This is a genomic window from Candidatus Zixiibacteriota bacterium, from assembly GCA_036397555.1.
Classification (GTDB): Bacteria; Zixibacteria; MSB-5A5; order WJJR01; family WJJR01; genus DATKYL01.
In genome coordinates, this window is record DASWIS010000008.1 from 575248 (window position 1) to 670000 (window position 94753).

At 59.9% G+C, this 94753-nt stretch carries 77 protein-coding genes, 2 tRNA genes, 1 rRNA gene and 1 riboswitch (2 of these 81 running past the window's edge); of the genes, 67 read left to right on the top strand and 13 right to left on the bottom strand.

Features of this window, described 5'->3' with window-relative positions:
- From VGB22_04085 to VGB22_04095, 3 genes are all read left to right on the top strand, one after another.
- On the top strand, nucleotides 1–130 hold the end of the coding sequence (locus VGB22_04085; GenBank protein HEX9750457.1) for an NADH-quinone oxidoreductase subunit M. It extends 1424 nt beyond the left edge of the window; only the last 130 of its 1554 coding nucleotides appear in the window; the start codon falls outside the window, past its left edge; its stop codon occupies nucleotides 128–130.
- Nucleotides 127–1557, top strand: a complete 1431-nt coding sequence (locus tag VGB22_04090; GenBank protein HEX9750458.1) for an NADH-quinone oxidoreductase subunit N — start codon at nucleotides 127–129, stop codon at nucleotides 1555–1557. Before VGB22_04085 ends, VGB22_04090 begins: the two co-directional genes overlap by 4 nt.
- 80 nt (nucleotides 1558–1637) lie before the next feature.
- Nucleotides 1638–2666, top strand: coding sequence for a hypothetical protein (locus tag VGB22_04095; protein ID HEX9750459.1), 1029 nt, complete (start codon nucleotides 1638–1640; stop codon nucleotides 2664–2666).
- Between the two features lie 18 nt (nucleotides 2667–2684).
- On the opposite strand, the gene VGB22_04100 is transcribed toward VGB22_04095, so the two are convergent.
- Both VGB22_04100 and VGB22_04105 read right to left on the bottom strand, forming a co-directional pair.
- Nucleotides 2685–4097 (bottom strand): sodium:solute symporter family protein, encoded by a 1413-nt coding sequence (locus VGB22_04100; protein HEX9750460.1) that lies wholly within the window; start codon nucleotides 4095–4097, stop codon nucleotides 2685–2687.
- A 21-nt stretch (nucleotides 4098–4118) separates the two neighbouring features.
- Complete coding sequence (locus VGB22_04105; GenBank protein HEX9750461.1) at nucleotides 4119–6665, bottom strand: TonB-dependent receptor; 2547 nt, start codon at nucleotides 6663–6665, stop codon at nucleotides 4119–4121.
- An 88-nt stretch (nucleotides 6666–6753) separates the two neighbouring features.
- Nucleotides 6754–6852, bottom strand: a riboswitch (TPP riboswitch).
- 108 nt (nucleotides 6853–6960) lie between these two features.
- Between VGB22_04105 and VGB22_04110 the strand changes: the two genes are divergently transcribed.
- The 12 genes from VGB22_04110 to VGB22_04165 all read left to right on the top strand — a co-directional run bounded on the left by VGB22_04110 (nucleotide 6961) and on the right by VGB22_04165 (nucleotide 16345).
- Nucleotides 6961–7746: an ABC transporter permease gene (locus tag VGB22_04110; GenBank protein HEX9750462.1), complete on the top strand. Its 786-nt coding sequence runs from the start codon at nucleotides 6961–6963 to the stop codon at nucleotides 7744–7746.
- A 12-nt stretch (nucleotides 7747–7758) separates the two neighbouring features.
- Complete coding sequence (locus VGB22_04115) at nucleotides 7759–8532, top strand: ATP-binding cassette domain-containing protein (protein ID HEX9750463.1); 774 nt, start codon at nucleotides 7759–7761, stop codon at nucleotides 8530–8532.
- A complete protein-coding gene (gene arsC, locus VGB22_04120) occupies nucleotides 8529–8996 on the top strand; it encodes an arsenate reductase (thioredoxin) (protein ID HEX9750464.1) in 468 nt (155 codons plus the stop codon). Before VGB22_04115 ends, arsC begins: the two co-directional genes overlap by 4 nt.
- 45 nt (nucleotides 8997–9041) lie before the next feature.
- Nucleotides 9042–9365, top strand: coding sequence for a hypothetical protein (locus VGB22_04125; protein ID HEX9750465.1), 324 nt, complete (start codon nucleotides 9042–9044; stop codon nucleotides 9363–9365).
- 30 nt (nucleotides 9366–9395) lie between these two features.
- Entirely contained in the window at nucleotides 9396–10331 is a 936-nt protein-coding gene (locus VGB22_04130; GenBank protein HEX9750466.1) for an MlaD family protein, read from the top strand.
- A gap of 123 nt (nucleotides 10332–10454) precedes the next feature.
- On the top strand, nucleotides 10455–12020 hold the full coding sequence (locus VGB22_04135; protein HEX9750467.1) for a restriction endonuclease: 1566 nt from the start codon (nucleotides 10455–10457) through the stop codon (nucleotides 12018–12020).
- A gap of 44 nt (nucleotides 12021–12064) precedes the next feature.
- Complete coding sequence (locus tag VGB22_04140; protein HEX9750468.1) at nucleotides 12065–12559, top strand: DinB family protein; 495 nt, start codon at nucleotides 12065–12067, stop codon at nucleotides 12557–12559.
- Between the two features lie 6 nt (nucleotides 12560–12565).
- Nucleotides 12566–13357, top strand: a complete 792-nt coding sequence (locus VGB22_04145) for a DUF169 domain-containing protein (GenBank protein ID HEX9750469.1) — start codon at nucleotides 12566–12568, stop codon at nucleotides 13355–13357.
- A complete protein-coding gene (locus VGB22_04150) occupies nucleotides 13358–13846 on the top strand; it encodes a putative metal-dependent hydrolase (GenBank protein ID HEX9750470.1) in 489 nt (162 codons plus the stop codon).
- A gap of 4 nt (nucleotides 13847–13850) precedes the next feature.
- Nucleotides 13851–14879 (top strand): uroporphyrinogen decarboxylase family protein, encoded by a 1029-nt coding sequence (locus VGB22_04155; GenBank protein HEX9750471.1) that lies wholly within the window; start codon nucleotides 13851–13853, stop codon nucleotides 14877–14879.
- Entirely contained in the window at nucleotides 14876–15343 is a 468-nt protein-coding gene (locus VGB22_04160) for a GAF domain-containing protein (GenBank protein ID HEX9750472.1), read from the top strand. Before VGB22_04155 ends, VGB22_04160 begins: the two co-directional genes overlap by 4 nt.
- Nucleotides 15344–15367: 24 nt before the next feature.
- Nucleotides 15368–16345: a TerC family protein gene (locus VGB22_04165; protein HEX9750473.1), complete on the top strand. Its 978-nt coding sequence runs from the start codon at nucleotides 15368–15370 to the stop codon at nucleotides 16343–16345.
- A 5-nt stretch (nucleotides 16346–16350) separates the two neighbouring features.
- On the opposite strand, the gene VGB22_04170 is transcribed toward VGB22_04165, so the two are convergent.
- From VGB22_04170 to VGB22_04180, 3 genes are all read right to left on the bottom strand, one after another.
- The gene (locus VGB22_04170; GenBank protein ID HEX9750474.1) at nucleotides 16351–17391 is read right to left on the bottom strand and encodes a proline dehydrogenase family protein; all 1041 of its coding nucleotides are present in this window, start codon (nucleotides 17389–17391) and stop codon (nucleotides 16351–16353) included.
- A gap of 288 nt (nucleotides 17392–17679) precedes the next feature.
- The gene (locus VGB22_04175; protein HEX9750475.1) at nucleotides 17680–18420 is read right to left on the bottom strand and encodes a hypothetical protein; all 741 of its coding nucleotides are present in this window, start codon (nucleotides 18418–18420) and stop codon (nucleotides 17680–17682) included.
- Nucleotides 18421–18479: 59 nt separating this feature from the next.
- Nucleotides 18480–20090: a M6 family metalloprotease domain-containing protein gene (locus VGB22_04180; protein ID HEX9750476.1), complete on the bottom strand. Its 1611-nt coding sequence runs from the start codon at nucleotides 20088–20090 to the stop codon at nucleotides 18480–18482.
- 820 nt (nucleotides 20091–20910) lie between these two features.
- On the opposite strand from VGB22_04180, the gene VGB22_04185 reads away from it, so the two are divergent.
- From VGB22_04185 to VGB22_04215, 7 genes are all read left to right on the top strand, one after another.
- The gene (locus VGB22_04185; GenBank protein HEX9750477.1) at nucleotides 20911–21255 is read left to right on the top strand and encodes a hypothetical protein; all 345 of its coding nucleotides are present in this window, start codon (nucleotides 20911–20913) and stop codon (nucleotides 21253–21255) included.
- Nucleotides 21256–21283: 28 nt separating this feature from the next.
- Nucleotides 21284–24235, top strand: coding sequence for a sigma 54-interacting transcriptional regulator (locus VGB22_04190; protein HEX9750478.1), 2952 nt, complete (start codon nucleotides 21284–21286; stop codon nucleotides 24233–24235).
- A gap of 126 nt (nucleotides 24236–24361) precedes the next feature.
- Nucleotides 24362–25126 (top strand): hypothetical protein, encoded by a 765-nt coding sequence (locus tag VGB22_04195; protein HEX9750479.1) that lies wholly within the window; start codon nucleotides 24362–24364, stop codon nucleotides 25124–25126.
- A 326-nt stretch (nucleotides 25127–25452) separates the two neighbouring features.
- Complete coding sequence (locus tag VGB22_04200) at nucleotides 25453–28821, top strand: carboxypeptidase-like regulatory domain-containing protein (protein ID HEX9750480.1); 3369 nt, start codon at nucleotides 25453–25455, stop codon at nucleotides 28819–28821.
- A gap of 42 nt (nucleotides 28822–28863) precedes the next feature.
- Nucleotides 28864–31560, top strand: a complete 2697-nt coding sequence (locus VGB22_04205) for a hypothetical protein (GenBank protein ID HEX9750481.1) — start codon at nucleotides 28864–28866, stop codon at nucleotides 31558–31560.
- A 44-nt stretch (nucleotides 31561–31604) separates the two neighbouring features.
- On the top strand, nucleotides 31605–32546 hold the full coding sequence (locus VGB22_04210; GenBank protein ID HEX9750482.1) for a PorV/PorQ family protein: 942 nt from the start codon (nucleotides 31605–31607) through the stop codon (nucleotides 32544–32546).
- A 25-nt stretch (nucleotides 32547–32571) separates the two neighbouring features.
- Nucleotides 32572–34605 (top strand): hypothetical protein, encoded by a 2034-nt coding sequence (locus VGB22_04215; protein HEX9750483.1) that lies wholly within the window; start codon nucleotides 32572–32574, stop codon nucleotides 34603–34605.
- A 59-nt stretch (nucleotides 34606–34664) separates the two neighbouring features.
- On the opposite strand, the gene VGB22_04220 is transcribed toward VGB22_04215, so the two are convergent.
- Nucleotides 34665–36944, bottom strand: coding sequence for a tetratricopeptide repeat protein (locus VGB22_04220; GenBank protein ID HEX9750484.1), 2280 nt, complete (start codon nucleotides 36942–36944; stop codon nucleotides 34665–34667).
- Nucleotides 36945–37249: 305 nt separating this feature from the next.
- Here VGB22_04220 and VGB22_04225 point away from each other — a divergent pair, with 305 nt between their 5' ends.
- The 3 genes from VGB22_04225 to VGB22_04235 all read left to right on the top strand — a co-directional run bounded on the left by VGB22_04225 (nucleotide 37250) and on the right by VGB22_04235 (nucleotide 42048).
- A complete protein-coding gene (locus VGB22_04225; protein HEX9750485.1) occupies nucleotides 37250–40198 on the top strand; it encodes a S8 family serine peptidase in 2949 nt (982 codons plus the stop codon).
- Nucleotides 40199–40248: 50 nt separating this feature from the next.
- Nucleotides 40249–41154: an alpha/beta hydrolase gene (locus VGB22_04230; protein HEX9750486.1), complete on the top strand. Its 906-nt coding sequence runs from the start codon at nucleotides 40249–40251 to the stop codon at nucleotides 41152–41154.
- Nucleotides 41155–41487: 333 nt separating this feature from the next.
- Nucleotides 41488–42048, top strand: coding sequence for a Panacea domain-containing protein (locus tag VGB22_04235; protein ID HEX9750487.1), 561 nt, complete (start codon nucleotides 41488–41490; stop codon nucleotides 42046–42048).
- A gap of 302 nt (nucleotides 42049–42350) precedes the next feature.
- On the opposite strand, the gene VGB22_04240 is transcribed toward VGB22_04235, so the two are convergent.
- Nucleotides 42351–42875, bottom strand: a complete 525-nt coding sequence (locus VGB22_04240; GenBank protein ID HEX9750488.1) for a hypothetical protein — start codon at nucleotides 42873–42875, stop codon at nucleotides 42351–42353.
- 601 nt (nucleotides 42876–43476) lie between these two features.
- On the opposite strand from VGB22_04240, the gene VGB22_04245 reads away from it, so the two are divergent.
- From VGB22_04245 to VGB22_04330, 18 genes are all read left to right on the top strand, one after another.
- Nucleotides 43477–43608: a hypothetical protein gene (locus VGB22_04245; protein HEX9750489.1), complete on the top strand. Its 132-nt coding sequence runs from the start codon at nucleotides 43477–43479 to the stop codon at nucleotides 43606–43608.
- Between the two features lie 193 nt (nucleotides 43609–43801).
- The gene (rplM, locus tag VGB22_04250; protein HEX9750490.1) at nucleotides 43802–44233 is read left to right on the top strand and encodes a 50S ribosomal protein L13; all 432 of its coding nucleotides are present in this window, start codon (nucleotides 43802–43804) and stop codon (nucleotides 44231–44233) included.
- A 47-nt stretch (nucleotides 44234–44280) separates the two neighbouring features.
- On the top strand, nucleotides 44281–44673 hold the full coding sequence (gene rpsI, locus VGB22_04255; GenBank protein ID HEX9750491.1) for a 30S ribosomal protein S9: 393 nt from the start codon (nucleotides 44281–44283) through the stop codon (nucleotides 44671–44673).
- A 31-nt stretch (nucleotides 44674–44704) separates the two neighbouring features.
- Entirely contained in the window at nucleotides 44705–45469 is a 765-nt protein-coding gene (gene rpsB / locus VGB22_04260) for a 30S ribosomal protein S2 (GenBank protein HEX9750492.1), read from the top strand.
- Nucleotides 45470–45516: 47 nt separating this feature from the next.
- Nucleotides 45517–46113 carry a translation elongation factor Ts gene (gene tsf, locus VGB22_04265; GenBank protein HEX9750493.1) on the top strand — a complete coding sequence of 199 codons (597 nt, stop codon included), beginning with the start codon at nucleotides 45517–45519 and terminating at the stop codon, nucleotides 46111–46113.
- A gap of 117 nt (nucleotides 46114–46230) precedes the next feature.
- Entirely contained in the window at nucleotides 46231–46974 is a 744-nt protein-coding gene (gene pyrH / locus VGB22_04270) for a UMP kinase (GenBank protein HEX9750494.1), read from the top strand.
- Between the two features lie 163 nt (nucleotides 46975–47137).
- Nucleotides 47138–47659: a ribosome recycling factor gene (gene frr / locus VGB22_04275; protein ID HEX9750495.1), complete on the top strand. Its 522-nt coding sequence runs from the start codon at nucleotides 47138–47140 to the stop codon at nucleotides 47657–47659.
- Nucleotides 47660–47664: 5 nt separating this feature from the next.
- On the top strand, nucleotides 47665–48459 hold the full coding sequence (locus tag VGB22_04280; GenBank protein ID HEX9750496.1) for an isoprenyl transferase: 795 nt from the start codon (nucleotides 47665–47667) through the stop codon (nucleotides 48457–48459).
- A 224-nt stretch (nucleotides 48460–48683) separates the two neighbouring features.
- On the top strand, nucleotides 48684–49490 hold the full coding sequence (locus tag VGB22_04285; protein HEX9750497.1) for a phosphatidate cytidylyltransferase: 807 nt from the start codon (nucleotides 48684–48686) through the stop codon (nucleotides 49488–49490).
- Between the two features lie 25 nt (nucleotides 49491–49515).
- Nucleotides 49516–50487, top strand: coding sequence for a UbiA family prenyltransferase (locus VGB22_04290; GenBank protein HEX9750498.1), 972 nt, complete (start codon nucleotides 49516–49518; stop codon nucleotides 50485–50487).
- 15 nt (nucleotides 50488–50502) lie between these two features.
- The gene (locus VGB22_04295; GenBank protein HEX9750499.1) at nucleotides 50503–51108 is read left to right on the top strand and encodes an NlpC/P60 family protein; all 606 of its coding nucleotides are present in this window, start codon (nucleotides 50503–50505) and stop codon (nucleotides 51106–51108) included.
- 105 nt (nucleotides 51109–51213) lie between these two features.
- Nucleotides 51214–53091, top strand: coding sequence for an excinuclease ABC subunit UvrC (uvrC, locus tag VGB22_04300; protein HEX9750500.1), 1878 nt, complete (start codon nucleotides 51214–51216; stop codon nucleotides 53089–53091).
- Nucleotides 53092–53152: 61 nt separating this feature from the next.
- Complete coding sequence (locus tag VGB22_04305; protein ID HEX9750501.1) at nucleotides 53153–53836, top strand: DNA-3-methyladenine glycosylase; 684 nt, start codon at nucleotides 53153–53155, stop codon at nucleotides 53834–53836.
- A 134-nt stretch (nucleotides 53837–53970) separates the two neighbouring features.
- The gene (locus tag VGB22_04310) at nucleotides 53971–55236 is read left to right on the top strand and encodes a Glu/Leu/Phe/Val dehydrogenase (protein ID HEX9750502.1); all 1266 of its coding nucleotides are present in this window, start codon (nucleotides 53971–53973) and stop codon (nucleotides 55234–55236) included.
- A gap of 933 nt (nucleotides 55237–56169) precedes the next feature.
- On the top strand, nucleotides 56170–57192 hold the full coding sequence (locus VGB22_04315) for a hypothetical protein (protein ID HEX9750503.1): 1023 nt from the start codon (nucleotides 56170–56172) through the stop codon (nucleotides 57190–57192).
- Between the two features lie 135 nt (nucleotides 57193–57327).
- Complete coding sequence (locus VGB22_04320; protein ID HEX9750504.1) at nucleotides 57328–58008, top strand: site-2 protease family protein; 681 nt, start codon at nucleotides 57328–57330, stop codon at nucleotides 58006–58008.
- Between the two features lie 30 nt (nucleotides 58009–58038).
- Nucleotides 58039–58833, top strand: coding sequence for a hypothetical protein (locus VGB22_04325; protein HEX9750505.1), 795 nt, complete (start codon nucleotides 58039–58041; stop codon nucleotides 58831–58833).
- Between the two features lie 215 nt (nucleotides 58834–59048).
- The gene (locus tag VGB22_04330) at nucleotides 59049–59699 is read left to right on the top strand and encodes an OmpA family protein (protein HEX9750506.1); all 651 of its coding nucleotides are present in this window, start codon (nucleotides 59049–59051) and stop codon (nucleotides 59697–59699) included.
- Nucleotides 59700–59784: 85 nt separating this feature from the next.
- Here VGB22_04330 and VGB22_04335 read toward each other — a convergent pair whose 3' ends face one another.
- Nucleotides 59785–60153: a hypothetical protein gene (locus VGB22_04335; GenBank protein ID HEX9750507.1), complete on the bottom strand. Its 369-nt coding sequence runs from the start codon at nucleotides 60151–60153 to the stop codon at nucleotides 59785–59787.
- Nucleotides 60154–60355: 202 nt separating this feature from the next.
- Here VGB22_04335 and VGB22_04340 point away from each other — a divergent pair, with 202 nt between their 5' ends.
- From VGB22_04340 to VGB22_04365, 6 genes are all read left to right on the top strand, one after another.
- Complete coding sequence (locus tag VGB22_04340; GenBank protein ID HEX9750508.1) at nucleotides 60356–61288, top strand: ATP-binding cassette domain-containing protein; 933 nt, start codon at nucleotides 60356–60358, stop codon at nucleotides 61286–61288.
- A 12-nt stretch (nucleotides 61289–61300) separates the two neighbouring features.
- Nucleotides 61301–62017 (top strand): ABC transporter permease, encoded by a 717-nt coding sequence (locus tag VGB22_04345; protein HEX9750509.1) that lies wholly within the window; start codon nucleotides 61301–61303, stop codon nucleotides 62015–62017.
- 9 nt (nucleotides 62018–62026) lie between these two features.
- Nucleotides 62027–63613 carry a GldG family protein gene (locus VGB22_04350; GenBank protein ID HEX9750510.1) on the top strand — a complete coding sequence of 529 codons (1587 nt, stop codon included), beginning with the start codon at nucleotides 62027–62029 and terminating at the stop codon, nucleotides 63611–63613.
- Nucleotides 63610–64569, top strand: coding sequence for a DUF4340 domain-containing protein (locus VGB22_04355; protein HEX9750511.1), 960 nt, complete (start codon nucleotides 63610–63612; stop codon nucleotides 64567–64569). Before VGB22_04350 ends, VGB22_04355 begins: the two co-directional genes overlap by 4 nt.
- A 52-nt stretch (nucleotides 64570–64621) precedes the next feature.
- Nucleotides 64622–65035, top strand: coding sequence for a holo-ACP synthase (gene acpS, locus VGB22_04360; protein ID HEX9750512.1), 414 nt, complete (start codon nucleotides 64622–64624; stop codon nucleotides 65033–65035).
- Nucleotides 65036–65313: 278 nt separating this feature from the next.
- Nucleotides 65314–66381, top strand: coding sequence for a M43 family zinc metalloprotease (locus VGB22_04365; protein HEX9750513.1), 1068 nt, complete (start codon nucleotides 65314–65316; stop codon nucleotides 66379–66381).
- A 10-nt stretch (nucleotides 66382–66391) separates the two neighbouring features.
- On the opposite strand, the gene VGB22_04370 is transcribed toward VGB22_04365, so the two are convergent.
- The 5 genes from VGB22_04370 to VGB22_04390 all read right to left on the bottom strand — a co-directional run bounded on the left by VGB22_04370 (nucleotide 66392) and on the right by VGB22_04390 (nucleotide 73206).
- Complete coding sequence (locus VGB22_04370) at nucleotides 66392–67444, bottom strand: hypothetical protein (protein HEX9750514.1); 1053 nt, start codon at nucleotides 67442–67444, stop codon at nucleotides 66392–66394.
- Between the two features lie 165 nt (nucleotides 67445–67609).
- Entirely contained in the window at nucleotides 67610–68761 is a 1152-nt protein-coding gene (locus VGB22_04375) for a hypothetical protein (protein ID HEX9750515.1), read from the bottom strand.
- Nucleotides 68748–70103, bottom strand: coding sequence for a tetratricopeptide repeat protein (locus tag VGB22_04380; protein HEX9750516.1), 1356 nt, complete (start codon nucleotides 70101–70103; stop codon nucleotides 68748–68750). Before VGB22_04380 ends, VGB22_04375 begins: the two co-directional genes overlap by 14 nt.
- 59 nt (nucleotides 70104–70162) lie before the next feature.
- Entirely contained in the window at nucleotides 70163–71200 is a 1038-nt protein-coding gene (locus tag VGB22_04385) for a CsgG/HfaB family protein (GenBank protein ID HEX9750517.1), read from the bottom strand.
- A gap of 101 nt (nucleotides 71201–71301) precedes the next feature.
- The gene (locus VGB22_04390) at nucleotides 71302–73206 is read right to left on the bottom strand and encodes a serine/threonine-protein kinase (protein HEX9750518.1); all 1905 of its coding nucleotides are present in this window, start codon (nucleotides 73204–73206) and stop codon (nucleotides 71302–71304) included.
- Nucleotides 73207–73375: 169 nt separating this feature from the next.
- Between VGB22_04390 and VGB22_04395 the strand changes: the two genes are divergently transcribed.
- From VGB22_04395 to VGB22_04480, 18 genes are all read left to right on the top strand, one after another.
- On the top strand, nucleotides 73376–74764 hold the full coding sequence (locus VGB22_04395; protein ID HEX9750519.1) for a cohesin domain-containing protein: 1389 nt from the start codon (nucleotides 73376–73378) through the stop codon (nucleotides 74762–74764).
- A gap of 94 nt (nucleotides 74765–74858) precedes the next feature.
- Nucleotides 74859–80447, top strand: a complete 5589-nt coding sequence (locus tag VGB22_04400) for a PKD domain-containing protein (GenBank protein ID HEX9750520.1) — start codon at nucleotides 74859–74861, stop codon at nucleotides 80445–80447.
- 75 nt (nucleotides 80448–80522) lie between these two features.
- On the top strand, nucleotides 80523–80690 hold the full coding sequence (locus tag VGB22_04405; GenBank protein ID HEX9750521.1) for a hypothetical protein: 168 nt from the start codon (nucleotides 80523–80525) through the stop codon (nucleotides 80688–80690).
- 50 nt (nucleotides 80691–80740) lie between these two features.
- Entirely contained in the window at nucleotides 80741–83092 is a 2352-nt protein-coding gene (locus VGB22_04410; protein ID HEX9750522.1) for a TIGR03936 family radical SAM-associated protein, read from the top strand.
- A gap of 42 nt (nucleotides 83093–83134) precedes the next feature.
- The gene (gene hutI / locus VGB22_04415) at nucleotides 83135–84403 is read left to right on the top strand and encodes an imidazolonepropionase (protein ID HEX9750523.1); all 1269 of its coding nucleotides are present in this window, start codon (nucleotides 83135–83137) and stop codon (nucleotides 84401–84403) included.
- Entirely contained in the window at nucleotides 84400–84903 is a 504-nt protein-coding gene (locus VGB22_04420) for an LptE family protein (GenBank protein ID HEX9750524.1), read from the top strand. The genes hutI and VGB22_04420 overlap by 4 nt, the downstream gene beginning before the upstream one ends.
- A gap of 111 nt (nucleotides 84904–85014) precedes the next feature.
- On the top strand, nucleotides 85015–85971 hold the full coding sequence (locus VGB22_04425) for a PorV/PorQ family protein (protein HEX9750525.1): 957 nt from the start codon (nucleotides 85015–85017) through the stop codon (nucleotides 85969–85971).
- A gap of 42 nt (nucleotides 85972–86013) precedes the next feature.
- The gene (locus VGB22_04430) at nucleotides 86014–86481 is read left to right on the top strand and encodes a hypothetical protein (protein ID HEX9750526.1); all 468 of its coding nucleotides are present in this window, start codon (nucleotides 86014–86016) and stop codon (nucleotides 86479–86481) included.
- A 23-nt stretch (nucleotides 86482–86504) separates the two neighbouring features.
- Entirely contained in the window at nucleotides 86505–86951 is a 447-nt protein-coding gene (locus VGB22_04435; protein ID HEX9750527.1) for a GNAT family N-acetyltransferase, read from the top strand.
- Nucleotides 86944–87498, top strand: a complete 555-nt coding sequence (locus VGB22_04440; protein ID HEX9750528.1) for a hypothetical protein — start codon at nucleotides 86944–86946, stop codon at nucleotides 87496–87498. Before VGB22_04435 ends, VGB22_04440 begins: the two co-directional genes overlap by 8 nt.
- A gap of 12 nt (nucleotides 87499–87510) precedes the next feature.
- Nucleotides 87511–88614, top strand: a complete 1104-nt coding sequence (locus tag VGB22_04445) for a hypothetical protein (GenBank protein ID HEX9750529.1) — start codon at nucleotides 87511–87513, stop codon at nucleotides 88612–88614.
- Between the two features lie 154 nt (nucleotides 88615–88768).
- Nucleotides 88769–89356, top strand: a complete 588-nt coding sequence (locus VGB22_04450; GenBank protein HEX9750530.1) for a hypothetical protein — start codon at nucleotides 88769–88771, stop codon at nucleotides 89354–89356.
- 97 nt (nucleotides 89357–89453) lie between these two features.
- A tRNA-Phe gene (locus VGB22_04455) sits at nucleotides 89454–89526 on the top strand.
- A 124-nt stretch (nucleotides 89527–89650) separates the two neighbouring features.
- Nucleotides 89651–91411, top strand: coding sequence for a DUF2723 domain-containing protein (locus VGB22_04460; GenBank protein HEX9750531.1), 1761 nt, complete (start codon nucleotides 89651–89653; stop codon nucleotides 91409–91411).
- 102 nt (nucleotides 91412–91513) lie between these two features.
- A tRNA-Thr gene (locus VGB22_04465) sits at nucleotides 91514–91586 on the top strand.
- A gap of 191 nt (nucleotides 91587–91777) precedes the next feature.
- On the top strand, nucleotides 91778–93400 hold the full coding sequence (locus VGB22_04470) for a sodium-dependent transporter (protein ID HEX9750532.1): 1623 nt from the start codon (nucleotides 91778–91780) through the stop codon (nucleotides 93398–93400).
- A gap of 18 nt (nucleotides 93401–93418) precedes the next feature.
- Complete coding sequence (locus tag VGB22_04475) at nucleotides 93419–93568, top strand: hypothetical protein (protein ID HEX9750533.1); 150 nt, start codon at nucleotides 93419–93421, stop codon at nucleotides 93566–93568.
- Nucleotides 93569–93902: 334 nt separating this feature from the next.
- A 16S ribosomal RNA gene (locus VGB22_04480) occupies nucleotides 93903–94753 on the top strand (it continues 712 nt past the right edge of the window).

The window sequence follows — 94753 nt, forward strand, 5'->3', positions numbered from 1 at the left end:
TCTGGATCGCATTACCCCGGCGATTGATGCCTGGCTGCGTCAGGTCAAACCAGTGGAACTGATCGAACAGCAGACGCCGTCGCCCGGAGTATTCGTCTCCGGCGAGAATCCATCGGAGCGCGAACAATGAACATCTCCGCCATTCTGCCCGAGGTCGTCCTGGCCATCGGCGCGGCGCTGGTCATGACCATCGACGCAATGACCGGGGGACGCCGCAACATCGGTTGGCTGGCGGCGCTGACTGTCATGGTCGCCGGTGGCGTGGTGATCTCCCAGTTCAATCAAATCGAAGCCGGATTCGACGGCATGGTCTTGGCCGACCGATTCGCGCACCTGATGCGCTTGGTCATCTATCTCGGGACGCTGCTGGCTCTGCTGACGGCAATCGGAGCTTGGAACGCGCGCGGATCGTCATCAGTCTTCGGTGCCGAACACTACGGGCTGCTGCTCATCGCCGTCGTGGGAATGGACCTGCTGGTCCTCAGCGCCGATATGACGATTCTGTTTCTGGGCCTGGAAATCCTCTCCATACCGCTGTATGGCATGGCAGCGGGACGGCTTGGTTCGGATCGGTCGGTCGAGGCGGGCGCGAAGTATTTTCTCAATGGGGCGTTCGCGTCCGGATTCGTGCTCTTCGGTATCGCGCTGGTCTACGGCGCGGCCGGCACATTCTCCTATGAACAGATTGGCCGCACGCTGCTGCTGGATGGCGATGCCACGGCGCCGTTGTGGTGGATCGGCGGATTGCTCATCGCGGTCGGCTTCTTCTTCAAGATCGCCGCGGCGCCGTTTCATGCGTGGGCGCCCGACGTCTACACGGGTGCGCCGACTCCGACTGTGGCATTCTTCGCGGCCGCTCCCAAGGTTGCGGCGCTCGGCCTGCTCGTACGGCTGACGCAGACAATGTTCGTCGATCTGCCGATGCAGCAATTGTTGTGGGGGGTCGCCTGGCTCTCGATGCTGGTCGGCAACCTGCTGGCGCTGCGTCAACGTGAGCTCAAACGCCTCTTGGCGTACTCCGGCATCGCGCACATGGGATATGCGCTCGTAGCGCTCGTGGCCGGCGGCAGCGGTGCGGTCGGCGCGATCGGATTCTACCTGCTCGGTTACACCGGCATGGCGGTCGGCAGCTTTGCGGTGGCCTGTGCGGTCGGTTACGACGGAGGGGAAGTCACCCTCGAGCGGCTCGCCGGTTTGGGCAAACGCCAGCCGTGGACCGCGGCGATGATGTCGGTCTTCATGTTTGCACTGGCGGGCATTCCACCGACGGTCGGGTTTGTCGGCAAATTCGTTCTCTTCAGCGAGGCGGTCGGGGCCGGGCACTGGCCGCTCGTGATCTGGGCCGTGCTGTTTTCCGCGTTGTCACTGTACTATTACCTGCGCGTCGTCGTGGCAATGTGGATGTGGGAGGCAACCGAGGACACGGTCGAATCCTCGGCCGGACATGCCGCACTGCGCCCGGTGCTGGTGCTCGCTTCGCTCATTACGCTCATTCCCGGCGTGTTCCCTCAATATTTTCTCGCGGTAGCGTCAAAGTCGCTTTTCTGGCTATCTTAGTGCCGGCTCGACCATCCGGCCCCCGGCTCCAATGAACCGGGCCTTGGCTCGTATGCATTTGTGACGTAGTATTTGCCCACATGACCGACAACGGCCACAACACTCCGCGCGCGCACGTCGTCTCGCTGTTTTCCGGCGGACTGGACTCATGCCTGTCGGTGCTCTTGATGCTCCGGCAGAATGTGAGGGTCACGGCGTTGACCTTCATGACTCACTTCGGCTGCGACCTCTCGGATCGTTCATCCTGCTCGTCGAATCCATACCCCGCCGCGCGACAATTCGGCTTCGATGTCAAACTCGTACATCTGGCCGACAAGTTCGTCAAAATCGTGCAGAATCCGGTCTACGGTTACGGCAAGAACATGAATCCATGTGTCGACTGTCGCATTCTGATGCTGACCGAAGCGAAGGAATACATGGAGATGGTCGGCGCCGATGCGATCGTCACCGGCGAAGTCCTGGGGCAGCGGCCGTTTTCACAATTACGTCCCAAGCTGGCGCTGACCGAAAAGCAGGCGGGTTTGCAGGGGCGCCTGCTGCGCCCCCTGTCGGCCAAGCTGCTGCCTCCGACACTTCCCGAGCTCGACGGACGCATCGACCGCTCGCAGCTTGAGGCGATTTCCGGACGCACGCGCAAGCGCCAATTCGAAATGGCCGCCGAATTCGGACTGGAGCACTTCCCGACACCGGCGTCCGGATGCCTGCTGACCGACCCGGAGTATTCCCGCAAGCTGCGCGATCTGCTGGCCCATTCGCCGCACATCAACTTCACCGATCTGAATCTGTTGCAATCGGGACGGCACTTCCGTTTGTCACCCGACACGAAAATCGTGGTCGGACGCGACGAGAACGATAATTGCAAACTTGAGGCATATCTCGAACCGGGGGACTGGCGTGTCGAGGTGCTCGGTGTCGGTTCTCCCGTGACCGTCGTGCGGGGCACTCCGACGGCTGCGGAACTGGAAATGTCGGCCGCGATTACCGCGCGCTACTCCGATCGGAAGTCCGAGAAATCCGTCGAGGTCACTGTGATACACAATGGCGACAGTAAGACTCTTCGTGTTCCGCCTGCCGATGAGGCGCTGCTTGAATCGGTGCGGTTGAAGTGACCCCCGGTCGAACCCGCGTCACGTCGCCGATGTGTCGGCCGCCCGTTCCGCGCGCAGCCATCCCACCAGAAGGATCGTCACTGAAATGACCAGACCGGGGAAGATCGGTTCGGCTGACAGCGGATAGCTCCCGTAGAGGCCTCTCCACAAGACCCAGATTCCCGACACTGCGCCCGGCGCGACAATCCAAATGACCACGGCGGGCGCCGTGAGTGTTGGCCGCTTACTGTAGAACGTCAACAGTACGGGCAGCAGGAGCATCGGCACACCGATCGATCCCAAATCGCGCCAGATCGAAATCACCGATCGTGACAACAGCGCCAATGCCACAGCACCGATTGCCGCGACGACGATTGCATAGCGCGTAGCCGTTCGGATTCCGCGCTGCGTCAACGGTTTGACACGGGCGATCAGATCGTACCCGAGTGCGACCGCCGCGATGAACATGTAGGAATCGACCGTCGAAACGACCGTGGCGAGTAACCCGACGAAGAACAACCCGGCGATGCCCGGCGGCAGCACGAGCGACGCCAGCGCCGGATACGCCATCTGCGGCGTCTCCAGGTCGGTCAGCGCCGCGCGCGCATACAGACCGGTCGTTGTTGTCATGAAATCGAAAACGATCCAAAAGGCGATCGACCAGAAGATGCCGCGACGCGCAGTCCCCACCGTGCGGGTCGCGTAGCAGCGTTGATAGAACGCCGGTTCGACCAATGTCGCCAGCGCGATGAAGTACCACGACAGGACAAACCATCCCGAATTGCCGCCGTGCCAGGTCAGATGCGTTGCGGGCAGACTCTCCGCGAGGTACGACCAGCCGCCGTAGTGGCCGATTGCAAACGGCAGGATCAGAGCGAATCCGCCGAACATACACAAAAACTGCAGAATGTCGGCACGGATCGCCGCGCGAAATCCCCCGGTCAGCAGGTAGACGATCGAAACTAAGGCCCCGACCGATGCGCCGATCCACAACGGCCATCCCAGCAAAAGCCGCACAAGATCCCCGAGCATCAGCACGTAGGCCGCCGGCACCGTCATGACAAACACGACCAACGCGCCCGCCACGGCAGCACCCCGACCGTACGCCTGCTGCAGATGGTCAGGTAGCGAGACAAACTGCGTTTCGCGCGCCTTTCTCGCCAGAAAAAGCGCAAAGACAGCCGCCCACAGGTAATAGGGCAGCCCGAATACCAGCCAATTGGAAATGCCGTACAAATACGAATACTCACCGACGCCGAGAATGCCGCCGTACCATGTCGACACGAGAGAAGCGACAAACGCCGGCAGCGTCAGCCGACGGCCGCCGATCAGGTAGTCGGCTGCGTCGGGCGTGGAACGGTCCCTGCGGGATCGACGGAATCCGATATACCCCTGGACGACAAAGAACGCCCCGATGATGACCCAGTCGACCGGATGGAGAGACACCGTCATCGTCTGTGCTGCGCAGCCCGATCACAGGACCGCGCGCAGTCCCGCGAAAAAGTTCCGCTTCGCCGCCGGGATAAAGAGGTAGTCGCCGTCCCAGTATCCGCCGGCTTCATATTCGGCATCGAACACGTTGTTGACATGGATATACGCGCTCACGCCGGGCCAGCCGACCAGTTTCTGCAGCTTCGCTTCACCGCGGAGGTTGAAGACTGTGCGCGCGTCGATGAGCGATGCGTCCTCGTTGGAGTTGTCGATGAAAATGGGTCCGACGTGATAGATGTGCGCCGACAAGCCGATGTACGGGTGTTCGTAGTTGGCACGCACATTCGCCAGGCGATTCGGAAAGAGCGCAAGCGTCTTCCCCGACAGATCGACAACCGAACCCTCGCCGGTGTCGTAGTCGTACAGATACAGATCGAATTCATCGAAACTGTTGTCCGATAGCGACAGGTTCCCGGAAACGGAGAGACCCTGCCCCAAATCGGCATTGGCCGACAGCTCGATCCCTTGATGGGTCGACCGCGGCGCGTTGGCCCGAATCGGCACCCCGTCATCGTTGATCTGTCCGTTGAACACGATCTCATCGTGGAAGCGCATGTGGAACAAATTGATCTCCGCCCGCCAGTGCGGCTGATTCAGTGAGGCGCCCAACTCGAAGTCCAGCAACCGCTCCGGCTTCATGATCGGGTCGTGTCCTTCGATCGTTCCGTCTGCCAGCGTTGCCGTATCGTCGAAGAAGTCTGCAACGTTGGCGTAGTAGTCCTGCACGTCGAAGATTTCGTCGTTGGTCGGTTCCTGCTCATTATAACTCACGCTGCCGAACATGCTCGCCCGGGCGTGTGGCCGAGCGGTGATTCCCAGGCGCGGTGAGATGAAATGATAGTCGGTCGTGTGCGTCACTCGCTGTCCCCAAATGTTCGGGAATCCGTCGTCGTAGCGCTCGTAACGTTTGAATGCGTATGACACAGCGCCCGTCAATGTCACTTCCGGAAACGGCGTCAGGATCTCCTGTCCGAACAACGACGCCACCGTCTGGGCGCCTTTGTACGAATAGTATCGCTGGTCCGGGACAAAGTCCTCCGGGGCGGGATTAGCCGATTTGACTTCGCCCCAGTGATCGGCGGTCAATCGCCTCAGCTCGGCGCCGAAGCTCAGTGTTCCATAGTCGTGATGGTGTGTGGCGCGCGGCACAATCCCCCAAAAGTCATTCTCAACCCAGCGTCGCCGTACCAGTTGTTCGGCGAGATCGATCAGAACGGTATCGATCTTGATCTCGCCGTTGTCGTCATTCACCTCGATGTCCATAAACGGCGTCAACTGGTACTCGCCGAAGTCGCGGTCGAACCGCCGCTGATCGTAGAAACCTTCGCCCTTGATGTAGTAGAGCGTGTTTTCCAGCGTCCACTGGTCACTGGGACGAAACTCGGTGAGCCATTGGTACTGCGGCTGATTGAAGTTGTCGGTTTCGCCGCCCCACAGAATGGGATTGAAACGCCGATCGCCTTCGGCAACACCGCTCGGCGAGATGGTCCCGCCGTCGATCTCCCACACAAATGACGTGTCCCCGTCAATGAATCGGCGCGGAATCCCCTGATAAGCCAGATGCGTCTGTTCGGGACCGCCGAAAACATACAGCCGATTGGTCCATTGCGCGTCATGTCGCGCCGCACCCAGGAAGTATGACCACAGATCGGTCCAGGCGTTGTCACGGTAACCTTCGGAGACGATCCGCGAAAACCGGCCGTAGACCGCATGCTGGCCGTCGATCAGTCCCGAATTCAGCGCGACGCTGAATTTGCGGGTATCATACGATCCGAAACCGGAATTGACCACAATGCGCCGCGGCCCCGTCAATTGGTCGGTCACCAGATTGACCGTACCCCCGATGGAGTTTGATCCATACAGCGTCGTGCCGACGCCGCGCTGAAGCTGCACGTCCTCGACGCTCTCCAGCAAGTCGGGCAGGTCGATCCAGTAAACCTCGTGCGATTCGGGATCGTTGAGAGGAACACCGTTGATGAGCACCGAAACCCGCCGCTGCGCAAATCCGCGCACGAACAGGTATGAATACCCGATTCCGTTGCCGTTGTCCGAGTACGCATACACGCCCGGCGATTCGGTCAACACCATGGGCACGTCCTGTGCGTGGTAGGTCCGCCGGATTTCTTCCTGCGTGATGTTGTCGAACGCGACCGGCGATTGCCCGCGCACAGCCCGATGCGACGTGACCACGACCTCTTCGCCGGACAGCACGGTCGGCTCGATTTCGATCCTGAGGACATCGGGTCCCGGGACAACCGACAACGTCCTGGTGGCGTACCCGACATGACGGATTTCAATCCCAAATGCCCCCTCTGCAACATCCTTGAACAGGAACTCTCCGTTGCGATCCGCCGCCAACGATTGTTGCGCATCGACGATAGTGACCGTGGCCGCTGGGACGGGCCGGCCGCTGGCCGCGTCGATAATGACACCGCGCAGTTGTGCCGCGTCGGCGATTGATGCGAGTATCAGCGGAGCGAGGCAGCCCGTAAAAGCGATTCTGACTCGTTGGCCGAACTGGGCAAACATCACGTACTCCTTTCGGGGCCCGAATAGCAAAACGGCCGTTTCCGGGACGGGAAACGGCGCGGTCTGAAGCGGCACGGCTGTCTGTCCGTACCGCCGCCTGGTCCGTTCCCTACGCCGGCATTACCCGGATCAGGTTCGAAGGGTGTTGTCTCAGGCCCCTTTGATGGGACCACCCCGCGAACACAGGCAAGTCCACAATAGAAAACTTCACGAGGCGACGCAAGCCGATTTGGGGTCAACGCTTCCCGCCCGTCACGGTGTCGGGTATATTGTCGTGCCCCACACGGTGATAACGATGCGCATCCACGGGCTGTTCGAAATCCTCAAACGATTCGCCGCCGAAACACAGGCCCTGGCGGGGTACTCCGTGCGCCTGGCCGTTCGGCTGATCGGGCGCCCGTTTTATGTCGCCGAAACGCTCGACCAGATGTACTTCCTCGGAGTCGGCTCTTTGTTCCTTGTCGTATTGACCGGAATCTTCGCCGGTCAGGGGCTGGCGCTGCAATTCTCCATCGAGTTGGCGGAGTTTGGCTCGAAAAACTATCTGGGCCGTGTTATGGTCATCGCCATCGTCCGCGAGCTTGGACCCGTATTGACGGGGTTGATGGTCGCCGCGCGCGTCGCCGCCGGGATCACCGCCGAAATCGGATCGATGAAATCGTCGGAGCAGATCGATGCGCTGGTCGCGTTCGGAGTCGACCCGATCCGACGACTCGCGGTGCCCCGTTTCTGGGCCATCCTGCTGATGTTGCCGATCCTCACGATTTGCTGCGATTTTGTCGCCATCGTGGGCGGCTGGGTCATCGCCGTCTACATCGCGCACATCTCCAGCACGGCGTACTGGACCAACATCATCAGCAAGTTGTCGCTGGGAAACTTCGTCATCGGACTGGGGAAGCCGTTTTTATTTGCTGTGATCATCTCGACCATCTCAACCTTCATGGGGTTCCGGACCATGGGCGGCACACGCGGCGTCGGCCGCTCGACGACCAATTCGGTCGTCGCGTGCTCGATCACCATTCTGTTCGTCAATTTCCTGTTTACGCGGCTAATTGTTCCGCAATTGAAGGGGCTGCTCTGATCGACCTCTGATATGATTCGCCTTGAGAATGTCACCTTCGGCTACCGCGATTCCGCGGTGCTGCGCAATGTCAGCTTCCAGGTGGAACGTGGCAAAACGCTCGTCATCTTCGGCATCTCCGGCTCGGGCAAGAGCACGATCCTCAAGCTGCTGGCCGGGTTGGTCAGGCCGCAGACGGGGCGGATCATCGTCAACGAGACCGACATGACCGGATTGCGCGAGTCGGAGTGGCAGGAGCTGCGCCGCCAGATCGGCTTCGTGTTTCAGGGCGGCGCGCTCTTCGATTCGATGACGGTCGGCGAAAACGTCGGATTCTATCTCTTGGAACACACCGACCAATCGATGGAGGAGATCGAAATCAAAGTCCGCGAAACATTGCAGTTCATGAACCTGTCCGAGGATCTGATCGATATTACGCCGGACGAACTCTCCGGCGGGATGCAGCGACGGGTCGCGATCGGGCGCGCGGTCGCGGCGATCGATCCGCTCATCATGCTCTATGATGAACCGACCACGGGGCTGGACCCCATCTCGACAAAAGCGATCACCGAAATGATCGTCAAGCTTCGCGATGTCAAGGGGGTCACCTCGATTGTCGTCACGCATCAAATTGCCGATGCATTCGAAGTCAGCGATCACTTTATCGTCCTGCAGCAGGGGGTGGTCGCCTTCGACGGCACCGCCGAAGAACTGGTGCGCTCCCGGCAGCCGCAAGTGCGCTCGTTTTTGACTCCGTTCATTCACTCCATCGAACGCATGCCGGCTATGCATCACGGAGAATCATGAAAATTCTGTTCTTGTGCACGGGGAACTCGTGCCGGTCGCAGATGGCCGAGGGGTTTGCCCTTCACTACGCCGGCTCCGGGGTCGCCGTCGCATCGGCGGGAATCGAAGCGCATGGTCTCAATCCCCGGGCGGTGACGGTCATGGCCGAAGCGGGCATCGACATCAGCGGCCATACCTCCGATGTCTTCTCGGTGGATTCCGTTGGTCCCAGTGACCTTGTTGTGACCGTCTGTGACCAGGCGCGGGAGTCGTGCCCGCGCTTGCCGGCCACGGTATCTCAGATTCACTGGTCATTCCCTGACCCGGCCAAGGCAACTGGATCCGACGACGAGATCATGTTCGTCTTCCGCGCAGTCCGCGATGCCATCGACGAACGCGTCCGCGCGCTGGTCGAAGGAATGGCGCGGGAGCACGGCCGGAAGTCGCGTCCCTCCGCCGGTCCGCGACCAGTGAGACGACATTGATCGGATCGCCACAAACGGGTATCATGAAGCAGGACGGTCGATGATATGGGACGCGGCTGCAGCGCAATTGACTCACTGGCGATCCAGTACGTACGCGAAATCGCGGTCGTATTACGGACTCGCAACCTGGATAACGTCAAGCGATTCTACCATCGCTGGCAAAGCGCCATGGAGATGGCGCCGATGCCCGACGACCGGCAGTTGGAAATCGACATGCACAAAATGATTCTGGAATTGCCGGCATTAGAAGACTTGCACGACGAGTCGCTGGCGTGGCTGAAGGAGCGTGACGAAGTCTGGGACGTGCGCGGCAACAATTGCAGCAGCGGCTGCGATCCGGGGTCCTGCGGGCGCAAGGCGGTCGGATGAGACCGCTGTTTGAATCCTCCGAGAGCGGCAATGCGGCGTAGCGGACGAGTGCCGTGGACCGAGGTCCGTGTCGGAGTCGTGATCCTTTTTGCGTTTGCCGTGCTGCTGTGGGCGGCGTTTCGCGGCACCGGCATGACCGTCTTCGAGCGCACCAACGATCTATATGCTTACTTTGACAACGTCAATGGCTTGGTCAGCGGCTCGCCCGTCTGGCTGGGCGGGATTGAAGTCGGGCACGTCACCGGTATCCGATTTGTCGAGGAAAGCGGCACGGGACGCATACTGGTCAGTTTTCGGATCAAACAGGACGCCTGGTCGTTGGTCTCGAGCACATCGAAGACCTCGATTGCCGCGATGGGGTTGATGGGCGACAAATACTTGTCGGTGTCGCTACGCCGGCCCGGCGATCCGCCGGCTCAGCCCGGGGGCTTTCTCGAAGCCGAAGCCGCCGGCGATCTGACCAACGCCTTCGCCGACACGCCGGAGTTGATGCAAAACCTCTCAGCGACGACCGATCGCCTCGGCGGCATTCTCGAACGCATCGACCGGGGGGAGGGGTTTCTTGGGCGCATGACGACCGACAGCCGCTCCTCCGATGAACTCGACTCATTGGTTATGTCATCGCGCGAATTGATCCAGAGTCTTAACACCTCGCAGACGCGGCTGGTCGCGTCCATCGAGCGCGCATCCCATTCGTTCGATTCGCTCTCGCAAGGTATCCTGCATGGCGATGGCACGCTTGCGCGGCTGGTATGGGATACGACACTGTATACCGAGCTGGCCGGCGTCACGCGACGCGCCAACTCGCTGATGGAGACAATTGAATCCGGCGACGGTACTCTGGGCCGATTGTCATCGGACTCAGCGATGTATGTCGAGGTCCGCGACCTTGTCACAGACATGCGCGCGCTGATCGATGACATCATGGCCAACCCACGACGGTATTTCAAGTTTAGCGTCTTCTAATTGCCTTAGATTGAGGCGATTACTCAATCAATCACCGACATGCACGAAATCGAAGTCAAACGTGAGGGGCTAAACCTAAAACGGCTACTTCGTGACCGGGACGAACGCGTCCTGGAGCGGAAGGTGAAAGCGCAAAACACCCTCTGGCAAGAAGCATTAGATGATTGGATGGAATTATTCACAAAGTACACTTGGATGTCGAAGGATGGACAGCAAACCGTGCTGTCGTCAATCCTGTTGAACGGGATACGCAAGCCGGCAAAGGCGGATTGGGACTCACTCAAGGACAATTCGGAATTCTCGGAATCTGAGCCGCGTAAGCTGGACCCCGTTCGACTTCCTCCAATGCCTGGGCGCCCACCAGGGAAGATACCAAAAGCCAACGAATCGAGTATTGTGGACAGGCTATCACTCCTAGACAGGTTGATCCCCTCTAGGAAGCGACTCCGACAGCAGGCTATCAATCGACGTCGCGAACTGTTGAATCTTGAATCAGAGAGCGCCCGGTTAGCTGCTGAGCAAGACATGAAGGCGCTGCACAGAGATTGGGAGAGTGAATGTGCCGCAATCCGGACCAACGAAGAGAAGGCCCTTCAGCAATCGCTGCGGGAATGGCAGAATAGACGCGCAGCGTTCATTCTCGACCGCACTAACCTTAATGTAGAAATTGACAGGAGAAGAAAGAACTACGTTAAGGGCGAGCCAGAGGGGGTCGAGGAATTCGCTGAGCTTGTGCTCTCGCGCTCAATGTACCCCCTTTGTATCCCGCGGGATTTCGACTTCCAATATGACGCCACCAATAAGTGTCTCCTCGTGAATACGATATTACCTGCACTGGAAGACATACCACGCACCGACAGTAAAGGGAAAGTTTTGTTTTCAGATCGGGTCTTCCTGTCGCTTTATGACTCTGTCACCTACCAGATTGCAATCCGCACATTGTTCGAGTTATTCCATGCGGACGAAGCGAATGTCATCGGTGCCATAGTCCTGAGCGGGTGGGTCAACACTTACGACAAGGCAACGGGCAAACCGATAAGACCCTGCATTCTATCTGTTCACGCATCGAAAGCTGAATTCTCAACCTTCGACCTCGGGCATGTCGATCCCAAAGCGTGCTTCAAGGCGCTTAAAGGTGTCGGCAGTTCTAAGTTGCACACGATGACTCCGATCATTCCTATAGCAACGTTTGACAAGAGTGATAAGCGTTTCGTTTCACCTATCGACGTCGTCCAAGGAATCGATGAATTGTCGAACTTAGCAGCAATGGATTGGGAGGACTTCGAACATCTGGTGAGAGAGATATTCGAGCAAGAGTTTGCGCAGAACGGTGGAGAAGTGAAAGTGACGCGAGCCAGTCGCGATCGCGGTGTCGATGCCATCGCATTCGACCCCGATCCCATCAGGGGCGGAAAGATTGTGATTCAGGCCAAGAGGTACACACGAACGGTTGATGTATCAGCAGTTCGTGACCTCTACGGCACTGTACTCAATGAAGGCGCGACAAAAGGCATCTTGGTGACAACTGCCGACTATGGACCCGATGCATACGAATTCGCAAAAGGGAAGCCCTTGACCCTTCTAAATGGTGGCCACCTTCTTCATCTTTTGGAAAGACACGGGCACAAAGCACGCATTGATTTGAAGGAAGCACGGGAATTGAACAAGGATGAGATTGACCCGAATTAGCACCCTCTCCCTCCGGGAGAGGGTCGGGGTGAGGGAAAGGTGAATTGGGAGAGGAGATTACCATCGTCGCTGATCTTCTGCCACGTCTCCGCCACACGCTCGACTACGATGCCTGGGCGAATCAGCAAACGTTGGAGTCCCTGCAACGTGCCGACACGCCACCCGTCGAAGCCATCGGCATCATGGCGCACATCATCGCCGCCGATTGGCTCTGGCTGGATCGCATGCGCGAGCAACCGCAGCATTGTGCCGTTTGGCCGCATTGGTCCGTGAAAGAGTGTGCTGAAGAGGAGAGATTGCTGCGCGAGAGTTTCGACGAGATGCTCACCGGTCTGTCGGAGCCGTCGCTGGAGCGGCAGGTGACGTACAAGAATACGAAAGGGGAGAAGTGGTCGAACGCGATTGCCGATATACTCGATCACCTGCTGGTACATTCGGCGTATCATCGCGGCCAGATCGCGCTGCTGCTCCGTCACAGCGGCGGGGAACCGGCCTATACCGACTTCATTCACGCCGTGCGCACCGGCGCGATCAACTAAACTGCCATGACCAACGCTGAGTTTGCCGCCATTCTGGAGCGTCACATTCGTCCAGCCACATTCCCGGTTGCGGTGAAGATGTTGAAGAAGGGCGAGCGGATTCCCGACCGCGCCAAGCGCCCCAAAACCGATCTCGGATTCGATGTCGCGATCTGCCAGTCGGTCGGGTTGGCGCGACGTTACGGCTGGACGCTGGCGGTCGGACGCGACGACATCTCCTGCCCGATCACCAAGGCGTTTTTCGGATTTGAAGAACGCGTCCCCTACCTGACCGAAGGGCACGCCTGCGCCGGCATGTACACCGAATCAACCCAGGCCGGAGCACGCACCGAAGAATCGATCCCACGTTTCGCGCACAAGCAATATGAGTACTTCGTGTGCGGACCCCTGGCCAAAGTGCAATTCGATTGGGATGTCGTCATCGTCTACGGCAATGCCGCGCAGGTGATGCGGCTGGTCACCGGCGCGCTCTACAAACGCGGCGGCGCGATGATCTCCCAGACCGCCGGACGGGTCGATTGCGCCGATCTGACCGTTGGGGCGATGAACACGGGCGAATATCAGTATGTCCTGCCATGCTACGGCGACCGCATCTTCGGCGGCACATCCGACGAGGAGATGGCGTTTTCCCTGCCGCGGTCACGCGCCGATGAATTGGTGGCCGGATTGGAAGGGACCCACAAAGGCGGGATCCGTTACCCGATCCCGATGTTCCTGCGCTTCACTGGTGAATTTCCCGAAAGTTATCGCAAACTCGAAGATTTCTGGACTCACGATTCCGATCCGGAGAACAAATAAATGGTATCCACGACGCTCGTCGATCATCGCTCAGGGATGCTCGAACGCCTCCGCACCACCCCGCAGCAGTTGCGTGTCGCCGTCAGCGGCCTGAGCGACGCGCAGCTTGACACCCCCTACGGTCCGGGCAAGTGGACGATCCGTCAGGTTGTCCATCATCTGGCCGACTCGCACATGAATGCATTTGTGCGCATGAAACTTGTCCTGACCGAGGACAAGCCCACATTAAAGACCTACGATCAGGATGACTGGGCCGACACGATTGATGGCAAGTTGCTGCCGATTGCGTCGTCGTTGTCGATCATCGACGGCCTGCACGATCGTATGTGCAGGATGCTGGAGTCCGTGCCGGACTCCGCCTGGAGCCGTTCGGCGGTGCATCCTGAACGCGGCGACATCACACTCGATGACCTGCTGGCCATCTATGCCCGTCACGGCGAGAAGCACATCGCCACGATCACGGGTTTGCGCGCCGAGAAGGGCTGGTAACAGATTGCCGTTTCGCGAAAAACTCAACCACACCGAACGCCTGCAGGCACTCACCGAGGGTGTCAAGCCCGACCGTCCGCCGGTCTCGATGTGGCGCCACTTCTACGGCGATGAGAACGACAGCGACCGTTTCGTCGACGTGATGGTCGGATGGCAGAAACGCTTCGACTGGGACTTTCTGAAGATCAATCCCAAAGCATCGTATCATTACGAACCGTGGGGCGTGACCATGCGATATAGCCCCGATGGGATCATCAAGCCCGCCCGCGAATTGTTTCCGGTCAGGACGCCCGGGGATTGGACAAAAATCGGACCCTTGGGGGCGCGACATCCTGAATTTGCCGCGCAATTGTACGCGATTTCCAGAATCCGGCGCGCGCTGCCGCGGCCGTTCCGCATCGTGATGACGGTCTTCAATCCGATCTCAGTCGCCGGCGACTTGGTGCCGAACGATGCCATGCTGGTTTCGCACCTGCGCGACAACCCGACGGCGGTCGTCCCGGCACTCGAGGCCATTGCCGAGACATTCATCGATCTCGTCGCCGAGATGCGCAACGCGGGCGCCGACGGAATCTTCTTTGCCACCACACAATGGGCCTCCGCGAATCTGCTGACGGCCGACGAGGTGCGGCGATACGGAGTGGCATTCGACCGTCCGATCTGGGAAGCCACGGGCGCAGACGCATTCAATGTTCTGCATGTTTGCGATTCGAAGAATTATCTGTCACTCTATGCCGATTTCAATGCGGCATTGACCAATTGGGACGCGAGTGAGCCGACGAATCTGAATCTGACAGAGGGGCATGAACTGCTCCGATCGCCGGTCCTCGGTGGGATCGGCCACAAGGGCGATCTGAATGACACGAACTCCGACCGCGTTGTCGAGATGGCCAGGCGCGTCATTGAAGAGCACAAGAACATACCTTTCGCGCTCGGCCCCGGCTGCGCCGTCCCGGTGACAGTCCCGATGGAGAGCATTGCGGCTGTGCGACAATCGGTCGAATTCGCGTATGCGCGCATGAGAACGGCATGATGACCCCGATAACGGCCACAGAGAGTATCCTGCAACGCGTCGACGATGCAATACGCCACGGGGGGGATTCCATCGCAGTCATGGACCGAATCGCGGCGCTGCTGCACGAATCGATCCCTCACTACACCTGGGTGGGATTCTATCTGCTCGAAGGCGACATGCTGACGCTCGGGCCGTATCGCGGAAAGCCATCGCCGCACACCCGCATCCCGCTGAACCAGGGCATATGCGGCGCAGCGGCATCCCAGCAGCGGACCGTGATCGTTGCCGACGTCAACGCCGATCCGCGCTACCTGGCCTGCTCCATCGAGACGCGTTCGGAAATTGTTGTGCCGATCCTGTTCGACGGCATCTGTCTCGGTGAGATCGACATCGATTCCGACCAACCCGACGCCTTCGGCGCATCGGATCAATCATTGCTGGAAGCCATCGCGGAGCGCATGGCGCCGAAGATGCGGACATAAGTCACCGCATTCGCGCCCATTGACATGATGGAGACGACCGCCTCGCCGATCTTCTGGGTCGGGTTTCTCGCTCTCATCTTGGGGTTGCTGACAATGGACCTCGTGGTTTTTCACCGGCGGCCGCATGTCGTGTCAGCCGGTGAGGCATCGCGTTGGGTCGCCTTCTGGATCGGCTTGGCCGCGGCCTTTAATGTGTTCGTCTACTTCGAGTTCGGCACCGCCAAGGCGCTGGAGTTTACGGCCGGATATCTGGTCGAGGAGGCGCTTTCGGTCGACAACGTATTTGTCTTCCTGATCGTTTTCCGCTACTTCCATGTCCCGCGCGAACTGCAGCATCGCGTGCTGTTCTTCGGAATCCTTGGCGCCATCATCCTGCGCGGCATCTTTATCTGGATCGGTGCAACGCTGATCTCCCAGTTCAGTTGGGTGCTCTACATCTTCGGCGCGTTTCTGGTGTTCACCGGGATCAAGATCGTCGCGCAGGATGAGATGCAGGTGCATCCCGAGCGCAATCCGGTTCTGAAGCTCCTGCGGCGCATCCTGCCGATCACTGCCGACTACATGGGCACGCGGTTTCTTGTCCGTGCCGGTGAACGCTGGTTTGCGACGCCGCTTCTGGCGGTGCTGGTCGTTGTCGAAGCCACCGATCTGGTATTTGCCGTCGATTCAATCCCGGCGATCTTCGGCATCACCCACGATCCGTTTATTGTCTACACATCGAACATCTTCGCCATCCTGGGACTGCGGGCGCTTTTCATGCTGCTGGCGGGGATTATGGACAAGTTCCACTATCTGAAATACGGCCTCGGCATCGTTCTCTGTTTCATCGGCGTCAAAATGCTCATCGCGTGGTTTGTGCACATCCCCATCGAGATCTCACTCGGCGTCGTCGTGCTGTTGCTGGGCGGTTCGATCCTGTTGTCGTTTCTCCGGCCGGTCAAACCCGCGGAATCCCATGGTTCCGGGCCGGACGCCGGCACCGAGACCCCGCTGGAGGAATGATCACATCAACGCCCGCGCATCGCGTAGTACAGAACGCGCGGAGCATTCACCAGACCGGTCCAGAAAATGTTCGGACTGTGACGCAGCCGCCGTCGCGCGTAGGCGATGGCGCGGTCCCAGTTTTCGGCAAAAGGAACATAGAGTCGGTGGACGATTCCGCGGCGCAAAGCCGATGACGCCCTGCCCGTGTCGTCAATCCCCTCGAAGTATGAACCGGACGTGAGAGATTGGATCAGGGCCGCTCTCGGTACTCCCATCAACGTCTGTGTCTCAAACCGGGAGGGACCGATGGCCGCCGTCAAAACGACCTCGTTGAAGAAGCGTTCGATCAATCCCTGATCGTGCGTCGCGAACTCGACAAACACATCCTTCGCAAACAGCGCGCGTGCCAGGGACAGCATGCGCGATTTGATCTCGGCGGGCTGCTGCAGCGCAATCTCGGCGGATTCGCTGTAGATCCCGGTGCACAGTCTGATCCGGGACCCGGACGGCAGTTGGTCAATGTCCGTCACGGTGCGAAAGAGCCGCGATTGCAGGACGGTGCCGACAGTCCGTCCGTAGCGCGCGAAGAGCTCTGCGTGAATCGACAACGTCAGATCGGTCCATTGATGGTTTTCCATGTCGATCGTGGCTCGAATCCCGTGTTTCGACGCCGACTCGATCACGCGGCCGATGGCTTCCGCGCAGGCCGTCCGGTCGATCCCTCCCGGATCGATCACCATGCCATCGTTGTCCTTCGGGGCGACGACGAACGATGACGGCTTGAGACTCACCGAAGGTTTGCGCCCCGGTGGCAGCGCCTGGAGTCGCGCATCATGGGCCGCCGATTCGATCAACCGCACATACAACGCGACATAATGGTCCACGTCCTGCCCGGTCGCGGCATCCTCGCCGAGGATGTCGATTGTCGCAGAGATTCCGGCATCCGCCAGTTCGGCCGCCTTGTCGAGCGCCGCTTGCATCGAATCGCCCGCAATGTAGGGCTTCGAGAAAACGCGAATCGCTGTCTTGGGGAGTGAATCGACGAATACAAAACGCAGGTTCACGGCATCTCCGGCGACCGATTGCTGGCGCCGCCAGATTAGGGGGAAGTCCTGTCGCAATCAACGCCCAATTGCGTAACGCAGAGCCCACTCACTGCCCGGGCGCGGGGCGGGGTCGATCGTGTGTTTGTGTCCCAAAAGAAACCCGGGTGCTCCGCTGGGGCGGAACACCCGGCTCGAATTTAAGGGGGGTGGTTGGCCAGAGTACTTGTTTTGGGGGGGGCAAAACGTTCCCCCGACCTTCCGCCCCCGCTACTCGGTGACCATCATCGGAGGTCTCGTCACTACTACTTAAACATCCCGATCGACCTGAATGTTTAGGCGAATATTGTCCATGATCCGGACTCGATGGCCGCTGTTGCCCGGATTCAGCCAGGCGTTGCCCGCACGGAACCAGCGGCCGACGTTGAATCGCAGTGTGTATTGGACATCATCGCCCGCGGACAGGTCGTACACGCCGCGGACCGAATACTCCGAAGTGTAGTCGCTGCTGAATGTGAAGCGGCGTGACTCGCCCGCCGACCAGATGCGTCCGCGCACGAGAATCGAATTCCCCAGCAGGTCGTCGAGCCCATTCAGTTCATCCGAAGCACGCGCGGGCTGCAGCACGAACCGGACTTCTGTGTAGGCGCCGCGCACGACCGCACCGGACCCCAGCGGCTGCAACGCCGCATTCACCGGCAGAACATACGGTCCCTTGTGGCTGATGTCCGGATCACTCTCGTCGCGGCTTTCTTCCTCCGCGGTGATCTGTGTGTCGACCGCTCCCGCCTCGCCATCGACGAAGCGCAGCGACCGGATCACGACCGCCCCATAGTCGATTGTGATCGAATCGGGTCCCTCGGCCGCATAGCCCTGCTGCGTGTTCGGCGTGTCGCCGCCGACGATGTTGGCCGACGGACTGGCGAGGTTAAACTCGATGTTCCATGCCGTGCTGATGTCGGATAGCGAATTGTTGCTGCTCTCCGGACCGCATCCCAATGCCAGAATGCAGACGCCGACGATCAGCACTGCCGTCAGTGTGCGTTTCATCCTGCCTCCCTCCTGATTCATCTTCATCGTTCCCAAGCGGTGGTTGACTTCACTCCGGGTTACCTCAGCAAAACCATCTGATGCACTCTTGCGACGCCGTCTGAAACCAGACGGGCAAAGTAGACACCCGAGCCGACCGGACGCCCGTTATCGCCGCGTCCCTCCCAGTTCACAGTGTGCGATCCGGGCGCCAGGAGACCGTCGACCAACGTGGCGACCTTGCGGCCCAGAACATCGTAGACGTCAAGCTGTACCGGCTGATCGCCCACCGATGAAAACCGTATGGTAGTCGAGGGATTGAACGGATTGGGATAATTGAACAGATCGATTTCGTAGTCGATCGTGCCCAATCCGCGGTCGTCCTCAATGCCGGTCTCCAGTGTCACGGAGAAATCGGCCGACATGCTCGGCCCGGACGCGGAAATGTTCGTGATTGTCACGAACGTTTGCGCCCCGGCGTAGTTGTCCGAATTGGGCGTCGAGGCCGCGGAAAACGTGGTCTTGTTGGTGGTCCCGGGGAACGGATCGGCGCCATCGCCATAGTCGAGATTCTGTTCCAATTCCCAGAGACCGTCCGCCTGCTCCAACGCAACCCAGTAGTTCCCCGATGACGTGTGTCCGGGGTACCATTCCTTCGTATTGCCGCTCTGGCTGTCGTCGATGTGCCAGATGCAAAGCCCTGAGCCCGGTATACCCGTATCGTAGCCGGTCTTCTGACGGTTCTCGATCAGGAAATACTGGTTTCCGCCGGCGCCGTCGGACCAAACCCGGTACACGGTCGGCGAGGTCTCAACCGCCGGCAGGTTGACTCCGGTCAGATTCGAACTGACGACCGTCGGTGTGACGAAGCCGACCTGGCTTTTGCACCACGCGTCCATGTGCGCGGGCGAATTGCCCAACGATCCGTTCCACGAACCTGACGCCATCAGAGACCAGCGGCCCAGACCGCGCGAGCTGCCGTCGATGTCGTACAAATCCGGAAGCCCGAACAGGTGTCCGATCTCGTGGGCGTAGACACCGATCGTAATGTCGCCGGGAGAATTCCAGTATTCCGGCTGAACCGAGTACGCGCTGACATAAACACCGTCCCGGAGATTGGCGCTGATTCCCCATTTGTGCGACCAGATGTCATTGACGCTGCCGGTGAACTCCGCTCCCGCACCGGAATGCATGATGACCAGTCCGTCGACATACCCGTTCCCGTCGTTGTCGTAGTCTGAGAAATCGACGAGCGGATCGATCAATGCCACCAGGTCCTGCGTCAGCCTCTGCGTGTTATTCGGATAACTCCCCATGCCGAAGTTGCCGTTGACGTAGTACGCGTATGTTTGCGGGGCACGCTGCCAGCCGAGCGACGACGGGAGATTGACCGTGACCATTGTGAGATTGCCGTAGCTCATCTCGCTGTAAAAGTGGCGCACCGACCCCGATCCGGTTGAGAAAATCAGGTTGTCCAGCACGGTGGCGCTGACCTGCGACACCTTGTCGGAGAAGTCCACGCAGATCGCCAAAACGTTAAAGTCCCCGGAGACCGTGATGCCGGCCGCCATGCCTCCTCCGGGTGTGCAAATGCCGCGCTCCTGAAAATGCCCGCGCATCTCGGAATACAGTCCGATCCCGGCCGCCATCGACGGGGAGCCCTGGCGCAAGCTGTCCGGGAAGGGAGGCATCGCAACCAGCTCGGATAGCGGGCCGGATGCACACAGAGCGAGACAGCCCAATGCGACCCCGCACGCCAGCGTAGTTGCTCTGCCTTTAGCCATCATTATGATCCCTGCCCTTCTGGGTGTGTGAATGGGAGCCGAACACCGACTCCGCTGATCGTCACGACCGCACTCGTCGATTACGCGATGGGAGATGCGGGCCGGTTCCGGACAATCCTCAGTCTGATTTGATTCCGTTAAAGCGGTCGCCGACAGGACACATTCAGAGGCATCGTCGCATTCGCCTGAAGCAATCCGAGGAGTTTGGAATCGTAGTTCGTGTTTGGCCGGTTTCATTATTCCCCCCAAGGAACAAATCCTCCTGAGTGCGAGGCACTTCAGCGCAAGGGGCGTGCCGACGACAAGACCGCTCTGACCATATCGCCGATGAGGCGTAAGTCAACCTATGTCAATGCGTTAGGCTCTAACCGTCACGGGGCGGGTTCTCCGGGGACCAAGGGACCTCTCATTTCGCTGTGGAGAGTATGGGGGCTTTCCGACACCCACTCGGTCAGAGACGAGCCGTTGACCGCAGCGTGAATTCAATGCGGAGGGTCCGTAAGTTGCTATTCGCAGATTCTGCGACGCGGAAACCTGCGCTGATTGGGAAAACTACTTGACAAGGATGGGCTTATAGCGAGATTGCTTTTGACAAGAGTCGGTGGTCGAGCCGTTTCGGCATCTCACGATCCGACGATTACCTCAGGCGCATCGGCCGACCACAGGCAACGCATCGCAGTATTTGAGAATCAAAATCGCTCTTTCTTAGGTAAGGAGGCGGGCTCAGATGGCAAGTCGGAAATCCCTTCTGGCTATCGGCCTGACTCTGGCTTTGATGTTCACGCCGTTGTCACTCGGCTGGGCGGGCGGACAAGCCTCCGACGAAGGTGACGGTCATCCGTGGGATGACGGCACCACCGGCGAACAACAGCCGCCGCAACCGGACGGATCGACGACCGGCTTCCGTCCGACGGCACCGGTCGCGACGACGCAGTCGCAGCGATCGTATGCTGCCTCGGCCGTACTGCCCGGCGGCGCTGTCTGGGTTGCCGATGCGCTTTGGTCGTCGTGGCTGCGCATCATGAACATCAAAACGGAGAGCAGGTCGAGCACAGCAAACAATCGGCGATAGCGCCGCATCTCGAAGATTGAAATTGAGCATGAAGCCCCTTCCTCACGATGCTTCCGCGTTGCGCGAGACTATGGACGGCGTCGTACGTCTGCTCGACGACGACAACGTCACCGCGGCAGTGAACTTGATGGATCGTCTGGAGAGCGAAGCGCCCGTCACCCCCGGGGCCCCGCTCTTCGGCGAATGGTGCATGGTGCGCGCACGCCTGGCCCATGCCGAAGGACGGTATACCGATGCCGTCCGGGAGGCGCGTGCGTGCCTCGACATGATCCAATCGACCGGTTCTGACGCGGCAATTGCGGACGTTCACCGCCTGTTGGGCGGCGCCTATCTCGGGATGGGTGTCACCAAGAGCGCTCGGATGCACGCGCGCGATGCCATCGCCATTTATCGGCGTATCGGAGATCAAAATGGTGTGATGCATGCCGCCAATGACCTGGCACGCATTCACTTCGTCAGCAGCGAATACACTCTCGCCATCGACTTCCTCAATGATGCCGTCGAGATCGCCCGCCAGACGGGCAACCACGAACGTGAAACGGCGTTCATTGGGAATCTCGGTCGGATCTACCTGCTGCAGGGGCAGTGGCAATTGGCGCACGAGGCCCTGTCGCAAGCGTGTGGCCGAGCGGAGCGGGCCGGGAAAGACAGTTCGACCGCACGCAATCTGCTGTCGTTAGGATACCTTGGGATCCTTCGACACGAATTTGAAGCGTCTGCGCTATGCCTGGACCGAGCGTTGCAATACATCGAGCGCGCGGGATTGGTGCGGGAACGATCGATCCACTTTGAATACACCGGCTGGTGGCATTTCGAGCAACGGCACTGGATTCAGGCCAAGGAGGACTTCCGCTCGGCGCTGCAAATCGGCCAGAAACTGAGTTCCGAAAACGATTTGGTCTCACAATCGCTCCGAGGGCTGGCCGAGTGCGAAGCCGCCCTGGGAGATTGGCCCGAGGCGCAACGATTGGCGGAATCGGGCTTATCCGTGGCCCTTGAGATCGGTGAGCGTGTGGAAGTCGGCTGCCTGTACCGGGTCATCGCCGAGGCGATGGCGCGCCGGGGCGACGTCAACGGTGCGCAGACCGCCCTGTCACGGGCGCAAGAAAACCTCGACGTGGCTGCCGATCCGTATGAGTCGGCACGTTTTCAGGTTGTCGCGGCGCGAGTCCTGACGCTGCTGCCGCAATCCGAGCCAACCGCGATCGTCGATTCGCTGCGCGAGGCACTCAACACGTTCGAGCGATTGGGTGCCTCCGCGCAGGCGACCGAGGTCTGCATATTGCTCGTTGAAGCATTGCGAAGTGCGGGCCGGTTGGACGAGGCCATTCAGTACGCACGCGCGGTCGAGCGACAAAAGGCGGGGGAATCCTCCGGTTCTGATGACGTCGCTGACCACTGTGCCTTGCAGTCGGCCCTCTCGAAGTCATGTGTCACCCATGCGCTCTCCAGTGCCAACGAGTTCCGACTCGGTGGCGTGCCGTGGGCGGTCGCCGCACTGGACGGTGAGTCGCGCGACGATCTCCAGCAGGCAGTCGCGTTCTTCCGTACCCGGATCAACGCCTCCCGTGCGGTCCTTCTGGAGGTCACTGTTGATGGCGCACGGACCGGAAGTGTTGTCACTGTGTCCGGGGCGAATGAAGACTTTGCACATCATTTGGGCGAGTTCGTGGCCAGCCCCTATCAGCGCGAACTGCCGACCGATGCGCCGAGATTCTACTGGTCTCATGGAACCACTCCTGATCTGACCGCTCATTTTTCCGAGCATGATGAACCCGCCCCCGTCGCCGTCATCTCTGTCCCGGTGGAACTGGGGCCGGGCGCGTCGGGGCTGCTTTATGCGGATGTCCTCGGTCAAGACGCCGCGGGCCAGCCGATCCGGTTTGGACCGCGCGATCTGGACTTCGCGGTCGCATTTGCCGAAATCGTCGCGTGGCGATCCACACGATTGCGCTCTGAAGGGCTCCATCGCGATGTGCGACGCTTGCGGGACCAACTGGCAAACTCCAGCGATTTCCCCAGCATCATCACCCAGAATGAAGCCCTGCGCGACACGCTATCGCGTGTGCGCATGGTCGTCGACACGGATGTCTCGATCCTGCTGTTGGGAGAGACGGGAACCGGTAAGGACCTGCTCGCTCGCGCCATACATTTCTCCAGCGATCGCCGCGACCACCGCTTTGTCTCCGTCAATTGCGCCGCCCTGCCCGAGTCGCTGTTGGAAAGCGAGTTGTTTGGTGTCCGGCGCGGGGCCTTCACGGGCGCCGATCGTGACAAAGCCGGGCTGTTCGAGGAGGCGGACGGGGGTACGTTTTTCTTAGACGAGATCGGGGAAATGCCGGTTTCGCTGCAGGCGAAGCTCCTGCGACTGCTGGAGAACAAAGAGTTGACGCGCTTGGGTGACACGCGCCCGCGACAAGTCGATGTGCGCGTCATTTCGGCGACCAATAGCGATCTGTCCGGCGATACCGCGCGTGGCACATTCCGGCGAGACCTGTTTTACCGCCTCGCTCCGCTGACATTTACGCTGCCGCCGCTGCGGGAACGCCGTGAAGACATCCCGCTGCTTCTCGACCACATCTTAACGCGCGTATGTGACGAGGCAGGACGCAAAGTGCGGCTGCTTCCGGAAACTGTCCGGGTCCTGTGCAATTATGACTGGCCGGGCAATGTCCGCGAACTGGAGAATGAAATCCGCAAGCTGATCCTGCTCGCCGGAGCCGAAGGGACCATCGGGCCGGAACGTCTCGCCCAGAAGCTTCTGGAGACGTGCGATACACTGGGCCAGCCCGGCACGGCCCCCGCGCTGCCCGAACGCTTCTCGCTGTACGACCACATGGCGCAATTAGAACGACGGTTCATCGCGCACGCGCTGGCCGAGTCGGACGGGATCAAAAAACACGCCGCCGCGCGGCTCGGAATGCCCGAATCGACCCTGCGCCTGAAGATGAAGCAGTACGATCTGGACGTCGGCGCATAGATTCGCGCTGCCGACCGTCGTGTGACAAACCCGCGGTGTTCTCCGCGGGGTTTTTTGTATCCTGCGCAGGCGATGACTCCAACTTGGCGGTGCCTTCCGCACTACGCATTGCGCGCCCGACAACAGATGGCGCTCGACTACGAACTGCTCGAGACGTGCCGGACCGAGCGGGACACCGCCTTCCTGCGCTTCTACCGCATGGACCCGCCCGCGGTGACGATCGGGCGAAACCAGCAGTGGCAGCATGTTGTTTCGCCGCATCGCTGCTCGGAGATGGGCTGGGAATGGGCTCGCCGCCCGACCGGGGGCGGCGCGTTGCTGCATCGAAACGAGATCAATTACGCGATCATCGCCGGGCCGGGTTCCCTCGGATTGGCCGCCAATGCGGGCTTCACTGCCACCCTGCTCACGATCCTCAGTCGTCTCCAACGGATGCTGATTCGTGCCGGGATCCCCGCCGCGATCGAATCCGGTCGTGCCGACACCATGCCACCAAACGGACGACAACATGGCCTGTGCGGCCGGTCGCTGACCGGATATGAGATCGGTCTTGACGGGGGCAAGTTGCTCGCGGCCGCGCAGTTCATGTCCCAGGATGTCGTACTGCAGCATGGCACCGTTTATCTCCATGCTCCCGTTGATGATGGAATATTTTGGCCCGATGACTCCCATGGACTCCGGGCCCGCACCCAACGGTGGACATCCATGCCGCTGGAGTTTCAGGATTGCGGGTGGCAAGAATCCGCCGATCGGTTACGGGCTTGCTTTCACGACACCAGCGAGAGCGGGCACTTCGCGGTGGAATCCTGGCTTCCGCCTGATTCCCTTTGGGATCGGGTTCGCCGACGAGCCGACACATGGCAGCGAGAGCACTGGGACACTTTCCGTTGAAAAACCGCCTCTTGACGGGAATAAGTGACCCCATCAGGGTTAATCTCGCTGGATCAAGAGGATCCGCTCGAATCGGATATCGCAAAAAGATTCGCGGGAACACACGCGTCAAGGACAGCAAATCGTGATTCACCTTGACTTTACACAATTAGACGGCTCATGTTCGGCACTTTGGTCCCGCGCCGTCTGCCATGCGGGGAGCAACGCTTGATACGACTGTGATTAGGTAGGTCATCTTCTGAACGTGTTTCTGCTTGTCGGCCCGCCCCTCACTCCGGTTCGCAGGCCCTCACGCGTAATGACCCGTCACGGGGAGGATTGTAGACATGATGCGACCTTCTGAGATCGGAAACCGGATTCGGAGATGGACCCCGTTGGTCCTCGCCGGGATCTGGATCGCATCGGCTTCACAGGGATTTGCGGCCAACGGCAAGATCGCCGGACAGGTTTTGGACAATAAGTCCAAGGAGCCGCTCATTCAGGCGACCGTCCAGGTCGTCGGGACCACATTGGGTGCGGTCACCGACATCGATGGTCGATTCCAGATTCTGGCCGTGCCCGTCGGTGAACATTCCGTCAGGGCGAGCATCATGGGATATCAGCCGGTCGTGGTTACCGGCATCCTGGTCAAGCCGGATCAGACCGAAAACGTTTCCTTCGATCTTGACGAAAGCGCGGTCGAATTGGAGGCGGTGATCGTCAGGGCGGAAATCGACCTGATCCAGATGGATCAAGCCACGACAAAACGAGATGTCAGCGCCGAAAAGATCAAGACCCTTCCCGTCACCAACGTCGGCGACATTATCGCGATGACCCCGGGCGTGACCGTTCGTAACGATCGCTTTCACATCCGAGGCGGGAGATCGTCCGAAGTCCTGTACAATGTCGACGGCGTCTCGATGTCCGATCCGCTCGGCGGACGCGGCCCGACCCAGGCGTTGAATCTGTCCGGCACCGAGATCGAAAACGTTTCCATCATCAAGGGCGCGTGGTCGCCGGAGTACGGCGGTACCAGCGGCATCATCAGCGTCTCAACGAAGGATGGCGGCTCCGATACCAAGGGACATGTTCAATACTTCACGGACGATTTCGGGACCAAGAACCTCAACACCTACTCGCGGAATTTTCAGCGTTTCGAATTCAATCTGGGCGGCCCGGAACCGCTGTTTACCAAGCTCGTGCTCCCGGCGCTGGGACTGGGCGGCCCGTCCGATAAACTGACCTACTTCACGTCGCTGAACTTCGAACGCTCCGATACCTACACGCCCATCAACAGATTCACGACCGACGCCACGCGGGCGGATTTTCGCGAATTCAAGTTTCTCGCGTGGGTCCTGCGCGATCGACAGACAAACTTCGGCGACGCCTTGTTCAAAATGTCGTACCGCTTGAGCCCCGACATCCGTCTCACCGGCCAGTACAAGCAGACATACGAACGCAACATGCTGTGGCGCTGGAGCTATCGATACGTGCCCAACAACATCCCCTGGGAAGAGGACAAAAGCGAATTCTACAGTCTGCGCTGGACCCACAACCTCAGCAAGACCACCTACTACGAAGTCCAGCTCTCCCGGCAACAACGCACCTTCTGGCAAAAGCCGGGGAACCCCAATGTCGCCGGCGGCACGCTGAACCCGGATGATTTCCTCTTCGACCATCAGTCCGACACATACGAAGACCGCAATGGCAATGGCGCCTGGGATCCGCCCGAGACCTGGACCGACGTCTATCCCGACGGCGAGTATACCTTTGGCGATGTCTGGATCGACCGCGACGGCGACGGAAACTATGTCCCTGGAATTGACACGCTGATCTTCGATTTCAACGGAAACGGCGTGGTCGATTTTAATGTCGGGGAATCTTTTGTCGATCGCAACGGCAACGGTCGATATGACGAGGGCGATGCGCTGACGCGAGACGGCAACGGCAACGGCATCTACGATCCCGGCAACGAAGAAGACTTATTCGACATCGAGGGCAGTCCGAATGACATTCCCGAGCCGTACCTCGACGGTGATGTCTCCCTCGGAGAGCCGTTCACTGATGTCAACCGGAACGGCGTCTACGACGACTCACTGTCGGGATTGCCGTTCGGCGAGCCGTTTGTCGATTTGTCCCACGACAGCAAATACCAAGGTCCCAACGACGACTGGGTCGTGGGCGTGCCGTTCCGCGATCTCAATGGCAATGGTGACTTTGATCGGGGATCGTCGACGCCATCCGGCGCGTGGTCGTCCGATGACGCCAGCTACGACTTCGGAGAACCGTTCAACGACTTAAACGGCGACGGCATCCGCAACGCGGCCGACGGGTTCTATGATCGTGGTTGGGATGGATCCGTTGTCTGGCACTATCGCCGTCCGCGCGACACCCGCATGAAGGTTGATCTGGTCAGCCAGATGCGCCGGGAACATGAGGTCAAAATCGGCGGCGAATACGCGGCGTACGATCTGACATTCGAGGAATTGCAGCAGCCATACGTGGATTTGACGGGGAAAGACCTTGAAAACAGTCTCGGACAGCCATACCCCGGGCGAGGCACCATCCGCGACTTCTACAATCAGACGCCGAAGACTGGGGCGCTCTACATCGTCGACAAGATGGAATACGGACAGATGATCGCCCATGTCGGCTTTCGCTACGAGTACTTCATCCAGGCCAATGACGCCTCAGCCGCTGAAGAGGCGGCGATTGGCGAAGATATCCCTTACGCGGACTACCGCGACCGGTTCGCGCCGCGCATTGCGTTCGCCTATCCGATCTCCGACAAGGCCAAGGTCTTCTTCAATTACGGGCACTTCTACCAACTGCCGCCGCTATTCCAAATGTATGCGCGTTCGACGTTTACCAACAGCGCTTCGGGGGTCATCGGCAACTTGAACCTCGAGTTCGTCAAGACAATCAAGTACGAGTTTGGCGTCCAATACATGCTCTCGCCGGAGTACTTGCTGTCCGTTCAGGGGTTCTACTCCGACGATTTCGGCCGCGTGGCCGCCTCGGAGATTCGCGGATACGGCGGACTGGATGCCCGCAATTTCTATGAAAACTCGGAGTACTCCCGCGCGCGCGGGATCGAATTCGAACTGGAAAAGAAATACGGCAACTACGTTTCCGGATCATTCACCTATGATCTCTCCTGGGCATTCGGCAAGTCGTCGGCCGAAGCGCTGGATTACTTCGCGAACTTCTATGCGGGCAGCAACGACCGCTTCGTGATTCAGGAGTTCCCGCTGGACTGGGATGAACGTCACTCCCTGACGCTCATACTCGACATCCGCGTGCCGGCGAATGACCATCCCAAACTCTTTGGCCGTACCATCCCCAGCGATTGGGGCCTGAACATATTCTGGCAATACGGATCTGGCTTCCCCTACACACCGAGCACGTCTCATCCGGGGGTCGAGATTGTCGGACAGCTTGAGCCCGACAAGAATTCACGACGCTATCCCGCGCACAATAACATCGACGTTCGCTTCAACAAGAATTTTGCCATCGGGCCCATGCACTACGCGTTTGAGGTCTGGGTCTACAACGTGCTCGACGAACGGAACATCCGGGAAGTCTACACCGGCACCGGCCGACCCGAAAGCGGGGTCAACCAGAGCCGTGTCATCTATCCGTCCGATGGTCAGACCGACCCGCGACTTTGGGAGGCCGGGCGCCAGATTCGTATCGGATTGGGAATGGATTTCTAAGCGCATCGGGGTGGCCGTATTTCTCAGGATGTGATGATGCCCATGGACTATGAGAGACAGGCCCAAAGCGTGGCCGATCGCGAAACCACGACCATCCGCATGATCCGTCCGATTAGACGGTGTCTCCGGGCGTCGGCCAGTGCCCTCATCATTGTTGCGCTCAGTGCTGTCTCAACGTGGTCGCGCGACAACCTCCCGTCCACGCCGCCCCTGAAGGGACCGCAGAGCTGGGTCAACGCCGCGGCGCCGATCTTCGACCGGCGCGCTCACTACGTCGGTGAAGTCTGGATCTCGGTTTCGAATGACGGCTCCTTCGGCACCAGCCACCAGATGGATGCCTGCCCTCAGGATGAGATCGACCTGCGCATCAATTGGTGCCCCTCGTTCGAGCTGCCCGGAGGATCGCGAATCGATTATCTGTACAATGGGGGCCTTTGGGTCGGCGGAATCATCGGAACCGACACGGTCATCACCTTGGGCTATGAGGGATGGGATGAATCGGGCGACGAGTTCAACGGCTACACGACGATATCGACTGAACTGCCGGCCGGCTACCGTCACCTGGGGTGTTCTCCGAACGCGGACGGCTCCTTCGCGCCCCCGCGTCGGCTGGAACAAATCTACTATTGTCAGTACGAGGATACGACCCTCACCAATACAAACCAGACCTCGCACATCCCGATGGGCCTCGAAGTGACCCAGGTTACGCATCAGTCGTCCACGAACTTCGCGCGCAACTTCGTCATCTGGGACCTCGAAATCAGGAACATCGGCGATAACCTGATCCGCGGCGTCTATCTCGGCGTCTTCGTGGACACGGATATCTACTGGCAATTGTCAGCCGGCGGAGAAAACAATGCCAACGACGACATCTCCGGGTTTCTGCACACCTGGCCCAATCCCGTCAATCCCGAATTCCGGGACACCTTGAACATTGCCTGGGCGGCGGACAACGACGGTAAGCCGGAAGGTGACGGCCCGGAAGACCCCTTCCGCCGCCAGGCGGAACGGGGAATCATCGGCTGGAGAGTCCTGCGCGCCCCCGCCGGCGCCAACATCAGCTACAACTGGTGGACGTCCAGCGGCCAGGGATTGCTCGACTGGGGCCCGCGTCGACTCACTGACCTTCGTGTCTTGGGCCACGGGGGTCGCGGGACTCCGTCGGGTGATCGCAACAAGTACCACTACATGTCCAATCGTGAAATCGATTACGATCAGTTGTATGCGGGGATTGATCTGTCGGCATTCGGCTGGGCACGTCCGTTGGCCGCCGCCACCTCGTGCAATCTCGCCGACGGACTAGACACACGCAGCGTTCTGGCCGTTGGCCCGGTCCCGCAACTGGCGCCGGGTGAGTCGATTCCGTTCACCTTTGCCATGGTCGGCGGATCCGAGTTCCACACTGTTCAGGACAATCCGATTAACTGCAACGACCCGACCGGATTCTACAACAATGTCGATTTTTCCGATTTGGCCGGGAACGCCTGGTGGGCCGGTTTCGTGTTCGACAACTTCGGCGTCGACACAGACAACAACGACTACGCGGGCGACTACTACCCGGTGCAGGGCTCGGCAGAGGACACGATTTTTTATCGGGGCGATGGCTGTCCCGATTTTGCGGGGCCGGCGCCCCCACGCGGGCCGGATAACTCGAATCTGACTCTGATCTCCCGCCCGCACGAATTGGAGCTGAATTGGACCGGGGCCAACTCCGAGTTGCAGGTCGATCCGTTGCTGCGCGTCAGCGACTTTGAGGGGTATCGGCTCTATATTGCCGAGCGCAATACCTCCAGCGACATCCCTTCCTCCGGCGATTACTCGCTGCTCGCCAGTTGGGACATCGTCGACTACCGGCGCTACACGTTCCGGGAACTGACCCAGCGCTGGGAACTGACATCCAATCCGTTGACCGTTGACCAATGGCGTGAAGTATTCGACGATCCCGATTTCGATCCCGAGCTCTATCTCTCCTCAGAATTCGATGCGGAATTCCCTCGGGACAGTGCGTATCAGTACCTTGGCGCCGAAGGCGAAGAGCAGCGCGCCTACTTCGTGCCGCAGGACTACAATCAGAGCAACACGATCATCGATCAGGAGCAGCCGCGCGACAACCTGATTCAACGCATCGACATTCGCGACACGATCATCGGACTGGATACGCTCCAGTACGGTGTCTATCGCGTCGTCCTCGAAAACCGATTACCGTCGAAATACTACTTCGTGTCCGTTACGGCGTTCGACTTCGGCGACCCGGATAACGACCTGGACCCGCTGGAAACGGTTCCCGGCGGACAGAATAACCGGGTCGGCGGAATTCCCATCTACTCATCCGATGTCGTCGAAAACTATTGGGGCACCGGAGGGGCACAGCGGGATTCGGTGCGCGTCTCGGTCTATCCCAATCCGTACAAGTCGGTCATCGCGCTGGCGGACGGCAACTCTTCAACCTACTTTGATGAGGGGTTGGAGGGGACCTTCGGACAGGAGACGTTCGGCGACCGCGATCGGCGCATCCACTTCATCAACCTGCCCGACAGCGCCACCGTGAGCATTTACACGCTCGACGGCGACTTGGTACGGGAGTTGCATCATCCCGACCCCACCCTCTCGAGTTATCCGTCGAAGATTTCCTGGGACCTCGTTTCGCGCAATACGCAGGCGGTCGAGTCCGGTATCTATATCTACCGCGTCGATTCTAAACTGGGCGCGCAAATCGGAAAGTTGGTCATCATCAAGTAAGCCGCCCCCGACGCGACTCGGGCGGCAGCGCTGAGGTATCGGATATGAAGAGACTGCTCTCACTCGTCACGCAAACAGGATTCTGGGCCATCCTGCTGATGATCGGCGCTGGGTCGGCGCGCGCCCAGGACAAAGTCGGATCGACCGGAGCGCAATTCCTCGAAATCGGCGTCTCACCCCGTGCCGATGCGATGGGCAATGCGTTTACGGCCATCGCCGACGACGTCTCGGCCGTGTACTACAACCCCTCGGGGCTCGTGCAATTCGATCATCCTCAGGTGATGTACTCCTACATCGATTATCCGGTCGGCATCATGTACCACTTCATCGGTGCGGCATTACCCGCCCTGGGCGGTATGATCGGGTTCGCATACTATGGATTGGATGCCGGCGACATCTCGTACACGACGCACTACAGCCAGACGCCCACGCCGGGATGGACATTCGGTGCGCGGGACTACGCGTTGTCATTCTCCTACGCGCGATTCCTCACCGACCGGTTCTCTCTGGGTGCCACGATTAAGGTTATTGACGAGCTCTACGAGGAAGAGCGGGCCAGTGGCTGGGCAGCCGACGTCGGCACCCAATACAACACCGGGTTCCGCAACTTCAAGATCGTGATGATGCTTTCGAATTTCGGGCCCGACATGAGCTTCATTGAAGACGAGTTCGCGCTGCCGATCAACTTTAAGTTCGGGGGGGCCATCGATGTCATGGATTCGCCCGAACACCACGCCATTCTCGCGGTGGAGGGAGCACATCCGTCCGATAACCGCGAACGGTACAACGCCGGGGTGGAATACACCTACCAGGAGTTTGCGTCGTTCCGCTTCGGCCAGCGATTTGAACATGACTTGGGAGGGCTTTCGGTTGGCGGCGGTCTCAAACTGAATTCCGTCGGCGTGCCGTTGCAGCTTGACTATGGCTATCGTGACTTTGAAGTGCTCGGTGACATTCACCGCTTTTCGTTCACACTCGATTTGTAGGATGGGACGGAGGATGCAGGATCCTATGGGCAGCGAATTGATGGCGCGCACACTTGGTCGCAGGCGCGCAGCCGCCGCGGTCACCGTGTTGCTGGCGATGGTGTGGCTGGGCGCCGGATGCGCGCCGGAGACCAAGGGCGGTCCGGGTGACAACCTGCCCCCCGAGGTCTTCCTGGTCAACATTCCGGTCGATGGCACCGAGTTCGCCACCAGTCCGACGATCCGCTGGTACGGCACCGACCGCGACGGGCGGATCATCCGGTTCGATCATACGGTGGTGTTGACCTCCGAAATCGACAGCATCGCCGCGGCCAACGGCATTGCCGCGCCGCAGCGGCTGGAGTGGTTTATCGAAAACATTCTGACGGATGAGTACGACTACTGGATCTCAATTTTTGTTGACGAAGTCATAGGCAATCCCAACCAGGACCGTATCCGGCTCTTTGCCTCTCCGCTGATCGCCGACTGTGATTCGACGGAATCCGGTGGGGTCGTGCGCCCCGACAACTGCATATCACAGGTGGCCGACCAGTATTTCTTCATCCGCGCGATCGACGATCAGGGGGACCAATCGACCATCAAGTATCGCAACTTCCTGCGCCGCAATCACTGGCCGGAAACTTCAATTTCCCCGACGTTCGACGCTTATGATGAGTACATTTCGCTGCCGCAATTGAGCGAGACGTACCGCGGGATCCGCCTGACCTGGGGCGGCGAGGATCGGCTCGATTTCGTGCCTCCCGCGCTGCCGGACTTAGAATACCACTGGCGCGTCTATGGCCCCTTTGATGCGCGTGCGACACTGGCCGATACGCTGGACCTGGATCCGGTGCTGCAATCCCAGAATGCCGACCCGCTGGTGGGTGTTTGGATTCGCGATACGACGGCCGATATATGGGATCTCTGGAATCGCGCCGATGTCACAAATCCTTCCGACACGACACGCGAAGGTTTCTTCCTGTTCGCCGTGACCGCCCGCGATGACGCGTCGATACAGGACACGACGCCGGCCTTTGTAAGTTTTAAGGCGGTCTATCCGCAATTCGAGCGCGAAGTTCTGCTCGTCGATGACAATGACTACAACTGCAGCACTCAGCCCAGCGGACTGGCCTCGCGGGCACGGCCGGACAAGCCGCAGGAACTCCTGGTTCGATTGCTGGATGCTGCGTATCCCGAGTGGCAACACGGACGCGACGTGTGGTGGCGGCATCGGGGTCCGGCGCCGGGTCTGCAGTGCCCCGGGTTCGTCCTCCCCTTTGATTCCAGTTGCGGCAACCTGATCAGCATGACGCAGATGGCCAAGCACAAGCTGACCATCTGGATCGATGATGACATCTGCAATCAGATCAACAGACCGGACGCCCCGCCCAAGAGTATGGGAGTCATGCGCCGGTATCTGGATGCCGGCGGCAAGTTATGGATCATCTCGCGCCATGGATTGCTGTCGAATTTCAACACGGCTCAGGCATCGCCGCCACGGCTCCTCAGCTTCATTGACACACCGAGCGAGATTAATCCCCTGGCCGTCGATTACTTCGATATCGAAGCGATGTTTTACCCGGCGTGGCGTCGGGCGGTGATTCCTGCTGAAGTTTTTGGCTTCCCGACACCGGCCCCATCCTCCAATGACGAGTTCATTGGCGCCGTGAGCACGCCCGATGCCGTCGGTCTTCCGTCGATCTTGGAAATCGATCCGATTCGTGTGCGGGACAGCATGTACATCAACCAGGCCCTGTGGAATCTTCTCATTCCCAACGGCGTCGACCATATGACCGGCGTACCCGACGTCAACATTGTCGTGCGAGGCAATACATCGACCCCGCTCTACACATTCAAGAGCTGGCGCCCGAATGGTCCGATCCCGCCGTATGGCGCACCGTCGTTTGTTCACAACAAGCTCGTGATGCTGCGCCGCGTCGGACCCAACACCGATGTCCCGTTGTACAAGACCGCATACACCACATTCCCATTGTGGTACTTGAAGGAAGACCACGCGCGTGAGTTGGTGACATCGATGGTGGACTGGTTCATGCTTCCCTATGAGTTGACTCCTCCATAACCGAACGGACATTTGTCATTCAGCCTCCGGATGCCCGATCCGGGGGCTTTTTTTGCGACTTACGGGAGTTGTCGAAGCAGTGCCCGGGCCGGGGCAAATGTGGAGTCGATGGCCAACGTCCGTCGCAGGGTCTCTATCGAGCCGCTCGAGTCCCCCCTGCTTCCTTGCACCAACGCCAGAGTATAGAGGTAAGTCGTGTTCTCCGGCTCCAACTTCACTGCCGTGGCGGCAGCGCTGAGCGCTTCCTCAGCGCGCCCGAGCGTGAGGTGGGCCGTGGCCAGATTCGACCATGCCGCACTGAGAGCACTGTCGCCGGTAACGGCGGTCGCCAGGTGCTGCGCCGCATCTTCCCACTGATTCCGATAGCCGGCGATGACGCCCAGATTGTAGTGCGCCAGGGCCACGTCTTTGCTCGGGTCGTCGGCAATCAGACGCGTCGCTGCCAATTCCTGATCGATTCCCGGCGAACCACGTTGAGACCCAGTGAGGTATGTGCGAAACCGGCTTGCGGCATCATCGAGTTCTCCGAGGTCAAGCAGCAGCACACCCTCCAGCAGCGTCTGCTCCGGGTCTGACCCACCGGACGCCCCAGCCATACGCAAGACACTCAGCGCCTGCCGGGAACGACCACTGCGGCGCAGCAGTCGCGCGGACATCGGCAGGGCCTCACGCTGAGACGGGTTCTCCGCGAGAACACCCGAGAGCAACGAGGATGCCGCATCGAATTCTCCCCGATCGATCCAGGTCTGTGCGAGATTGACCCTGTTGCCGAGATTGCCGGGATGCAATTGCATCTCGCGTTCAAAACTTGATGCCGCCGAATCGTGGAGACCCAGGCGGTAAAACACGACACCGCGTCCCTGCCACGCCCCGCGATAAGCGTGGTCATGCACGAGCGCCGAGTCGTACGCGGCCAACGCGGCCGCGTGGGCGGACGATCGGGCCAGTGTATTCCCGAGCGTAAAATATGATCGGGCCTGCGAATGCCGGCTCAGGCCGAACCAGTCGATGTGGACGAGGACACACAGCAGCGTGACCGCAACGGCGTCTCTGCTGAAGCTACGCCAATGGCGCGTCGACGCTGTCTTCCAAAGCGACACGACACCCGCGGCACAACCGATGGCGAGCACCCCGACGATCGGCAGACGAAACCGCGCGACAACGAAGAAGGCGCTGACAGCCATTGCATAGGAGACCGCCCACACAGCGATCCAAAATCGTCCTTCGCCCCCCGAACTATTCCGTCTGATCCAGCCATACAGTCCGACGGCAACCAGTAAACCGTACGACAGCGGAATCCAGCGAAGAACCTGTCCCCACCGCGCAGTCGACCAGTCGATATCGCGTGTATTCTCGAATTCGGTGTTTTGCCAAAATATCGCGAACTTGCGAACGTACAGCAGGAATGCGTCCAGCGGCGATTCCGTCCAATATTCCAGGGCACGGGAGGTCCAGTAGCCAGATACCCCCGATGCCGTCAGCGCGCGACCGCGGGCTTGCTCAGCCGCACGTTGCACATCTTCTGTCGCCCACTGATTTCCCCATGGTGCGATCGACACGGAGACGCCGTCGGCATCAGCGTTGTTGCCGGCGTAGAAATTGACCCCGCCCTGCGTCGCAATCAGCACGAAATCGTCGCCGACAATCAGATTGCGCAATGTCACGGGTGCGATCAGCAGCACGATTCCCACCAGATAAACCAGCGCGTTGCGGATGCGATGTCCCGATGGTCGTTCACGTCTCCTGTCCCAAACCATCCACGCCAGCAGAATCGGAACGGTTGCGAGAATTGTCGGCCGCGTGATGGCGAACAGCCCGACGGTAAGACCGCCCACAAACAGCAGCCACCGTCTGTGATCATGCAGTCCGCAGACGATCGTCAGCAGGATGACCGATGACAACGCAACCAGAATGGAGTCCGACAGAATCTCGCCCTCGAAGAAGACGGTCGTGGGATACAGAGCCATGATCCACGCCGTCATCGCCGCGACGCGGCCGTCCCACAAGCGAGCCGCGAGCCGCGCGGTTATCCAGACGCCCGCGAGTCCGATCACGTGTTGGAGTACGCGCACAAGGATGAGCTCGTGCCCGAACAGGCGGTAGAGCAGACCGAGAAAGTAGGCATAAAACGGCGCGCGAAAATAGGGACCCGATCCGTACACGTCCCCCGCCGCAATGGCCCGGCCCCACTGATCGAAGTGCGCCGCGTCGCTGATTAACCCGTCAAAGAATGGGCTGGCCGAGGATTGCCATAGGTAGATGGCACGAATGATGCCGCCGGCTAACAGCGCACCGATTATCCAGAACGAGTAGGATTGCTTTTCGGGACTCCCCGTCATGCGGTTGCAGTATATCGTTCCTGATTCCCCCCGACAGCACAATCCCACCGGTGTGTGCAACGCGCTGCGTCAGTGGATGGCCCACTCTTGCGCACCGGCACAATCTGCAATTTGTGTCCGCTAAAGCGAATCGGTCTTCACAATCCTCTCCATGCCGCGGCCCATCCGATGGGCCCATTCCAGGAATGCGACAGTAACGCATTACGCGGCAACATGATAGAAACATTTCAAAAACCCGGATCAAAATCGCGTTTGGAGCTTAAATTATGAACAACGGCACTGGCCTTGCTCAAAGTTAGTCCATCATGAAGCGCGCTGTTTTCTGCTCTGTTCTTGGTCTGATCATCGTCGTCCTGGTGTCTCCCGAGACGCGTGCCGCGCTGACTCCAAGGCAGCAATTGGTACTCTCTCCGGCCCTTCAGCAACTCATCGCCTCCGCTACGCCCGCTGACCGATTCGAAGTGCTCGTCGAATTGCGACAGGAACGTCCCGTCGATATATCCCGCGTTGCGGCCGCGTCTCTCAATCGCACCGATCGGTATCGGTCCGTCATGTCGCGGCTACAAAACGCCGCAGGGAATCATGATCGTACGCTCGACCGCGTGGCCGGGCAGTTGAACTCAGGCGCGGCCGAGATACTGCATCGATTCTGGATTGACAACCTCGCGCTCCTGCGCGTCGATCTTCATGCGTTGTTGGAACTGTCCGGAAACGACGACATCGTTCGCATCATCGAGAACGGATCGATCGAGTTGATGGCGCCGGTTTCCATCGCCTCCGCCGAAGAGAGCCAAAGCGGTGCTCAATACAACCTCGCATTGGTTCGGGCACGGGCTCTCTGGTCCCGCGGTCTGACCGGCGCGGGACGTGTGATCGCCTCCATCGACACAGGGGTCGAGGGCAATCATCCGGCGTTGCGCCATCGCTGGCGCGGGCAGGATCACGGCAGCGCCGTCGGCTGGTTCGATCCGCTCAAAGGAGACACACCCCTCGACAACAACGGCCACGGCACCCATGTCATGGGAATCATGGTCGGACGCGACGGCGCCGACACGATCGGTGTCGCGCCCGACGCGGAATGGATTACCGCAGGTGTTGTGGATCGCGGACGGCCGTTGGCGACGACCTTCGCGGACATTCTCTCGGCATTGGAGTGGGTTGTCGATCCCGATGGCAATCCGGCGACCGTCGACGATGTCCCCGACGTCGTCTGCAATTCCTGGGGCGTCACCCAGCAGGTCATCAATCCCTGCGATCAACTGTTTTTCGATGCGATCGATCATGTCGAAGCGCTCGGCATTGTGTGCGTGTTTGCGGCCGGTAATGAAGGGCCGTTCTCGATGTCGCTGCGCAATCCTGCCGACCGCGGCACCTCACCGACCTCCAGTTTCTCCGTCGGCGCCTGCTCGGAAGCCGACGGTGTCTTCGATATACCGTCGTTTTCCAGTCGCGGTCCCTCGGCGTGCGACGCTGTCTCCATCAAGCCGGAGATCGTAGCGCCGGGAGTCAACATTCGCTCCTCGTACAAGGACAATTCGTATCGAACCATTACCGGGACGTCGATGGCGGCGCCGCATGTCGCCGCCGCTGTTGCGTTGCTGCGCCAGTACAATCCCGATTTGACCCCCGAGGAAATCAAGCTCGCCCTGCTGAGCACGGCACAGGATATCGGAGCGGCCGGCGAGGACAACTCGTCGGGACGCGGACTCATCGATCTGGAGGCGGCATTGGCAGCCGTCCGCCCCCCCGCCTCGCCATCGATCGTGATCGCCGGCATCATCGCCGACGCCTCCGCCGATGCGATCTTCGCTCCCGGTGAGACCGGGGATCTCGTGTTTTCGATCAAGGCGACCGGCGCTGGGGCATTTGCTGTCACCGCAACACTGACGAGTCTGTCGTCCTGCGCCACGGTGTCGGGCGATGCGATTCAGTTGGGGCAGCTTCAGCAGGGCGTTGTATTCGACAACAGCTCGTCGCCGTTTGTCGTCTCCTTGGACAACGAAGCGCGCATCGGCGACTCGGTGCTCTTTGAACTGCGGCTCAACGGCGATCCGGGCAACTGGCAGCAACTCGACACGATTGGGTTCATCTGCGGCTTGCCGGAGGGCGCTATCCTCGTCGATGCCGAACAAAGCGATGCGAAGCTCACCATCTCCAATTTCGGCCAGATCGGACTGGGCCCGGGATCGATCCTCGATGCTGGAGGCGTCGGCTGGAGAAGCCCGGGTGAGATCGGGAATATCCTTTACGAGGGCTCTCTCTATTTCGGCACTCCGAACGGCGCACCGGTCGGCTGCACTCGTGGGACCGATGCGGTGCCCGAATTCGGGTTCGCGCCGGTTTCACCGCCAGGGGGATCGGCATCAGGCAGCAACGATGCGCTGACATTCACCGATGAGCGGGCGCAAACTCCGGTCGGCGTCAGCGTCTCGCAGCGTCTATTGTCCAGCGTCACCGAATCATCCTACTCATTTAGCATCTTGTCGTGGGCCGTTTCTACGCGCGACGGTCTGCCGATCGACAATCTGGGGATGGCATGGGTATTCGACGTCGATCTGCCTGGCGCCGGGCACGGCCATGAACTGGTTTCATTCGATGCCGCCGCTGACCTTCTCAGTTTTGCCTCGGACCCGGACGGTTCAGTCATCGGCATCGCCGCGTTGGGTTTCACCCCGGCTGCGGTGCGGTATTTTGAGAACGGCAACGGTTACAAACGCGGCCTGACACAAACAGACAAAAACAGCGCCTTCGAGTCAGGTCTCGATCCTTCGCCGCAAAGCGCCGCCGACTACATGGCCATCGTATCGACTCCGTCAGTCGATCTCAACGGCAACAGTACGGTCACCGTCGCCCTGGCACTGATCACCGCCAATGATCACAACGCATTGCGGGATGCCTCCGTGCATGCCTACCGCGAGTGGGCATTGATCCTCGGCATCACCGGCGGCGGCGGCACGCTTCACCCCGACGACTTTCGCCTGTCACAGAACTACCCAAACCCGTTCAATGCCGCCACCAACATTCCATTCACACTCTCCGGCGATGGCATTCGCCGCGTTCGCCTGGACGTCTACAATGTGCTCGGGCAGCATGTGCGCACCCTCGTCGACGGTGTCCTGCCGACCGGCCCGCAGAACGTCACTTGGGACGGCAGCGGCGATTCCGGCCAGCTACTGTCCTCCGGTGTCTATCTCACACGGCTGATCGTCGACGGCGCCGCCGCGCAGACCCGCCAGATGGTCCTCCTGAAGTAGCCCTCGCCATTCTCCCGATTGTGAGCGACCGATTCGCGTGTCGATGACGCGTGCTTGGTGTTACAATGGGGTATGCCGGGCGCCATGCACCGCTCGACAATCCTTCCATGCGGGCAATCGTGATGCGCATCGTAATCTGGCTCGGTATCCTAGCGGTTGCCGCTCTTGCGCTGAAGTTGTTCATGCGCTGGATCGAGCCGCGCATCGCGTTTCACCCCATCCCCGGTCCGACTCCGCCGCCGCCGGGTTTTGAAAGATTCGAAGTGACGGCAGCCGACGGGGTCCGCATCGTCGGCTGGAAGACGCCGTTGCCGGCTGATGAGCCGGTCCTGCTCTATTGCTGCGGTAATGCCGGAAACCTGACCGACCGAACCGACTTGTTATTCAACGCCGCAGCCCATGGCCTGCGCATTCTGGCGTTCAACTATCGCGGCACCGGGGAGTCGGGGGGAAGGGCAACCGAAGAGGGGGTGTATCTCGACGCCGCGGCGGTCTACGACCATGCCGTTTCGACGCGGGGCAGTTCCGATGGCATTATCCCGTGGGGGCACTCGATCGGCGGCGTCGTGGCGGTCGAATTGGCTCACCAGCGCCCATGCGCGGCCCTGATTCTCGAATCGACCTTCCGTTCCGGGCGGCTGATGGCGCGGCGGATCTTCCCATTCCTGCCCACGTCATGGCTCATGTCATACGTCCTGGACAACGAAACCAAGCTCCCCCAGCTCACGGTACCGGTCTTGCTGATCCACGGCACCGCCGACCGCACCATTCCTGTCGAGGATTCACAGGTCCTCCACGGCTTGGGGGGCGGTCCGCGTGAGTTATGGTTGATCGACGGCGCCGACCACAACGACACCCACGAAGTCGCCGGAGCGGCCTTCTATGAGCGGATTGCGGCGTTTGTCAAACAGCCGACAGGCCAAACGGTCGATGAGCCCCGCCAAGTCCCGCACTGACCCACCCGCTGTCAGATCAGGACACCATCGGGGCGCATGGCACAGTGCTAATTTGAAATCTCTCCCGCAAGATTCTGTGTGGCAATCGCTTGGGGATAATCTCAATGCAGCCTCGACGGAATACGCAGCTTTATCACCTTACGGCAGGACGGGTGATAAAACCGGCGCGTGGGCTTCCAAACAGAGAAACGTGATACAAGGTAATCGCCATTACTGAACAAACGTTCACGGGCGTGGCAGATCGTTCGTAGTATAATAGGCGTTGCAGAAACTTCGAATATCGTGATTTTATACAATTGTGCATACGGCTTGGACGGAATTGAAGGAGAGGACGTGACGAACCTGGAACCACAGAGATTTGAGTTTTCGGAGGCCAAGTTTAAGGAATTGGTAATATACATCGCCAACAGGTGTCAGTATAGCCCTAAATCGGGCGACACCAAGCTCAACAAAATCCTCTTTTACTCCGACTTCATTTTCTACGCAAAGTATGGCCGACCGATTACAGGTGAAGAGTATACAAAGCATCAGTATGGTCCAGTTTCTCGGCGACTGTTGCCCGTCAGAAACGCGATGGATGGCACAGATGTCCACATTCTTAAGAGACAGACCATGCGCGGGCAACAAACGCGAACCATTCCTCGCCGCGAAGCGGATGTGTCGATCTTCGATTCAATTGAAATCGAAATAATTGACCACGTGATCGATGCGCTCATGGCGCATGATTCGGAGTCAGTTTCGGAGCTATCTCATACGTTCCGGGGATGGCAAATGACTCCAACGGGCGAGACGATTCCGTACGAGAGCGTGTTTCTTCCGGATAATCAGAAACACAATGTCTCTAAGCGGGAATTGGAGGTCCTTCAAAGACTTGCGACTGCCGACTCCAAATGAACCACGACCTCCAATTCAGTCTCCAACCCCGCCGCGTAATCGAGTCCAGCGAGTGCGTCCAACAGCTCAAAGAGCTTTGCGAAAAATTCCCACGTTTCCTCGAAGTTTGGATATCAATCCGCAGAGAATTAACGGATCTCGCCCATCACGACGCCATTAAGCATCCAAACTTGGATGGATATCACTTTAAGCGAACCGCCGCGTGTTATGAGACCCCAAGCTTTACGTACTACTACAAGTACGACGAAAGCACAGCCACAATTATGCACATTGAAGCAACCGACGATTCCATGTAAGGGTGGTCATTCATCAGTAGCATCGTGACTTGATTCCCCGTTTGTTGATGATGCCGCTTCGGAGTCATTGTCGCCATTCCCGGGGCTATCCTGCTTGCCGCTCTTTGACCGTCTCAGCCTCGCAATCTCAGGGTACCACTCCACAAGCCCGAAACTGTCTGACCCTTTGACCTGAATGAAGGTCGCAGTGTTCTTACCCAAAGATATCCTGAGGCCGCGTTCGGCGAACTTTTCATCGCCGAAATCATATCCACCGCGTTTCATCGTATCCATGACTTCCGATACCTGCATGGCGTGCCCCCTCATCTCTAAAACTTCTCGCACAACACTTGCCAGAGGTTTACCAAAGAACTGATCGGGTCTCATTGCCTGACTCTCCGTGCGCTCCGGCTCTACGCTCCTATAACGCGGAGGTTCATCCATTGCCTGACACAGGGCGTTGATCGCACGCTTGGTATTGGCGACCTCGTTCTCCTGTGCATTTAGACGGGCCGTTAGCTCCTCAATCGACTTTCTCAAATGCTCTGACATCTAAGGCTCCTTTCTCTTCGCCGAAATCGATCAGAAATAAACTATTTGAATCTTTTATGTCAATTGAATTCTATGATTCTGATTCTGAATTAGATATACACTATTTAATACCAATGTCTTGGGTGTTGCTTTGAGCTGACAAGAATTCCTTGGCGGATCGTCAGGAAATCGGTCAAGGGCGTGTGATTCCGCTTGACATGGAGCTTGAGACTGAGTTTTTTGGAGCACAGAAAAGGGCCGGGTGCGATAACACCCGGCCCAAAAGTCGGAAAGTCCGCTCGGCGAAGAGAGGAGCTTTTCCTATGCGAGGATACCTCATAACTGACTGTCTGTCAAGGGAAAAGAGACAGCTCAGTTATTCCATCTGGCCACGCGCGCCAAGTCCCTTTTCCAAGCCCCTTCGGGGGCTGAATAGACGCCCCGCCGTCCCGTTTGCGCGAGACGGCAGAGCTAACTCAAACCACGCGGATCGAGGCCACATGGCAAACGCTAATACCAATATCGGTGCCGGCCCGGGACATCGCAAGGGGGCCGTTCCGTCCATCGGCCCAGTAAGGCCGAGGAGTCGATGGCATAAGACTTGACAGAAAGGAGGTGTGCGATGTCGAAGCGAAAGACCACGCAACGTGGTCGAGATGCTGGGTCGGGCAAGTTTATTCCCGTCGACAAGGCGCGTAAGCAAAAGAATACCGCGGTTGTCGAACGAGTCCCGGTGCGCACGAAGAAGAAGTAAGATGTTGCATGGAGATTGTGAATCAATGGCTGGACGGGCGGGCGGGCGGGCGGGTAGGCAGCCACTCCCCGCCCGTTGAGCATAAGACTCTCACGAATCGCGACATTTGAAGGTGTTCGATATCCCTCTTGACAGACAAGAGGATACGTGCTAAAATTGTCGGCTTGTACGCGACTTGGGACGCGGCGTCGGAATGAAGACATACATACCAAAACAGGGCGAGGTCGCGCGCGACTGGTACGTCGTCGACGTGGGCGGTAAGATCTTGGGGCGGACCGCCGCCGGGATCGCCCGCGTGCTGCGCGGCAAGCACAAGCCGCAGTTTACGCCTCACATGGACATCGGTGATTTTGTGGTCGTGGTGAACGCCGCCGAGGTGCGTGTCTCCGGGCAGAAGGAAATCGGCAAGTCGTACTTTCATTACACGGGCTATCCGGGCGGGGCGCGGTTCCGTACGGTCAACGAGACGCGCCAGCGCCGTCCCGAAGATATCGTCATGCATGCCGTGCGCGGCATGCTGCCGAAGAATCGTCTCGGACGTCGGCTGTTGACCAAGCTGAAAGTCTATCCCGGTCCCGAACATCCCCACGCGGCGCAGTTGCCAAAGCCGCTGGAGCTTACGTAGGCAGACCGCACGCAGGACTCTTTCGTCAATCGGATTCTGGAGGAGATTTGGCCGAAGACACATTCTGGGCGACAGGTCGACGCAAGGAAGCCACGGTCCGTGTCGGCATGAAGCGCGGCAAAGGGCAGCACCGCATCAACGGTCTCTCGCTGAAAGACTACTTTCATCGCGAAACACTCGTGATGCTCATCGAGCAGCCGCTGAAACTGGTGGAGGTCGAGGGTCAGGTCGATCTGGTCTGCAGCGCCACCGGCGGCGGCAAATCGGGGCAGGCGGGCGCGATGCTGCTGGGCATCGCCCGCGCGCTGCAGATGATGAATCCCGAATGGCGCGCCAAGCTGAAGAAAGCCGGATTCCTCACACGCGACGCGCGCGAAGTCGAACGCAAAAAGTACGGAATGGTCAAGGCACGGAAGCGCTTCCAGTACTCGAAGCGTTAACCGCGAAGGAACCACGTCAACCGAGGACACAGTGCCGGTTCAATTACAAGAATTGTTGGAAGCGGGGGTTCACTTCGGCCATCAAACGCGCCGCTGGAACCCCAAAATGAAGCCGTTTATCTTCGGCGCACGCAACGGCATCTACATCATCGACCTGCGCAAGACACTCATGTCGCTGGAAAAGGCCTGCCTCAAGGCGCGCGAGGTCGCCGCCGAGGGGCGGCCGATCCTGTTCGTCGGCACCAAGAAACAGGCGAAGGGCGTCATCAATGAAGAATCGCAGCGCTGCGGACAGTACAGCGTGACCGAACGCTGGCTGGGCGGCATGTTGACGAACTTTTCCACGATTCGCCAGTCGATCAAACGCCTCCGCGACCTCGAGACGATGCGTGAAGACGGAACCTTCGAGAAGCTGACCAAGAAGGAACGTCTCAAAAACGAAAAAGAGATCCAGAAGCTCGAGAAAATCCTCGGCGGCATCAAAGACATGGGGCGGCTGCCAGGACTGATCTTTGTCGTCGACACGCGCAAAGAACGCATCGCAGTCAACGAGGCCGGTAAGCTCGGCATTCCCATCATCGCGGTCGTGGACACCAATTGCGACCCCGACCCGATCGATTTCCCCGTCGCCGGGAATGACGATGCCATCAAGTCGATCCGTCTGTTGACTCGCGCCGTATCATCGGCGGTCATGGACGGCACCGGCAGCCGCAAATCGAAGTCGGCCGACGGCGCCGGCAACGGCGACACCCCCGACTTTGACGGCAAAGACTCCGACGCCGAATCCGACAACTGAGCTTTCACGCGCCGCCATTGCATCTCCAATCAGCAACAAGGAACGATATGGCCACAATCACCGCCAATGACGTCAAAACACTGCGTGAACGCACCGGCGTGGGTATGATGGAATGCAAGAAGGCGCTGACCGAAACCGGCGGCGATATCGAGAAAGCCATTTCCTTTCTGCGTGAACGCGGCTTGGCGAAAGCCGCCGGAAAGGCCGGTCGAAGTGCACGCGAGGGCTTGATCTTCTCCTATATTCACCCGGGCGACAAGCTCGGAGTCATGATCGAAGTCAATTGCGAAACCGACTTCGTGGCACGCACCGACGAGTTCAAGGACATCGTCAAGGACGTCGCCATGCAGGTCGCCGCCGCATCGCCGGTGGCGGTGCGTCGCGAAGAGATCGATCCCGTGCTCGTCGAATCCGAAAAACAGATTTACCGTACCCAGGCCATCAACGACGGCAAACCCGAAAAATTTGTCGAAAAAATCGTCGAGGGGAAGCTCGAGAAGTTCTTCGCCGAGGCGTGCCTCCTCGAACAGCCGTTCATCAAGAATCCCGACCGCACGGTCAACGAGATCGTCCAGGAAACGATCAGCAAACTGGGCGAAAACATCGTTGTCAAGCGCTTCACCCGTTACCGTCTTGGCGAATGAGCCACCGTCCGATTCTTCTCATGCCGCCTGTGGCGGTTTCCTCGGCTTATTCTCCGAACCCAGTCTGATTTTAGTTTACCCGCGACGCTATCGGTCCGTGGCGTCCAGGAGCGACGCATGAGTGCGGCTGCCGCGAAGAACAGGTCGCCGCGATACAGGCGCATCCTCCTGAAAATGTCCGGCGAGATCCTCGCCGGGCAATCGGGATGGGGGATCGATCTTGACGTTCTGACGGCCCTGGCGGCGCAGGTTAAGGATGTCGTCACCGGCGGCACACAGACCGCTTTGGTCATCGGCGGCGGTAACATTTTCCGCGGTGCCGTGGCATCGGCCGAAGCGGGAATACAACGCGCCACGGCCGATCAGATGGGAATGCTCGGCACCGTGATCAATGCGCTGGCGATGCAGGATGCACTGGAGCAGATCGAGATACCAACCCGTGTCATGACAGCCGTTGAGATGGAATCGATGGCCGAGCCCTACATCCGCCGCCGCGCCGTGCGCCATCTCGAAAAGGGGCGCGTGGTGATCATGGCGGCCGGGACCGGACATCCGTATTTCACCACCGATACGGCGGCGGCCTTGCGGGCACTCGAAATCGGCGCGGACGTACTCCTGAAAGGGACGAAGGTCGACGGCGTCTATTCCTCCGATCCCAAGCGCGATTCCTCGGCGCGTCGATTCGACGCCCTCACCTTCACCGATGCACTCCGCGATGAACTGCATGTCATGGATGCCACCGCGCTGGCCATGTGCCGCGACAATGACATGCCCGTCATCGTATTCAATCTCCTCGACGCGGACAATCTCGCGCGTGTCGTGGCCGGTGAGGCGGTCGGCACCATTGTTACTGCTTCGTAGTACACACTGCATACCGCCGGCATCCCATGGAAAGGCCGGTTTTGGCTTGATCGTCCCGCGGGCGTCGGCATAACTTCGTTGCGTGTAAGACCTCAGGAGGGATTGATCGTAGCAGGAGGGTACAGTGCCGGGAGAAACCATCAAAGAGGACGCGCGAGACCGCATGCAGAAGGCGGTCGCCGCCACACAACGGGAACTGGCGTCAGTGCGCACCGGCAAAGCCAGCGCTGCACTCCTGGAGCCGGTTCGGGTGAGTTATTATGGCAGCGAAGTGCCGCTCAGTCAGGCTGCTTCGATTTCAGTCCCCGAGGCGCGTATGATTGTGGTACAGCCGTGGGAGAAGCAAATGACCGGAGAAATCTCCAAGGCGATCCTCAAGGCCGAGTTGGGGCTGAATCCCATCGTTGATGGCAACCTCATCCGCGTCCCAATTCCGGCACTGAACGAAGAACGACGCCGCGACATGGTGAAACTGGTTAAACGCCACGCCGAAGAAGGCAAGGTTGCCGTCCGCAACATCCGCCGTGATGCCAACGACCACCTCAAGAAGGCCGAGAAAGACAAGACGATATCCGAGGATGTGCATCACCGTCTCTCCGATGAAATCCAGAAGCTGACCGACGAATTCATCGCCCAGATCGACAAAATGGTCACCGCCAAGGAGGCGGAGGTCATGGAGGTCTGAGGGGAATGCCGGTCGACAGCGCCATCGCGTTGCCTCAGCGGACTATCGCGCCCGCCGTGGACCGCTTGTCACGCGTTCTGACCGCGCCGTCGCGCCCCGCACACGTGGCGATCATCATGGATGGCAACGGCCGTTGGGCGGCCAAACGCGGCCTGCCGCGCTCGGCAGGGCACCGGGCGGGTGTTCGCGCGGTCAAACGCATCGTCAAAGCCGCCGCCGAGGCCGAGATCGGGTACCTGACGCTGTACGCGTTTTCCATCGAGAACTGGGAACGGCCCAAAAGTGAGATTTCAGCGCTCATGCGTCTGCTGTATGAGACGACCAAGCGCGAACTGCGCGAAATGGCCGAGAACAATGTCCGCATCATGACCACCGGCAACACCAACGCGCTGCCACGCAGCCAGCGCGACGCGATCCTCGAAGCGATCGAGCGCACGCGCGACAACACCGGGATGGTGCTCAATCTCGCGCTCAACTACGGCGGGAGAGCGGAGATCATCGCCGCCGTGCGCGCCATCGCCGCGGAAGTGGCCGGCGGCTCGCTGGCCGTCGACGACATCAACGAGCGTGTCTTCGTCCGCCATCTCCAGACCAATGGCTTGCCCGATCCCGACCTGTTGATCCGAACGTCGGGTGAACAACGGCTCTCCAACTTCCTGCTGTGGCAAACGTCATACACTGAGCTCTACATTACGGACACGCTGTGGCCGGACTTCTCCGCCGATGACTTCTACGACGCACTGATCGAGTATCAGTCGCGCGAGCGGCGCTTTGGTCGTGTAGGCCCGTCCGAAAAGTAATTCTTTCGCCTTTACTCATTGAGTCGGTTTCCTAATCCGGACATGTCGTGTCACCCGCTCTCCGGTGACGACCCCGCTCGCCGCGTGGGAACACGTGGCAGGCACATACGAGTGCGTCGCAACTGGGTTCTGAGACCGTTTTTAGCCGGATTTGCATTGCCAGCGGCAACAGGCGCCGCGAGATTGCCGTTGTCGTCTTCTCAGCTCATGCTGCGAGATGAAGCGTGCGCACACTGATCACTCGCATCGCCGTCGCCGTCGTCGCCATCCCGCTGTTGCTGTGGGTGTTCCAGCAGGGGGGATGGTGGCTGCAGGGACTGATCGTTGTCCTGATCGTGATCGGTACCGGCGAAGCCGAACGGCTGCTGCGCATTGCCGGGAAGCCGGCGGAATTCGGGACCCCTGCCGTCCTCGCGGTCCTCGTGGCATTCGCCGTCAGTCCGATGACTCGGTTCTATCTGCATCTGGTGGCCCCCGTTGTTGTCCTGATTGCGGGGTTGCTGGCGCTCGGTCAGCGGCGCTCCGAACGCGCATGGGACAGCGCCGTCGGGACGATCACCATAGCGTTCTGGCTCGGGCTGGGATTCGGCGCACTGGCGGCGCTGCGCGGACAGCGCGCCGACATCGGGTTTGCGCTGCTGTTATTCCTGTTCGCCAATCTGTGGATCGGAGACACGGCGGCGTATTTGTTTGGTAAGCTGCTCGGCAAACGTCGTCTCGCGGAGTCAATTTCGCCCAACAAGACCATCGCGGGCGCCGTCGCCCAGGTCTTGTCGTCGGCGGTTATCGGCTTGGTGTTCTTCCTGTTTCATTGGCTGCCGGGCGGCTGGATGTTCTGTGTCTCAGCGGCATTGACCATTGCCATCGTCGGACAGGCGGGAGATTTGTTCGAATCGTGCCTCAAACGCATGGCCGGCGTCAAAGACTCCTCCGCCGTGATCCCCGGACATGGCGGCGTCCTCGACCGCTTTGATTCGACGCTGTTTGCTGCGCCGTCGCTTTGGGTCCTTGTCCGTCTTTGGGGTCTGTGATTCAGACTGCTGATCGATCGCCCCCATGACGACTCCGGATTCGATCTCCGCAAAGACCCGGATGCCGGTAGTATCGATCTGCGGCCGGCACACTCCGCTGGACTATCTGTTTTTTACACGTCCTGTCCTGATGCCGCCGGTGTGGACGATTGCACTGCTGGGCACTGCCGTTTCGGCACATCCCGGCACGACGGCGACACGCTGGCTGCTCTTCATGCTGCAGTTGTACTGCATGGCGGGCGGGACTTACACGCTCAACCAAATCGCCGATGTCGAATCGGACCGGCGCAACCGCAAGCTGTTCTTTCTCGCCGAAGGTTTGATCGCGATGCGATCAGCGGTTGTGTTCACTGTCGCGTTACACAGTGCCGCGATCGTGCTGGGCGCCTGTCTGGGACTGGAGTACCTGCTTTTAACGATCATTCTGCTCGCATTGGGTGTCGCCTACTCGGCGATCGGTCCCGATTCGCTGAAGAACCGTCCGATCCTCGGACTGCTGGCCAACGCCATCGGACACGGGATGCTCATGTTTATGCTCGGCTCTGCGCTGAACAAGTCGCTCACACGGGATTCAGCCCTCGCTGCCATTCCTTACGCGCTGGCGGTCGCGGCAGTGTATCTCGCGACGACCGTTCCCGACGGCGACGGAGATGCCGCCTCGGGCAAACGGACGCTGGCCGTCTGGCTCGGGGACAGGATCGCCATGATCGGCGCTTCACTGTGTGCGTCCGCGACCGTCGTCCTGACCTTGCTCCGAACGGATGACCATCTTCTGATTCCGTCCATCGTCGTTTTGCCTTTGTTTGCTGCGGCCATCTGGCGTCCCGCCACCTTCTCCGCGCGTGCGGCCGTGGCGTCGGTCGTGCTCCTCTCGATCGCGGCATCTCTCGCGTACCCATGGTATGCCCCTGTCGTCGTCGCCGTCATAATCGGGACACGCGCATTTTTTATGTGGCGCTTCCGGATGACCTATCCGACTTTCCTTCCGGGGAGGTAGAAGGGGGGCAGGGTCATGTCAGTTTCAGTTCACACACGGGCACATTACATGCTGTTCGGTCTGGCGATGGTAGTGCTCGTTTCCGCGTGCACGCCGTACCCGATGTACAACAACAGCGGCGAGGCGCCCGATCGTCACGCCACGCAGGGCGATACCGACCAGTCCGACGAGCCGAATGCCGAAGCCGGCGGCGTATATGCCGCTGCCGCCGACGAACGCAACCGTTCCGACGAGGTCATGCCATCGGCGATCGAGCCGCGCGTCTTTGAACGGGTCGTCGACTCATACATCGGCATTCCCTACGCAGCGGGCGGTGACGGCAAAAGCGGGATCGATTGCTCAAACCTGGTCTCGGCCGTTTACCGTGATTATGCCGGCAAACGGCTGCCGACATCGACGCGATCACAGTATCGATTGCCGCTCCAGATTGCGCAGGACGATCTGCAGGTCGGGGATCTGGTCTTCTTCAGTCTCCAGGGTGGACATTTGCCCGACCATGTCGGTCTGTACCTGGGCGATGGGCGCTTTGCCCACGCGTCGGAGAGCCGCGGCGTCATCTATTCGTCGGTCGGCATTCCGTATTTTCGCGATGCGTACCGAGGGGCACGCCGCGTCATGTAATCGGCATTCGCAGTGCTCGATGTTCGTTCCGGCCGGGATGGGGGGGGTGTCTCGGCCGGACTTTCATTTGGGGGCTTCGTTGCGTACTCCCATGCGAGAGGACACATGCCGCCGCACCTGAGTCTCGATGAAAAGCTCAAGGTCCTGCCGGATCGCCCCGGCGTCTACCTGTTCAAAAATGCCAGGGGCGAATACATCTACATCGGCAAGGCGGCATCGCTGCGCAGCCGCGTGCGCTCGTACTTCCGCGGAGTCCCCGATCATCCCCGCACGGCGCGCCTGTTGGACAAGTTGGCCGATTTCGAGATCCTCTCGACCGATTCGGAAATCGAAGCACTCATCCTCGAAGCCAACCTCATCAAGGAACACAAACCCCGCTACAACGTCGCCCTCAAAGACGACAAGCGCTACCCGTACATCAAAGTCACGACCAACGAGCCGTATCCGCGCATGCTGGTCGTGCGCCGCATGCGCAAAGACGGCGCGCGATACTTCGGACCGTACACGCAGGTCCGCAGCATGCGGGAAACGATCAAGACGCTGGGACGCGTCTTCCAGATTCGCACCTGCAACCTCGTGATTCCGTCACCGACGGGACGCCGGTATCGCGTATGTCTGGATTATTACATCAAGCGCTGTCCCGGGCCGTGCGAGGACTTGATCGCTCAGGCGGAGTATCGCCGGTTGATCGATGCCGCCTGCCTCTTTTTGGAGGGAAAGAGCGAACAATTGCTGCGCGAGCTGTCGCAGCGCATGGAGGAGGCCTCCGAACGAATGCATTTTGAAGAGGCGGCAGCGTGGCGCGACAAGCTGCGCGCGGTCGAATCGGTGCGACAGAAACAGAAGGTCACCGACGGTCCGAATGTCGATCGCGATGTCATCGGCATCGCCCGCGCCGATCAGATCGTCGCAGCGGTCGTCCTGCAGGTACGCGACGGCGCCCTGATCGGCCGCCAGAGCTTTCAATTGCGCGCCGAAACCGACGACACCGATGCCGTCGTGCTCACGGAGTTCATCAAACAGTACTACTTAAACTCGCCCGCGATTCCCGATGCGGTCGATCTGCCCTTCGATTGCGCCGAGCCCGGCCTCATCGCCGAGTGGCTGACACGCGAGCACGGACGCACCGTGACGTTGACGCTCCCCAAACGCGGCGAGCGGGCCGCGCTGCTGGAGATGACCCAGACCAACGCCCGACTTTCCCTTAACGAGTTTCTCTCGCAGCGTGAGAAGACGGCGGTACGCATCCCGGATGCCGTCTACCAATTGCAGCGCGATCTGCGACTGGCCACGCCGCCGCGCCACATTGCCGCATTCGATGTCTCCAACCTCGGCGCCACCGATCCGGTCGGCTCGATGGTGTACTTCCGCGACGCCAAACCCCTGAAGCGCAACTACCGCAAGTTCAAAATCCGCAGCGTCATCGGCCAAAACGACTTTGCCATGATGGGCGAGATCGTCGCGCGCTATTTCGAACAGGTGGTCGAATCGGGACAGGAGTTTCCCGATCTCGTGCTCATCGATGGCGGCGCCGGGCAACTCAAGTCGGCGCTGATGGCGCTGGATGCGCTCAACATTGCCGATGTCCCGGCGATTGGACTGGCGAAGCGCTTGGAACAAGTCATTTTGCCCGAATCGATGGATACCGACGGACGCACGCTGACCATCCCGCGCGCGTCGCCCTCGCTGAGGTTGTTGCAGCATGCGCGCGACGAAGCGCACCGTTTCGCGCTGACATTTCAGAAGAACCGACGCAAGAAGCGCGTCCTGCGCTCCGAGCTGGATGCGATTCCCGGGGTCGGTCCCGCGCGGCGTGGACAACTATTGAGCCGCTTGGGCTCCGTCGAGGCGGTGCGTGCCGCCACGGAACCGGATCTGATCGAAAGGGGCGGACTGGATCGCCGGACCGCGCGCGCCGTCTGGGGGTTTTTCCATCAGGATTCGGCTGCCGCAGCCGTGCCGGCATCTCCCGAAACCGATTGATTTTATCGCCACCCGACTCCTATTTCTCCAGACACCCGTCTCCTCTCTCATCACTGTACTCATGAGGCCGTTATCGCCGCGATTCTATGCCAGGCCGACGCTCGATGTCGCGCCCGACCTGCTCGGACGGATGCTCCTGGTCAACAACCGTGGCCGTCTGTGCGGCGGACGCATCGTCGAAACCGAGGCCTACATCGGCGAGAACGATCCCGCCTGCCACGCGCGCCACGGGCTGACTAAACGCACCCGCGTGATGTATGGTCCGCCGGGTCACGCCTATGTGTACTTCACATACGGTAATCACTGGATGCTCAACTTCGTGACCGAACGAGAAGGATTTCCCGCCGCCGTCCTGATCCGCGCGATCGAACCGCTGTTTGAAACAGCGCAGATGCAACGGCGTCGCAATGTGAGCCGCCAACGCGATCTCACCAACGGTCCCGGCAAACTGACACAGGCATTGGCGATCACCGGCGACGACAATGGGACCGCATTGCAGGGTCCGCGCATCACGGTCGGCGGCCATGCCGATGGCTCATTCACAATCGCCACGTCGGGACGCGTCGGTGTTGGCGACGGTGAGGGCAGCATGTATCCATGGCGGTTCGTAATCGACGGCAACCCGTGGGTATCCGCCTACCGGCTCGGCCGAAGGTCCCCTCTTGGGGGCCGAAGGTCCCCTCTTGGGGGCCGAGGGTCCTCTTTTGGGGACGGCAAGACGAAAAACCGCATTGCCCGAGTGTGACCGGGACTATGACCAAACACCGTGGCGACAACGATCTCCCGCTCCCAGTGGCCATCGGCCCCGAGTGCAGCCGAGGGAGAGAGGGTCGGAGTGAGGGAAACCGAAGCGGGATTCGATAGGGACAGACCGATTCCATGACCATCCACAGCACCGACATTCCGATTTCGACATTCGAAAGCGCGATGGAGCAGTTCGACGAAGCCGCCGCGCTGCTGAATCTTGATCCCGGCCTGCTGGAAGTCATCAAACGTCCGCGCCGCTCGATCATCCTCGAGCTGCCGGTCACGCTCGACAACGGCACATTGCGCCTCTTCAAGGGATTTCGTGTCCAGCATTCGATCATTCGCGGCCCCGGCAAAGGCGGGATCCGCTACCACCCCTCGGTCACGCTCGACGAAATCCAGGCGCTGGCGGCCTGGATGACCTTCAAATGCGCGACCGTAGGCATTCCCTTCGGGGGCGCCAAGGGCGGCGTCATCTGCGATCCGAAGACCATGTCCAAGGGCGAACTGGAACGCCTGACCCGACGGTACACGGCCGAATTGATGGATGTCATCGGGCCGGAGCGCGATATCCCCGCGCCCGATGTCAACACCGACGAGCAGGTGATGGCATGGGTGATGGACACCTACAGCATGCACGAGCGCCGCACCGAAACCGGCATTGTCACCGGCAAGCCGGTGTTCATGGGCGGCTCGCTCGGACGGCGCGAGGCCACCGGACGCGGTGTCGAGTTGTGCGTGCTGGCCATGGCCGCGCATCTGGGGCTGCCGATCGATGGTCTCCGTGTCGCGGTGCAGGGATTCGGCAATGTCGGCTCGGTCGCCGCGTCACTGCTGGCCGCCGACGGGTGCCGCATCGTCGCCGTTGAAGATGTCAACGGGGCCATCGCCGACCCCAAGGGCCTGAACATGGAAGGGCTGCTTGGGCACTCTCGCCAGACCGGTTCGGTCGCCGGCTACTCCGGCGGCGAAGCGCTCAAGCGCGGCGAAGTCCTGACCTGCGACTGCGACGTGTTGATCCCCGCCGCACTCGAAAACGTCATCACCCGCAGCAACGCGCCGAAGATTCAGGCCAAGTTCATCGCCGAGGGCGCCAACGGCCCCACCACGCCCGCCGCCGACAAGATTCTCGCCGAACGCGGCATCCCCATCATCCCCGACATCCTCTGCAACGCGGGCGGCGTCACCGTGTCATACTTCGAATGGGTGCAGGACCGCATCGGCTACTTCTGGGACGAGGACGAAGTCAACCGCCGCCTTGCGCTGATCATGAACCGCTCCTTCGCCGACGTCCTGAACACATCGCTCGAATACAAGACCACGCTCCGCGTCGCCGCTTTCATGCTCGCCATCCGCCGCGTCAGCGAGACGATTCTCGCGCGGGGGTTGTATGCGTGAGGGCGCAATGTGTCAGTTGAGCTTGGCACGCTGCCCCCAAAAACCACTTGCTTAAGCCGATACACTCGCTATTTTGACTTTGAACTTCTACTCTTCTGGCCATGACTATTAGGCCGCCAGCGAAGCGCTCACACTTGCCCCAGCCAAGAGGCGGGTGGAAGTGTCTGTCGCACGTGTGCCCCACCGCTTGCGGTGGGAGAGGCTCGTGGGCCTTCACTGCAGTAGATGCATGTAGACACGTTGTAACCGGCATAGTCTGGCGAAACGAATCTACCCCCACCGCAAGTGGTGGGGCATCGATGCGAGCATTCCTTGCGCTCACATCAGGTCTTTCCGCCCAGCGGCTTCGGTCAACTCGTTGTTAGATACTCCCAAGTTCGGTGACGGCGGTAAGTGTGCGTACCTATGGCTCTGTCTCTGAACAGGTTCGTTGCTCTGACTATCGTGACGTCTGTCACCCTTGCGATCTGTCCGACGAATGCTGAATTGCAGTGGCCCGTCCCAACTCGTGCGACCCCTCTGTCACACGGATGGCGAGAGATCCCTGTCGAGAGCCCCAATGGACGTGACAGTGGAGTCTCCGTCGTGTCATCCGACTATGCCGGAGCGGTACCAGGCGGCAAGAGTTCGAGCTGTCCGTCATCGGTCGAGATACAATTGCCCATCCCGTACATGGCTCATCGCTTCGATAGTGTGCGCTTGATAACTGAACTGTATTCTCAGGATGTACAGAACAATGTCGTAGTCCGTTACGATGTCGACACTACACTGAGTTATACAGTAACGCCATTGCCGGGAACCGACGGTCTTCCCTGGATTGCGGCCGATTTGGACGACGACGGTGAGATTGAGCTGGTTACTCAAATCAGTGACGACTTGAACATCTACTCAGCGCCAGACTGGACACTAAGGGCGAGATCTGTTTGGCCGGGAATGAACATTGTCTCTCATGCCACTGCGGTGAACATCGACAGCGATCCGTACATTGAGATATTTGCGCTTCCGAACAGTGTCTTCAACTCCCGAGCGATCATAATCAAGTATGATGAGATTCTGGATACCTTCAAGGTCATCTCGGACATCGAAGGCGTGGAGTGGGCAAGAGGACAGTCCGCTGTCGCGGACTTCGATGATGACGGACGAGTGGAATTTATTGCCGGAAATCAGCTTGGATATGCACTGTTTGAATGGCAGAATGCCGGCCTTGCCTACATGGGACAAGTTGGCGGGGCACACTTGGCCAATGACTTCTTTGCAGCCACAGTCAAGCCCTATCCGGACGGCAATCTCTATGCGCTCTTAAGCCATAACTCGACTAGTGGGCTGTATCGATACGAATTGATAAGTGCCAGCGGTGACAATCAATTCGAGATCATTGACACGATCTCGCAGCAGACTGGATTTACTGGCTACGCACCATGCTGGGGCGCCGATACTGATTGTGATGGCATTGACGAGATGGCAATGACATTCTCCCCATGGTATAAGGTTATTCAATGGCATCCCGACACACAGGATTTTGTAGAGAGCTGCCAGTGGCATGAAAACGACATCGGCGGACTATATCAGTGGTACGACCTCGATCTCGATCAGGACGGCTCTTCAGAATGGGGTACGATTAATCACAACTTCGTCTTTTACGACTTCCCCGACCCCGAAAGTGTCTTCTGTGATTCTGTCGGTCGCTGCCTATACGCCGACAGCACCTGCTACTGTTTCTGCTTTGGCGATCCGCAGTGCGACAGCGTGACCAATGTCTTCGATGTCGTCAAGTCTGTCGATGTGGCCTTCCGAAGCGCGCCTCCCGTCGGCGACCCGTACCCCCTCTGCCCGCGCGATCGTACCGACGTTTCCTGCGACGGGGTCACCAATGTCTTCGACGTCGTGGCATTCGTGGATGTCGCCTTCCGATCCGCCGATCCAGCCATCGCATTCTGCAATCCCTGCACGCCGTAGACTTCTCTCAGTGACTGCTCCACTAACCCTTATGGCATGTAGGGGTACGATCACTGGCTTCCCGCCAAATCCACGCGGCGAGCCACCGACTAAAGTCAGTGGCACCAGTCGTATTCCCGCCCCTATCTTCCCCCGATGCCCGACCCCGTCTTCATCATCACGTTCCTGCCGGTTCTGCTCTTCTCGCTGACATTTCATGAAGCGGCGCATGCGTGGATGGCGGCGCGACTGGGCGATCCCACCGCGCGCATGCTCGGACGGCTCTCACTTAATCCGCTGGTGCATCTGGACCTCTTCGGGACGCTCATGCTGTTTCTCTCGGGGTTTCGCTTCGGCTGGGCCAAGCCGGTGCCGGTCGATCCGCGCAACTTCGCCGACCCCAAGCGCGGCATCTTCCTGACCGCGGCCGCCGGACCGGCATCGAACATCATCCTCGCCATCGTGTGCGGAATCGTGATCCGCTCGCTGATTGCCGGGGGTTGGGGGACGACAGTCAATGAGGGATTCATCGCCGGGCTGGGACGCATCGTCGGGCAGGGGCTGATCACCAATCTGGCGCTCGCATTCTTCAACTTGATCCCGCTGCCGCCGTTGGACGGCTCCAAGATTCTCTACGGTCTCGCACCGCATGAATGGGATGCCGCGCTCTTCCGTCTGGAGCAGGTCGGCCCGATGATTCTCATGGCAGTGATCTTCGCGGGGTTCTTCTTCAAGTTCTCGCTGATCTGGCTCTTCATCGGCCCGCCAGTGAGCATGATCGCACAGGCATTCTCCGGTGTGCCGCTCGGCATCCTCATGGCGCTGATCTATGCTTGAGGGCGCTGCGCGACGGGGGTAAGTTGCGCCGTGCTGTCTCCCTGGAATCCATGCAGTCGCCTCACGTTACGCGCGGCGGTCATCGCCCTGTCCGTGTTCGGCTTGCTCTCCTGCTCCCGTCCCCCCTGGCCGTCAGCCGACGAAGCCGGACGCGACGTCCGCGACCGCCTCAACGAACGCGCCGAACTGACCGAATCAGCGACCTATCGCATCCGCTGGGAAGCGGTCGGCACCGATCCCCACGGGATCATCCTCGTCGATATTGCCTATCAAAAGCCCGAGAAGTTCTGGATCTCGGCGGAGGGACCATTCGGCTTGCCCAGTTTTACCGCGGTTTTGGTCGGCGACTCATTTTGGTATGTCGATCATCAGCAGGAAGTCCTCGTTTGCGACCTCATCGACAGTCTGGGCAGGTACAATGTCCCGATGCCGGAATTTTTCTCCGGTGAGTGGCGCGCTATCTTCTCCGGCGGCTGGGGCGGGCACGAAACAATAGCTGGTATGATGCTGGGCTTTCTGCCCGGAACGAAGCGCAACCGATACGAGCTGGCGTCCGGAGGCACGATCTGGACAGTCGACTGGCATCACGGACACCGTGCTCCCAAATCGATGCTGATAGAAACCCTCAGCCCCGACAGCACCGTGATGAACGTCGATGTGCGCTTCAGCTCTCACCGCGACCGCTATCCGTTCTGGGAGATCAAACGGCTGATCGTCAAAGGACTTCCCGGCGGCGGCGAGCATCGCTGGTATCTCCGCAGGCAAAACTACAACATCGCGATTCCCGAACGGTACTTTCGCATCCCGACCCCGAAGGGGAGATGACTGAGTCCCGGGTGGGAAGTTGAATCGTTCTTGACCTATTGTGGCGCATGAAGTAAATCGACCAAAGTGTATGAGGCACGGCGACTTGCAGAATATGTCGTGCCATTTCCAACACGTGTGTTATACTGGGCCTGCACGACGGAATCAGCTCCCAAGGGGAGCGTCGGCTACGTAGCAGGGAAAGGTCGGGAGAAGATTCTGTGAGGAGGCAATCGATGAGAACAATGTTGCGGACCGCCAGCGCTGTAGGACTGGCCATCCTGTTTCTGTCGCCGTTTATGGGCGGCTGTGCCTTCAACTGCCCATCGGAGGTGACCGAGGGCTGGCGCGAGAGCGCGGGCACAACCGAGGCGCGCGCAAAGACGCAGACTCAGGACGGCGCCAGTCAGAGCGATCTCGATGACCTGCGCAATCGGATCGCCGACCTTGAGCGACGTCTGGCCGCCAACGAGCAACTGGCCGAAGACGCGATGAACGAAGCCGAGAAGGCGCTCAAGTGCTGCCGTCATGAGTACACGGTTCTATCCACCGAAGAAGTCTATTTCGACTTCAACAAATATGACATCAAGTCGGAGTACTACGATGACTTGGACCGCGTCGGGGAGAAATTAAAAGCCGACCCGGACCTCATTTGCGAGATTGGCGGACACTGTGATGCCATCGGCGGCACCGACTACAACATCGTTCTGGGCCAGAAGCGCGCCGATGCGGCCCGTCAGTACCTGATCAGCAAGCACCAGATCAATCTGGGACGCATCGCCATCCGCACATTCGGCAAGGATGCACCGATCGCCACCAACGACAGCGATCAGGGGCGCTCGAAGAATCGCCGTGTGACGATCGACGTCCTGGGATTCGCTCCATAAACGATTCGCCGGTCAATCATACGAGAGGCGGGACCACATGGTCCCGCCTCTTTTGTTTGCAGATATTCGCACGCCGCAGATGCGGTCAATATGGCTTTGCATCGACTGAAACCACACGGTCGCCGTCGAAGCGCAGCGCGTAGATCGCGCGCGGCACCACCGCCAGGGCTGTACCTCCGGACTGTGTGCCGCCGGCGCCCAGCGGCCGGTCATACTTCCAAACTTCAACTGTGGGTGTTTCGGAGTCATTCTCGATGCTCGCTGGGTCTCCCCAGACCTGGCGGACCTGGTCTTTCCTCATGCCGACGACCACCGAATCGGCCTGCATCGCCGCAGCGATTTCGCCGCGCGGTGTCGGGTTGGTGTCTCGGTTACGGGCCGATGTGCATCCCAGAACGATCAGGCAGCCCAACAGACCAGGACCGAGCCAATTGATGCGCTTCATGGCGACCATGGGCACTCTCCTCTCCGGATGAACACAAACTTTGGAACCAGTGACTGCAATTTATGTACAAACCCGCTTGATGGGGCCCGAAGACCGTAACCACGTGGCCCCTTGAATCTTCCGGGGCATCGCCCTATGTTTTGCTCTGACTGTTATACAGACTCAGCCGCATTTTGTTGTTTATGACAATTGACTGAACTGCCCATTCTCGATGATTGAAGTCAGGAATCTGACCAGAAAATACGGCCCCTCCGTCGCCGTCGACGCCATCAGCTTCACCATGAAGACCGGCGAAGTGCTGGGCTTTCTCGGTCCCAATGGCGCAGGGAAGACGACAACTATGAAGGTTATTACCGGGTACATGCCGCCGTCGGAGGGCGACGTGCTCATCGATGGCGTTGATGTGACAGAAGACTCCGTCGAGGTACGCCGCAAGATCGGTTACCTGCCGGAAAACAACCCGCTGTACACCGATATGACGCCGCTGGAGTATCTCACCTTCTGCCAGCGTCTGCGCGGGATTCCCCGGTCCGAACACCGGCCGCGCAACGATCGCATGGTCGCGATGTGCGGGTTGGAAGAAGTCCTCAGGAAGGACATTGGCGAACTGTCGAAGGGATACCGCCAGCGCGTCGGATTGGCGCAAGCGATGGTCCATGATCCGGAAATCCTGATTCTGGATGAACCGACCGTCGGCCTCGATCCCAACCAGATCGTCGAAATACGCGCCCTGATCAAGGAACTGGGGCGTGCCAAAACGCTCATCCTGTGCACGCACATTCTCTCGGAGGTCGAAGCGGCCTGCGACCGCGTGCTGATCATCAGCAAGGGGAAGATCGTCGCCGATGGGACCCCCGACACCCTGCGTGCCGCCGCCAGCGGACACGATCGCATCCATGTCGAAGTGCGCGGACCAGCCCATGAAGTCCTCGATGCGCTCAAAGGCCTCGATGGCGCGGCACGTGTCTCCACCGACGGCCAGAGCGCCGGCGCATCACGATTTGTCATCGAGACCGCACCAGCGGCCGACCTGCGGGAATCGGTGTTCAAGCTTGTGCGCGAACGCGGCTGGGTCTTGCTGGAACTGCGGCGTGAGTCTGTCCGACTGGAAGATGTCTTCCGTCAACTGACCACTCAATCCTGATCGGGCCATTCGATGTTATCCAACACTCTGACGTTCGCCCAGAAGGAGCTGCGCAGTCTCTTCAATTCGGCGGTGGCCTATGTCATCCTCACGCTGTTTTTGCTGATCGCCGGATGGTTCTTCTCGTCGGGATTGTTCCTCGTGGGTGAGGCCGACATGCGTGACCTGTTTTCGGTCGTCATTCCGATCACATTTCTCTTCTTCGTGCCCGCCATCACCATGCGGACGATCGCCGAAGAACGGAAATCGGGCACACTCGAGCTCCTCGTGACGCTGCCCGTGCACGACGTGGAAATCGTCCTCGGTAAATTTCTGGCCGCCCTCGGCCTGCTGGCGGCGGCGCTGCTGTTGACCTTCGCGTATCCATTGACGCTGACCATGCTCGGCGATCCCGACGGGGGTGCGTTGATCGGCGGCTATCTGGGGCTGCTGCTCATGGGGGGCTCCTACCTGGCGATCGGGCTGTTCACGTCAGGGCTGACGCAGAATCAAATCGTCGCCTTCATCACGGGATTCGTCGTCATCTTCGGGTTGTTCATGCTCGACAAAGTCTTGCCGTTTTTTCCCGGCGGCGTCGCGTCGGTGTTGCAGTATCTCTCATCGTCCTACCATTTCGAGAATCTCGCCCGCGGAGTCATCGACACGCGGGATGTGATCTACTATTTGTCGATCATGACTTTATTTCTGTTTCTGTCAGTGCGAACACTGGAGTCGCGGCGGTGGCGGTAGGGTGATGGCGTGATCAGGCAGGGAGTCAGGCGGGGAATCGGATCGCTGACGGCAGTGCCCATGCTGCTGGGCGTTGTCATCGCGGTCAACCTGCTGGCGCTGTTTTTCTTCGCGCGCCTGGATATCACCGACACGCGCGAGTACTCGCTGTCGGAGGCATCCAAGGAGATGGCGCGCGCGCTGGATGATCCGGTGATCGCCCGGCTGTACTTCTCCGAAGACCTGCCATACCCTTACAATCTCAATTCGCGGTATTTGCGCGACATTCTCTATGAATACCGTGCCTACTCTGGCAGGAATCTGCGCTTCGAGTTCGTCGATCCGGTCAAAACCGATCGCGAAGTAGAGGCGCGCGGCATGGGGATTCCCGCCATGCAGGTCAACGTGATCGAGAAGGATAAGTATGAACTGAAGAAAGTGTACATGGGTGTGGCGTTTCTCTATGAAGACAAGCGCGAAGTCATACCGTTCGTGCAGTCGCGCGCCAATCTCGAATACGAACTGTCCAGCGCCATCCGCAAAGTCACCGCCGACTCGCTGCCGGTCGTGGGATTCCTGACCGGCCACAGCGAGAACAGCTTCACGACCAATCTGCAGATCGCGCGGCAGGCGCTGCAACAGCTCTACGAAGTACAGACTGTTTCAATCACGCCCGGTGTGTTGATTCCCGGCGACATCACGACGTTGGTAATCGCGGGCCCGCGTGACTCGGTGGGACAATGGGATCAGTACGCCATCGATCAATTCGTCATGCGCGGGGGGCATCTCGGCGTTTTCTACGATCCGGTCATCGCCGATATGCAACTGCAAACCGCGGCCAGCACCCAGGCCAACTGGCTCGAATTTCTCCGACACTATGGAATGGCGGTCAACGAGAACCTCGTGCTGGATGCGGCCTGCTCTGAAATCGCGGTCATGGAGCAGCAGGGTCTTTTCACCATTCAGAATCGTGTGCGCTACCCCTTCATTCCCAACATCAGCGACTTCAACAACGAGCATCTCATCGGCAAAGACCTGCAGGGCGTTCTGCTCCCATTCGTCAGTTCGTTGGACTCGGCGGCGGCACAAGACGCCGGGCTGACCTTCCAGTGGATTTGCCGAAGCTCGGAACGCACCGGTGTGCGCCGTGCCCCGTACTACGTCTCCGCGCTGCAGGAATTCGTCCAAAGCCAGTTCACCGAGTCTCCACAGGTGCTGGCAGCGGCTGTCACCGGCGTATTCCACTCGATCTTCCCGACGGGACCACCGCTGGATCCGGCAGCGGACGGCACGACGCCGGCCGATCACTTGTCGACCAGCGTGCCCAGTCGTATGGTGATCGTCGGCGACGCCGACTTTTGCACCGATCAGGCCATGCGCTCGCCGTCGAACGTCAGCTTCTTCATGAACATCGTCGACTGGCTGACACAGGACGAACGGCTGATCACGATCCGCTCGCGCAATGTGACAACTCGTAAGCTGGATGAAGTCTCCGATGCCAAACGGCGCACGGTCAAATATGCGAATATTTTCGGCCCGCCGCTGTTTGTGATCTGTGTCGGCCTCTGGCGTTGGCAGAGCCGCCGGCGGATGAAACGGGGATCGCAGATTACATGAAACGCAGCACCATCATCCTGGGCATTCTGGCGGTTGTCCTGCTGGCCGGTTGGTATTTCCTCCGCACGGCCGAGAAATCCGAACTGTCGATCCGGGAGTTGCACGATCTCTTCGCGGTGGACACGGCGCGGGTCGACTCGATCGCGTTTAAGTATGCCACCTGGACGCACCTGACGCGACGCAACGGCCGCTGGCAGGTTCTCAACGAAGATTGGTCTCATCCCGCCGACACCGCCATGGTGCGACAAGTCTTCTCGACAACCAATGACATCGTTCTTGAGAATCTGATCTCCACCCGGGCGGACAAGCATGAAAAGCTCAAGATCGACATCGGCAGCGGCGCATTGCTGCAATTTTTCCATCAGGGGACGCCGTTGGCCCAGTTCGTGCTCGGCAAGCGGGGGCCCGGCGCTTCGCACACGTTCATCCGTCGCTTGAAATCCGATTCTGTCTATCAGGCGACGGGGGATCTGACACAAGTCTTTCGCCGTGTCCCTTCAGACTGGATGGCCAAGGAGATGCTCAGCTACGACACCGCGCAGATCGCCGAAATCCGCTGGACCGAGAACGGCCGTGAGACCGTGTTGAGGCGCGACGACGACCGTTCGTGGGTCGTGTCGCTTGACGACGGCGACGCCCGGCCCGTCGACACGTCGATTGCCAATTTCAAAATCGCCTACGTCAGCCGTCTGCGGGCCGATGCCTTGGTGCCTGAGTCAGCCGAGATCGTCGCGCAATTGGACAATCCCGCGCAGCAGCTCGTCGTAGTCGGAGCGGATGGACGTGCCGACACGCTGCAGTGGAACACGATCCGCGAAGAGGATGTCGGACGCACCTACGCGTTCCGGTCCGGACATTCCAAACCGATCTACATCTTCTTCAAAGGGTCGTATGATCGGCTCTTTTCACGTTTCAGTGATTTGGTCCGGAAGGATTCGACCGATTCGGCATTGTAGGCGCAGCGGTACCGTTCGGCCATAGAGTGGCCCGGCGCCGCGCATTCATTCCATGATATTAGGACTGGGCGTCGACCGCATAGAAATCGCGCGCGTCGCGCACACCGATCATCGCTTCGGCGAACGGTTCGGCCGTCGCGTCTATACCACCGCCGAATGGGCATACTGTCGCGCACGTCCGAATCCCGCACAGTCGTTGGCGGCACGGTTTGCAGCCAAGGAAGCGGTGATGAAAGCATTGGGGCGCGGCTGGCCCGGCGGCATCGCGTACCGCGACATCGAGGTCGTCCGGTCACCGATCGGCGTGCCATCGTTGCACCTGCGGGGCGCCGCCGCAAAACGTGCCCAGGCGACCGGAATCCGCCATGCGGCAATCAGTCTGACGCACGATAATACCTACGCGTCGGCAACCGTCATTCTGGAAGGGAACGACGGTCAGGGTGACCCCAGCGTCCTGTACTCGTAGTGCGATGACGCGGTTCCCGCTCGAACGAACGTTCGCCGTTCCGGATCAACCATCGGGTTGACAAAGGAGCCAGTCCGGCATATTCTGGATCGTAGTATCCGCACAACCCGCCGAGCCGTTCGGAGGTTCAGATGGGCGTTCGATGTTGCCGACAAGGGGGCGTGACGCTGGCGATCGTAGTCTTCACTGTCGCACTCGTACCGACGGTGGTCTCTGCTCAGTGTGACTGTACTTGTCACGCCGATCCCGTATGCGATGGTGTCACGGATGTTTTCGACGTGCTTGCGTTGGTCGACGAGGTTTTCCGGGGACGGACGACTGCGCCCGACCCCATGTGCCCGCACTCCAGCCGCAGCGATGTGGATTGCGATTGTGCGATCGATGTCTTCGATATGGTGGCGATGATCGATGTCGCATTCCGCGCGATCGATCCGGCCGACCGATTCTGCAACCCGTGCGCATTGACGCCCTTGGCCCCTGTCGCCGGCGGCGCACACGCAATCACTGCAAGTCGGAAAGCGACGGAATCTTTAGACTGGTGCGGAACCGATCACACCATCCCGCTGACAAAGGGCGCCGGCTGCCCGTTACAGGGCCCGTGCGATGATCCCATGACGCGAGACGGCACCCTATTCGTCGATATGCTCGTGAATGTGATCGTCCACGTGGTCGGCAGCGACAACTGTTGGGGCTTCCTGCCTCAGGAGACGGTCGATGCCACAATCGACAAGATGAATCAGGATTTCGCCGTCAATGGCTCCGCGATCCAGTTCAACCTCGTCGCGACCCGCTTTCATGACGACATTCAGTTCGCCTCGGTCGCCAGCTTAAGCGAACTCGCGTCGCTGAAGGCCGTCTACGCGGAATCGCCCCAGACGCAGTGCAATATCTATATCTCTGATGCAAGTCCGGGATTCCATATCAGCGGGATCGCCACTTTTCCCTGGAGAGATGAAGCGCTGACCAATCAGGGGGGATTCTGGCTGAATCGGCTGGTGGCCGGTGGCGAATCCAGAATCGCCTCGCACGAGATGGGGCATTGTCTCGGACTGTGGCATACGCACCAGTACGTCTACTCGTCGGGTTCGTGCGCCGACTGCATCGGACTTGCCAGCGGATTCGAAGGCGATTTGCGCGGTGATTTTGCGGCCGACACGCCGCCCACGCCGGTCAACTACGCCTGCTTGCCGCCCGAGGGAGCCGACTGCGAAGGCACTCCCTGGGGACCCACGCAGCCGGAGAATTACATGGGGTACGGCCCCGATTCATGCTCGACCCTCTTTACGCCGAATCAAGTCAGCCGCATGCAGTGCTGGACACAGGATGTGCTCACGGGGTGGTGGTAATCGCACTCCGTCATTCGGACCGCGCGGCCAGCGCCAGCCCGATCGCCTCCGCCGCCTTGCGTTCGACCGCGAGGACTTCATTAAGGAGAGCGGCGGCACGGCGCCGAACGGCGGCATTCCCCCACGATTGCGCCAGGGCCTCACCCGTCACATGTCCCTCGGAGCCATACATCACCTGTCTTAACTGCCCCAGTGATTCCTGCGACGACGTATAGAAGTACAGCGCGAGCCGCAACGGCTCTGTTAAGGATGTGTCGGCGGACAGTGGGATGACCTGACCCAGGGCGTCCAGCATTCCGCCGCGCGCTCTGATTGCGGCGTCGATTCCAAGCGGATCGGCGATTGCCGTCGAATCGCGCAACAATGGCAGCGACAATGACATCGTCAGACTGTCGCGCAGTTGCACGAGGGACTGCGGATAGGGGGGCAGATCGATCACGGGGTTCCCTTGCACCGAACGCTGAACCGCCTCCAGCATCCTGAATTCCCTTTGCCCCGGCTCCGGGAGGCGAGTCTCAAACTCGGTCGTGCCGAACACCGCCCACATGATGTTGGCGGCTGGGTCGTCGTCCCACCACACAAACCGCCTGATGCGCTCGGCCTCCAGGACAATCTGCGCCCTGTCGCCGGCGGTGACCCACCACCAGTGTCCGGGCTCGCGCCGGTCATATCCGTAGAAGACCGGGCTCTCCGGTGCATTGCCGGCGACCGGAATATTGTTGTCAAGTGCGGCCGTCAGGGAATCGAACATTTCCCGCTCGCCGCCGCAGATGATCCGGCGAAAAGCGAGGTTTTGCGATTGCAGGAGAATCTTCATCTCCGCACCGCTGCGGCGTGATTTCATTCGCTGCCCGGCGAAGATCGAAGGCCATTCCAGAGGCGAAGGACTTTGGCGCCACGCTTCGTCCGGGTCAAAATGCCGTCCATAGAAAGCACAGAGCCGAGCGACCGCCCGTTCCGGCGGTGTCGCCGTGGCGGCCATCGCGAAGTCGGCCTTCTCCTGCGCCGCCGGCCACCCATCGATCATGACGAATGGGGGGCGACGCGGAGGGTCCGTGGGCACGGTTTCTTCCGTCTGCGCACGAATAATCGCAGGAAACACGCAGAGCACTGCGATGGCAGGGAAAGCGTTCAGACACAACGTCCTTCGTGCCCGCGAACGCCTGATTTTTATCACATCCGGCCGTGATATCCGGGTCATCACCGCAATTTGTTTCCTGTGAGTGGATCAGAGTTGAATTGTTAGACGTTCGACGATTTCGAATCCCGACAAATCGAGCCGATCATACGACGCCGATCCATCGGCCGATCCGCTCCAGACTCTGACACCGCCGCCGAGAGTGGCGTTGTCGTGGACTTTGAAATCGGCGCCGCCTCCGAAGCCGATCAGCCGCGCCGCGTCCTGATACAACGGGTCGGACGAGGCGTAATCATTCGCGCCGACAAACTTCCCCTCAAGTGCAATCCATGCGGAAACGGCCGGGGTGATCATCATGTGCGGACTGAGCAGAAACCGGAATTCCGAGCCATTCGTGTTGTGTGTTTCCTTCACCAACTCGGATTGATCGGGATCGAGACGGCGGTCCTCGCCGCGTATAATGTAACGCAGGCCCCCTTCGTACATCATTCTGCCGCGCACGCCCTGTCCATGCCAGCGCAGGTCGATTTGGCTGCCCTCGCGGAAGATCGCCTCCCCGTCGGCCTGATCATCGGTAAAGCCCACAAGGATAACGTCCGCCGACATCGAGCCGCCGTTGCGCCAGCGACGATCCGCGCCAACGGTGAAGACCCATCGTGATCCGGGTTTGTAGTCCAGGGGCGTTTCGTACGGGCTGTACTCGCCGTTGATCAGCAGTCCGATTGACGACCCCACGGCCCACGGTCCCGCCGGAGCCGCAACACCCAACTCACCGAACATGCCGAATCCTTCTCCCGGCAATTTCAGTGGAAAGTTGAATATGTCCGATGCCAGCCAGCCGACCAGTTGCTGTTCGGCGCGTGTCAGTTGCGTTTTCCCGGTCGGCAGCGAAACCCCGCCCGCCAACAGGATGCGTCCATCGGCAAACGATCCTTCCACCTCCACCCGTGAATCCAACAATCCGCCGAGATTGTCGCCGTCCACATCCCAGTCGGCCGAGGAGTGAGATGCGCCGGAGTACACGGTCAGGCCGATGTTTTGGCGCAAAGGCGCGCGCAACATCAAAGGAGCGTGCAACTGCGCAATCTTGAAATCTTCATCCCCGCTGATTGTCCATGACAGGTACGTCAAGCCCTGACTGACCACCGTCGGAACCGACACCGCAAGCGGCGCCTGTGCTCCGGCGTTCCCGGCGCACACAGCGAGCGCGCACCAAACGCCAATGACCTTACGGCCGATCATCAAAGTGTCCTCGGATAATAACCGACGTCGGTGCCGGCGGCGGTGTCCTTGGCTGATCGCCGCGCGATGCCGTGCCGACTTCGGGGATGAATCCCGTGTTGCGGCTCTGCGTCGATAACCGGTCCCGTGGGTCGGTGAATTGCTCGGTCCACTCGGTGTTCTCCGAAGTCGATTCTCGGAATTGGTCGAGACTACCGGATTCACCGCCGGCCGCAGCGGCCGACAGGAGTTTGGCGTTCTGTGCGCTCTGTTTTGCCGCCGCAAAGTGCGGATCCAAATCGGCGGCGCGCTCGAATTCCCTGAGCGCATCTCCGTACAAGCCCCGATCCTGAAGGTCAAGCCCCCGCGCGTAGGCCAGAAATGCCACGAACGATTCGGTCGGCAATGCGTCGATCGAGTCCCTGTCCGCCTCCGAGAGCTTGAAGCCCAGACGGTCGGAAACATCGACGACAATCCGCTTTTGCATACGGAACAACTGGCTGAGTTCACCGCTTTGTTCTTCGGTGATCTGCACATTGCCGGTTTTTGTCGAGACCAATTGCGGATCGATGAGCAGACGGCCATGTGTCAATTCCGAGGCGTCGCCACCGAGCACATGAGCCGCGCCGAGCAGCTTGCCGAGGCGCGGCGCACTGGATGAATCAAACGCCGCCGTCTGGGATATCTCCAGCTCCTCCAGCAGCTTCTGCGTCTGGAGTCGCTCGACCACACGCAGACCGGGGACCTTGGAGAAGTCGGTGACCAACATCTCCGCCAGCCCCTTCGCCAGCGGTCGCAACGATTCGGAGAGCAGTAGGGAGTTGAAGTAGACGACGCCGATGGTCGAATCCGAATACCGGCCCGGCTTCAGCTCATTCTCGCGGGCGATCTGTTCTTGCGCGAATGTCTGTGCGCGATGTCTGCGCAACGTCTCGATGCGCATCGCGACATCGGCCGCCGCCGGCCCGTGTCCGCTTTTGATGTCCAAATACAGTTGATAACGGCGCAGTGCCTCTTCGACCTTGCCATCGCCTTCGGCGATGTACCCCAGATACAAATGCGCAGCGGCAAGGCGTGGATCCAGCGTCAGCGCATCGCCGAACGATTTTTCCGCCTCGACGATCAACCCGGAACGGTACTGTGCTTCACCGAGACGCGCGCGGATTTTCGCATTCGTCGGTTTCTCGATGGCGAGCACGGTCAAAAACGACATGGCGCGCTCGTAATCGCCCTCCCGCATGGCGGTCGATGCCAAGCGGCTGCTGCTGGAGGCGCAGCCGCCGGCCAACAGGATGGCGAGTCCGGCTCCGCACAGCCACAGCGCCGCGCCTGACGACGTACGGCAGCCCTCGGAATTCCTCATCACGGCCATTACGAATACCGGCCACGCGGCCACGTGTCAATGATCGAGTTTCGGCCGCTTCAGCCCCCGGTCGCGAGCATGAGCGGCTCCAGTGCTACCAAACGGTTGCGCGCGGCCTGGTGTCCCGGATAGGCGGCCAGCGCTTCCTTGTATGCGGCAAATGCCTCCGTGAGCATTTGCTCGTCTTCGTAGTTGAGGCCGCGCGTATAGGCCAGGACGGCGTCCAGCGGCTGACGGCCCTCGTCACGGATGGCCCGTTCTACGGATTTCTGGATCGTGACGTCAAGGTGGGCGAATATCTTCAGAGCCAGTTCTGCCTGCAGTTTGGCGAAATCCTTTGGTTTGCCCTCGACTTTGTCGGCTTTGAGCAATTCGCCGGTCTCGGTTTTCACCAGTCGCGCATCGATGCGCATCTTGCTGTTGGAGAGTTTGGTGAAAGAGCCCATCAGCAGCACGTGGGCGCCCAACAACTTGCCGACTCGCACCGCGCTCTGGTCCTCGAAGTATTCAGACTGCTCAAGTTTGATCTCGTCGAGGATGTATTGGATCCGTTCGCGTTCGACAACTTGCAATGTAGTACACGTCGTACACGTGGCCAAATCAGTCACCAGCATGGCAGAGAGCCCTTTGGAAAGCCCATCGAGCTTCTCTTTGTCGACGACCGAGGTATTCTCAAAATACAGCACCGCCAGCGTCTTGAGACCTGGGTCGGGACGATCACCAGACCGGCGTTCCTCGTCGACTTTCAGCCACACACGCTGCACCTGCGGCGGCTCGACCTTCAGGTCGAGTTCGAAGTCCGGGTCGATCTCCAGGACCTTTCGCAGATACTCCTCCGATTGATCGAGAAAGCTCTTCCCGGCGGTGGCTTTGGCCAGCAGCAGATACACCTCCTTCGCTTCCGGCTTTGCCAGCGATGGTTGCTCGGCCAGTGTCGTCAGAAGGTCGATGACCTCGGCAAACTTCCCCTGGTTGTACAGCTTTTTCGCCTGCGTGAGCGACTCCGGGACGTCGGCGGTGGCCACCAGCGGCTGCGCCAGCAACCCCAGGGCCAGCCCCAAGAGAATGGTCCATCGCGTCACTGTCTGTTTTTTCATGCGAATCCCTCCGTCATGAGTACGGTACGGGTCGTCCGGTTGACGTAACCCTCATTATACACATCCCGCAGGCGCAAGCGTATCACGTAATCCGGAAACGGTTATGGCGAGTCCGCACCGATTGGGATCATCCGGCCATGAAATTCTGTGCGTCCCGCCGTCACGCGGACAATGTGCATGCCGCCATCCAGAAGATATCCGTCCAATATCAACTCGATCCGATGCGGCCCGACGACAATGTCGCGCAGATCGACCGGGGTCCCATAGGGCAGTTCGACGCCGTCCAATGCAATCTTCGCCGATCCCGCTCCGCCGACAATGTCTGCCGACACACTGAGACGTCCGCGCCCCTCGCCATAGAACAATTCCAGCCGACGGTCCCCCTCGGCGATGGTGATTGTGTCGGTCCAGAGTCCCTCGCCGATCTGCCAGCGGATGGACCGCGTTCCTTTCATTGCCGCCGCCTGAATCGGCAGCGATCCGCCGTGCGGCCGTCCGTCGATCCACACCTGATCGACACGCCGGCGCAAATCAAATGGGACGATGTCGATGGTCAGATTGTGCTGCACCGGCGGCGGTTTCGTCTCGGATCCGGACCGCGGCTGAGATTCGCCGCCGCTGCCATCGAGCGGGCGATCTTCCGCAGCGACTAATAATTTCCTGGCCGAGGGCGTCGTCGACAACACCACGGCGAAGCGTGCCGAGTCGGAATCGACAAATGCAGAGCGCTCGCCTTCGACCAGCGTGTCGCCTCCGGGGCCAAGGCCCAAAATGCTTACCCCAATCAGCGAACCATCCGGCACGAGCATCTGCGCCTGGATGAGTCCGCTCGTGACCGTCAGGGCCTGGGATTGTGGAATGACCATGGAATCATCGACAGACAGTTCGAGTCTGTCGATGTGCTCCAGCAACGCCGGATTGTCGATCTCAGTCGTCACGAACATCACAAACTCAGTTGGCGCGGCGGCCGGTTGGTTTTTCATCCACGTGAACCATGCGGCGACCAGCACAACGATCACAACGACGCCGAGAATGGCATACCGTGCGCCGTGCATCCTCCTTCGGGGCGGCAGCTCCGGACCCTTCGCCGGCCGTCGCAATGTCTCCGCACGACGATTGGGCGCGTCGGCACCGGGGAATACCGTGGCTTCGTCCACACCGGCAAGAGGATGCCGGGGAGTGCTCCGACCCTTGATCGCGCCGGAGACGGCCTCGGCGAATTCACGCGCGTTCTGGAAACGCAGATCGGGCGGTTTGGCCATGGCTTTCCGGACGACGTCATCAAGCGCCTCCGGCACCCGCCCATTGGTCGCCGAAGCTCGCGGCGGCTGCTGTTCCAGGTGCATAGTCATCATCTCGTATTCGTTTTCGCCCTGAAACGGCCGAACTCCGGTCAACAATTCAAAGAGCGTCACCCCAAGCTGATAGATGTCGGTCCTCGCATCGACATCGCCGCCCTTAATCTGCTCAGGCGCCATGTACGGCAGGGAGCCGGTCGCCATCCCGGTTCGCGTCTTGGCGGAAACACCGAGGATCTTGGCGATTCCGAAATCCGTGACTTTGACCTGGCCATCGTCAGTGAGCAGAATGTTCGACGGTTTGATGTCGCGATGGATGACCGGCAGCGGACGGGAATGGGCATAACCGATCGCCGCGCACGATTGCCCGATGATCCGGCCGACCTGTTCGAGCGGCAACAGGCCTTCCCGGCGCACATGAACTCCGAGATCGGAACCATTGACATACTCCATGACGATGAAATGCTCATTGCCTTCGACCAGGTAGTGCAGCAGCCGGGCAATGTTCGGATGATCGAGATGCGCCAGAGCCCTGGCTTCCGATTGAAGTTTTTCGAGCAGTCCCGGCTGATCCAACAGCTCCGGGCGCAGCGTTTTGAGACCGACGATTCTTTCCAGGCGCAGATCGACGGCTTTGTAGAACGTGCCCATACCGCCCTCGCCCCGTTTCTCGAGGATGCGGTAGCCGCCGACCGTGCGATCGATCATGTGCTGAACCTGCCCAAACCAAGCTGGGCCGAAACGAACGAAACAACGTATCGGCGCACTCTGAAAGGTGTCAACATACGAATTGCCTGCAAATGCGGCTACCGGATCGCGCAACGCGATGACGTGAATGGCCTTGACACACCTTGCATAACGGGAAAGATTGCCTCTGATGCGAACGGTCGACTCAAGCGCCTGGCACTATGTTCGGAGCATGCTGTTATGCCTCCTGGCGGCGTGTTTCGCCCCCGGATGCTCACTGGCCGATCGCTCAACTGCACCGGCAACGGAAACAGTTCTGAAAATCCGGCTGACCGATCCATCGCCGCAGTTGGCATCGCTGATCAGCATTGTGACATTGTCGGTGTGCGAGGGTTTTGACACCACCTGTACGGCGTCGGTGGATACGAGCGCACTCGAAGGCGGCGAAGTCGAGTTTCGACTGGACCCCGAAAATCTGGGCCTGTCCACCTTCGTGCTGCGGGCGTTCACGTCCGGCGACATCCTGTTGTTTCGCGGCTGGGATACCTTACGCATCGCCGAGTCGTTCCGCGACACGCTGAACATTCGCCTGTGGCCGACCGTATTAATGCTGCGCCCGTCGCCGTTGTTCCAGCGCGTCTCGCTGCTCGGCGGATCATTGGTCGATGTGTCCGTCGACGTGCACAATGTCGACACGCTGTTTGGAGCGTCGTTCCGGCTCTTTTACGACACCGCCCTGCTCAGTTTTGTGGGTGACGAAGAAGGGGACTTCCTGAAGGGAGGCGATCCCTCCGCAGAACTCATCTCGCTGTCGCTCGATGAGGGGGAGGGATACATCGCCCATGCGATCTCACGGACGCGGCAGACAGGCGGCGACCAGTCCGGCGTCTCCGGATCAGGCCGGTTGGTGACGTTTACATTTGACAAGAAGAAGGCCGGTACGGCCGACATCACGCTGGGAGGCGCGATCCGCCTCGAGCGGCCCAATGGCGCGCTCGTGACCGGATTCGACGCGCTCATCCTGGAAACGGGGCAGGTCGAAATCACCACTCAACTGCTCGCGGCCGACATGCTGCTGCCGTTGAGTGACGGCAACCGTTGGACGTACGCCCGGTTCAAGCGTGAATCCTCCGGAATGAGACAGACCGGAGACGTCACAATGAGAGTCGCCGGGAGCGCGGTCGTCGACGGCGGTGCCTATCGTCGCCTGAGGCAATCCGACGGAAGCGAGAGTCTCGCGCAAGCGACCGATAGTGGAACAGTCATCGGGTTCTACGGCGACGGCGCCTGGCGCGATGATGTCTGCTTTCGCTATCCGGCGGATATTGATGATGGCTATCAATATGTGTCGCTGGCGACGGGTGAAGTGTCGAGCGTCAACGTGTCAGCCGAGTCAATCTCCGTTCCTGCAGGGACATTCGACTGCTTGGTCTATGTCCGGTCCGATGAAACCTACGGTACGCGCGAATGGCACTTTGCCCCGGGTGTCGGCCTGGTACACACCAGCCAGGGGAAACCGGACGAGGCCGTGGCCGGACAGACGTCCTGGGGTCTCGTATCGTACTCGATTGTCAACTGAGCATTCGGAGAGGCGCCGACTCGTCGCGACCGTCGGTTCAGGGGGCTGCGACCTTCCGATCGGGTGCGTCTCTTAAGTGGTCAGGAATCTCTGCGTGACCCGCCGTGCCATCATCACCATCGCCGTTCTCGCGCCCACAGTCCTTCTCAGCGCGCGCAGCTCGACAGCACAGGACTCGCTGAAGATCGGAACTGTCGTCCTCACTCCCGGCGCGCCTGGCCAGGAGATACCGATTTATCTGCAGAATACTGCGTCCCTCAGCAGCGTTCGCGTGCCGCTGGAAATTCGCGCCTTCAGCACATACCCCACGAGTCTCGCTCTGGGGTATGGCGACCGGCTCCCGTTGCCCGGCCCTCTGGACGCGACTCTGATTTGGGATCACTTCGGCGATACACCGATGGGCTGTTATCCCAGCATGGTTCTGGCCTCCGGCGCGGCGCCGGTGAGTTTGACCGGGCTGCGTTGGGGCTTCATGCTTTGGCGCGAAGACCTCAATCCCACCAACATGCTCGGACCGGGCACCGATAGCGACGGCTCGATGAAGCTGATCGTCGACATCCCCCCCGGCATTGGGACTTTTACGATCGACACGGCCTGCATCGCGCCCAGCACCTCCATTCAGTTCATAGACGATCTGGGTATGAATCGCGACGTCAGTTTCGTGAAGGGCAACGTAACCGTCGATAATCGGCCCGTCATTGTTCCCATTCCTCCCCAATTCGTCAACGAAGGCGACCTCCTCGAGATCACCGTGAGCGCGACCGATGCCGACGGCACGTTTCCGGTCTTATCGGTTCTGGCGCCCGACATACCGCCGAATGCCAGTTTCATCGACTTAGGCAGCGGCAACGGGACCTTTTCGTTCGCACCGGACTACTCGCAGGCCGGAGTCTATAACGTCCGATTCTTCGCCAGCGACGGTCTGTTGCCGGACACCGAGGTCGTCATGATCACAGTTGTCGACGCAGCGCCCCCGGGATCGGCGGATTCGATCATCGTCGGTTCCAAAAGGGTTGCCGCCGGACAGACAGATAGTGTCTTCGTTCGACTCGTCAATCGCACACTGACGGTTCAAAGGATGACAGTGCCGTTGCGGATCGACGCGGGCACGACCGGATCGTTCATCACCGAACTGGCAATCCAATATCGCGAGCGTCTCGGCGTCGCAGGCGTGATGGATGAATCAGTGGCCACGGCCCGATATGCCAGTGTCGAACCGGGCGTCTCCTGCTACGGCGAAATCGGCTTCGGCGGCGCATTCGCCTCGAACGACACCAGCATGCATCCGGTCGTTTCCTCCCCCGAAGGGGTTCTCTACAAACGCGACGCCGGGTTGGCCGCGGGGCCCCTGGCGCCGGAGGCCGACGTCGGCGGCTCGATGATGTTGCGGTTTGCCGCCAACGACAGCGCCGGTACGTTTACCATCGATCGCACCTGCATCGGCGTGGGACCGACAGACACAGTCGGTCTCTTCGATGGGACAGCCGAGTACGGCGTATCGTTCGTTCCCGGTGTCATCACCATCAACTCTCCCCCTGTTGCACACGACACCTGTGTCAGCGTCATCGTCGACGAGACGCAACAGATGGAGCTTCCGGCGACGGACGCTGACGATGACCCGTTGAGCTACGCGATCACCGGCGGCCCCATTGTGGGCGATACCAATTTCTTCAGCGCGGCCGACGGCAGCTTCGAATACATCGCCCCGTTGCTGCCGGGCACCGACACGATCTATTTCGTGGTCGACGATGGATACAACTCGTCGGACACCGGCTATGTCTGCTTCGAAATACTGAGCGCTCTGCCGGACACGTTCTGGGTTGACAGCGCGACCGGCGACGACTTCGACAACGACGGCTCCGAGGAGTTCCCGCTGAAGACGATTTCGAAGGCGATGGGACTGCCGATCCCGAATCTCGTCGTGATCGTCGGGCCGGGCACCTATCCCGAGCGCGTGTTGTATCCGCAAAATCAAAAGGTCCGGCTCGTCTCCGAAGAGGGACCGTTTGCGACGCGCATTGTCGGCGACGGCAGCGGCGACGGATCGGCCGTCGTTCTGAATGCCGGCAATGTCGATGATGTTCAGGAATTGATCGGGTTTACTGTGGCGGCAAACGTCGTGACGGACTCTGACTGCGACGGCTGCGCCGGGGGGATCACCGTTCGCGAGCCGACACGTGGAAATGTCATCAACTGCGTCATCACCAGGAACGCAGGATTGAATGCTGCCGGGGGTATCGAGTACCAGGGAGGCGCCCCCGGCGTGATCGCCGGAAACTGGATCGTGGACAACGAGGCGGACAACGTCGCCGGAGCCGTGGCGCTGTATGCAACGGCCAACGTGACGTTCCTGAACAACACCGTTGCCTATAACAGCACGACAGGCAAAGACCACGCGGGGCTGTTTGTCTCCGGCGTTACGCTGATCGATACGTCCTCGATACTGTTTTTTCAGAATAACATCATCGCCTTCAACGCGCCCGGATACGGATTGTACGCGTTGGCGGAATCGGAGCCGTTTCCCGAAATACTGCGGAACTGCGTGTACTTTGGCAACGGGAGCGGCAACGCCGTTCCGCCCAATTTCACCTCTCTGTCGGATTGGAAGTTCACCGATCCGTTGTTCCTTGGCGCCGCCGCCGGCGACTACCATCTGACTTGCCCCTCCCCGGCGCGAAATGCGGGGTACCCATTCATCCCTCCGGGAGGCGGATTCGATCTCGATGGACAGAGCAGGCCCAACGAAGGGGCGATCGACATTGGCGGCGATGAATTCTATGACGATCACAAGGTCGCGAGGTTCAGCCCGAGCGACACGTCGGGGTGCGTGCCGTTGGCCGTCACCTTCGTAAACTCCTCCGAGTGCCTTGATGAACAGTTCGCGTGGACATTCGGGGACGGAGGCAATTCGACGCTGAAGAACCCGACACACTCGTTCGTTAATCCCGGCGACTACACCGTCCGCCTCATCGCGTCCGGTGACTTGGATGCCGACACGGCGTTTGGAACGATATACGTCGCCGCGCCGATCACCGGCGATTATACCATGAGCGCACCCGACGGATGCGCCCCGCATGCCGTCACGTTCGGTTTCACCGCCGGCGCCGAGGTCGACTCGATCCATTGGTCGTTCGGCGACGGCGGGTCATCGACGCAACCCGCGCCGACGCACATCTACAACACTCCCGGAGTGTACGGCGTCCGCCTCACGCTCGTCAACGCCTGCGACACGATCACCATCACGAAAGCCGACTCGATTCGCGTCGGCATGCGACCCGATGTCGCCATCGTGTCCTCCTACGATACGGCGGTGCCCCCTGTCTGCAATCCGCACACGGTGGACTTCGATTACATCAGCGATCGCCCGATCGTGGCGTGGTCGTGGGACTTCGGTGACAACACGACGTCGTCGGACTCGACGCCATCGCACACCTATGCCGAGGGCGACACGTTCAGTGTGCGCCTGATTGTGCAGGGCGAATGCGGAGCCGACACGGCCATCCGGCAAAACTACATCAAGTTGGTCCCTCGCCCGACGGCCCTTCCCCGGACCGATACGCTCTTTGGCTGCGCCGGTGTCGACACGATCGCTTTGATCGGAAACATCACCGGGGCCGTGTCGACGAGCCGCTGGCTGTTCGGGGACGGGGATAGTGCCAACGGAAGCAATGCCTCACATCTCTATGCCGAAGTTGGACGGTACCTGCCAAAGCTGATTATCACCCATGTCTGCGGGACGGACACAGTCCCGATCCCGGACTCTCTCACCATCGGCTCGATACCGCAGGCGGTATTCGATCTGAGCGCCGACAGTCTCTACGAGCCGGAGCTGGTCCAATTCACCGATCAATCGGGAAACAATCCGACCCAATGGTCGTGGCAATTTGGTGATGGAGCGGTTTCCGCTCTGCCGAGCCCGGCCCATGCCTACGCGCCGGGAGTTTACGCGGCGGGAATGTGGGTGTCAAATCCATGCGGCGCCGATACGTCATCGGAGCGGACGATTCGCGTCGGCGGTTTTCGCGCCGCCATCCTCGATTCTCTGGGCGCATCCGACGACACAGTGCGCTACTCATTCGAGACAGACACATTGATTCTGCCGTACGACCATCCGCTCTATTTCTCCGCCGGATTGACCCCCGTGCCGTCGCGCGGCAGCGTGTCGTTTCAGTTTTCTTCGCAGGGGGACGTGCCGCCGACAGCCGATGGCATCCTGACCGTGGCGCCGACATCCGACGTGCCGTCGGGAACGTACGAGATCACGCTGTGGGCGGTCGACTCGCTCCGAAACATCATCAAAGCCGCGGTCCGGCCGTGGAACCGCGTGGCCAGGTCACTCATCGAGATTGCGCCGGTGCCGCTGGACTTCGGGCGCCTGCTGGTCAACAGTTCCATCATGCGCACGCTGACCGTCGTCAACGAAGCGGCCGTCGGTTCCGAGATTCTCGTGCGATTGGAAAAGCCGACATTGGTCGGATCGATGTACACGATGAATGCCGATTCGGTTACGCTGGCACCCCAGGCATTCGTCAATTGGATCGTGTCATTCCGTCCCACCACGACCGGCAATCTCCCCGGCTCCGTGCGCATCCGCTCCAATGATCCGGCCGCCCCGGATACGACGATTATGCTGACCGGCCGTGGCGTATCGGAGCTGATTCCACCGCTGGTGACGGCGACGATCCCCGGGGCGGATCAGGAACATTTGGTCAACGGCACACTCCGGGTGGAATTCGATGAGAACATGGTCTTCGGAGGTTTGGACACCGCCGTGCTTGTCAGCAGCCGCAAGGCCGGCCAGATCTCCGGCACCACGATCACAACCGCACGCACCCTCACCTTCGTGCCGGGCGCCTGGTTTCCCCCGGATGACACGGTAACTCTGACGGTCAGAGCCGTGATCACCGACAACAACGGAAACCGTCTCGATGGTGACGGCGATCGGATCGAAGAGGGCTCACCCGCCGACGATTTCGTGCTGCGTTTCTTCACGGGCCCGGCAGTGTATCCCGGCGACGCCAACCATGACGGTCGAGTCGATGAAGCCGATGTTCTGCCGCTGGGACGCTATTGGCGGCTCCTGGGTCCGTCGCGCCCGGCGGCGTCCAACGCGTTCTTTCTTCAGCCCGCCTTCTCGTGGAACCCGCGCGCGGCGACTCACGCGGATGCCAATGGAGACGGCGAAGTCGACTCGCTGGACATCTGCCCGATTGCCGAGCATTTCGACTCCGATACCGGCTTGGCCAAGACTCTGATGGCCGAGTGGATTTCCGAGGCGTCGACCTTTCCCGAGGGGATAGTGGACGCGCTCCTGGCCGCGCTGGAGTACTGCCCCGGAGAAGGTCCCGGTCATGCGGCGCTGGGCGGGATGCTGCGGGAGATTCGGACCAGACACCTCGTGCCGGAGGACTACACACTGGCCCAGAACTACCCCAACCCGTTTAATCCATCGACGGTCATCTCGTTTTCGCTCCCTGTGCGTTCGATGGTCACGTTGTCGATCTATGACGTACTTGGTCGCCGCATCATGACACTGCTGGACGAGGAGCAGCCACCCGGAACACACTGGGTCGGCTGGGACGGGACCGATGAACGAGGGGTTTCGATGGCAACCGGGATTTACTTCTACCGTATCGCGACAGGGCGCTTTTCGTCGACACGCAAGATGTTGTTGCTTAAATAGCCCGACCCTGGGCCGAATCGGGGTGGCGGCAATCATCGCGCGGACCTATATTGTCCGCTTGCAAAGGAGTAGACCATGGCCAAAGCACGGACTTTCGCGGATAAGTTCAAGAAGGTCGGCAAAGACGAGAGCCGCCAGGTCGTCAAAATCGTGACCCCCGAAAAACTCGAGTCGGGCGGCTGGAAGTTCCGAACGCGCGTGGTGGTCGTCACCGACGAGAACAAGAAGGAAATCTTCGGTTAAGCACCAATCCTCTCGTGGGCGCAGACGTTTTGTCTTCACGGTCCGCCACGATGCCGTCGTCCGCCGCCGACTCCCAAAGTGGGCGAACGGGGGAATCGCCGTTTCGATTCGCCGGCCCCGCCTCGCCTGCTGACGACGCCTTTTTCTATCACATCCTCAAACCCGGCCGTTACCTCGGCCGTGAATTCGGCATCGCGCCGCGGTCGCACGGACGGTCGGTTGCGTTGGTGTATCCCGGTTCGTACGAGGCGATGTTCGCCGACGCGGGTTGGCGCCGGGTCAGTGTCCAATTGGCGTCAACAGAGGGCATCGACTGCATGCGCGCATTCGACTATGGTCCCGATCTGTGGATCAAGATTGCCGAGACCCAGTGCGCGCCCTTCGCTATCGATGGGCGCCGCGATCTCCTCACCGTCGACGAAATCGTCTTTTGGGCCGCCGACGTATTGGCGGCAGCACGCATCCCATCGGTCATGCGCAAAATCGGGCGGCCACGGCACGCGCGGCTGGGTGTCATCACGTCGGGAAGCTGGGCGCCCCGATTCCTGATCGGGCATGCCGATTGGGTCGCGTCCAGTCAGGGTGGTTGGCTCTCGACATCGATCATCGAACTGTTGCGGGGTGCATCGAACGTTCCCTCGGATGTTTGCGACGCCCGTGACGCTGCGCTATGGGACAAGTATTGGGATGGTCGGCGTCCCTTTCCCGAACCGAGTACGACGCCACAGCGGTACACCGCGCCCGTCCTGTCCAAAGTCGACATCGGGGAGGATTGCGTCGACGTGGACCTGGAGCGCGTCAACACGCATGGCCAATTGGAATGCCGCTCTCAGACCGCACTCGTGTCGGATGCGCACAGCGGATTGCGCGCCAGTGGTGTTGACGGTCTGCGGTTTTGCACTGTCGGCGACGGTGATGCGGCAACGCTCGCCGCGGCACTGACCGACCTCGGACGGGTATTCAACACACGCACGGTTCGTGCCCAGTGGCCCGCCGTATGCGTCGATGACTTCAACACGTACTGGTCGGGCATCAAGCCGCACTTGATAAAGCCCTCATTCCCGCTGCTGCTGGCGCACGATTCTGATATTGCCGGTTTGCAGAACGCCGGTCATCGGGCGCTGAACGCCGGATGGCAGTCGCTCGCGCTGGTCATGCGGTTTGCTTCCTTCGCCGAGGCGATTGCGCTCATCGAACCCGCTCGGGCGATAATCGAATCGTGGGCCCAATCAGCGAATGGTTTTGCCGACCGCCGCTCGTTGCGCCTGCACTTCGATCCGGCGGAAATCAGCGAGTGGACCGACGCACCGAATGTTCCCGGAGAGGACGATTGGCGCGGGATCGTCGCCGAATTCCGGCATTTCTGTGAGGCGATGTCGCGCCCGGCGTCTTGCAAACGTTTCGGCCTGGATCAGATCATCGTGCGCAACCTCCTGGCTGTGTCGGGACCGAAAATCTGGGAACCATTAGCGCTGCTCGACCTGCCCGACCGGGAAGAGCCCGAAATCCCGCCATTCGACTGGCTCTCGTGGTATCGCAGCCAGTCGGGGATGTCGACCGTGCCGGAGTCGCAGTTCTCCCGCATCGCGCCCTGTCCGAAGCCGCTGCCGCATTCTGAGGATCGCGAGGAAACTCATATCGCAGACGTCGGCGAGTCGTCGATCGAGTCCTTCGGGCGGCGCAAACGGCGCGCGGCGCTCACGCGACGGCTGGCGGCACCATTGCGCATGCGCATGAGAGTCCGATGGTCCAAAGACGGATCGTGGCGGTTGTATTCGCATCTGGACATGGTGCGCATCATCGAGCAGTCGATCCGTCGCGCCGGCATCCCGGCGGCGTATTCGGAGGGATTTCACCCGCGTCTCAGAGTGTCGTACGGCCCGCCGTTGCCGTTCGGGATGACCTCCGACGCGGAATACTTCGATATCATTCTGAATGAAGATTGCGATGATTCGCATGCCGCGGCGTTGCGCGACGTCATGCCCGAGGGCATATCCATGGTCGAACACCGTGCCATGCCGACAAACATGCCGTCACTATCCGAGTCGATCAACGAGCAGGAGTTTTCGGCGTTGTTACCGCTTGATGCAAATGTCGCCGCACAGTTGGTCGGTGCGTTCCAAGCCGCGCCACGGGTGGAGTGGCGTCGCCCCGACCGTCCCGAGCGCAAGCCAGTCGACCCCCGACGCTCGTTGCGTAAAATCAGCCTTGAGCCGGTCGCTGAAGGCATCGAGTGGGTGCAGCACGTCACGATCGGGGGTGAGGGTTCGATCCGTCCCGCCGATTGGGCGGTCTTGTTGTTTGGACTGTCACCCGAACAGCTCGCGCAGACGATCCTGTGCCGCCGAAACCTCATCTGCCGACGCGGCACACAGGCAAAGTCGCCATTTGAAATCGTCTAACCTCACGTTCACAGCAGACGCTGGCTGGCTGCGCCTCATGCGATGATCAGAGCCGATCTCGTCATTTACGGCGCCCGGCAACTGGTGACGCTCGCGGACGTGACAGTCCCGCCGGGACCGCGTCGCGGACACGATCTGGCGGAGTTGTCGGTTATCGAACAGGGAGCGCTGGCTGCCAGGGACGGCAAGATTGTATGGATCGGACCCGCCGACGCACTGCCCCGTCAGGTTTCCCAATTGTCGGGCTGTGGTGTCTTCGACGCCACCGGGCATGTCGTCACGCCCGGACTCGTCGATCCCCACACTCATCTGGTCTTCGCCCGCGGACGCGCCGTCGAGTTCTCCCAGCGGGCCGCGGGGAAAAGTTACAGCGAGATTGCCCAGGCGGGGGGAGGGATCGCCCGCTCGGTGGCCGACCTCAGAGCCGGTGCGTTCGACGAGCTGTGTCGCAACGCCGGAAAGATTGCATCCCGGATGTTGACTTACGGAACGACAACCGCTGAAGCAAAGAGCGGGTACGGCCTGGATCTGGAACATGAACTGAAGATGTTGCGCGCCATCCGAACCGTGGACTCGTCCCACGCGATCGATCTCGTGCCGACGGCATTGCCCGCGCACACCATCCCCGTCGAGTACCGGAGCAGACCGTCCGACTATGTCGATCTCGTCTGCCATGAAATCCTGCCGGCGGTTGCACGTGAGAAGCTGGCTGTGTTCAATGATATTTTTGTCGAATCCGGCGCCTTCAGCATCGCTTGGGCCGAACGCATCCAGTCAGCCGCTGCCTCGCTCGGATTCGGACTCCGGTTTCATGTCGATCAACTCAGCCCGATGAAGGGTACCGAACTGGCGGTGCGGCTGGGGGCTATCTCTGCCGACCACCTCGATTTCATCTCCGACGATGGAATCCGGTGCCTCGCCGACAGCACGACGATCGGTGTACTGATCCCCGGGGTCTCTTATTTTCTGGATTGCACGCAGCGTCCCCCGGCGCGGCGCATGATCGAAGCCGGTGTCGCCGTTGCGCTGGCGACCGACTGCAACCCCGGCAGCAACATGTGCGAATCGATGACGCAGACGATGAATCAGGCATGTGTTCTCTACAGAATGTCTCCCGAGGAAGCGCTCACCGCCGCGACCGTCAACGCCGCATGGTCGCTTCAGCGTGCCGATCGCATCGGCTCGCTGTCGGTCGGGAAACAATGCGATTGTGTGATATGGGATACCGACGATTACCGGGATTTATCCTATCATTACGGCGTGAATCTCGCGGTTCATGTCATCAAGAACGGGATGCGCGCGGCCCCATGAGTCGGACAACGGCACTGTGCTCCTGTGTAGCGGCGACCGGCCTGATGGCGCTGGGTTGTGCGCCGTACTCCTTCACCGGCGGACGGACCGCGCTGGTCAATAGCGTCCATGTCAGCGTCTTCGAAAACGAAACTCCCGAATTCGGAATCGAGGAAGCGCTCACGAAGGGAATTATCGAGGGATTCTTAGACGACAATCAAATTCGTGTCGTCGAACCCACCGCCGCCGAGGCGATCCTATCCGGACGGGTCGTTCAGTATGAACGTCGCGCCTATACTTTCGACGAGACGGACCGCGTCACCGAATATATCGTCGAAATCTGGGTCACGGCGAATCTTGCCAAACAAGGGAGCGGCGGGCCCGAATCGATCTGGAGCATCGAACGCCAGCGCGGGTTCGGCATCTACAACGCCGACAACGAGGACGAACAGGCCGGACAGCAGCGCGCCATCGACAAGATCGGCGAGGACCTGCTCAACCGCACGATCAAGAGCTGGTGACAGCGTCGATTCGGCATTCGAACGGAACTGCCGTCGCGCCACTGTGTTCAAGAGAGTTGTTGCCCCCCGCGAACGAATGAGTACAATACGTTCGAAGCTGCCGGAGATCTGATGACGAATCCTCGAGTACCGTGTAAGCAGTTGCTGCTGGCGCTATCGCTGACCGCAGCAGCAGCCGGCGTTTCAGCGCGCTCATGGGCTGCCGAACCCGGAAAGGCCGGTTATCTCTTCCTGACAGTCGGTCCGGATGCCCGCGCCGAAGGAATGGGAGGCGCCCAGACCGCAGTTGCCGATGGTCTCTCTGCGATCAGCTACAACCCGGCATCTCTGGCCGATGCCCGGCCGCGCGACTGGACTTTGTCCTACACCAACTGGGTCACAGACATCCAGAGTGGGTTCATGGCCGCCGCAATACCGATTGGATCGGGCCTGATGATGGCGGCCGGCATTCAATACTTTGATTACGGCGATTTTGACGGTTTCGACGGAGATGGCGTGGCGTCCGGACAGTTCGGCGCATCCGACTTCTCTGGGGCGCTGACTGTGGCCGGTCGGGTCGGCGCGCCGGCTGCCTGGGGCGTAACGGGCCGGTTCATCAGCGAATCGATCGACAGCGAATCGTCAACGGGTTTTGCGCTCGATGCCGGGGCGCGATATGAGTTGGGCGACGGACGCACACGCGTTGGCGCATCGATTCGCCACTTGGGATCGCAAACAAAGGCGCTCGGCGGCGGGAAGAAGGATGACCTGCCGGTGACTGGTACATTCGGAATTGCCCATCGGCTGCGAGGCGCGCCGCTCCTCGCCGCGCTGGATATTGTCAAACCCAGCGACGATGACTTCGGATTTCTGGGTGGACTGGAATTTGCCGGTCTGAAACCGTTGACTCTTCGTGCAGGATACAATTCTCTGACCGGACAAATCGAGACCGGTTCGGGCCGCGACGATCTGGCAGGGTTCAGCATCGGCATCGGTATCCTGCTGCGCGGCATGATGCTCGACTATGCCTATGGTTCGCTCTCTGTGCTGGGCGACTCACACCGGTTCGGGCTGCGCTCGGCGATCTAAGACCATTCGAGACCCGGCTATCGCGTTTCAGCGGGAGTTACGATGAACGACGATCGCTTCATGGAGCGAATCGTTGCGCGTGCAGCCGTGCTCGCTGCCCTCTGGGTCGTAGCCGGCTGTCCAGGTACGAGTCGTCCCGATGCGAAGAGCACCGTCCACGCATTCTTTGCCGCCCTTCATTCCGATGACACCACCGCTGTGCAGGCGTGCCTGGATTTGTCTGCCGCGGCCCGGAGTGTCCGTGACGAGTATCCCGACCTGTTCGGTCCCTCTGACAGTCTCAACCCGGACCCTGGGGCGACCTTGCTGATTGCGTTGTCCGGTGACGGCATCGTGCGCCGGCGCTGGATGGAGGATCAAATTGTCCTCGGGAAGGAAACGGTTCGGGGAGACACCGCCCTGGTGGAAGTGTCGTTTATTGATCGGGTGACACGCGTGCAATACTATAACAAGATGCGATTGGAATACCGCACGGACCGCTGGGTCATCACCCACTTCCGCACCCCATGAGATCCCCGGATGCCCAGCCCGACTTGAACGACGAGAGACGAATCGAGATCGCCGCCCTTCGGCCCGGCCACCTGACCGCGCTCATCGAATTGTGGACACAGTCAGGTCTGGAAGTCCGTCGGGGCGGTCGTGACGCGCCGGCGGAATTGCAGCGACAATTGTCGCGCAATCCCGAGGGGTTTATCGGCGCGTTTGTTGCGGGGCGGCTCGTCGGTTTCGTGCTGGCAACCGATGATGACCGTCGCGGCTGGATCAACCGTCTGGCGGTGCATCCCGATTACCGGAGACAGCGGCTCGCACGGCGGCTGATTGCCGCCGCAGAAGACGTGTTGAAACGACGGGGAATGAGGATCATGGCCGCCCTCATTGATGATGAAAACATTGCGTCCATCGCGACATTCACCGCCGCGGGATACGTCGATATGCCCGATGTCACCTACTACTCCAAGCGGGACGACCCGGATGTCTGAGAATGGTGTCAGTCTTGCACGGACACGCTGTGCCGCTCAGACTCGCACACTCCTCGCGGTGCTCATCCTGGTCGGGTCCGTGTGCCGTGATACCAAGGCACAGCCAACAGTGACTTTGCCCCCGCGCGTGACCATCCGACAATTCATCGAATCCGGATCGTTCGATTCGGCGCAGGCACGCATCGATTCGGTGTTGTCGGGAGATTCGACCCTCGCCTGGCCATGGCTGATGCGTGACGACATTGCGCGCCGACTCGAGAATCCCGCCAGGCGGCGTCATGCGCTGCAGGAAGCGCTGCAACGATCACCCGAGGGACGCGAAGTCCGTCTGCGACTGGCTGAATTCTTCCTGTCGGCGTCGTGGCCCGACAGCGCGCGGCCGCATATCACATGGCTCGAAAAATCCAGTGCGGAACCGGACCTGCAGACCCTGTTTCTCATTGGCCGATTCGCCGAGCAGGCCGGTATGCCCGATTCGGCGGTGCAGTGTTACATGCGCGTGTGGGATGAAATCGACCGCCGGAAGCTGTTTTGGCTGATCGAGTGACGAGATCGTCGAATGAGAATCGTGTCTGAAGGTCAGGTCCGGCGGCGGCCGTATTGGCTGCTGATCGCACTGCTGGTCGGAAGTAGCTCGCTGTCGAAAGCGGATGAGCTGCCCGCGCTGCTGATCGATGCCGGTGATCGGGTCGGCGCCATGCGTCTGTCAACACTCGACACGCGTTCAGACAGTATCCTCGCACCCGGACCGCCGACCGTATACCTGTTCTGGGCAACCTCGTCTCCGGCCTCGATCCAGGCGCTGGGTGATTTGGCGGCATGGACCGCCCGGACCAGAGTTCGTTGGCGATTCGTCCCCCTCAACATCGACGCGCGCACTCCTGCCGAAGCGGATGCCGCGCGAACTGTCACGATCGCGCGGACCTCAGGATACAAAGATGATCCCGTCTGGATCGACTCCGGATTGGCTGTCTCGAAGCGCTTCGGTCTGATCAGCGTGCCCACGACGATTGTGTGTGAACTCGGAGGGCGTGTCCAATCAGTCGAGCGCGGATGGGATCACAGTGTGACAGAGCGATTGAAGACTCTTTTCGGACAAATCGGGGATCCGCCTGCGACAGGAGCCGAGCCAGACACCGCGCAGATCCGTTGCGATGCGTACATCGCAGAATTGAGACGACTCTTTGGTATGGGGCGCTATCTGATGGCGTCCGAGACGATCCGCCGACGTCGGGATGACTGCATCGGCACGGCATTACCACACGTCTACGCTGCACTCGCGTGCTTGCAGACGCAGTCGTTGCCCTGCCTGCGCGCTGCGGTCGGCGCTGCCCGACGGCAAGCTCCTCACAGCCCGCTGACATCTCTGCTCCAATCGGCCCTCGCATTCTACGACGATAAAATGGATACCTGCCTTCAGCACGCCGCCGATGCCATCTCGATGGACTCGACGCTCGCGCCGGCGTGGGGGCTTCTGGGCAGAGCCGCGCTGGCGTCCAACGACACGGCCCAGTCTGCACGGGCTCTGTCGGCGCTGGAACAGATCAACCCGTATCATCCCACACTGGAATTATTGCGTGCCGAGCGGGAGATGCGCCGGGGTCGGTCTGCCGAATCCGCCGCGCGGCTGCGGCGACTGATACAGAGTCGCCGTACCTTCTAAGATCGCAAGGAACTCCATCGCCGTGTTTTGCCCGAGGGCGGTTGAATCCGTTGCCCACAGATTGTATAATGCATTGCGCCCGGCCTCGAGCCGGGCGTTGTTGTGGACGATAGATCATACAGACTTACGGGAAAACCAGATGGGAGTTATTCCGATGATTCTGATGTCAGTGCGATGGTTGATCGCGGTTCTGTGCATTGTCGGTGTATTCGCGCCTGCCCAAGCCGGTGAGCAGAAACTCGACAATCATGTGACCGCCTATCTGTCAGCGGGTGCCAACGACAGTTCTGCCGTTCTCACGCTGTGGATGTCCAATGTCAATCCGGTGATCGGTGTCACGTTGCCGCTGAAGTTCGTTCCCGGCGACAGCGTCATGCATCTGGATTCCGCGTTATTTACCAATGGCGTCGTGGGACCATTCCTCAGCCTCGGACCGCGCTACACACCGAAAAACCAGTCTTTGCTGGTCAACTTCAGACGCCATCCCGATTCCACCAAGGCCAATGTCGGCGCCATCCCCGTCGGCCACGGCCTGATCGGCCAACTGTTTTTCAGCTCGAAGAAGCAGTTTCCAATGCAGGCGTTCATGGCGGCCGCGATCAAACTGCCACCGGAGGCGCGCCTCATGTACGTGACCGATACTTACAACTCGGTATTGCCGGAATTCGTCTTCAAAAAAGAGTCGCCGCCGCAGTGGCCTCCCGATGCTCCCAAAGACAGCGGGAAGTCGGCACCCCAATGATGCCTGAGCGGGGGGAGAATGCTGTTGACTCTCCCCGATGCCACGGTTTATCAAGCGCGTCCGGTCAAATCGCTCGGTTGGACCGGATTGCGACCCTGCCGCCCTAGCTCAGCTGGTAGAGCAACGGACTGAAAATCCGTGTGTCCGCAGTTCAACTCTGCGGGGCGGCACTTGACAGCATGGGCCTGCTTGACACCCTCCGCTTTTCCCCCATCTTACAATCGCCTCACAAGTTTGCGCACCCGATCGGAGCACGTCACATTGAAATCCCCGAGGTCACATCTCGAAGCTGCCTTGGAAACGCACGACAGGTCAGGCTGCGGGGATGCGGCCGCGACGGATGATGACTCTAAGGCGCCGGAGGAATTGCCCTCGATTCAAAAAAGTCCTTGGCACTCACCACGCAGATCGCAACTCGAATCCCGTATCGCATTGGGTGCGGTGCTCGTGGCGCTGCTGGCTTCGCGGTGGATGACGCATGCGGATTACCTGTTGCACCTAGATGCGGGCTGTTTCGCTCGTGCCCTGACGCAGTTTGATCTGTCGGCGCTCAGTCCTCATCCGCCGGGGTATGTGCTGTTTGTCTTGCTCGGTCGGCTGGCGCGGCTCATTGCGAACGATGCCAATCACGCGTACCTGATCGTGAATGTCGCAACGCAAGTCGGAACAGTCCTGATTCTCTTTCGCCTGCTGCGTGCTTCACTGGACACACTGTCGACGACCCTTGCCGTCGCGATTGTCATTTTTCACCCGCTGTTCTGGTATTACGGCACGACGACATCCATCTACGCGACGGAAGTGTTTCTTGCGGTGGCGATCATCGGCGCCTTAGACGATGATCACAGACATCCATCATCCCGGTGCCTGGGGTTCCTTGGCTTTCTGTGGACATTCGTGGGAGGGATCAGGCCAACAACTGTATTATTTCTTGGGCCGGTATTCCTCGATCACTTATGGCATCGTCGTCGCGACGGTCGAGGAGTTTTGTTGGCGCTTATGATGTCCATAGTTGGTGCCACGATGTGGGTTGTCCCGCTGATGATAATGTCAGGCGGGAGCAGCGCATACGTCGACGCCACTGGAGAGTACTTCGATCACTTTCTGACTGCCAGTTCAATCTTTTTTGCCGACGATGCGTCAGTCGCACTGAAGTACGGAATGGTAACCGGACTAGCATTCGCACTTTTGCTGATGCCGCTTGCTCCGATGGTCATCGCTGGATACCGACGTAGGCGAGTATTGGTGATCGACTCCGGCGTTGCGTCGTCTCGATTCCTCCTGCTGTGGAGTCTTCCGGCACTCGGCTTCTTTCTCTTGCTGCATATGGGGCAGCACGGTTACGCGCTGTGGTTTCTCGCGCCGCTCGTCATCTACCTGGTCACTCGTAGTGCCTTGGCATCCACGCGAGCGCAATCGCCTTGGGCATGTCGTTGGCCTCTTCTGGCGACACTCGTGCTTGAATTTGGATGGTACCTGGGAGCGCCGGCGCTCGTTAAGAATTATCCGAAGATGGCGGACGCGTCCTTCCTGAACGACCGCGCCAATTGGAAGTATCTTCTTGGTAAGGCCTACCGCATTCAATCGGACTTTTCGTTGAACGGCGTGCGACTTTGGGAGAATATAACACGGGGTTACCTTGAAGCTCTTCTGCAATATGCGCCGGACAGCGTTCTGTTCATTGAGCACAGTTACCGGGAGACCAATGCCTGGCTGCTGGTCGAACATGCCCCGGAATACACGTTTTTGGCCCGGCGGATGAAAACTGCCGAGTGGGCTATCCTCGGCGGCCAGTTGGAGGGTTTGGTTGTTGAGGCAGAGGACGGCGAAACGCGACTGTACGTACCGAGTCCGGTGCGAGCGGTACTGCTCATGGATGAGGGCTTTGGGGCCGTTTGGCCTCGTCGCGTGGAGTCTCCTCGACTCACTCAGTGCGGAAAGAGCCTGTATCTCTTTTCACGGGGCGACACCGTCGAGTTGCCTGACCTCCATCTCATTCTTGGGGATATCCACTTCACGGCTCCAAGCATGTTGAACGCCGGCCCCCAGGATCAATGACGGCCTGCGATTGTGCAAGCGAATCGGGATCGCCCGCTGTGCACGACCGCAAGAATCAATTGCCCCCGCCGAGTGCCTGTTGTTATCCTGCCGCCGCCGGCCGCCACCGTAGCTCAGCTGGTAGAGCAGACGATTCGTAATCGTCAGGTCAGCGGTTCGATTCCGCTCGGTGGCTGAATCTGAGGCGTTCCGTTGGGACCCTCCATCGGTCGCAATAAGTGTTGACATCTGATCCCGCAGGCCAAACCATTCACCCTCGATTCCTGCCGACAGTTGGTCGGTTGATCCAGTTTAGAATAGCTTAGACGATTGATACGCCTGCGGGCCGAACGTTCAACTTGCATGCACTGACGGAGGGCCGTCCGCATGTCCGCTGACCACAAGCATCACACTGAACAGTGGGGAACCCGGCTCGGCGTGATCCTTGCCGTCTCGGGATCCGCTGTCGGCCTGGGGAACTTTCTGCGTTTCCCCGGCCAGGCAGCGGCCAACGGTGGTGGGGCATTCATGATCCCGTATTTCTGCGCCCTGCTGCTTGTTGGCATCCCGATCGGCTGGGCGGAGTGGACGATGGGACGCTACGGCGGACTGAAGGGCCTGCACTCGGCGCCGTCGATTCTGGGGGTGTTTGCCAAGGGCGGCATAGGACGGTATTTGGGTGTCATCGGTGTGCTCATTCCTTTGGCAGTGTCGTTCTACTACACCTACATCGAGGCATGGTGCCTTGGCTATTTCTGGCAGTATATCTCCGGTGGCATGGGAATCGACGCGGCCGCGCCGATCGCCGAGCAGACGGCGCGCGCCGCGGAGTTCTACTCGGATTTCACGGGTCGCGGGCAAAACGGCGTCATCGCGGGCGGGTCGCTGGCGACGTTCGTGTTTTGGGTGGTCACGTTCGGCATCAATATCTGGCTCGTGTTCCGTGGCATTTCCCGCGGTATCGAGAAGTTCGTCAGTTGGGCCATGCCGATCATGGCCGTCTGCGCGGTGATCGTCCTGATTCGCGTCCTGACGCTCGGGACACCCGACCCCGCGCATCCCGAGCAGAGCGTTGTTAACGGTCTTGGGTATATGTGGAATCCCGACTTCAAAGCGCTGGGGAATCCGCAGACATGGCTGGCCGCAGCCGGGCAGATTTTTTTCAGCTTGTCGGTGGGATTCGGCGTCATCATCAACTACGCATCGTACATGAAGCGTAAAGACGATGTCGTTCTCTCCGGATTGACTGCGTCGGCCACCAACGAACTCTTTGAAGTGGGATTTGGCGGATTGATCACGCTGACTGCCGCATTCGTGTTTCTCGGCACGTCCAACATCATCGGCGCAGTGCAGGGCGGGACGTTCGGGCTCGGCTTTACGACGCTCCCGGTGGTATTCGCCCACATGGGACCGATCGGCAACATCATCGGCGCCATCTGGTTTCTGATGCTGTTTTTGGCGGCGGTGACCAGCTCCATCTCCATGTATCAGCCCGCATTGGCGTTCATTCGCGAGTCGCTGGGATGGAATCGGCTACGCGCAACGACTCTGATGGTCGGCATCTGTGTCGTTGGCTCAGCGCTGGTGATGTACTACAGCCGCGATGGCTTGTTCTGGTCCACCATCGACGACTGGGTCGGTACGTTCCTGATTTTTGTTCTGGCCATGGTACAGATCATTTGCTTCAGTTGGGTGTTCGGCATTGACCGTGGGATGAAGCTCGCCCACCAGGGATCGCACGCAAAGATTCCCCGCGCGTATCGATTTATCATGAAGTATGTGACGCCGACTTATCTGGTCGTGGTCTTCATCGCGTTCTGCTGGAGCAACCTCGGTTCCTGGGTCGGTTCGATCTTCGCTGATGTCGATCGGCCGTATGCTCCGGGACTGCGGCAAGGGGCGATGATCCTGATTGCCGGCGTGACGATCCTACTGGTCATTCTGACACGGATCGGCGAGAAACGTTGGCGGGCAGCCGGGCTCGACATCGACGGGAAAAAGGACGATTAGATTTTTGGAGGAATCGACATGACCGCGCTGGGATGGGTATTCCTGACACTTTCGATGATCTTTGTCTGGGGGCTGGTCATCTGGTGCTATGCCAAGGTCTTCACGATCCCGGAAGAGGAATTCGAGCGGCAGGAAGCTCACCCTGCAGAACACACTTACATACCGTAGCGTTGGCGCCGGTCGTTCGCCGCTGTGATCGGAAAGCCAGCCAACACAGCCCGGCGGCGACCGTATGATGCTTTGGCCGACCTTCTTGTAACTGCCAGTTCGATTTCGGCTTGACTTTGGTTTGGCCTCTTGTATCTTCAGCGTTTGCCGCTTCGGGCAGAAGCGGTGTTTTGTCTTGCTCTTTGAAAATCGAATAGCGTAGACAGGCCTAAAGCAGATTTGGTGCGGGCCAAGGGGTTTCTCTATGAAGCCCCGAGGTCAATGCAATTGTTTGGTGATTTTCCGAGGCGTTCCATTCGGATCGTCTCTTGAGCAAGAAATCGAAGATTTCTTTCTCACGGAGAGTTTGATCCTGGCTCAGAACGAACGCTGGCGGCGCGCTTCATACATGCAAGTCGAGCGAGAAAGCATCCTTCGGGGTGTGAGTAAAGCGGCGAACGGGTGCGTAACACGTGGGCAATCTGCCCATCGGTTCGGGATAAGCCTCCGAAAGGGGGTCTAATACCGAATGACATCCTGTTGGGGCATCCCGACAGGATCAAAGGCGGTCGTCTTCGGATGGCCGTTGCCGGTGGATGAGCCCGCGGTCCATTAGCTTGTTGGTGGGGTAACGGCCTACCAAGGCTCTGATGGATAGCCGGCCTGAGAGGGTGTCCGGCCACACTGGGACTGAGATACGGCCCAGACTCCTACGGGAGGCAGCAGTAGGGAATCTTGCGCAATGGGCGAAAGCCTGACGCAGCGACGCCGCGTGGGTGACGAAGCTCTTTGGAGTGTAAAGCCCTGTCAGCGGGGAAGAAACGGTCACGGAGGAAATGACGTGGCCCTGACGGTACCCGCAGAGGAAGTTCCGGCTAACTCCGTGCCAGCAGCCGCGGTAACACGGGGGGAACGAGCGTTGTTCGGATTCACTGGGCGTAAAGGGTGCGTAGGCGGGTCGGTCAGTCGGGTGTGAAAACTTGCGGCTTAACCGCAGGCTGGCATTCGAAACTGCCGGTCTTGAGTACGGGAGAGGGAAGTGGAATTCCTGGTGTAGCGGTGAAATGCGTAGATATCAGGAGGAACACCGGTGGCGAAGGCGGCTCTCTGGACTGACACTGACGCTGAGGCACGAAGGCCGGGGGAGCAAACAGGATTAGATACCCTGGTAGTCCCGGCAGTAAACGATGGACACTAGGTGTCGGA

What these genes read in the sequence shown, in the direction of transcription:
- VGB22_04090 (HEX9750458.1), top strand. Translation starts at nt 127, where the DNA reads ATGAACATCTCCGCCATTCTGCCCGAGGTCGTCCTGGCCATCGGCGCG.
- VGB22_04095 (HEX9750459.1), top strand. Translation starts at nt 1,638, where the DNA reads ATGACCGACAACGGCCACAACACTCCGCGCGCGCACGTCGTCTCGCTG.
- VGB22_04100 (HEX9750460.1), bottom strand. Translation starts at nt 4,097, where the DNA reads ATGACGGTGTCTCTCCATCCGGTCGACTGGGTCATCATCGGGGCGTTC.
- VGB22_04105 (HEX9750461.1), bottom strand. Translation starts at nt 6,665, where the DNA reads ATGTTTGCCCAGTTCGGCCAACGAGTCAGAATCGCTTTTACGGGCTGC.
- VGB22_04110 (HEX9750462.1), top strand. Translation starts at nt 6,961, where the DNA reads ATGCGCATCCACGGGCTGTTCGAAATCCTCAAACGATTCGCCGCCGAA.
- VGB22_04115 (HEX9750463.1), top strand. Translation starts at nt 7,759, where the DNA reads ATGATTCGCCTTGAGAATGTCACCTTCGGCTACCGCGATTCCGCGGTG.
- arsC (HEX9750464.1), top strand. Translation starts at nt 8,529, where the DNA reads ATGAAAATTCTGTTCTTGTGCACGGGGAACTCGTGCCGGTCGCAGATG.
- VGB22_04125 (HEX9750465.1), top strand. Translation starts at nt 9,042, where the DNA reads ATGGGACGCGGCTGCAGCGCAATTGACTCACTGGCGATCCAGTACGTA.
- VGB22_04130 (HEX9750466.1), top strand. Translation starts at nt 9,396, where the DNA reads ATGCGGCGTAGCGGACGAGTGCCGTGGACCGAGGTCCGTGTCGGAGTC.
- VGB22_04145 (HEX9750469.1), top strand. Translation starts at nt 12,566, where the DNA reads ATGACCAACGCTGAGTTTGCCGCCATTCTGGAGCGTCACATTCGTCCA.
- VGB22_04150 (HEX9750470.1), top strand. Translation starts at nt 13,358, where the DNA reads ATGGTATCCACGACGCTCGTCGATCATCGCTCAGGGATGCTCGAACGC.
- VGB22_04160 (HEX9750472.1), top strand. Translation starts at nt 14,876, where the DNA reads ATGATGACCCCGATAACGGCCACAGAGAGTATCCTGCAACGCGTCGAC.
- VGB22_04165 (HEX9750473.1), top strand. Translation starts at nt 15,368, where the DNA reads ATGATGGAGACGACCGCCTCGCCGATCTTCTGGGTCGGGTTTCTCGCT.
- VGB22_04175 (HEX9750475.1), bottom strand. Translation starts at nt 18,420, where the DNA reads ATGAAACGCACACTGACGGCAGTGCTGATCGTCGGCGTCTGCATTCTG.
- VGB22_04180 (HEX9750476.1), bottom strand. Translation starts at nt 20,090, where the DNA reads ATGCCTCCCTTCCCGGACAGCTTGCGCCAGGGCTCCCCGTCGATGGCG.
- VGB22_04185 (HEX9750477.1), top strand. Translation starts at nt 20,911, where the DNA reads ATGGCAAGTCGGAAATCCCTTCTGGCTATCGGCCTGACTCTGGCTTTG.
- VGB22_04190 (HEX9750478.1), top strand. Translation starts at nt 21,284, where the DNA reads ATGAAGCCCCTTCCTCACGATGCTTCCGCGTTGCGCGAGACTATGGAC.
- VGB22_04195 (HEX9750479.1), top strand. Translation starts at nt 24,362, where the DNA reads ATGGCGCTCGACTACGAACTGCTCGAGACGTGCCGGACCGAGCGGGAC.
- VGB22_04200 (HEX9750480.1), top strand. Translation starts at nt 25,453, where the DNA reads ATGATGCGACCTTCTGAGATCGGAAACCGGATTCGGAGATGGACCCCG.
- VGB22_04205 (HEX9750481.1), top strand. Translation starts at nt 28,864, where the DNA reads ATGGACTATGAGAGACAGGCCCAAAGCGTGGCCGATCGCGAAACCACG.
- VGB22_04210 (HEX9750482.1), top strand. Translation starts at nt 31,605, where the DNA reads ATGAAGAGACTGCTCTCACTCGTCACGCAAACAGGATTCTGGGCCATC.
- VGB22_04215 (HEX9750483.1), top strand. Translation starts at nt 32,572, where the DNA reads ATGGGCAGCGAATTGATGGCGCGCACACTTGGTCGCAGGCGCGCAGCC.
- VGB22_04220 (HEX9750484.1), bottom strand. Translation starts at nt 36,944, where the DNA reads ATGACGGGGAGTCCCGAAAAGCAATCCTACTCGTTCTGGATAATCGGT.
- VGB22_04225 (HEX9750485.1), top strand. Translation starts at nt 37,250, where the DNA reads ATGAAGCGCGCTGTTTTCTGCTCTGTTCTTGGTCTGATCATCGTCGTC.
- VGB22_04240 (HEX9750488.1), bottom strand. Translation starts at nt 42,875, where the DNA reads ATGTCAGAGCATTTGAGAAAGTCGATTGAGGAGCTAACGGCCCGTCTA.
- VGB22_04245 (HEX9750489.1), top strand. Translation starts at nt 43,477, where the DNA reads ATGTCGAAGCGAAAGACCACGCAACGTGGTCGAGATGCTGGGTCGGGC.
- rplM (HEX9750490.1), top strand. Translation starts at nt 43,802, where the DNA reads ATGAAGACATACATACCAAAACAGGGCGAGGTCGCGCGCGACTGGTAC.
- tsf (HEX9750493.1), top strand. Translation starts at nt 45,517, where the DNA reads ATGGCCACAATCACCGCCAATGACGTCAAAACACTGCGTGAACGCACC.
- pyrH (HEX9750494.1), top strand. Translation starts at nt 46,231, where the DNA reads ATGAGTGCGGCTGCCGCGAAGAACAGGTCGCCGCGATACAGGCGCATC.
- frr (HEX9750495.1), top strand. Translation starts at nt 47,138, where the DNA reads ATGCAGAAGGCGGTCGCCGCCACACAACGGGAACTGGCGTCAGTGCGC.
- VGB22_04280 (HEX9750496.1), top strand. Translation starts at nt 47,665, where the DNA reads ATGCCGGTCGACAGCGCCATCGCGTTGCCTCAGCGGACTATCGCGCCC.
- VGB22_04290 (HEX9750498.1), top strand. Translation starts at nt 49,516, where the DNA reads ATGACGACTCCGGATTCGATCTCCGCAAAGACCCGGATGCCGGTAGTA.
- VGB22_04295 (HEX9750499.1), top strand. Translation starts at nt 50,503, where the DNA reads ATGTCAGTTTCAGTTCACACACGGGCACATTACATGCTGTTCGGTCTG.
- uvrC (HEX9750500.1), top strand. Translation starts at nt 51,214, where the DNA reads ATGCCGCCGCACCTGAGTCTCGATGAAAAGCTCAAGGTCCTGCCGGAT.
- VGB22_04305 (HEX9750501.1), top strand. Translation starts at nt 53,153, where the DNA reads ATGAGGCCGTTATCGCCGCGATTCTATGCCAGGCCGACGCTCGATGTC.
- VGB22_04310 (HEX9750502.1), top strand. Translation starts at nt 53,971, where the DNA reads ATGACCATCCACAGCACCGACATTCCGATTTCGACATTCGAAAGCGCG.
- VGB22_04315 (HEX9750503.1), top strand. Translation starts at nt 56,170, where the DNA reads ATGAACATTGTCTCTCATGCCACTGCGGTGAACATCGACAGCGATCCG.
- VGB22_04320 (HEX9750504.1), top strand. Translation starts at nt 57,328, where the DNA reads ATGCCCGACCCCGTCTTCATCATCACGTTCCTGCCGGTTCTGCTCTTC.
- VGB22_04330 (HEX9750506.1), top strand. Translation starts at nt 59,049, where the DNA reads ATGAGAACAATGTTGCGGACCGCCAGCGCTGTAGGACTGGCCATCCTG.
- VGB22_04335 (HEX9750507.1), bottom strand. Translation starts at nt 60,153, where the DNA reads ATGGTCGCCATGAAGCGCATCAATTGGCTCGGTCCTGGTCTGTTGGGC.
- VGB22_04340 (HEX9750508.1), top strand. Translation starts at nt 60,356, where the DNA reads ATGATTGAAGTCAGGAATCTGACCAGAAAATACGGCCCCTCCGTCGCC.
- VGB22_04345 (HEX9750509.1), top strand. Translation starts at nt 61,301, where the DNA reads ATGTTATCCAACACTCTGACGTTCGCCCAGAAGGAGCTGCGCAGTCTC.
- VGB22_04355 (HEX9750511.1), top strand. Translation starts at nt 63,610, where the DNA reads ATGAAACGCAGCACCATCATCCTGGGCATTCTGGCGGTTGTCCTGCTG.
- acpS (HEX9750512.1), top strand. Translation starts at nt 64,622, where the DNA reads ATGATATTAGGACTGGGCGTCGACCGCATAGAAATCGCGCGCGTCGCG.
- VGB22_04375 (HEX9750515.1), bottom strand. Translation starts at nt 68,761, where the DNA reads ATGATCGGCCGTAAGGTCATTGGCGTTTGGTGCGCGCTCGCTGTGTGC.
- VGB22_04380 (HEX9750516.1), bottom strand. Translation starts at nt 70,103, where the DNA reads ATGAGGAATTCCGAGGGCTGCCGTACGTCGTCAGGCGCGGCGCTGTGG.
- VGB22_04385 (HEX9750517.1), bottom strand. Translation starts at nt 71,200, where the DNA reads ATGAAAAAACAGACAGTGACGCGATGGACCATTCTCTTGGGGCTGGCC.
- VGB22_04390 (HEX9750518.1), bottom strand. Translation starts at nt 73,206, where the DNA reads ATGATCGATCGCACGGTCGGCGGCTACCGCATCCTCGAGAAACGGGGC.
- VGB22_04395 (HEX9750519.1), top strand. Translation starts at nt 73,376, where the DNA reads ATGCGAACGGTCGACTCAAGCGCCTGGCACTATGTTCGGAGCATGCTG.
- VGB22_04405 (HEX9750521.1), top strand. Translation starts at nt 80,523, where the DNA reads ATGGCCAAAGCACGGACTTTCGCGGATAAGTTCAAGAAGGTCGGCAAA.
- VGB22_04410 (HEX9750522.1), top strand. Translation starts at nt 80,741, where the DNA reads ATGCCGTCGTCCGCCGCCGACTCCCAAAGTGGGCGAACGGGGGAATCG.
- hutI (HEX9750523.1), top strand. Translation starts at nt 83,135, where the DNA reads ATGATCAGAGCCGATCTCGTCATTTACGGCGCCCGGCAACTGGTGACG.
- VGB22_04420 (HEX9750524.1), top strand. Translation starts at nt 84,400, where the DNA reads ATGAGTCGGACAACGGCACTGTGCTCCTGTGTAGCGGCGACCGGCCTG.
- VGB22_04425 (HEX9750525.1), top strand. Translation starts at nt 85,015, where the DNA reads ATGACGAATCCTCGAGTACCGTGTAAGCAGTTGCTGCTGGCGCTATCG.
- VGB22_04430 (HEX9750526.1), top strand. Translation starts at nt 86,014, where the DNA reads ATGAACGACGATCGCTTCATGGAGCGAATCGTTGCGCGTGCAGCCGTG.
- VGB22_04440 (HEX9750528.1), top strand. Translation starts at nt 86,944, where the DNA reads ATGTCTGAGAATGGTGTCAGTCTTGCACGGACACGCTGTGCCGCTCAG.
- VGB22_04445 (HEX9750529.1), top strand. Translation starts at nt 87,511, where the DNA reads ATGAGAATCGTGTCTGAAGGTCAGGTCCGGCGGCGGCCGTATTGGCTG.
- VGB22_04450 (HEX9750530.1), top strand. Translation starts at nt 88,769, where the DNA reads ATGATTCTGATGTCAGTGCGATGGTTGATCGCGGTTCTGTGCATTGTC.
- VGB22_04470 (HEX9750532.1), top strand. Translation starts at nt 91,778, where the DNA reads ATGTCCGCTGACCACAAGCATCACACTGAACAGTGGGGAACCCGGCTC.
- VGB22_04475 (HEX9750533.1), top strand. Translation starts at nt 93,419, where the DNA reads ATGACCGCGCTGGGATGGGTATTCCTGACACTTTCGATGATCTTTGTC.